We start from the raw sequence: 115,343 nt of genomic DNA on the forward strand, positions 1-115,343 counted from the left end.
CTGTAATTTTTCTGCCCTCCCAATAGCCCGCCAGGCCTTCCTTACGAGTAATTTGTGTGGTAATAAGTTTCGGTTGTACGAGATATTCAATAGAACTAAATTTCTCATTCACCAGATAGAACTTGACACCTTCCCGCTTCGCCCATGCGGCAGCGGTTTTCTTCGATAGCACATTGTCTTCTAGTTTCTCGGCTAAATAGTGAGTCATCGCACCTTGCCCTAAGTCTGGTGTCGATTTATATGTGCTCTCCCTCAAATAAGTTCTTCCATTCTTCTCGGTGACAAAGTTGAGCTTAGAAGTACCCTTCTCATTAATAAAGCTTCCATCCGCAGTATATACATATTTTTCTTCTCGATTAGATGGTAAGAACAGTTCTCCATTCTTCGTAATTTCAATTTTGAAATGAGTTTCGCTATTGCCATAAAAGCCCGCTTTCTTTGCCACGTCTTGAGGCATCTTGACCTTGACCGGCTTGCCAAAAGATTTGTTCGGCTTGATGTTCTTAATTGTACCCTTCTCTTTAAGCACGGCGAGCAGCAATTCTGTTGCCAGCAGTTGATTTGTAGAGCTTCGTCCACCGGATGACAACACAGCCGCTGCCATTTTCTGTTCTGGAAGCACAACCAGTATAGCATGTTGCAGTGCCGTGTCGCCGCCTTTAGCCAAGCCTCTTATCCCATATTCACTGAATGGGTATAGTTTCACACTATCCCAGCCAAGACCATAGTTAAAAATATTATCTCCATCCCCCGGCCACATTCCTTTTTTATATTCCTCTTGCTCCATCGCCTTGACTACCTTATCAGAGAGGATCCCTTTTCCCTGTCCCATAAATAATTGTGAGAATCGTACCATATCTTCTGCTGTGGAAGAGACCCCTCCCGTACCAATCACATTCACCGATTCAATTGGAAGCTGCCCTTGGTACGCCGGAAAATAAAGTCCAGCCCGCTTTTCATCTCTCCATTTGTCCTGTGGCGTTTTTGTATGATTCATCTTTAAGGGTTCTGTAAACCGTTGATGTAGAAATTCGGTAAAGCTCATACCGCTGACTCTTTCCACCAAAATTTCGGCCAGCGTAAAGCCATCGTTGCAGTATACCGAGAACGCACCAGGGTCTGCTTTCAGGCTCTGGTTGGACAATTGCTGCAACAAGAAATCATGGGAATAGGTATCATTATCGTTAAATAAAAATGCATTACTTAACGTGGAACCTTGCAAGCCGGAGGAGTGATTCAACAACATACGCGGAGTAATGCGTTTGTACCGCCCATCTTTCATCTTAAAATCAGGAACATAGTTGACCACAGGAGCATCCAAATCGACTTTTCCTTCGTCGACCAATTTCATTACAGCCGCTGTTGCATACATTTTACTGACTGAACCAATCCCGTATAGAGTATCTTTGGTTAGTGGCTGTTCCCCTTCCATATCGTTCTTTCCAGCCTGCCCCGACAAAGTAAGCTTGCCATTATCAATTAGCGCATACTGCACGCTAGTCGTCCCATGGGACTTCGTGAGTAGCGCAGCCTTCTCTGCTGCAAATTTCTTCAGCTCTTGGCTAGCTACTTCTGCGTTAGATACAACTGTAGTCTTACTGTCAGAAAATGCTTTCGCCCCTGTTGGTAGAATCATAGTTAGCGCTAATGTAGCGGCTAATACACCAGTTAGTTTATTTTTCATGAGGGAATTGCCTCCTTAGATAAGTAATCAATTTCATCATTTATTTGTTTAACTATGAAAATATGATAAAAATTATCCGTTCTTTCTTTTGGCCTACTTGCTAAATTCAGCAAGTAAAATATTTTTAAAAGGATCAGGACTATCAGCTTTAAGGCTGTTCAAATTCACGGCCAATGTATGCTTGCCTCCAAGTGTGCCCCCAGCAAAAGTTAAAAATCCAGGAATGGTTCCTCCATGCCCCCATATCGATACACCATTTGAAAGCTTCATTTTGAAAATTCCAAGCCCGGAATCGCCAAGTTCATCTATTCCTGTAGGGACTGTTGTAAGCATTTGCTTTAGTTCCTGTTCTTTCAGTAATTTACCCCCAAGTAAATAAGAGAAGAATTTGTTTAAATCATCAGCTGTAGAAATCATATCTCCGGCCGAGCTCCCCATACTTGGGTTATAATCAGTAACATCTTTTGGCTCACTTGCTCTGTCTAATTGGATATATCCACGGGCATGTTTGGTTCCTGGAATAACGCTTGAATTTCCGGGTAAGAATGTATTCGATAATTCAAGTGGTTCAATAATTCGATTTTCAATTTCTTCCGCATAGCTGTTACCAGTTACTTTTTCAATAAGAATCCCTAGTAATACGTATCCTGTATTTGAATACGACCAGCTCTTTCCTGGAGCAAAATCTGGAGGCATGGATATTCCCATCTTTACTAATTCTTCAGCAGTATAAGATTTTTTTGTATCCATGATATTAAAATCCTTTGATCCTGTGTAATTAGCGATACCACTTGTGTGGTTCAATAATTGCCGGATAGTAATCTGTTTATCATCATATCCATTTCCTTGAATGACACTAGGCAACCATTTTTCAATAGAATCGTCTAGATTCAAGCGGTTTTCTCCTGCTAATTGAAGTATAACTGTTGCAGTGAACGTCTTTGTCAAGCTGCCAATTCGGAATCGAAAATCTGTTTTCATTGGTTTCTTGGTACTTAGATCCGCTACCCCAGCTGCATAACTCCATGTTTTTCCACCCTTAGAAACTTTAGCAAGTATCCCTGGATATCCAAGTTTCAATGTATCCCACATTGCCTCTTTGACGGAATTTTGATCTCTTTGGTTGCTTGTTTGTAACGAACTAGATACATTTTGAATGGACTCTGCTTTTACACTTGAGGTTGGAGTTGTATAAAACAGGGAACCTCCAGCTACTAAAAGGGCAAGACTTGCAAATGTAATTTGACTACGTGTTTTCATTGGGCATTCCTCTCCTCTATTCATATTGTATAGGTGGTTTCTTGCTATTTCGTATTAACCACACAGCTATCATCTCCACCAAAGAAAAAAAGTCAACATTGAATTCGTAATCATCTTCATAATTATTATTTTTACAAACGCCATTCTGTCCTGGATAAATCCCTCTTTTTCTACATATATGTTAACCACATAAATTACTTCTTTTCCTTGAAACAGTCTTGTTACTGGTCTGTTTTTCATATATAAGTCATATCTGTTCCGCCTTTCACGCCTCTTTATATTTTTATCATACACAATGAAAATTTCTTTTTTCTTACCCATTTCTTACAAATTACTTACGTTCAAAATCGCTTTTATAATAGGATAGAAGGAGCATCTGTGCCGGAAAGTTCAGTAAATATATTAATCAAAAAGAAACACAGAAGTTTTTACTTCTGTGTTTCTTTTTTCCATCCTTTTAAATATTAAGATTCGATTTACCCTTAACAGGATGTATTCTGGCTCTTTTCTAATGTAATTTTTCTTCTTGCAATACAAAACAAATGACATTGTGCTGCATGAAACACTCCTAACGTTGTTAAAATCACTTGTTTTTAAGTCAAAATTTATTTTTCTTAAGCTGATGGATACTCCATATCCATCAGCTTAAGAAAAATAAACTACCTTCTCAAAGTAACTACCTGTAGAAAAAGAAAATGTTCATTTAGGAGATATATTAATACCTTAGCTTGATAGTAATGTGGTGCTACCCCCCATCCATCAACTTAAGGAGAATAAACGCCACGAAAACAAAAAAGCCCCAAATTTGTCTTGAAAATAAGTTGGGGCTTTTGAACCAGAAAAGTATATTTTCAACTATGAAAACTACGATAAATTTCTTCCTTTTTTCCTACTTGCTAAATTCAGCAAGTAAAATATTTTTAAAAGGATTAGGACTATCAGTTCTACCCAAACTATTCCAATTGACGACCAACGTATGCTTGCCTCCAAGTTTACCTCCAACAAGAGTAGTAAATCCTAGAATGCCACCTGTGTGTCCCCATATCGAGACACCGCTTGGAAGCTTAGTTTCATAGATTCCAAGACCATATCCATCGATTCCTTCTTTTCCTGTAGGAACTGTAGTAAGCATTTGTTTTAGTTGCTGTTCCTTCAGTAATTTGCCACCGAGCAAGTAAGAGAAGAATTTGTTTAAGTCGTCAGCAGTAGAAATCATATCTCCAGCAGAGCTACCTGCACTTGGGTTATAATAAGTAACGTCTTTTAGCTCACTTGCTCCGTCTGGTTGGACATATCCACGGGCATGGTTAGTGCCTGGAATAACACTTGAATTTCCTGGTAGGAATGTATTCGACAATTCAAGTGGTTCAATAATCCGATTTTCAATCTCTTCCGCATAGCTGTTTCTGGTTACTTTTTCAATAAGAATGCCCAGTAATACGTATCCTGTGTTTGAATAAGACCAGCCCTTTCCTGGGGCAAAGTCTGGAGGCAGAGAAACCCCCATCTTCACTAACTCTTCAGCCGTATACGATTTTTTTGTATCCGTAAAATCAGCGTCTTTTGACCTTGAGTATTCAGCGATACCACTTGTATGGTTCAATATATGCCGTATAGTAATCTTGTTACCATCATATCCATTTCCTTGAATGACACCAGGCAACCAGTCTTCGATGTAGTCGTCTAGATTCAGGCGATTCTCTCCAGCTAATTGAAGTACAACTGTTGCAGTGAACGTCTTCGTCACACTCCCAATGCGAAAGCGAAAATCTGTTTTCATTGGTTTCTTGGTTCTCAGATCCGCTATTCCAGCGGCATACCCCCACGTTTTTCCACCCTCAGAAGTTTTAGCAAGTATCCCCGGGTATCCAAGTTGTAATGTATCCCGCATTGCTTGCTTGACGGAAGTACGATCTCGTTGAGTATTTGTTTGTAACGAACTAGATACATTTTGAGTGGGCTCTGCTTTTACAATTGAGGTTGGTGTTGTATATAACAGGGAACTTCCAGCTATTAAAAGGGCCAAACTTGCACATGTAATTTGACTACGTATTTTCATAAGGCATTCCTCTCCTCTATTCATATTGTATAAGTGTTTGCCTACTGTTCCTTACTTCCTGACAAGACTTAGGAAAAGGCCCTCACGCATATAGATTAAAGCCCCAGTACAAAGGTATCTATCAATACCAACAATTCGAGCCATTTAAATCTCCATCCCCTCCTATAACAAAATTATTCAAAGGTATGAAAGCATATTATGTACCCTTAGTTATTGTTAGGATTAACACAACATGAGACATAACCCCAACCCATATTTTACTTTATTTATCCATAATATATATTGAGAAAGAATGTAATTTCGAATCCTTTCCGTAACCCAACTATTGATCGTTTTTTTCGCCTATTATAATTAGTTATTTAGAATTTCATAATAAAAAACTGTAAAAAAAATAACGAGTCCCTTAACGTACAGGAAGCGGTTGAAAAATATGTCTATACGCACAATTTTCTTTTTTTGATATGGTGACCCCATCGCAATCAAGCTAAGGTTTTGAAGTACCTACTAAATGAAATTTTTCTTTCTCTACAGTTAGTTATTCTGAGAAGTCAGTTCATTTTTTGTTTTAGGGGTGTTTACTTTTCTTAAGTTGATGGGTATGGGTGGGACCCCAAACAGTGCAATTTTATTTCAAAGACACAACGATCTTACTACACACTTTTTATTTATCCCACACTCTCATCTGCTAGTATTACTATTTTTTATTACTAATGTTGCCGTTTCACTCGGATGGCTAAGAGGAAAATGATGGCCATATGGAACAAAATCAACCTTACCAAGATGCGATGGAGCAGAATAGCCTCTGTCATAATCCCCCCAAATAATGTGAAGATTATACTTTGTTACTTCATTGAAATCACCTTGATCGTTTTTAAGTAGTAAACTGTTAAGCTGAACCGTAGTATTTAAAATTCTAGGAGAAGTAAAACCGTTAATTATTTTTTCAATATAATGTCCAGGGATGCTCTCCGTACTTTCAAACAAACCATTACTTAATAAATAACGCTCTATCAAATTAGCAGTTGCCAATTTTAATGTCCATTTGTTCATAAATCGAGGAACATTTAGCGATTTAGCATTTTTTTTAGCAACAGGTGGCTGAAGTAAAGTGATTGAATACTTCTTATCTATGTACTCTTGTACCAATGCTTCCAGAAGAATAAACGCACCGAATGAATGGCCAATTAGATGTGCACCATTAGTAGCTTTCTCCAATAACTTTTTCACTACATTCAAATAGATATCTAGAAGATTTTTCTCTCGTTTAAAAGGAGAACGTCCCAAACCTGGAAGATCCAAGATCCATACAGGTTGACCAGTTTTTTCATGAAGCTCTTGTGCTAAAGGAAATAAATCCTCTCCATCACTCAATAAACCATGTAATAAAATAAACGGTTTACCCTCTCCTTGTAATTCGTAAAGGGTAGTGTTATCGCATAATGTTCGTTTAAATAAATGATTATGCTGGCCATTTTGATACATCATTCGATAATCCAGATCAGCTACTACGGCAGGGAAAAATTTCATTACACTCGTCTTCTTAAACCAATCTCCTCCCATAATTTTTTTCGCTGAAACATTTGAAAATTTTCGTTTTGTAATAAAATTTAGTCCATCAGAAGGAATTTTTGTTATTTTACTTACTCCACTATTCATAATTGCTTTCATAAGTGGCATTGGGACAGAGATTTTTGGTGCCCTCATATTCATACTTTCCGACATAATACTTAATAATTCAGCAATGTTCTGATCGTGCTGTTTGTCTTCAACAAGTGTAAATGTTTGAATAGTCGGTTGCTCCAATCTGAAAACCTGCACAATAAACTTCGCAAGCTCATCGTTTGAAATAAGTGGTAACCTATATCCCTTACCTCCAGGAATCACTGGCATGAGCCCTCTTCGCATACTCATCACAAGCAAACCTAATCCTGCTATCTGCTCTGTACTCCCTGTTTTACTACTACCTACTACAGTTGGCGGATTAATTACAGAAAGCGGATAACCTACTACTGATGCCTGGTGACGGATATAAAGATCTGCTAAAAATTTTGTTCTCTCATATGGATTTTTTATTTTCAAATAATTGTTTCCTTCTTTAAACACATCAATTGCAATCTTGCTATTTTTATCATCAAAGGGACTCATATAACCTACAACATGAATAAATTGTTGCAAGCCCTTCAATTGATGAATACTTTTAGCTAATTCACTAATATGTTTGGCACCATTTAAAAATACGGACGCTGCATCTTTACTTGTCACTTGAATATCCATGGGGCCTCCTGCGTGAATAATCACATCCGTTTTCAATATCCTCTCCTTATCTTCAGCACTTAGGCCTAAATCTATTTTCGTCAAATCACCTTCAATAAAGTGCATAACTGCCTTTTTTAAGATGCCTCTTTCTTGAAAAATGCGTGTTGCTTTACTTTTCGACCTCACTAAAAGAAGAATTTTAACATCCTCTTTGGCTAATTCTTTCACTAATTGCTTTCCAATAAAGCCTGTTCCACCAATTAAAAATACTGTTCTCATATAAAATCTCCTTTTTAGTACTATTTAGTACTAATTTGATGTAAAAAAAAAGCTTCTTTTATCGAAGCAAGTTTAAAAAATTATCTGCTGTTTTCGTGATTACAGTTGCATCCTTCAATGTTTCTGAAATAAATAACGCTCCTTCAAGATTTGTAATAAAAAGTGATGCAACCTCATCAATATTAATCGTATTTCTGAATTCCCCATTCTCTACCCCTTGTTTAAGTAATAGAGAAACTTTCTTTTGTAATTCTGTAAAAAAAAGACCTATTTTTTCTTTTATTTGCGTGGCCTGTGTAGGACTTTGAATATAAAGAGTAATAAATGGACAGCTCCCCTTATACTCTCTCGACTGAACTCCTTGTGATAATTGCTTTAAAAACAGTTGGATACGATCTTCAACTAAAAATTGGTTCTGAGAAAGTACGTCATCAATTGCAGATTGATACATTTCAATCCAATAATCAACGACCCCTTCTAATAATACTTCCTTATTAGAAAAGTGATAATACACATTAGACTTTGAAACTTTGCTTACACGTACTAATTCATCCATACTTGTATAAGCAAACCCTTTTTCTAAAAATAATGTTGCAGCTACTTCAATCACACGTTTTTGATTCATTAATTTTACCTTTGTCATAACTAGAACTATATAGTACTAATTTAAATGTTGCAAGTATTTATGTTAATTTAGAAAAAAGTTTGATTAAAAAAGTTCCACTAACATTGATTTTACTGCAAAAAATTCTTATTTTGAATAAAGTTGAACTGAACCCCGAAATTGTTAATTCACTATCGTCTAATAGGGGGCACCATACATGCCCATCAACTTAAGAAAAAGAAATTCCCCCAAAACGAAAAAATGAGCTGCTTCTCAGAATAACTATCTGTAGAGAAAGAAAATTTTAATTTAGGAGGATATGAAAATATTAGCTTGATGGTGATGGGGTACCGCCAGAATTTCGGAAAAAACAACACTAAGAGTATACAAGATTTTATACAGTTTTTTGGTTAATCCAATAACAGACAAGAAACCTAAAACCGCGGCAGGATAGAAATGTATAAGAAAATGCATAGATCCATAGAACAAAAAAAGACGATTCCCTTGTGAAATTAGGGATTCGTCTTTTTCTTCGCTACCGATAACAAGTATTGTGTAAATAAGCTGTCCATATGGGCAGCTTATTTTATTTTTGCTTAGCCTGAATTTTTTCAAATATACGATATTTTATTTGTCGATATTTTTTTAATCTTCTTTATCGATTTCTATTGTACCTGTTCTAGCACTAACCTTTAAAATATTTAACAAATTATCAGGTGTCTTAATTTCCATTTCATATTCAAATGTAGATTGTGCTAAGTTGTCATCTTCTAATTCGAATTCTTTTTTCACATTAATAATTTCTCCCTTTGTATGAGCTAAAGAAATTTCACGAACTTGTTTCTCTGTGTAGTTTTCATTCTTTTTCGCATAATTGTAACCCATACCATAATATCCACCAACAATAGCAATACCACTTACTAAAATAGCAATTACACTTATCATTATTTTCTTTTTATGTTTTAACATTTTCATCCACTCCTTCATGATTAATCATCTATTCCAAATCTTGTTTCAAGTGCATTTTCTGCTTGCTCTAATTGATCTTCCAATATATCGTGTTCTCTTTCTTGCGTTTCATATTGTTCAACAGTTATCGTTCCAGCGTGATAATCTGCTTCTAGCTGATTATCAGATAGATCTATCTTGTCATCTAATTGATCAATTTCTTTTTTTGCTGCTAAGTACGTATTTAAGTTTTCTTCTTTTGCTCCAACTGGTTTCGTGTTATTTGCCTTTTCAACGATAGATGTGACTTCGTTTTTGAAATCTTGTATTTGCTTCGTGTCATTCGTAGCAGGCCCTGTTTTGTTTGGTTCTTGTTGTAGTTGAGCACTTTCTTTTTGCAATGTATCATTTTCCACTTTCAGTTGTTGTACTTCTGTATTGTTATCAGCTTGAGTAGAACAAGCTGTTAAGAATAAACAAGACATTGCTCCAATCAACATCCACTTTCTCATTCTGTTTTCCTCCCTTTACATGTGCACCTTATCCTTGCCTTTATATTACTGAACAAACATTAAAGGAAGATTAATGTACAAAAAAATAAAATGATATAATTAAATAGTTTCTAATCTTTCTTTAATGTTTTGGAATTATACTGATACATATTAATAAGAAGAAAAGGAGAATGTTAATGCGCGTTCTTATTGTCGAAGATGAACAAGACTTACAAAATATATTAGTAAAACGATTAAATGCAGAACATTATAGTGTCGATGCATGCGGGAATGGCGAAGATGCCTTGGATTATATAAATATGGCTACGTACGATTTGATTGTGCTTGACATTATGATTCCTGGAATAGATGGTTTACAAGTATTACAAAGATTACGCACGGATAATCATACAACTCCTGTCTTGCTTCTTACAGCTAAAGATACAATTGATGATCGCGTAACAGGACTCGACTTAGGTGCGGATGATTATTTAGTAAAGCCGTTTGCTTTTGATGAACTGTTAGCAAGAATTCGAGTGTTAATGCGAAGAAATACAGGAAACACATCTAATGTGTTTGAAATCGCTGACCTAGTGGTAGATTGCAATATGCATAAAGTAACAAGAGGAGATCAGATTATCACTCTTTCCAGTAAAGAATTTGCTATTTTAGAATATATGATTCGTAATAAAGAAGTTGTGCTCACACGAGATAAAATTGAGCAACATGTGTGGAATTACGACTATGAAGGTGGCTCGAATATTATTGATGTTTACGTCCGCTATCTTCGTAAAAAAATTGATAGCCAGTTTGAAACGAAGTTAATTCATACAGTACGAGGAACTGGTTACGTATTGCGAGTAGAATCATGAAAAGACTATCAATCAAAATGAGAGTAACCCTGTGGTATACAGGGCTAATTGTAATTATTATGGCACTCGTGTTAGCTTTTATTTTAACTTCTTCAGATAAAGTTTTGCTTTTTAATATGAAAGATCAATTGAAGAGTACAGTAAAAGAAAGTATTGAAGATATCGAATATAAGCATGGACAATTAAAGATGGACGATGATTTTGACCCCATAGAAGATGGAGTAAATATCATCATTTATAATAAACAAGGTGAGCTGCTGGCAGGAAATAGTCCAACAAGCTTTAATAAAAAGATATCGCTTAAATCCGATGAAATACAAACCATTAAAGACGGTAATAAAGAATGGATAGTCTATGATTTTCTCCATAATGCAGGCGGCGATGAGCAAGTCTGGGTTCGTGGAATAATGACTATGAACCAATTATCATCAACGATGAATACGCTTATTGTGGTAACACTCATCTCATTTCCATTACTTATTCTCATTGCCGCAGTGGGAGGATATTTTATTACGCAAAGAGCGTTTCGACCTGTACAACAAATGAGTGATTCAGCTAGTAAAATTGGTGATGGTAAAGACCTTTCGAAGAGAATTCATTTACAAGGTTCACCGAAAGACGAAATGTATCATTTAGCACAAACCTTTGACAAAATGTTTGAGCGATTAGAGACATCATTTGAAAGTGAAAAACAATTTACATCTGACGCATCTCATGAATTAAGAACACCAACATCTGTTATTATTTCGCAATGCGAATACGCTTTATCACAGAGGAATAATCCGAAAGAAATGGAAGAATCGTTAGAAGTAATTTTAAAGCAATCACGTAAAATGTCCACGCTTCTATCCCAACTCTTATTATTAGCAAGAGCTGACCAAGGAAACCATAATACTTTCCAATTTGAATGTATCAATATGAGTGAATTAACGGAAATCGTTGTAGAAGAGCTTTCATTAATGGTTCAAGAAGCTTCGATTGATATCACAACTCATATAGAGGAAGACTTGTTTATGAAAGCAGATCAAACATTGATGATGCGTTTATTAATGAATTTACTAACGAATGCGATTGCTTATAGCAAAGCGAACGGCACTGTGCATATGCAACTGTTCCGTGATGAAACCAACATAATAGGTAAAGTCTCCGATAATGGCATAGGCATCAGCGAGCAACATATTACGAAAATATGGGACCGCTTCTATCGAGTTGACGCGGCACGAACATCTTCAAACATCGGAAATACAGGTTTAGGATTGTCGATGGTAAAATGGATTGTCGAACTACACGGAGGAGAAATTACAGTTGAAAGTAAATTAGGAGAAGGCAGTACTTTTACCTTTAAACTACCAATTGAAAAACGAGCATAATGTATGAATGTTTATAGCTCCAGAATAAAGATTCTTCAATCCTTATATAAAAGTAACCGACGCATTTTAAACAGCATTGATTTTATCATTTTTGACAACCCTTTCTGTTAAGTTGATATGCATATGGAAAAGATATCGAAATAAAACCCCAGAAATCCAAAGGTCTCTGGGGTTTTATTATATATTTAGCTCTTTTTGCTTTTTGTTTTGTTTATGTTTATGCAGCAATTTTCGGCTTATGAGAGAAATCAGTAATAAGATCAGTATTAGTACGAAAAGTTGCATAAATGATAAATCAAAATATTTAGCACCTGTAACAATTAAAAGTGTAGAAATCGTACCTTTTACAATGAAAAAAATAATAATCCATAATCCGCCTTTTTTCCAGTTCATTTTTATATTACCCTTTCCTACGTTTAAATTCTTAAATGGGACACCTTATTAAAAATCTATTATATTAATAAAAAAGTCATGTCTAATTAAATGCAATGATTACATAATAAGTGAAAATGATATTCAATGTCAATTTTATTGACTGTTTGAATATCTGTTTCTTCACTTCAACCTCTTCCTACTTTGTTTCTTACAGGCAATGAACTCTTGTTTCCAAACAAAAAACACCTCCATTGAATTTACATACTTCGCATGCGAATTCAAGAGGTGTTTTTTCATATACCATCAAGTAAAATTTCCTGCCTTATTTCTTGATACGTACCTATTTTCTAGTACACAATAACTGGATCATACGTGTTCAAACTATCATATACAGTTTTTGCAACGTTAGGCAGAAGGTTTACACACCCACCTGATCCCCCTGTTAAATAAGCATTATTTCCCCAGTCTTTTCGCCAGCCTGCATCATGGAATCCTTGACCACTATTTGTGAATGGAACCCAGTAATCTACTTTAACTGCATAATCAGCTTTCCCTACTGCGCTTCCTTTCAGCGTGTATGGTGTTCGTTTATATAGAACGTACCACACACCTGGTGATGTATCTTCACTCGTGCTATGTTTACCCGTTACTACATTTGTTGTGACGACTAATTTCCCATCTTTATAAATCCAAATTTGCTGATCTGCAATGGAAACTTCTGCATATGTATCTCCGATGCCATTATTCGATGTTGTTTTATAGCCGATTCCTTCCTTCTCCCAACCATTCCCGTGAATATTAGAAGCAGAAAGCGATTTTTCGCCTTTCTCAAAGGCTTGTTGAACTTGTTTTGTTTCTTTTTCCACATCTAGTGCCCAGCCGTATCCTTGTCCTTTTACTGATATAACCGAACCCGAATGTGTTTTAAAAGCGAAGTCTTTATGTAATGTAGATTTAGCCTTATTAATTTCAGCAACCTTATTTTTAATGTCGCTCGCATCGATTGTCACTTTCATATCCTTTGACATAGAGGCATTTTGAATTAAATCTTTCGCTTTTAATGAGTACACTTCATCCTGCACTTTATAATCAACAGACTGCTGAAGAAGATTTTGTAATGCTTTCTCTTCTTTTTTGATAATCGGATCGTCTTCTTTAATAGGCTGTATGTATGTAGACTTTAGATGAATTTCGCTTTTATGCTTCTGCTTGTCGTAATCTTTTAGTAGATTCTTAACGTCATACTGTTTTCCATCAACGCTCTTCGAAATAACAACTTTTCCTTGTTCGAGCTTCGCCATAGCATCTTGAGGCGCTTTTAATTTTTCATTCATAGAAACAAGCTTTTCTTCTACAAGTTTTTTCATCGTTTCACTACGATACTGATCCGCTTCTTTCGGTAGCAATGAATAATCTTTGTCCTTTGCGGAAGGGAAAAATGTCCACTGGCTTTTTAATAGTTTCTTAACCTGTGGCAAATCGTTTTCTGTCAGTTCCGTTTTTGTATCTTGTTCATCTAAAATTTGTTGTTGATCAATATAGACTTTATTTGCTAGTCCCGATGTTTTTAACTTCTGTATTGCCTGATCAGCGCTCAAACCACCGACTTTTGTATCGTTAATCGTAACATTCGAATTGAAGTGAGTTGCCTGATAATAACTCATTCCTCCAATAAGAAGTGCAATTACACCGCCACCCGCAGCGATTAGCTTCCAATTTGTAAAACGTTTTCTCGATCTTACCCGTTTTTTCTCAACTTCTTCCACAGATTCATTTACTGTATTGTTGTTCATCAATCTTTCCCCCGTATACATAAACGTCAATTGATTTTAAACCAAAACCATTGATTAGTGTACCTTATTTTCCCTGAAATTTCATTGTTTTTTACCAGTTTCATCTAACTTTAATCGATTAAAGTTAGATTTTTTAATAGAAAGATATATAAAGATGGTAGATAAAGTGAAAAAAGGACCATATCAATCGAGTTATTACGCCCCCCCTCGCATTTCCCTAATGTTAAAGGGTAATCCTCTCTATAAATATTTTAACCTAGTGAAATAATTTTGAGAAGTTTCAAGTTAGAGGAAGGCAACATAGAATGCCTTTTATTTGTGAATAATTTAATGTCGCATATTTTATAAATTTAAATGTAAACTATGCTTCCCACATTTCACCAGGTTTCACAACCTCTACTATCGGCCTAACGAATTTCACCTTATGACCTTATCATCAACAATTTCAAGTTTCTTTAAAACTATTATATATGTTTGTACCACGCTTTATTAATACGATTAATCTTTTCAAGTGTTGAATTTTCAGACTCATTCTTTGGTGTAATCCTAGTATTAGAACATCCTGCAATAGCGAGACAGTATGTAACCAATAAAACTAATAATATTAATTTCTTCAAATAGCCACTCCTATATAAGGAAAATATTATATTGAGAAAATTAAACATAACATCGAATCTTTGTAAAAACAATATATTTCCTAGTATTATTATGTAATGGCGGATTAATGCACACCTTAAGGTTCATTAATCCGCTTATAAGCGTAGAACCTCATGCTCATCAAGTAAATGTTCAATTTACATTTTATCCGATTCTCAATGTTTATTCCAATATAAAAAAATAGCTATTTTTGTTGAAAACTAAGTGTCTCCCAAAATGATAAATACGAATTGAATTCCTATAACCATATATATTTATTCAGCTAACTTCTCCCCTGTAACAATCCGAAATAAAGTAGCTGCATGTTTTCCTTCTAATTGAGCGTACAGATGATTCCCCGACTTAATTTCCAATTTCTCCTTATTAGTACTTACCCAAATTTGATACAACACAGCTTTCGCCTCTATTTTCGGATTTTTAAATTGAAAAACAAAGTGATAAGCCGCTGGATGAGACATTTCCACTTTTTTATTTTCAAAATTAATATCATTTAATATTTTCTTTACTTGCAACACTTCATTATTATCTGTCACTACCTTAAAATCTTTATATTCATTATCACCAATATGTTTTTGCACTTGAATTCTTTGATCTTCATTTCCTACTATATTTGAACAGCCGGTTACTATGAATATACATATGGTAATAAAAACTAGAGAAAAATTTCTAACTCTCATATTCATCAACCTCTTTTCAATACAAAATATCTCAAATTGTAAAATAAAGGTAATTATTTTACACTTAGAAATATAAATAATAAAGAGAAAGGAGTGTCGTTCTATGCAGTTACAAACATACACTTGGAAAAGTTATATGTTTCTCATTGTAAGTATATTCGTTACTATTAATCTCTTTCTCTTCGCACCTATTTTAGACAGAGTTGGAATAGAATATGTCGTGCCTTTCGCCTACTTCATATTAGCTTCCGCTGTTATAGCGATCATATTAGCGATCATCTCTTTTTGTAGCCGAGCTGAGAAGAAAATTTTAGCGATTATCGGTTTATGTTTTACTCTATTTAACACAGCGATCATTTTATTTTTCCTTTGGTTTGGTTACCACTTCACTTAAGTGAAATATAAATACACTCCATAAGTCACAAATAAAATTAGTAAAATAGCAATGCCGAGTACCGTGTATATAATCCATTGTAAGTTCGAACTCATATACTCCCTCCTCTTGCCTCCTAACAATTCCAGTATATAACAAAAAGCATTGGATACCCAATGCTTTTTCATACTTACGCAAATAAAGACGTATTCGCATATAAAGCTGGTGAACCACCTGAATGTACGAATAAAATGTTGTCTTCTTTATTAAATGTACCTTTTTTAATTAAGTCGATTAATCCCGCTACCGCTTTCCCTGTATACACTGGATCCAGTAAAATACCTTCTGTTTTCGCAAGTAATTGAACTGCTTCCACCATTTCTGGCGTTGGTAACGCGTAACCTGGTCCTACATATTCATCAAAGCATGTAACAGCTTCGCGCGAGATAAAGTTCGGAATACCAACGTGAGCTGAAGTTTCCTCTACAAGTTTTGCTACTTTCTCTTCTTGTTCTGCTTTTCCTCTACTTACGTTGATTCCAATTACAGGAATGTGACTTTGTGTTCCAGCAAAACCAGTAATTAAACCAGCGTGCATACCAGCGCTACCGCTTACGCAAACGACTGTACTGAAATCAATTCCTTGGTCAAATGATTGTGCCATAATTTCTTGCGCACAAGCAACGTATCCCATTGCACCAGTAGGATTTGATCCACCAACTGGTATGACATATGGTGTATTACCTTTTTCACTAACTTCTTTCGCTACTTTATGCATCTCTTCCATAAGATCTGCCCCGTTTGGTACAACAATTACATTTTCAGCACCTAGTAAATGATATAAGAAATAGTTTCCGTTAAAGTCTGGCTTCTCTTCTGGCTCAAGCCCTTCTTCTAATACAAGGATACATTTCATTTTTTCTTTTACCGCAGCTGCCAGTGTTAGACGGCAATGGTTTGACTGAATACCACCAGCTGTAATTAACGTATCTGCACCTTTTGCCTGTGCATCCGCAACTAGAAACTCTAACTTTCTCGTCTTATTACCACCAGCTGTTAAACCAAGTAAATCATCTCGTTTAAAATAAATAGTCGGCCCACCAAGTGCTTCAGAAAAATTGTTTAATTTTTCAATTGGTGTATATGACTCTGTATATTTTTTTCTCGGGAATTTAGCTAAATTCATAAATAACGCTCCTTTTGTACTTCTTTCACAATGTATGTAACGATACTATTATTACATGTAAAAATGATGAAGTCATCTTTCCGGGTGAAAAATGTGTTGGAATTCGGTGTTAGTGAATGAAATTGTATTAACACTTCGGCTCTTAATACGATACATGAAATTTATATCGGCGCAACTCGAATTATATCAGCGATTTTTCAAATATATCGACTTACCGAAAAGAACAAACAACACCAAAAGGCACACTCGATGAAAAGTGGGCCCTCTTCCAATCACTTATTTGCCGAAAATCGAAGAAGCTGCGTTAATCCTGGTTCTACATTCATTTCGCCTTTATGGCGTACGTATACAGTCTTGTTCCCATCAAATTTTGGAGGGTTCGCTTTACTGTATGTGTACCACTCATTCGTTCCTTCTACATTGTACTCCATATACTCTGTTGCACCGACAATTACATTTTTACTATCATCAGCTGTTACATCTGGCGCCATTTGTGCAACTTTCGAATCACTAATTAATAATTTTTTTATATCCTTATCACGTTTGTAATCGTAAGCTGTTACCATTACATCGTTACCATATGCTTTCACTTGTAATCCTTGTTTAAATGAATAGCCATCAGGAGCAGTCTTCTCTCCGCCATTTGGCCCAGCCGACATCCAGCCCGTTTCAATCCCGCCTGTATTTACAACAGTAAATCCTTTATTATCTCCGCCTGTAATTTTCTTTTTACCGGCCCAGTCTGGTAGGTTTAAATCCCAATGCGTGTGGCTTGTGAAGAAAACAACTTGCGGATAGTCTTTTAATATATCGTACAACTTATCAACGTTTAAATAATCTTGTAAATACGGATTTTGTCTTGATCCAGATACTGTATCAGGTAAAACGTGATGAGAGAAAATGAAAATCGGCTTATTTTTATCTTTTTGGCTATATTCTTCTAAATTTTGTTTTAACCAACCTAATTGCTCATCACTCATAAATACTTCATCCCACATTTTTGAATCGTGGTATTTCATATATTTTTCAGTTCCTAAAAATAAAAGCGGATAACCGTCTAATTCTTTTTTATGATATACCTTTTCTTGCCCGCTAAATTGTAAGTAGCGGTTGAATAGCGTTTCTTCCGTTACACCATTTGGCCATGTACTTTGAGAGAGCTTCCCATCAGCTGTCCATTTACCAGCATAAAACTCATGATTCCCAACAGTTGACCATACATTCTCTGGATGCTTATTTTTGTTTAACACACGCTTCACATCATCATATTGTGACTGTTGTCCCGTTGGCGTTATATCCCCATTCATAATAAGCGCTCTAGAAAGTGGTGTCACTTTTTTCATATCTTTTAATACGTGATCAAAATCCCCCAAATCCCCTTGAATATCACTAATAACGTTAAAAGTGGTAGCTGATTTTCGAACTTGTTCTTTCCCTTCCGCATGTGCTGAAAACGTCGGTAATAATGCCGTCATAACTGCTAACGAAGCAACTGTCTTTTTCATACAAATTCTCCCCCTAATCATAGAATGTATAAACTGACATGTTCTGCTTTCTCTAAGGTGCTTGTCCAATTCACATTATAAGGAGGGATTGTAAAGATAGATGACGTTAAAAGTTAAGTGTTTCTTAAGAGATTTTGTCGTTTTTTGCAAACCACAATTAGCGATTCACGCCAATCTAGCTTTCTAGCCTTTAACATTACATACATGTAAATTTTGATGTTAAATCTTTTAGTCTCATACGTTGTTTTTTATTACTTCTAATTTTCGGGAAAAATCCACTAATTAATAATGTTATAATCCATACCATTATTAGAATAAAGTTTATTGTATTACCGGAATTCAAGCTGAAAACTCTCCACAAATAGGCAGCAGAAAAAACGAGAATAGCAGTAATAATAAGTAAAAATGTCCTAACTACTAATCCGATGTAGGGTTTCTTCTCTTGCTTAAAAATGAAAGTTCTTCTACCTTTGTACAATCTAATTACAAATAGCAGCAAATATACACTAAGTGTGGCTCCAATAACAATTGATGTAATGGAATTGCTTTTTCTCTGCTCAGCTAGAGAGAAGTAACTTTCAGGTAATTTTCCAGTTTCATATTCCATCCATGCGTGGTAAATATCCTGTCGTAAATCTATACCACCTTCACCATTTGTAAGGATTACCAATCCATCTTTTGTATTAGGAATGAAACCATAAAAAGAGTGCCAGCCTCGATTGTCACCAGAATGATAAATTAATTCCCATTGATTAGATATTTTTTTTCAAATATACCTAAACCATTCTCCCCTAATACTGGCTTTTGCATTTCCTCAACACGTTCACTTTTGATGACACCATTCCCTTTATTATTTGCATCCATGCTTGCAAGTATTAATGTCATCATATCCGTAACATTTGTCTTGAGACCTGCAGCAGCTTGTTCAGTAAATTGGTAACTAGGAAGTTCCTCTCCAAAATATCCATAAGCTTTCGAAAGGTTATAGTTTTCAGGACGTTGTAAGAATGAACTAGATTTCATTCCTAAAGGTTTCATAATTTGTTCTTCCATATAACGATTAAACGGTATTCCGGTAACCTCTTCAATTACAAGTTGTAAAATTGTATATCCGCCACCAGAGTAAATTGTTTCTGAACCTGGTTTATTGGTAACCTCCACTGGTTCATTAAGCCATCCTTTTCCAGACAGAGACTCCTCGATAGAATTAAGATTTTTCACTGGTACAACCCCAAGGTATCCTTTATGTGCAGACAGTCCTGCTGTATGACTTAATAATCTTCTTATCGTAACTTCATTATTATTAAACTCTGAATTAGGTAATTTCCATTTGGTCAGATATTTTCCAACGGGATCATCTAGTGATAAACGACCTTCATCTACAAGATGTAGGATTCCCCACGCTGTAAGGCTTTTAGATATGGAACCAGCTTGAAACAAAGTATCATCACTCACCGCTTTTTTTGTCTTTTTATCTACATAACCGTAGTTTAGTGTATAAGCAATACGCCCCTCATGTACAATCCCTATTGCAATCCCTGGTACCTCATAATTCCCCTGCCATTTTGGTACCTGTTCATCCAACTTTTTTTTGAAATCCTCTATACTCCTATCAGTCAACATACCCGATTCTGCCCTCACCACATTTGTAAAACACGCTTCATTCGTAATAAATATGCAAATAATTAAACATAGAATACTTTTGCATATTATCGATGCTTTTTGCCTATTCTTCATTTGTTCCACCCCTTTTTTCAGAATATTCTACCCATCAATCAGAGTATCCCATTCTAATATCCCGTTCTATCGATTTTTATTACTTAACCTTACATAATTGTAATAAAAATCAAAGATTTACATGCTTAGGGGTTTTACTGTTCTTTATTCAAGGGCAGGAAATTTAATAAAAAAAGACACAGAGATTTCTCCCCATGCCTACTAATCCTCTACCTCTTCACCGCATGCACATAATGCACCGTCTCAAAAGCTTCTAAATAATCATTTCGTCCTTCAAAGTATAACTTATCAATATCCTCTGGTGATAAGTGCTCATAAATGAGTAAGCCCGCCTTCTCTAATAGTGCTTCCATTTCTGTATAAGAAAAACACGATTTCATCGGTTCTCCGCCTACTGCAGCAATTTTCACCATATTTTCAACTCGATTGGACAGTCCTTTTTCCGTAAATAAATTTTCATCCGGATAATCAAAAACGATAGAACTTCCCTCTGGAACCATCGCAAATAAACGTTCTATTAAACTAGATAGTTCCTCTTTCGTTAAATAGTACGTAACACCTAATAGGCTAAAAAACGTCTTTTTATTTTCAAATCCTTCATTTACTAATGTTTGCTTCGAGAAATCTTTAGTGAAATCCATCGAAACAAAATGAAGATTGTTTGGAATTTCATACTTTGCTTCTTTCACTCTTTGTATTTTAAACGCTTGCGTAGAAGGATGATCCACTTCAAATATTTCTATTTTATTCTCTAACTCTCGGTGTCTAAAACTAAATGTGTCTAAGCCAGCACCGAGTATGACGTGTTGTTTTGCGCCTAATGTAATTTCATGTAGTAATACTCTTTCACAATATGCCGCGCGTGCCAAAGGTGTTGGTGATAATTGAACTTGTGTAATCCATTTTAATATTTCTTGTGGATTGTCTTGAAACTGCTGTGCAATGTCTGTATTGAAAAAATGTATCCCTTGAACCATATTCGTTTCAATATCGTTACGTTCTTTTGGTGAAATGAAATCTTTAGCTACATAATCATCAAAGATTTTAGGACGATCAAATTCACTATGATACGCTCTTCCGAAAGCTGATACTAGCGACGTTACACTCGCTTCACCTTTTTTCACGCACATACACTCCTTCATTTTTACAACAAAAATAGGGTTCCCCTGGCCAGGAGAACCCTATTATACACTTTATTTATATATTGGTAAATTATAGAATAAATAAGTTTTTTTGTCAAGTTTCTAGCCTGCTATCAAACCAACAATTTGTATATTCTCTGGCAGGAAAATTGTCGATTCACACAGAATGTTCCAAATTATAACAATACATATGGAGGCCAATATGAAACGATTAGTCATTATTACCGTAGGAAAAACACACAGCGGAAAAACTACATTTGCTAAAGAACTAGAAAAAGAGTTACCCAACTCTTTCGTTATGGATCAAGATAACCAAGCTGAATTTATCAACACACATTACGAAAAATTACAGCCGGATGAAGGCACTAATACATTTAAGCACGGTTTTTCGAAATTCATTGTTGATTATGCAAAAGAACATACGAGTTTACACCTTATTATTTGCAACTCAAATAGAAGTCGAAACGGCAGGATGTATTTACTCAATGAATTGTTTCAGAAAGATGACTATGTACGCATACTCGTTCATTTTGATATTCCAGATGATGTCCTTTACGAAAGAGTAGCTCGAAGCACGCGAAGTACAAATATTTTTAGAGGTGATTATTCTAGTTTCAAAGAAGTACTCGATCGACAACATTCTGAATCACTTCACGAAGATGTGGTAGATCCTATAGAAAACGAGGCTGATTATTTGTTTGTTATTCGCAATAGCAAGGATATAAACTCTACTATAGAAGAAATTGTGCATCTTGCTAAAGATTTGTCCCCTACCCAAAAATAAGAGACTATAAAAATTACATAATCATAGATTATTATGCAAATACTTCCTCTAGACATCGTACATGGTATATAATGATAAGATAATCTACTTCTATATGCTCAATTTTACACAAAACAGCTCATGCATATGAAAGAAAAGAGGTACAATAATATGAAAACAAAACAAACAATTGCTGCGTCTACACTAGCTTTAGCAATGATTGCTGGCGCAAACTCTGCTCATGCGGAAGTAACTGATGCTACTCCTCAGCAAAGTACGGGAGATCGATTAGCTGAAATTAAACAACATAGACAAGAGTTAGATGCGAAATTGCAGCAGCACAAAGAAAACGTGGATCAAACATTGAATGAACTTAACCAAGTTAAGGAAAATGTTGATACGAAGGTTAATGAACTACATGAGCGTAAACAAGTTGCTGATGAAAAAATTAACGAAATGAAACAACGTAAACAAGAGTTAGATGCAAAACTTCAGCAAGACAAGCAAATCGCCGAAGATAAAATCGCTAAAATTAAAGAGCATAAAAAACAAGTAGAAGACAAAGTTGCTGAAGTTAAAGAACATAAGCAAAATATCGATAATAAGGTTAATGAGATTAAAGAACATAAACAAACTGTCGATGAAAAAGTGAATGAAATTAAGCAACATAAAGAAAATATCGATCAAAAGGTTAATGAACTTAAGGAAGTTAAAAAACAGGTAGATGAAAAATTAGCTGAGTTAAAGAAAGCAAAACAAACTGCTGAGGACAAACTTGCTGAGCTAAAAGAAAATAAGCCGAATACTGGGAACACGTTAGAGGAACTTAAGAAAATTAAAGGCAATTTAGATAGTCTTTCCGCTAACTTAGAACTAGCTAAACAAGATGTAAAAAACAAACTTGCTGAATTACAAAAAGCTAGAGAAGATTTACTAAATAAAATTAACGAAATAAAACAAGCGAAACAAACTGTTTCAGACGATTTAACAAAGAAAAAACAAGACTTAGATATTAAAATCAACGACTTTAAACATACTGAGAAAAAAATTGATGACAAATTAGCTGAGGTACATACAACGAAGCAAAATGTCGATAACAAAATTAATGAAGTATCTCAATCGAAACAAACAGAAACAAAGACTGGTACTACAAATGTAGACAATAATACTAGAGAACTTCCTAACGCCGGTAGTGAGCAATCAAATAATATGGCTTTAGGTATGTTATCTGTATTAGGCGGCGTTTTATTAGTAACACGAAATAAAATTAAAGCGTTATTCTCAAAGTAAAGCAATTATACCTATTTTAAAATAATTATACGAAAGACAACCGCACATTTATGTGTGATTGTCTTTTTTCTTTATATTAACTTCCCATCTCTAAGCGTCAATATACGATCACATACATCAAGCATTCTTTCATCATGCGTAATCATAATTGCTGCTTTTTGGCTCTCTTTCACTTCACGTTTCATCATTTCAACGACTTCACGTGCGCGTTTTGAGTCTAAACTTGCTGTTGGTTCATCCGCTAATATTAAGTCGGGGTTGTTCATAAACGCACGAGCGATTGCTACCCTTTGTTTTTCCCCGCCAGATAGTTGATTTGGATAATGATTTTTTCTTTCTCCTAATCCAAATGCCGCTAATAAATGATCCGAACGCTTTTCTGAGTCTTGTTTGTTTTCTTTTTTAAGCTTTGCAATATAAAGCAATTGTTCTTTAACATTTAAATATGGAACAAGATTTGCAAACTGGAAAATGAAGCCGATTTTTTTCAAACGAATATCTGTCATTTCCTTTTCTGATAACTGTGTAATATTTTGCTCACGAATGTAAATATCCCCTTTTGAAGGTGATAATAATGCACCCGCGATTGATAATAACGTACTTTTCCCTGATCCAGAAGGACCAACGATTCCGATAAATTCTCCAGCTTTCACATCAAGGGACATCGGATGAAGGGCTGTTACTTCCGTATTCCCTTCTCCGTACACTTTACTTACTTTGTCTAATTTCAATAATGAAGTCATTACATCCCGCCTCCAATTGCTTCTAATGCATCAACTTTTAATACTTGGTATAACGAAATAAGTGTTCCTAAAATACTAATTACGATAAAGATTGCTGCATATTGTGCAATCATCGGTGTTGTTAATAAGAACGGCATACCTGCTGGTAAAATTTGTTCTAATCCTTGTACAAGGACAATACTAATTACCATCGCAACGACTGATAAGAATAACGCCTGCACGACTAAGCTATTTGCTAAATAAGAATTCTTTGTACCGATTGCTTTTAATACACCTAATTGTTGTGTTTTTTGCAGTGTAATGACGTAGAAGAATACACCGATTAGTAACGCAGCGATAACAAGTAAGAACGCAATGATCATCGTTAATGTTCCTTGCTCTTCTTTAAATCCTGGAATACTTTGTAATACTTCTTTTTTGTCGATAACATGTGCATTTTTAATTTCTTTATCTGTATGCAGCGCAATTGCACTATAATCTTTTTGGTTTGGTTGTGAAATAGAGCCCCATACGTCTTCATTTACATACACGACTGGTGTATGGCTAAACATTTGGTCTTTCGTAAATCCAACAATTGTAAATTCTTTCTTTGAAACAGGATCAATAATTGTATCGCCAATATCGATTCCTTTTTCTTTAATTGATTCATCAGCAACCATTTCGTTATTTGCTGTACCTAATTTCTTACCTTTTACAATGTTCGGTTCTAAAAATGAATCACGTTCACTGGAGAAAATAGCAACATCCACTTTTTTCGAACTATCTTTCTTTTCATACGTTGAAACTTTCACACGAAACGGAACGGCCTCTTTCTCGCCTACTTGATTTACTACGTTATCTACATCATCTTTCTTAATTTGTGAACGAAGTAATTTATTTTCCGCATCATCTGCTAAAACAAACTTGTTTGCCTCCATATTTTGAATCGATGAAGCATTATCATATGATAGTCCATTTGCTAATCCTGAAATAACAAGAACTAAAAATGATAATAACACCATAATCAGTCCGATTAATCCGTATCTTAATTTTGATTGTTTCAATTCACGCAGAGCTAAAAACATTTCGCTCGCTCCTTCCTCTTTTTTTCTATGCACTAATCATAAAAAAGAAATATGAACGGAATATGAACAGAAGATTACAGAGGAGAAGATTTAATTTTCAGAAAGTATTGAAAATAACTAGAATCCTTGATACAATTCAGTCAAATAATCTTGACCGAGTAATTTTATTTAAGGAGTTGATCATTTTGAAGCCCATGTTAACACTCACTACTTATAGCCAACTAAAAGCAATAAGCGATCCACTACGTGTCGAAATGATGATGCGTCTATGCGAACGTCCTTATACAGGACAACTACTATCTGAGAAATTCGGCATTCCAAGGGCGAAAATTCATTATCATTTAAAAGAATTAGAAAAGAATGGTTTTATAGAAATTGTTTATACAGAAGAAAAGAATGGCATCATTCAAAAGTTTTATCAATCTGTCGCTAAAGGCTTCACCCCTGCCGCGAACCTATTACCTCATTTAGAAATATTAAGCGAATCCGGTCGCCAAATCTTTTTACAAATGACGGAAATGACGAAAAGCCATATTCTCGCTGCACCTGAAGAAGCTTTTACATTACGGAAAATCAGCGAAGATCCAGCTGAGTGGAATTACGTTTCATCTTGCTGGGAGTTTGATGCTACGCCAGAACAATTTCAAGTGTGGGTGAAAAAGTTTTATGAAGTGATGTCTGAATTAAACGAGATTACAAAAGATGCAGATAAAGATCCAAATAGTAAATCTTATTACATTTCTACTACTGCACTACAAATCGACGAACGAGCGATGCAGCGCTTTGTGAAAAAAGAAGAAAAATCGTAATACGATTTTTTTTACATAAACGGTCAAATTTATTTTACCGAATAAATTTATTATAAAGGAGTAGATTAAATGGACATATTGAAAAACCGGAATTTCCTCTTATTGTTTTTAGGGAGAATTTTTACAAACATAGGAGATAGTTTGTATTATGTAGCGGCGATGTGGCTCGTATATAAACTGAGTGGTAATCCTTTTTATTCTGGATTGGCTGGTTTCCTTACATTATTACCTTCTGCACTTCAATTTCTTACCGGTCCATTCGTTGATAGATGGTCAATCAAAAACACCCTCGTCATTACACAAGTTTTGCAATGTATTCTTATATTAATCATTCCTATTACACACTACTTCGACCTATTAACTGTTCAACTACTACTCATCATTATGCCCATCGTAGCCTTTATCGAACAATTCACCTATCCCGCACAATCAAAAGCTTTACCACTTCTATTGAATAAAACACAATTATTAAAAGGAAATTCACTCTTTTCATTTGCATATCAAGGCATTGATTTAATTTGCACGACGCTTTCTGGCATATTAGTAGCACTACTTGGCGCAATCACTTTATATGTAATCGACTCTTTCACATTCGCGATTACTGCCCTTTTGTTCTTTTCATTGAAAATGCCAAAGCAAGCGGAAAACAATACATCACTTTCAACTAAACAATATTTCTCTGATTTAAAAGAAGGCTTTTCGATCGTCTTCCGTTCATTAATGGGCGCCTTCTTAATCGGTTCAGTTGTCGCTAATTTTTCAATCGGTATGACAATGGCGATACTCCCTTCTTACGCTGATTCTGTTGGAGGCGTGAAATCATATGGCTTCTTCTTAGCTGCTATATCAGCAGGTAGTCTCATCGGTGCATTATTCAGTTCATGGGTTGGCAAACGTAATGTTGGCCGTGTCTCCATTATTAGCTTTGCGACTGGCGCTATCTTTTGGTTTCTCTCTACGATTGTACCGTTTCAATGGCTATCTATTCTCTTATTCGGCCTAGCTTGGATACCAATCGGTGCCACCAACATATTATTTGCGACAATTAGTCAAATTGCAATTCCAAATCAATATCTTGGACGCATTAACTCAGTCATGCGAAGTATGGGCACAATTGCTATGCCGTTCGGTTCTTTAATTGGCGGATACACCGCAAATGTATTTAGTAGCCAACTCATTTTTGCGCTCGCTAGCATCGGTATTTTATTTATTTCTCTCATATGGCTGCTTCATCCGAAATTACGAGCATTGCCGAAAGCTGATGAAATTACAGCGGATACTTTTGGAGTTCATTTTAGGGAAGAGCGCGGGAAAGGTACAGCTTTATAGCAGGAACAAACATAACCCCGTTCTAGATTTGGGACGGGGTTAAAATGTAGTTATTTAATTTTGGATGTAAAATACTTCACTAAAAATATAACAATAGCACCAACTAAAACGTTCAATTAACGATTTGATGGCCAAGACCCCTGCATTTTCCTTAATTGAATAATTTGGCCTGTATGATAAGCATCATGAAGCATGATGTCCAGTAATTTCTTCTCAAGTGAATTTTGTTCAAGCTCTTTTTCGGAAATCGCGCTCAATACCTGTCTTAAATTACGCTGAGCATTTTCAGAACGTTCAACGACTTCCTTCCATTCCGTGTCATCATTAGATTGCTTAGTAAGATAAAAAGTGTCATTACCGTCAAGATTATGTGTCCATTCACGGCCTTCCAAGTTTGCAGCAAGCCTCTCTTTGTAATAAATGAGATGATTAACGCTCTCCCAAATGGTATTCGTTGCCTCACCATATGGTTTCCACATAGCCTGTTCGGCTGTAAGTCCTTCTATAGCATGTTTAAACGGTGCATACCAACTCTCTTTATCGAATGTTGAATCTAGTACGTTTAATAACAAGTCAATTCGTTTCAAAGTAATTTCCTCCCTATACGGTTCAAATTTTAATACAATCCTTATAACTCTGTAGAGATTCTACATGTTTAAATAAACTTCCTCCTGAGCTCACTCCACAAACTCGTCCGATTATGTAATGAAAATGACTCACATTTTTTCACTTTACACGTATACTAGAAACCAAAAAAGAAGAGGCCCTTCCGTAGCAGCCTCTTTCATCTATTTCGGAAGCTCCACCTGAACAGTAGTCCCTTCCCCTTTCGTACTATACACTGAAACGTTTCCGTTATGCAGTTCTACAATCTTCTGTACAATCGATAATCCTAAACCGCTACCTTCTACGTTTCTTGCTCTTGCTGTATCTACTTTGTAAAAACGATCAAATATACGATCCATTTCTTCTGTTTCCATACCAATTCCGTTGTCTGATATATAGATCATCACACTTGATTCTAATTCTTCTACAACAAATTCAATCGTTCCGCCGTCGTTTGAAAACTTAATACTATTCGTAAAGATGTTACTCCATACTTGATGAAGTAAGTTTTCATCGCCTTGTATTGTAATGTCTGGCACATCAAATTCAACAGCGATATCTTTTTCACGCCATTTCCATTCGAGCATAAAAATGACGTCTTTAATTTGCTTCTGCAGATTAAATTCTTTTATTTGCAATACTTTCTCTTCTTTGTCTAAAGAAGCGAGCGTAAGTAACTGTTTACATAAACTAGACATTCGCTTACTTTCGCCCTCAATAATTTGTAAGTAATGGTTTCTTTCTTCTTCACTCATCTTTTCTGTTTGCAATGTTTTCGAAAAACCTTGTATGGATGAAAGTGGCGATTGAAATTCATGTGAAACGTTCGAAACGAATTCTTGTCTCATTTCATCTAACTCTTTTATACTTTTCGTCATCTTTTGGAAGCTTGTAGATAACGTACCAATTTCATCTTTTCGTTTTACATCTAATTCAATTTCATATTTACCACTCGCAATTTTTTGCGTAGCCCTCGTGAACTTACGAATTGGGCGAATGATATACCCTGCTGCAATCGCAATAAAAATAATACTTAATAAAACGATAAACCCTAGTAATACCGCTAGAAAAATTCGCATCTCACCAAATTGTTGCTGAATGTCAGGACGAATGAATAAAGCGTACTGTTTATCACCGTGTTTTACCGGCACACCGACACTATTAATTAATTCATTATCGAAAAACCCCGTAATAAAGAGGCGTGTTGGATATGTAGAAACGCCGTTAAACGTTTCCCCTTGCAATACTTTACGAACGGTGTCATCACTAATTGTCGTCTTACGAAACGCATTGCCAATACGCTTTCCGTTCTTTTGATCATCGACAATATAAATTTCATATCCTAATTTCGCGATAGACTGTAAGTACGCCTCTTGATTTTCTTCACTTTGCTTTTCATATAACGATTTTACTTCTTCCGCATACATTAAAATCTTTTCACTATTGTACGGTTTTAACTTCACTTGATAGTATACATTTGTTAATAAAAAACCGATAATACTGCTAAGTAGCATGATTCCAACCGTCATAAAAACAAATCTAGAGTATAATGATTTCATCTTATTTCAACTCCAACTTATAACCGAGTCCGCGTACTGTCGTAATTTGAAAATCATCCGTTCGTTTTGAGAAACGATCTCTCAGTCGCTTCACATGAACATCAACTGTTCGTTCGTCCCCTTCAAAATCCATTCCCCATACTAATTCAATTAATTCTTCTCTTGAAAATGTCCTTCCCGGATAACTAGCAAGTTGTGATAATAACTCAAATTCCTTTAATGGAAGCAGAATCGTTTGACCATTACACTTTACTTCGATACCTTTACGATCAATTGTTGTTCCATGAAGTGTAATAATATCAGCACTCAGCATTTGATAACGACGCAGTAATGCCTTCATACGGAAAATGACTTCAGCTGGTTCAAATGGCTTTACAATATAATCGTCCGTACCAGAAATGAATCCTTTTTCTTTATCAACTAACTGATCTTTCGCAGTTAATAAAATAACCGGTATATCATGATACTTCCGGATTTCTTCACATAACGTATAGCCATCAACAAACGGCATCATAATGTCTACTATCGCAAGGTGAATATTCTCTTTCTCTAATACGTCTTGTGCTACCTTTCCATCTTCTGCTTCAAAAACTTTAAACCCCTCTTTTTGCAAATGGTAATGTAACAATTCTCTAATATGCTTATCATCATCAGCTAATAAAATATGTATCATCTTCATTAAACCCTCTCTTGTTCATCCTTCTACATCCTTACCTTAAGAAACAATTGGATTTTTTGCAAGAAAAAGAAAAACAAACCAACATTTTAAGATAAATAAAAAGAATCTATTTTGAAAAAAGATTATTCAAAATAGATTCTTACGTTTTAGTATTAAGATTATTTTAATGAAAAGTAATTTCTATGCTTTAGAAATATCTACGAATCCTTCTCCAAATACGTCACGAACATCGTGTATAGCAATGAACGCAGCCGGATCTGTAGTTTGAACAATCCGTTTTAGCTTGACTACTTCTTGCTTATTAATAACAACATAAAGAATTTCCTTCGGAGTTTTCGTGTAATAGCCATGACCTGAGTACACAGTAACCCCTCTGCCCATTAAGGTAGTTACCTTCCCGGCAATTTCATTCGGGTTATCAGAAATAATCGTAATGGCTTTCTTCGGATTTAAACCTTCAATTACAAACTCCATCACTTTCGTTGCTACATATAGCATAATAATTGTTATCATCAGTTTTTCTGCACCAATGATGAAATAAGATGAAAACGCAACAATTAAATCGAAGAACAGTAGACCGTAGCTAATGCTCCATCCTAAATATTTATGCGTCATCCTTGCTAAAATGGTAGTACCTGCTGTTGTTCCGCCAACGCGAATAATAAGACCAATCCCGCACCCAATAAATATTCCTCCGAAAATGGCATTTACAAGCATTTCATCCGAAGCAATCGTCCAACCTTCTGTCAAATGAAGGAATAGCGAATTCGTAACTACAGCGATAATCGTATAAATTGTTGTAATCTTATTCAAAAATTTATAACCAGCTATTAACAAAATCGCATTTAAAATTAAGTTAACTAAGCCTGGTGACCATTCAAATAAATAATACGTAATAATCGTGATACCAGTTACTCCACCCTCACCAAACTCGTTCGGGATAACAAACAAATTGACACCTAACGCAAATAGAAATGCACCAATAATAATAAAAATAATGTCTGTCGTTCTTTTTTTCATACAGTACCTCACTTCTTATGTAAATATTTATTCTGTCATAAACTCTCACCATTATATCGTGGAATATTCAAATCGAACAGTGGTTTATTTTTATTTTAATATAGGATGATAAAACAACTTTATCCTATATCCACATGTAATTTAAAAAGTAAAACAACTGTATTTATTATGTACTACAAGTAAAGTTTTGATTTCACATGCAGTTGATGCTAAAAAATGAATATGAACACTCACTCGCACAAACTTCGAATACAAAACAAATAGGCGAAGCTATAGAATAGACTTCGCATCAAACATTTGATCCCAGAGATTTATATTCATACATTCCAGAAATAAATTTACTTATCTTTCTCCATATATTCTTTAATCTTTCGTTCTTCCCACTCTTTTCCGAATATCCCAACTGGAAAAGTTGTCAAACCGTGTATAACGATACCGATCCCCCAACCTGCAAGTGGATATACAAACCATAATTTACTTGAATCAGAGCTTATATTTATAATAAAAAGCATTAAGTTCACTAGTATATAGACCGTTAAATGAATATAAAACGCTTGTAAATTCTCTACCCTTTTTTTAGCTCGTAAATAAACCTCATCTCGCTCCACCCTTAAACACCTCTTTTCATATTGTTTTTTTCACCTTCGCTCCAGTATTAACATCATATTCTAATCAGAAATCCGTTATTCTCAAAAAAACATAAAACAAAAAAGTACCCATCGAATTATCATACATATGATGATTCGATGGATACTGCATGATACATTTGTTATTTACAAGCGTCTAATTAAGACCAAATCCAAACATCATCATTATTTTCAACGTCGCTCTTTACCTCATGAACTTTTTCAATGTTGTCCGTTGTGTTCCAGTTAATAGAACTTCCGCCCCATCCTACAAACTTCATATCAATTTTTACTTTCTCACCCGTATGAAATACTTGTCCCTTCGTTAAGAAAACATCAATAATAACTTTCTTCCCGTTTAGTGATGGATACTCAACTACGACATATTTAGTAGAACCTTCTCCTTCCTCTTCCCTCGTTCCTACTTTTGATACTTCCCCAATCACATAATCAGGAGAACCATCTTCTTTCATGTGCATACCTAATTTATGTGACGTATTTTCAACTGAATTTGCAATCATATATTCCGTGAAATTACGCATCATAGATCCAGTAACTTTTACTTCATCTCCTACTTTCACATTTGAAAGGGAATCCATATACACACTAACAGGTTCCTCATATTGCTTAGATTTTACGACAATTACACCGTTATCTACTTCTATTACTCGTCCTTCTAACGTCGAGAAATTGGATTCCATAGAAGCGGCACTCGCTTTTGACAGTTCTAATCCTGGTAAATTCGTTCCTGATAATGCTGCGATTCCTAAAGCACCTGCTAAAATTATTTTTTTCATACCCATATGTAACCTCTCCATTCATGATGATTATATTTTTTGATTGGATACGACCAACCTGTAACCATTATAGTTACAGGTTGTACAAAATAGCAACTATCTTTCTTATGCAATGTTGCATACTGTAACTTTTAAATATACTCAACACTAAGACTGAATTCTTAAATACTGGCAGGTAAACGGATTAATGATGAAGAAAATAATGTGATGCATCATATTTTTTCAATGCTACAGTTTGTATAATCGTAGTCCATTACATTATGTAGGAGCGGAGTTAATATGTTAAAGAAACCAAAGAGATTACAGGCAGGAGATATTGTGGCAACAGTAAGTCCTTCATGGGGAGGCGCAGGCGATTCTGAGATAAGATGGCGTTATGAACAAGGAGTAAAAAGATTAGAAGAAGTTTTCGGTCTTACGGTTATCCCAATGCCAAATAGTTTAAAAGGTAGCGAATTCATTTATAACAATCCACAGGCTCGTGCGGAAGATTTAATGACAGCTTTTAAGGATACGCGCGTGAAAGCAATTATTGCGAATATTGGCGGTGAAGATAGCATCCGCTTACTTCCTTATATAGATTTTAATGTAATACGTGAAAATCCGAAAATTTTTATGGGGTACTCTGACGTTACCGTTTCACACTTGTTTTGTCATAAAGCAGGAGTTTCCTCTTTTTACGGTCCAGCCATTTTAACTGATTTTGCCGAAAATGTAGAGATGGATCCATATACAGTTGAAATGGTAAATCGGACTCTCTTTTCAAATGAGACAATTGGCGAGATTCAACCAGCTCCTGAATGGACAAGTGAGCGTTTAGAATGGATAGAGGTAAATAAAGATACAAGGCGTACGATGCAACAAAACAATGGCTATGAACTACTTCAAGGCTCTACTACCGTACAAGGACGCTTAATTGGTGGTTGTATAGAAGTATTGGAATTTGCAAAAGGTACGGAGCTTTGGCCTGAGAAAAAATATTGGGAGAATCGTATCCTTTTCTTTGAAACTTCTGAAGACCATCCAGAACCAAGCTATATAAAGTATTGGTTACGAAATTATGCAGCACAAGGCATTCTGCAAAAAGCAAGGGGCATCATTTTTGGTAAACCAAAAGACGAAATGTATTATGAAGAATATAAACATGAAATACTGCAAGTAATGAAGGAACATAATTTAGAAGATTTGCCGATTCTTTATAATTTAAATTTTGGCCATACCGAGCCGAAGTTTATTTTACCTTACGGTGCGATGGCAGAAATTGATTGTGAAAATGGGTCTTTCTCTATTTTAGAGAGTGGCGTAGAATAAAGGAAAACTTTAAATAAGTATAGCCATTTTCCTGATCCTACAGAAAAAATAGCGTGTTTTTTCATTTTAGAGAGTATTTTATTTTGGTTAGCTTGATAGCGCCATGAAAGGACCCCAATAAATAAAATCACTCCTATGAGATATGACTGTGAATTAATACTTTTTAAAAGTATATAATTGGAGGGAGATTACGTGTATGGAAGTAACATTTACAGTAAGTAAATGGGATGAAAAACTAATCGATGATACTAGAAAAGATTTCCCTATCAATATTGCCCATGTTGAATATGATATTGATGGTGAATTAAAAGGAAAAGCTTTTGTTGAATACTTGTTATATTATTTAGACTCAAATATAAATGATGGTCACTTGGCTACTGCTAAAATTTCTGGATTTTTACACTTTGAAGGAATTTATAAGGGGCAACAAGGGACATTTACAGCTATAGAGCAAGGAATATTTGATAAAGGAAATCTAGATTCCCCAGGAACAATTATTAAAGCTACTGGTAACTTAGAAAATCTGAGAGGGTCCTACCATTATCAGTTTACAGGTCAAACTAGTAAACTGATTTTAGAGTTTGAAATTTAGCAAAATATCCTATAATTTAGTGGAAAGGACATTTCTTGTAATACTAGGAATGTCCTTTTTTTGTTGACGAGCTTATTCAACTATTCTTCTATTAGTTAAGAAAAGAACAGAGTATATTACATAACGTCTTATTATCAGTATTCAACGATGCATAAAATTTTCGTTATGGTGGAATTAAAAATCTAAGCTCGAGAGGCATGTGGCCCCCACCTATTCATTACTTTTCCTACTAACTAAAGAATAATCCCAGAAAAACTCCCCTTCATAACTTCTTTTTCAAGTTGATTCCTACATACAAACATCGCAATAATCTTTGTACGATTTTTTTCATCAGGCTCAAATTGTTCAATGGTTACGTCACAACGAATCGTATCACCGCTAAACACAGGACGTAAAAATTCAAAATCCATCTTGCGAGCTAATACGTTATAATCACCGCCAATTTTTGTAGGCAATGTTGATGTTAACAGTCCTTGTACAACGAATCTCCCCTGCTCATCTGGTGTAACATGATGAACACCTTCATCTTTCGATACTTCCGTAAATAACGCAACATCTTCTTTTGTAAAAGTTCGTTCAAAGGTGATTTTTTCTCCTACTTTCAATTCCATCCATACCCCTCCTCAAAAACACTTTTAACATAAGAAAAACCGAAACTATAATCATTTCGGTTTTTCAATCTAACGAAGTCTATATTTACTTTAAAGAATGTACAAACAACCCACTACGCAGTTTCGGTTCAAACCACGTTGATTTCGGCGGCATAACTTCTCCAGCGTCTGCGATTGCTAATAAAGATTCCATTGATGTCGGATATAATGAGAACGCTGCTTTATATTCACCGCTATTTACAAGGCGTTCTAGTTCTTCTAATCCGCGGATTCCTCCTACAAAATCGATACGTGAATCAGATCGCGGATCATGTATTTCAAGTACTTGGCTTAATAAATGATCTTGCAGAATAGATACATCTAAACCTTTTACAAGGTCGTTCGCATCAAATGTTTCCTCTTTCACATTGAGCTTATACCATTTCTCGTTTACATACATTCCAAATGTTTTTGGCTCATTTGGTTTATACGGAGAAACAGCTGCTTCTTCTACATAAAAGTATTGTGCAATTTGCTTTAAAAACTGTTCTTCTGATAAGCCGTTTAAATCTTTCACAACTCGGTTATAGTCCCAAATGGATAATTCATCGTGAGGGAATAATACAGATAGGAAGAAATTAAACTCTTCTTCTCCTGTGTAATTCGGATATTGTTCTCTTCGCATGATCCCTACTTTTGCAGCTGATGCAGAGCGGTGATGTCCATCTGCAATGTACAGGTTAGGAATATCTTCAAATAAGTTTACTAAACTTGCAATTACTTCTTCATCAGCTATTTTCCAAGCAACGTGCCTAACGCCGTCTTCTGCTGTAAATGTATAGATTGGCGCATGTTCTTCTTTCCAGCTGGCAATGAAACGCTTTATCTCTTCTTTTGTACGATACGTTAAAAAGATAGGACCCGTATTTGCGTCACATACATCTACGTGGCGAATGCGATCTAGTTCTTTTTCATGACGTGTTCTTTCATGTTTTTTAATTGTATCATCTTCATACTCATCAATCGATGTACAAACGACAAGGCCTGACTGCGTTCTTCCTTGCATCGTCAGTTCATAAATGTATAACGCTGGCTCTTCGTCTTGAGTGAACACTTCTTCTCGTATAAATCGATTTAAATTTTCACCCGCTTTTTCATATACACGATCATCGTACGGTGAAAGTGCCGGGTCTAAATCAATTTCTGCTTTATCAACGTGTAAGAAAGAATACGGATTCCCTTTTACAACCTCTCTTGCTTCTTCACTATTTAATACGTCATACGGTAAAGCTGCAACTTCCGCTGCTTTTTCTTCTACTGGACGAATGGCCCGAAACGGTCGGATTTTTGCCAAGTTCCTCTCTCCTTTACACAATCATTCGAACGGCTACAACACCTGTAATTTTGCTTATATTTTCCACTATATTCTCTTTTATTATATCATCAATTCCGTTATCAATATCAATCATTGTGTACGCCCAAGAATGTTTACTACGATTAATCATATCGGCAATATTAATATGATGTTCTGCTAAACATCCTGTAATTTGTCCTACCATGTTCGGAACGTTTTGATGCATAATCGTAATTCGTTTTTTTCCGATATACGGCAGTTCGACGTTTGGATAGTTTACTGAATTACGAATATTTCCTGTCTCTAAATATTCACGTAATTGGCGCGCTGCCATGATCGCACAATTTTCTTCCGATTCAGACGTAGATGCACCAAGATGAGGCGTCGCTGTTACATTTTTCATCTTTATCACATTTTCATTCGGGAAGTCTGTTACGTAATGCGTAATAACATCTTCTTCTAACGCTTTTTGAAGAACATTTTCATCTACAAGTTCTCCTCTAGAGAAATTGAATAAACGCATACCTTTTTTCATCTTCTCTACAGCGTGTTCACCAATAATTCCCTTCGTTTGATTCGTAAGAGGAATATGAAGTGTAATATAATCACATGTTGCAAAAATTCCATCTAAACTAAATGCTCTTTGCACATGTGTTGAAAGGCGCCATGCAGTTTCAACTGAAATGTAAGGATCATATCCGACAACGTCCATTCCTAAAGCTAACGCATCATTCGCAACTAAAGCACCGATTGCACCAAGGCCGATTACACCTAGACGTTTCCCTGCAATTTCTGATCCAACGAATTGTTTTTTCCCTGATTCAACAAGCTGCGGTACTTCTTCACCCTCTAAATTTTTCGTCCAGCTTACACCGTTAATAATGTTACGTGAAGACATAATAAGACTAGCGATAATAAGCTCCTTTACTGCATTGGCATTCGCTCCTGGTGTATTAAATACTACAATCCCTTTTTCTGTACATCTCTCGACAGGAATATTATTTACACCAGCACCAGCTCTTGCAATCGCCTTTAATTCTTTTGAAAATTCTTCTTGGTGTAAAGAATAGCTGCGAAGTAAAATACCGTCTGGGTGGTCCATTCTATCCCCTACTTCATAACGCTCTCCGTCAAGAACTTGCAAACCCTTTTCCGCAATTTGATTTAACGTTTGAACACGAAACATATCCCCATCTCCCTATCTATTTTCAAACTCAAATTCCTTCATATAATTTACTAATTGCTGTACACCGTGTACTGGCATCGCATTGTAAATACTTGCACGCATACCACCGACTGAGCGATGTCCTTTTAACGTAACAAGGCCGTGTTCTTTCGCTTTTTGTAAAAACTCATTGTTCAGCTCTTCTGACTGTGTTGTAAACGGAATATTCATAAGTGATCGATACGTAGGATCAACTGGTGAAGTAAACAATTTTGATTCATCTAAGAAATTGTAAAGAAGTGAAGATTTCATTCTATTCTGTTCTTCAATCGCAGATACCCCGCCTTGCTCTTTCAACCACTCTAGTACAAGTTTCGTTACGTAAATACTAAAGGACGGCGGTGTATTATATAAGGAGTTATTTTTGCTGTAAGTTTCATAGTTTAACATTGTAGGACAAGAGCGTTCTGCTCCCCCAATTAAATCTCTTTTTATAATAGCAATCGTTAAGCCCGCTGGCCCTAAATTCTTTTGCGCTCCCGCATATATAAGCCCAAACTTCGTAACATCATATTGTTCTGATAAAATATTTGAGGACATATCCGCAACGAGCGGTACTGTATCTAAACGTGGAATGTCCACATATTTCGTACCCTCAATTGTATTGTTTGTTGTAATATGTACATAATCTAGTTTTTCATCGCCTAGTAAACCATCCAGTTTAGGAATTGTAGTAAACTTCTCTTTTTCAGAAGAAGCAAGCACTTGTACTTCTCCTACTTTTTCAGCTTCTTGCAGTGCCTTTTTAGACCATGAACCAGTCAATACGTACCCTGCTTTTTTGTACGTATTCATTACATTTAACGGTATCATAGAGAATTGTAATGACGCACCGCCTTGTAAAAACAGTACTTCATACTCATCAGGAATGTTCATTAATTCACGAAGTAGTTTACTCGCTTCATCTATAATACTTTGAAAATAAGAAGATCGATGACTCATTTCCATAATAGACATGCCTGTCCCGTTATAATTTACAAGCTCCTTTTGCACTTTCTCTAAAACTGGCAAAGGGAGTATTGATGGTCCAGCTGAAAAATTATATACTCTCTCCATCACCTTAATAACCTCCCTATTTCTCATTTTTATTAATTTTTAAACTTTCTGAATTATAACCCGAAATATAATACGTGGTCAATTTGTTTTCCACTATTACGGCGCAAGACGCAATGGAATCGCTTGCAATTGCAAACTATTTTTTATAAACATACAAAAAAGTGTTAAGTACATAATCGTACTTAACACTCTAGTAATAAAGTATAATTGCTAATTGTCCGTGAAGAACCTATCAAAAATTTGATAAATAGCAGAAAGACCAAAGAGCCAATAAATAGTGTCCACAAGCGCCGGCATAGAACCAAACCATTTCTCAACTACATTGTAATCTAACGCTACAAATAACCAATTCAAACCGCCAAGAATCACCAAAATTACTGTAAGGTAAGACAAAAATTTCATTATGATTGCCCCCTAGGTGATAAGATGGTGAAAGGCCTTTCTCTAGAAATATATGTGGTAAAATTCAAAACTTACCTATTTAATAAAAATTATTTTTGATACCAGCCATTAATAACCGTTTCGGCTTCTTTACTATGTATTTGATACGCATGTGTACTATCATTAGAGCCAATAAACCAAATAGAAAAACCTTTAAAATACGGTTTCGTTTCTAATACTTCTCGGTAAGCGCGCCATCCGTTTAATTGTACGTCCTTTGAAAACATATTAGAAACATCTGGATTCCACGGATTTTGTAATCCAAGCTCACGCGCCGGAACGTTAAATCCACCAAAATAAACGGGCTTTCCTGTTGCTTTATGTAATTGTTCCAATTGCTGCACAACATTTTGCCCACGATTATACACTGTCGTCGCAAATAAACTTTGCTTTACTTCTTCGTATGTTGGATTTCTTTTTCCCGAAACTTCAAACCAACTATCGATACTTACAATATCAACCTTTTTTAAATACGGACGATTGATTTTCTCCTTAAACTTTGCTTCATACGAAAGATCAAAGCTTGCTGTTAACCACCAATTCATTTGATACAAAACATTTCCTTTATACTGCTTACGAACAAAATCAATCGTATCGTTCCAGTATCCTTCTGCATATTCCATGTTCACGAAATTAGAGGCAATCTTAAGTCCGTACACATTGTATTTACTCGTAATCGAATGAAAGATGTCTTGCAGAATAACCGTTTTCCAATTCCAGAAGAAATCATTAATATTACTCGGATTCCATTCCGTTTCCCCAACATTTCCTTGCTGAATATATGAGAACGGTTCCACAATAACTTGAATATTACGCTTTGATAATTCTTGAATTAAAATAATAGCCTGTTGCTTTTGCGCTTGATTAATTACCATGTTCGTAGAAGTCACGTTCGGAATATCTACCTGAATCGGTACATTTACTGTATTTAAATTTAAGCGCTCTACATCCGCTAACACTTTCGATACATTTCCAACTTCCCACACCGTTACGTTTCCTGACTTTATCTTTCCTGATTGAACAGTATTCACATCTGCCTGTACATTTCCTTGGAAACAAAAAGAAAACAACATCATACACACTCCTAAAAAACTTACTAAACTCTTATTTTTCTTCACAACTTTCCTCCTATAATTTTTGGAATTCTTGCTTATTCTATACAACGTTTCACATATATTCCATTAAAAAAAGAGTGGAATTTTCATCCATAAAAATGCTATTCATCCTTTATTCATATCTTATTCATACTAACCTCCTAAAAATAGTAAGGTAAATAAAAAGGAGCTTATTTCCGCTCCTTTTTTGTCCTTATACAATTGAAATTGTCGCCTTCCTTCTAACGGCCTAATTAAATTATATTTTTCGTATAAATAAATTTTTATAATCATAAATGTATCAAAAAAATTTTATCTATATTCGCTTTTTATTTGTATTACTTTTATATTTACTTCATTATTTACTTTTGCAGTTAAGAATTCCTTTGTTCTTCTTTCAAAAATCACACCATCATACAAATAAATGCTTAACTGTGTACAAAGTAATAATTACTTCTTTAAGAAGTACCCATTTTCTTGTCTCAATATATGGACAAGAAAATGGGTACCAAATGAAAGGTGTCTATAGTTAATTCAGCATTCTACACTGTATAATTAGTTCCTACTTTCATGTCTTTCTACATCACAGTTATTGACTTTCTTGAATCCATATTGTTTCCGTATCTCCAGTAATCTTGTTTATAGCTCGTTCAGCTACAATAACTGTTGATGCTGTAATATAAAGGTAATCCAAAAAAGTAATCGTAATTAAACTTGAGAAAGCGGATGATGGTTAGAAAATTAGTAAATCATAAAAAAACGTCCTAGAATTCTAGGACGTTTTTTTAGTTCCCTCAATCTTCTTCTTCGAAATCACGTAGACTAGCAAGTAATTCTGTAAATGTTGAGCAAACAGGATATATTGCTTCCTCTATGTCTTCTTCCTCATGATCCCAGAATACGATTATTGGTGAATCAGTGTTGTTTCGATAATCAAAGCATAGAAGATTGCCGAATGGATCTCTAGCAAAAGGATATATTTTGTCAGGTAATCTATCTTTCGTACTATTATATGTTTCTAGAATTGAATATTTTCTATCAGAATCTAAGGTTAAAAGATTATTAAGTGAATTTTCATCTTGATTTGGAATATTAAATGTATCTGGCGTTGGATATCCACCATCATATTTTTGTACACAATCAATAAAATCATTAGGAAATTTAATATTTAAGTATTGTTCTAATTGTTTAATTTGGTCATCTGTTACTCTTTTTTCATTTACATTAATCCATGTAATGTGACTCATGGCTAAATACCTCCCTATTTATCGCTATCTTTTCCCCAAATTTTATATCCACCTGTATGACCAGTATCATGATGAGTCTGATAATCTACAAGTTGCATCCTTCCAGTGTCTTGATGATGATGCCATGTATAATGCTCTGGAGTTTTTCCCATTTTAAATAATTGAATTTCTTCATCCGTAAATTTTAAAGCTAATTCAGGACTTTCCATTATTTGTTCATATAATGCCTTACTACACTTTCTAGACTTTTTGAAATCTGCCTCTTTTAACATTACCTCGCCTTTTGATTCAAAAATAGGAAATCCTTCAGCATCATATGGAATACCTGTAACAGGGTGCTTATCTCCTGCTAAGTCTCCTTTACGCAAACGAATCGTTTTTGGTCCATTTGCACCTTCATAAGTATACGTAGGTGCTTTCTGTAAATATGGTTGTGTACTACCGACACCTGCATATGAAAGATGATTACCAGCTTTAAATTCATAGTTATTTAATATGTGTAATGCATTTCTGTATGCCGGAGAATTAGTCACAAGTGATTTTCCCTTTAGTAAACCCTGTAATAGCAGCCACCTTACCTGCTTGTCCTACTTTATCTAGCCTTTGCTACCAACAAAGCCTGTGAGTAGCGTAGTGACTGCGTAAGCTGCATAATGTTCTCTGCTTTCCAGATCTCCATTCCAAAAATTATTCATAAATGTATCTGATACAGTGTTCCATACAGCAGGAATAGTCTCTCTATAGTTTACAATCGCATCTCGCATATTTAACTAAGTTTCTTTATCTCCTAAAGCTACGAATCCTTTCCATGCATCTACAACACCATCTACAAAACCGGTAGAAATACCAGTCCACGCAGCATTTAAATCCTTTTTATTGAAAAATGACTCTTCTGATTTTGGAGGGAGTTTTCCACACATGGCTCCTTCTTGAATATCAGAGTCAACTAAATTTCCGTCATACGATTCATCCGCTTCTCGGAATTTAACAGCTGCACGTTCTAATTCTACTGCGATTTTATCTAATTCTTGCAAAATGTTAAACATCATTGGTTTTGCTTCATTAAACATCTGATAGAAACGATCACTGCTTGCTCCGCTCCACTGAGAAGCTATATATTCAATTTGAGAGTATAAATCTTTATGTATATATTCTAATGATGATCTCGTATTGCTTACGGTTTTAGCAGCTTGTTCTAATTGTTCCGGTGTTACCTTTATTTGTGTGCTCATTCCATCCTTTCTTTGCATATATATTATGAAAATTATAACATATCATTATTTCATTAAGGGTTAGCATTTGAAAATATCCGTTCCTAAAAGTGAAAGTATATTCCATCATAAAAACAGCTCCAATTCCTCATTAGAAAAATGAACTGCCCCCTTAAATAACCCTCGTTGTTATAAAAGACATCACGTTTTTATACTGATAGTATTATAAAATAAGCGGTTTATTAATTTTGCAATGAAATTCATTTTATAGACCCCTCTCTTTGTCAATAATTTATCTATTCAATGAAATTATATATTCAGATATATAATTAATAAAAAAACAAATTTCCGAAAAATATATTTCGGTCATTACATAATTTTTGATATTCGATTGATAGTCATAAGAAAAACATAATAGGGTAACGCCACATGCTCATCAAGCGAAGTTAAAATTATATCCTCAAAATAAAAAAAACGCTATACTTATTGTAAAAACTTTCAACTGGAGTACTGATGAAATCAAAAGAATTGAATCAATGCTTTCAGTATCCGTTGTATTTCTTCCAGAAGTCCTTACTCCTCTTTTTACACAAAAACAGACTGTGGAGAAGATTTTCTCCACAGTCTGAAAAGAATCCATATATGTTTTTTTATTTATCACCTTAACTTACTGTAACCTATATTGTCCTGTTAATTGTTCTTCTGTCATTCGAACTAAGCGTTTTGTAATTTCTCCACCGACAGAACCATTTGCACGTGCTGATGTATCCGGTCCTAATGTGACTCCTAATTCACGAGCAATCACGTACTTCATCTGCTCAATAGCTCTCAGCAGAAATAAGAATCTCATTTGTATTACTTTCATGTCTTTGAACATCCATAATTGCGCCTCGTCATATTTCACTAATTGAATTTAAAACACATCCGTATGCTATTTAGTAAGATTTACTATTCGAGACGTAATTATTGCAGTAATTAAGATAATACTAGCGGTTATCAAGCCAGATTCTCCAATCCAAATCTCAGTTTGATATCCTGTACTTGCACGTGCGAAAGGTCCTTGTATAATGGCATTCCAAGTGGTATGGATGATAACCGAAGGCCAAACGCTACCTGTGATAAGTCGTAAATAAGCTGTAATATAACTGAAGGGCACAATACAAAAATAGATGCCAAGTACTGAAAGTAGGATAGATGATCCCTCTACATATAGACCAGCAATAACAATTGGAACATGCCACGTTGCCCAAATCAATCCACTAATAAGGATAGGCCGTGAAAACTCTGCATCGACTAGCCTTGTGAGCATATAACCTCGCCAACCCATTTCTTCTCCTAAAACTGGGATTAAGTTAAGCAAACTTCCTAAAATGCCGCTCAATATTACTAGATAAATGAAACTGAATGGTTCCGGTAGATACTGAAGTCCAAGTATATTGTAGATCGGTTCTAACATACCACCTTCGGGATGCTGAAACTCCGCAATTCCGCTCAACCAGGCGATAGAATAAGTAATTCCACAAATAATCATAGGTATTAGCAGAGCAAACCCAATCCCCTTCCATATCTTTAAGTTACCGAGACTAAAAGATACATCTTTAAACCCTTCTTTCAGTATTATGCGAGTCAAAATAGAAGAAAATGCTGGGGTAAACATATATACCACAATAAGCGGCATACTTTTAGTAATTATTACTACTACATTTAAGATAATAGAAGTAATGATTAAGATACTCAGAAAGAGTTGAAGTCCTATTTTAGCACGTTGGATTTTATCTTTATTGTGAAACGATTTTGCGTGTAATATCATTGTAATCCGCCCTTCCCCTTTAATTCACTTGTTTATCGAATTTACTTCTTCTCATTTCCACAGACACAACTTAGCGTAAAAATATTTTGGCATACAGATTCATTCATCTTTAAAATCCCTCCCAAATTTATAATCTAGTCTTACTTGCGACTCATCAATGTAATTATTATTTATAAGTTGTCATAGCCGATAGTACAAAAGTGTAATGATTAGTCTATGACCTGTGTCAATTAACCTTATGACAATATGTAACTAGAAAATATGATATGGGATAGATAACAATTGAATGAAGGCAATTGTTACGTGCAAGTACATGAATCAATCTTGCTTTTAAAAATAATTCAATTGGGGTGGAAAAAAATGAATAAGAAAAGAATAATTGCAATGGTTAGTACAGCTTTATTAGTCACAGGATGTGGGGAAGTAGGAAACGCTCAAACGGTAGCAGTCGAAAATTCAGGTCAATCAATCCAAAAAAATATAGTTAAATCAATACAATCACAGGCTTATCCATTAAAAACGATAGAGCCGTCAAAATCATTTGAGGATTTAAAACCACTTAAGAAAATGATTGGGAGTGCACAATATGTAGGATTAGGAGAGAATACTCATGGAAGCTCTGAAATTTTCACTATGAAGTTTCGACTTGTGAAATATTTGGTTACTGAGATGGGTTTTACAAATTTCACAATGGAAGAAGATTGGGGAAACGGCTTAAAGCTAAATGAATATATCCAAACAGGAAAAGGAAACCCTAGGGAATTTTTAAAATTGTTATATCCTACTGATGAAATTATAGCCATGATTGAGTGGATGAAAGATTATAATGCTGATTCATCCAATAAAAAAAAGATCCAATTTATTGGGCTCGACTTAAAAACGTTGGACCAAGGTAGCTTTAATAAAGTAATTGATTATGTAAGGGTGCATCGACCAGATTTGCTGGCAGAAGTAGAAGAAAATTATAAAGAATTATCGTCTTTTACTGGAAGTGTACAGGAATATATGAAACTTACTCCTGAATTGAAAGAGCAGTTCAAAGCAAACGCTGAGAGAGTAGCCCGATTACTAAAAGATGAGAATGTGCAAGCCAACACAGAAATAGTTTCACCTGAGTACATCTGGGTGAAAGCAACGGCAAGTGCAATAGAGAAATTTACCACAATGCTACTGCCTAACGACTATCCAAGTATGATAAAGCTACATGAGCAATACTTGGCCGATCATGCAATGTGGGCACAAGAGACATTTGGTGGTAAAACGATGGTTTGGGCACACAATATTCATATTGCTAAAGGCATTATCGATGAGGAATTATACCCTGATGTTGCGGGGCAGTTTTTAAAGGAACGTTTAGACAATAATTACGTCACAATTGGTAGTACAACTACGGAGGGGAATTTCACCTTATACAGCGAATATAATCCTTCCACCGGGGGTAAGATTACAACGGATACGATTCCACAAAATGTAAATAGTTTTAACTATACCCTCGGAAAAGTACCATATAACATGTTTTTATTGGATAACCGTCACCTTAAAGGACAAGCAGAGAAATGGGTTAAAGCAAAAAGACCATTACTAAGTTTAGGGGGACAAATCCTCCCGAACAGTTCGTTATACTTTGATACTTCATTGCTTGAGCAATTTGATATTATTTTTCACATTCGAAAAACAAGTCCATCTCATATTAAATAAAAGTACAAAACAATCCCTTCTTGCATCTGCCAGAAGGGATTGTTTTATGGAGATTAATATAAGCATCTTTTTTAACCAGAAGTAGGTTACTCTCCCCTTTTTAGCATCATTTAGAACTGTCATATGACACTTTTACACTAGTGAGAATGACAAAAAAAGCAGTACAATTCGGTTATTACATAGATAGGAGCGATGAACTTTATGAAATCAAGATTCATCCAGAACGGTTATTTTTTATTGCTAACTTTCGTTACAGGCTTGTTTTATTTTTGTTTTTATCTAATAGCTCTGCTATTCAGCTTCACCCTTTCATTCACGGTAATTGGGATTCCACTAGTTATACGCGTACTACAGACTACTACACCTTTTATCCAATTCGAGCGCATACAGACGAAAATTTATACAGACATTTCAACAGACTCTTACGATAGAAGGATAACAATGGATACATCGAACTGGGCTCAGATGAAATTAGTGCTTACAGATCGTCGCACTTGGTCTGCTGTCTATTGGTTAATGCAGAAATTTGCGATTGGCATTATTAGTCTCATTAGTGCAACCATTTTTTATGTAATGCCACTTATGTTGCTGTTGGCACCACTACTGTATCGATACATCGAAATGAACATTATATTCATACAGATAGATACTTTTACCAAGTCACTCTTTGTAATGTTTATGGGTATAGTATGTATCGCCATAAGTATTAGAATAGTAGATGGTTTGACAAAGAAAATTGGAGGCTATACACGTAGTATGATTCGGCAACTAAATCAATAGAAATTTGCAGTCTGTGAGTAGTATCGCCGTTTTAAAATAAAAAGTATAATAAGGCAGGAAGGATTAAATTATAATATAGGAAGTAAAAAGGTAGGCTATTTAGGGGGTAAATGACTTGTTTGATATGGTTAAATATTGGTTTTGGTATGATTGGATTATGTTAGGAATCCGTCTACTTGCTAGTGTGTCTATCATTCTAGCTACATTAAATTTTCAGGATGGTTTAACATTACCACTTTGGATTATTATTCTTTGGGAAATTATTGCCTTCTCTGTTCCATGGGTAGCCTTACTATTCAATTATAAATATTATTTATTCACAGAAATATTGCTTTATGGTGGACTATGTATATATTTAACCTCTTTATTTCCAGAGGCTTACAATATTTTTCTTATATCAGTGTTTCTTATCGCAGCAAATAGTAAGCATTTGTCCTATTATTGGACAGCTCCAACAACAGTTTTTATAACAACTGGAATTTTCTATGCGGTTGCGCCAAGTAATAGCTATTGGGTTATGGTCATCTATTATGGATTCGCTTATGTAATGGGATTCGCCTTTCATTTATTAATTGTCAATCATAAGCAAAATGAAGCAATTCGTAAACAAAACGCGGTACTTGAGCAGTATATGTCTCAGATTGAACGCATTACACTGGCAGAGGAACGAAACAGACTGTCGAATGAGCTTCATGATACAGTTGGTCACGCTTATACTTCTATTATTATGGGAATGGAAACGTTGCGTACCGAAATTTCTACTGAAATGGGTATACAGAGGCTAGACTCTCTGCTTGAAATGGGACGGAAAAGCATCGAGGACGTGAGAGGTTACCTACATCAAATGGATTCTCCGTGTCAATCGCCTTCCTTGATTCAATCTCTACAAAATCTTGGAGCCGAATTTCAGGAGCACGCCCAGGTAAATGTAAGTTTTCGGACATTCGGAGAGGAATATCAATTGTCTCGGCAAGCGAAGATCGCATTCATTCGTTGCTTACAAGAGTCTCTTACGAATGCAGTACGTCATGGTCAGGGAACTGAAATTATAGTTTCATTGCAGTTTGAACAACAATATACGAGGTTAGAAGTTCAAGATAATGGAAAAGGAAATGTAGAATGGCAGGAAGGCTTCGGTATGAATGCGATGAAAGAGCGGGCAATGAACTTGCAAGGTCAATTGTCTGTATATACAAAGCCAGAGGAAGGAATGCTTGTTACATGTACCATACCACGACAAACTGAAATAAAAGATGGACTTATTCGTTTGTTAATTGTAGACGATCAGCCATTTGTTCGAGAAAGTTTGAGGACATTACTCGATAGATATGAAGATTTAAATGTAGTCGGTTTGGCTGAGGATGGCAATCAAGCCATCGATTTGTGTGGGCGCCTTCAACCCCATGTTATACTTATGGATTTAGATATGCAGCACATGGATGGAATCAAAGCAACCAAAAAGATTAAGCAACAATGGCCACATATCCGCGTATTGATTTTTACAACGTTTCAAGATACCGAACAGGCGTTGGAATCGCTTCGCAACGGTGCGGATGGTTTTTTACTCAAATCTATTGAAACGTTGGAGCTAGCTAATACGATCCGACTTATTCACAAAGGTGGGACACTAATTGATCAGGAAATGTCTCACAAAATATTTGAGAAGTTTGATGAGCAAAAAGAGACACCACAATCAAAAGCAACCGCTTATGAGCTAACAGCTAGGGAGATAGAAATATTGCAGCTAGTAGCAAAAGGACTTCGTTACACTACCATAGCATCAAGGTTATATTTATCGAATGGTACGGTCAGAAATTATGCTTCCACAGCTTATACAAAGCTAGGAGTTCGTAACAAAGAAGAAGCTGTTCAAAAGGCTCTAGAAATTGGAATTATTGAATAACAAAATGTTTTGCGGTGTATAAAAATGAGTAACAAAAAAAGAACACTTTCTGTGGTTTCTTTTGTAACAGAGTAAATAAGGCCCGTTATCGTATAAGTAAATGTTAAAACACTTACTGTTTTGTCATAATAAAATCATTGAATCTTATCCTCTAAAATACAATAGCCTACTATCAATTTATCTGATAGTAGGCTTTTAAAATTATTTAAGAACTTGGTTATGTTCTAATTTAACAGTTTTCATCAGTGGAAATATTATCACTTCGGCTCTAAAGTTAACACCTTCCCCTCTATCCCCTCCGTATTCAATGAAGTCGTATGATACGTTCCGTTTACCCAATCATCTATTTGATCATGGTACCAATCGCTTCTAAAATGTCCCGATTGTCCTGGTCCTACGATATGATAACCGTTTGACATATCTTTCGTATCAATCACGAATCGCCAAGAAGCTCCGTGATTGACAATACCGTTTTCTCCGTAACTCGCTGCTTGAACGGTAACTTGGCTGCCGCCGATTGGAATTGGTTTTTCACGATTAAATGCAAGTAGTGCTAGCATACTAGATGATTTTGAAATTGGATGTGTGAACGCCAGTTGATGGTAATCGCCCCACTTCCACTCCGCAACATCAGGGCCATATTCCTTCTGTAATTTCTTCATTACATTTTCGTACGATGTATGCACAACTTTCGTGAAACCTCCGTACTTCGTAAACCAAGCGCTATTTTCTCCTGCCACTTCTTTTCGAATCAATTCATCAACTACTTGTGACTTCCCTTCAAATAACTCCATCACATCTTTCGGTATTTCTTTTGAAAATAACGTATTCGAAATCTCTTTCATTAATAAATGGAATAGTAATGGTGCTGCTTCATCTTTACTATCGTTAAAATTCCACTTTGTTAATTGTTTTACGCCTTCTTTCTCTACTTCATTTAAAGATGCTTTATTTAACTCTTTTAACAATATAGGAGCAAATTCTTTCCCGTATAAATTTTTTTGATCCATCTGTAGCTCTTCTAAATCTTTCACCGTATACTTTTCTTTCTCTTGTAAAAATTCTTGAATACGCATTTGTCTATATGGCTGCGCCCACGTATTACTAATATGGTACGGATAATTATCATCCACAATTTTATTATTTGCAGTTGAAATAAACCCTTGTTTTGGATTTATTACTTTTGGAAGTTGATCATATGGGATATACCCTTCCCATTCATATTCATCTGTCCACCCTGGCACTGGCAAACTCCCGTCACCTTTTTTACGCACTGGTATATTTCCATTCGCTTTATAAGCAATTGTGCCGTCATTTGATGCAAATACAAAGTTTTGAGTTGGTGTATGAAAGTCTTGAAGTGCCGTTTCAAACTCATTCCAATCTTTCGCTTTGTTCATATTTAATACGGCCTTTAATTCAGCAGAAGGCTCCAAAGCAGTCCATTTCAAAGCGAATACCGTTTTCGTTTTCTCTTTTCCTTTATCCGCAAACTCTGAAATAACTGGTCCATGCCTCGTAACCGTCACATTATACGGAACTGTTTTCCCGCCTTTTACTTTAATAGATTCATCAACAACAGTAGCTTTTTCCCACTTATCGTTATACAAAAATTCATTTTCATTATTAGGATTTCGCTTCTCAATATATAAATCTTGCACATCAGGACCAGTATTCGTAACACCCCATGCTATTTTGTCATTGTGACCTAAAATAACACCTGGTACTCCTGCGAAAATAACGCCACTCACATTCAAACCTTTCATTTCAAGTTTCGATTGATACCAAATAGAAGGCGTCGCAAGAGATAAATGAGGATCATCCGCTAAAATTGGCTTACCAGACGCACTCTTCTCACCGCTTATGACCCAATTATTACTACCATTAAACTCTGGCGGAATGACCGCTTTTGCAAAACTTTGTGCTACGTCCACATTTGTATTTTTCAGTTCAGCTAACAATCTAGGTGCATCTTTCGGATATGTAGGAAATAGCTCATTTGCTTGCTCTTTCGGTAAATTTTTTAGCGCCCAATATCGAAACGCCTGTCCGTGCCAATGTCCACCTAAGTCAAATGCCATATACTTTCCAATCGTTAACGTATCAACAATGGACCATTCAGCAGGCTCATATCCTAATATAGTAAACTCAACTGGCAATTTCTTTTCCTCTTTTGCCTCGCGTATAAAAGCGTTCACCCCATCAGCAAATGACTGCAGGGCATATTTCGCTTCCCCGTCATATTGACTAACAGACGCTTCGGCTGCTCGTCGTAAACCGAGTGTTCGAAACAACTTATCTCGATCGACAGCTGCTTCCCCTACAACTTCACTTAACATCCCAGAAGCTTGCCTTCTACTTAAATCCATTTGAAACAAACGATCTTGTGCTTGTACATACCCTTGCGAAAAATATAAATCGTGTGCATTTTCCGCTTTAATATGCGGTACCCCTTTACTATCCCGCTTTACCTGAACAGCATGTTGTAAATCCTCTAGCTTTATCGTCCCATCTATCTTTGGCACAGAACTAAGCGTATATATGTTCAAAAAAATCACTGTACAAATAACTAACAAAAGAACGATACTACTAGACCAAATAAAAATTCTCTTACCTCTAGTTCGTTTCTTCTTTATGACGACTTCCATATAACCCCTCCTTTCTCAAACTATTCGCTTCTATTTAATGAAGAACCTTTTAGAAAAGTTGAAAAACCCATACTTTCTCATACTATGGATCATACAAACTACATACCTCTCTCTTATGTACACCTTCCTTTCTTTCAATGAAATCTACTCGCCCTTTCTTACACCAATTCCTCAAAATCCCCTTCACATAAGCAAGCGCTCGCTTATTATGTTCAAACGCAATTTTAAGTGCCTTTCGTACTGTCTCTCCTGAAACCTTTTGTATCCACTCTTTCAATTCTTTCACGATATATGGAGATAGATTACTTATATGTCGTTCGTAAAACTTATAAACTTCACTATGCAACGTATCCTCTTCTATCTCTTCTTCCTTCTCCTCAACAACTTCTTGTAAACTACTATTATCCTCTTCTTTTGGCATACCAAAATGCTGCAATAACAATGGAATCTTCCATTCTTCTTCAAGACATTTACATAAAAACATATGTATGAACTCTTTATTTTTTACAGTCTTTAACTCACGTAACACACACTTCTCTACATTTGTATTTAAAATAGGGTTATAGTGTAGCCAATTTAGTATGTATAACTCTTTCGTTTCCGCATCGTATAAAATCTTTCCGTATTCAACAAATCTATTTAACAGCTTCTCAACAGTTTCCATACTGTAGCCTGTTTCCAGTTCTGCCACACGCTTCGGTAATACGTAAATTCCACATTGCTTCGTTTTCGTACCAGTTAACAAATATATGTAAAAATAACGCTCCTCTGGCGTTAAATCTAATATGAATTCATCTTGCCAAAAGCTCACCTGCACATTACGGTACACCGCCATATATTTACCTCCTCCTTTTATTCATAAAAAGGCAGAATTCAATCTTTCAATATACATATAGGAATAAGGGCTTTGTTTTTGCATTTGAATTCCAAACTTTTTTAACTACTACAACGCCGGTTTTATTTTTTCGCGCTTTGTTGTTCTTGTAGTTGTTTTTGTTTTTGTTTTTGTTTTTGTTTTGTTTTTTTAGTGATTTATTACTTGGTAGGTGCTTATGAGGGGCTTGGAAGGGGCTTCATAGGGGCTAAAATAAAAAGGAGCTGTTCCAAATTTTCATTTTGGATAGCTCCTTTACCATTCTTTCTATTTTTGACTTGCATCTAACATCTTCACTAAAAAGGCAGCTGCCTCACCACGAGTTGTTGTACCTTTAGGATTAAACTCATTATTTCCAACGCCAGTAACTACCTGCAAGCTGTATAATCGTTGAACAGGCTGTTTGTATGTGATCAAATGTGTATCCCTAAATGGTAATGCGACTAATTCACCTGTAACACCTTTATACTGTAATGCGTTATCAATCATAATCGATGCTTCTTCACGAGTGATTGGTGCATTCGGGTCAAAAACCCCTCCGCCACGACCGCTAATAATCCCTGCACTTGCACTACGTTTAATACCGCTATGAAGTGATGAATGCGCTTTGTTAATATCTATAAATGACTTATTTCCTTCTGGTAGTTTAAGAGCATTTGCGATTAATGTCGCAAACTCAGCTCTCGTTACATTACGGTAAGGCGCAAATACACCATTTCCTTCCCCATGCATAATACCTAGACTGTGAAGTTTACGAATATGTCCCTCAAACCATCCACCTGTAATATCATCTTTTGGCTTTTGTACTTCTTCTTTTGGTACATTGTAGTTAATTTTAATCCAATTTGGATTATAAAAAATCCATTCTCCATTTCCTACTTTGTACCAACCGTCTTTAACTGCTAACACTTTGTAACGGTCTCCGTTTGAAGCTTTACGAACAGTTTGATGTTCAATTCCTGCACCGCTACGTACATTTATACCGTCACCATTAACGACTAGCTCCATGCTAGGTTCCGCTGGATTAAATTCATTTGAATCAAATAACTCGTTTCTTTCTTGTAAAGGCGAGTCAATTTGCGCATTAACATTTGCATACCATTGAATACCTTGTACGAAGCCAGTCCAATTCCCACGAGAAATTAAAATATCAGGACATTTTTTTCCGCTCCATTGTTGATGCCTGTAAATGTGATCCGCGCTAATTCCTTCTTTATTCATTAAGTAACCTGCAAGTCGCTTCGCATTCTCTAACGCTTTATTGTAATCTCCGTCTTGGTTAACTGAAATTTCAATACCGATAGATTCTCTGTTTCCTGAGCCATCACCATCTCCTGCATGCCAACCATTTTCATTTGTTGGTAGGTGCTGATAGATTTGTTTATCGTCTACTGTAAAATGCCATGAAGCTGTTCGGAACGTACCTTCCGTTGCTTGTTTATACAAATATTTCGCATGATTTTCAGCATTCGCACCGCGAGCTGTGTTTGCAGTCTCATGAATTGTAATGTAACGTGCTTTCATCGGATTGGCCGGGCGAATATCAGGATTTCCTGCTGGAACAATCCACTCTACAAACGGGGCACCTGCAAGTGTTCCATATTTCTTTGTAGTCATCGATGCACTATACTGAATAGCTCTTGGCTTTTCAACCGGCTTCATTTCGCGAGGAGAACCATCATTTCGACCATCTACATGTTCAAATGCCTTTTCAATGTTTGAAATAGCTTCATCTTCTGCTACTTGACCTGTTTTAGCTTCTTTCATTTTATTTAGTTCTTCTGTTTCAGAATGTTTATGCTTATATTCTTCTAGAAGTATTTTCTCGTTTTCTGATACTTCTGCTTCGTTAATTTGCATGTGATCTGGAGTTTCTAGATTGAAATTAGAATAACTTAATCCGCTCGTGCCACTCTCCCCTTGCGCGATAAGAAGTTGATCAGTTTGAAGATTTTTACTCTCTTCTGCTGATATCACTAAAGGTGCGCTCCCTAACATTACTAAACTTGTTGATAGTGCAATTACTCTTTTTTTTATAATTGTATTCATTGCTATATGTAATATTTACACAGCTCGTGTAAATATCTTAACCTCCCTTTATCTTCTCATTAGTGAAAGACTATGAATCTACTATGTACTTCTAATATAACTTTTTCATCACTTATGTATGTATAAAAATATGTTTATTATATCCTTTTATAAATACTTTCTATCCTCAGCAGGCAAATCATAGTTTCTAAGTCAAATTTCTATAAAACCCCTTAACGAACATTATTTTACAACTAATTATAAGTACCGTCAAAAACACTCACAAAAGGGATAATTAATAAAGTAAACTTACATTTTTTCATTTTAACTTTTATTACAAATTCCCTTTAACGTTTTCGACAATCTCATTTATCGTATTTCGATCAAACTTATCACTAATTTCATATGGATCACGATCTCCTACTAGTTGTACGCCTACGATATCGTTGCGGTCCTTACCAAATTGCACTTCAATAATAGCTCCCCGCTCTACTTGTTTCCAAATGTAACTTGCTTCATCTTTATTATCTAAAATAATACAGTCCTCGATATTTTCATCAATCCCTATTAACTTGTTATCATCTATAAACCCAACCTCGTATTGTTGACGCTCTTTCGCTTTGCCACTTACTAATATACCTTTGCTACCATATGAATAATCCATATAGTCCTTTTTCTCAGATTGTACCACTTTCGGCTCTTTTGCTTTAGTTTTTTCATCGTTCTCACAACCCATAATGAAACTGATTGGCATCACCGTAGTTAGTACCACTCTAGTAAATTTCTTTATCATTTAGAATCGACCTCACATATTTAATATAAAACCCCATTTATTACCTTATTAAAGGATAACATGATACTACAGCAAACGCGTCAAAGAGAAAGCATTATTTACATCCCCTCACTATGCGGAGAGCCATACATCCATATTGTTTCTCCCCCCTTTTATCTTCATGTTGTATCTTCACAACAATAAACAACTAACTAAATTATCGATAAATTACACAAAGTGGACATCCTACTCACATAAGACTTAAAATTGAGATGTATGGAAGACATGATAAAAAATATAGGCTAGTTGTTCGCAGTTAAAATGGTCTTTATATTAAGGAAGGAAGTGCACAGCAATGGATTTTAATACAGTTATGCAAGAGCTTGAGGCCCTTGGTAAAGAAAGAACAAAAAAAATATACATATCTAACGGCGCACACGAGCCAGTTTTCGGCGTAGCCATAGGTGCTATGAAACCAATCGCTAAAAAAATAAAATTAAATCAAGAATTAGCTGAAGAACTTTATGCCACAGGCAACTACGATGCTATGTACTTTGCAGGCATTATTGCCGATCCAAAAGCTATGAGTGAATCGGATTTTAATCGGTGGATGGATGGGGCGTATTTTTATATGCTATCTGATTATGTTGTAGCAGTAACTTTATCAGAGTCAAATATGACACAAGACGTTGCTGATACATGGATTGCAAGTGGAGACGAGCTACGAATGTCTGCAGGCTGGAGTTGCTACTGCTGGCTTTTAGGCAATCGTAAAGACAATGAATTTTCCGAAAGCAAAATTTCCAATATGCTTGAAATGGTGAACAATACGATTCATGATTCGCCAGAACGAACAAAATCCGCTATGAATACTTTTCTAAACACAGTAGCGATTTCATATGTGCCACTACACGAAAAGGCAGTCGAAATCGCAAAAGAAGTTGGTATAGTCGAAGTAAAACGTGAAAATAAAAAGAGCAGTTTGCTAAATGCTACAGAAAGTATTCAGAAAGAACTTGATAGAGGAAGACTTGGTTTCAAACGTAAGTATGTTAGATGTTAAATGATCAAAAAGGTGTCAATCTAAGCAAGATTGACACCTTTTTGATGAGAAAAACGAATGAACTTCCCCTGGAAATTATTCATCCCCTCTTGTACACCTTATGCGTTAAACATTTCTTCATTCAATTTATAAACCCTATCTCTTTTCTCATCACTTTTGACAAAAATAAGCTTTCCTTCTTTAACAAAACCTTCTAATAGTAAGCATACTTCTCCATATGCTTTAGGCTTATTCGTTGTGAATCTTTCATCTGATATTTTTCCAGCTCGTATTAATTGTTCACATAGCTCAAGTGCACTTATTTCTTCAGAATCCATTAATTCCAATATATCTTTTTGCAGTGGTGATAAAGGTACTGGTATTTCAGTCACCTCCACCTTTCCTTTCTCGTTTTCTTCTTCAAATAAATCTTCAAATGAAATTTGATTCATTACTTCTTTTCCTTTCTAACGATCGATTTGTATAACATGAACTGAATCCTATAGCGTAGTTATTGTTATGTATTCCTTACCTTATTACATAAATATCAAACTCATGTACATCGTTTCATATAGTATGTTTTGATTATACCAAATATATGTTCTATCTTCTATCGTAGATTGAAAAAAGGAACGTTTTACTGTTCACAAATAGCGAAAAGGGATTTAAATAATTTCGTTGAATGGATTTATAGAAATAACTTCAAAATCAACTTTTATTGTATATTTTTGAGTTACTTTACATTTCACTCTATATACCATTTTTAAATAGAGATGAATATTTATAGATACTATGATTAAGTTTCATGCAGATTAGCAAAATAGATATTTATTCCATAGAAATTTATGGTAAACATTTATCATTTATATGTTATAATCTCGATGTAAACATTTAAGTATATTAAATGTTTACTAAGGTTATTCAATATGTTTACTTTAACAAGGGGGCACACAAATGAGCAGAAAAACAAGTAAAGTTAAAAAGTTTTTTGGATTCGTACTAACCGCAGCACTAGCAACTACAACGATGGTAGGCACAGTAAATGCAGAAACAACTACGAAAACAAATGGTAATGCAAATAGCTATAAGGTAGTTAGCAATAATGACACTGTATTTACAGATGTACCAAAGGACCACTGGTCAAAAATTGCTATCGATTACTTAGCATCAGCAGGGATTTATAAGGGATACGGAAATGGGAAATTTGGTTTTGGGGACAATGTTACTAGAGGACAGGTAGCTTCTTTAGTCAATCGACATTTAGGTTTAATAGCAGACGATAAACAGGCGAATATGTTTAGTGACATTACAAATCATATGTTTGAAAAGGATATTAAAGCCATTGCGCAAGCTGGAATTATGACAGGTGATGGATCAGGTACATTTCGTCCAGATGATGTTTTAACTCGGTATGAGATGGCAGTAGTGTTACAAAAAGCATTTCATCTAGAATCAAAAGGACAAGGGAGCTTTAAAGATGTACCAAAAGGTCATTGGGCCTATGAATCTGTAAATGCAGTGCGTAGTAACCGTATAGCACAAGGTGACGAATCAGGTAATTTTAATGGCAACATGATTGTGAAGCGTGAGCAATACGCACAATTTTTCTATAATGCAATAGCCAAGAACAGATCTTATAATTTCAACATCAACTCAAAAGAAGAACTGAAACAAATGTTAACAACAGCTTTACAGAATGGGACGTTTGGTCCATTTAAATTAGATGCACTAGGTAAAGATATATCTGAGGTAAAAAAAGAATTTGGAGCGCCTGATGTTTGGAAGCAAGCACCATGTACAGAATGTGATGCCCCTAATACAGCGGTATACGGAGATTATAATATTGATATGTACCCTTCAGACGCTAGATATATATGGGTGAAAATGGATATCTCTATCAACGAATTAAAAGAGTGGTTTGGTGAACCAGATGGAATCGGTGAGGATATGACTAGTGAAGGCTTTATATATAATCGAGGAAGCTATTCTCTTTATTTCAGCTTCTCTGATGGTTATATTCAACGCGCTGAAATATCTAAAGCTGAAGATCGTTATTAAGTTACAAACAATATAAATATATAAAGTATAAAAAGATCCTTCAAGAACACGCTTTTTCTTGAGGGATCTTTTTGTATTCCTATCTATTTTACATAGTACAAATCTATAAAGCTCCCACTGATTAAACTTTATTTTTCTTGATGCTCAGCATCCCATTCACTTAAATACGTTGCATATTCTAATTCATCTGGATCATCATATAACATGGAAATAAACTCTAATTTATTTCCATCACAATCTAGAAAATATACGCTTGCAGCTGGCATCCATCTTTGGACAATCGGTTCTCGATTTCCTTTTCCCTGACTCCCTACTACCTTTATTCCACGTTTCTCTAACCATAATTTTGAAGCATTTAAAAACTCTAAATCTACACGAAAGGCGAAGTGTTTCGTCTCAAACTCTTCATTCGTATGCATTTCCCATAACCCGAGCATTTGCTCTTTATTTTCTCCTATCCAAAAGAACGCAACTCGTCTTTTCAATAGTTTTTTTGCTACCGTTAAGCCTAACTTATTTTGATAGAAATCTATCGCCTTTTCTAAATTCCTTACATGTAAATGAGTTTCATATATGCTTTGTATCATTATATATTTCCCCCTCCCCTACATTCTGATTTTTAAAAATATGTTTTGTTTTTATCATACAAATTAATATATTTTTAAGCATCCTACTTTTGTATAATTGTTCTTTCCTACAAAGGTATAGGTATCCAGCTTTCACTAATATCCCAACGCTGGAATTCAATACAATGAAACTAGTAAGGTTTTATTCACACACACTAATCATGCTTTTATGGATAATTGGCTCTCACCTACTTTCCTCTCATTAGAAGCTTTGCTGCCCACAAATAGCAGGATAAAAATTCTATTTACATTCATAAATTTTTATAATGTAATAAGATTAACATCTTAATAATAGAGGAGGAACCATTCTGGATAAGACCAAAGTTATGGCTTATTTTAGTGCAACGGGTGATATATTCCCTGTTGAAGCAATTACTGACGCCCTAAGTATCGAGCCTACAAGAATTTATAAAAAAGGTGATGTTGTTGCAAGACGTGATAATCCGAATCTTGTATCCACCAAAATCATATATAGAAAAGAGACGGATTGGACTTTAAGCACTGGATACGAAGAATCATACGATATAAATAATCAGTTGCATGTTATTCTAAAATCCCTTGAAAGAAAAACAGAACAATTAAAACATCTTAAGAAGAAATATAGTTTAGAGTTTCTTCTTATGATAGTAATTCAAGTGGAGAATAACGAATCACCCGCGATGTATTTACAAAAAGATATAATTGATTTTGCTAGTTCCATTCAAGCAGAAATTCATTTTGACCTATATATTTTGTAACAATAAAAAACGCTATTGATATTGGAATCAACAGCGTTTTTTATGTGACTATATGTTTTATCTTGCTTGTACCCAAAAGCACATTCTTTTTATATAACTTATTACTTCAATTTTCCCTCAAAAACAATTTTCCTACCACACGGTTCAACTTCTGTTTTGCCGTTTTTCTTCACTTCATGAAAGATTGGCTCTTCCATGCGACGTGATGGCGCATAGCCTTCTCGTTCCATACGTGCTAAGCAGTCTGTAATTGTTTCGTTTTCGAGTACTTCAAATTTCTTTTTATTAGGTTGTTTTGTCATGCCCTAACCTACTTTCTATTTTTCTTGATGCGAATTGATTCTTCATGTAGACCATATATACCATTGCGAGAATTCCCATTATAATCATAACCGCAATAAAAAAGCTTGTATACTGTATTTTTTCTATAAATACGCCTCCTAATACAGGTCCCATAATACTACCTAAACTAAAGGCGATTCCAGATAATATATTACCTGCTGGTAGTAAGTGCCTCGGTAATAAATCTGTCATAAATCCAAGACCTAATGAGAAACACGATCCAATGACCATACCAGCTAACAGCATACAGACAAAAACGATCCAGTAATATTGATCAAATACTGCTGTAAGTAGGAAAATACCCGTACTTACGCTGAACGTCCACGTTAAAATACGATCTCTTCCGTATTTATCACTTAATATACCGAGCGGAATTTGTGTAATAATGCCCCCAACTGCGAACGCTGGTAATAAGAAGGATACATCTGAAACAGACCATCCTTTACGAAGCGCGTATACTGGTAAGTTACTATTTAACATTGCTTCCAGTACACCATATGCAAGCGGTCCTAGTAATGCAATCCATCCTAATCCAACAACTTGTTTATAACGAGAAAATGATGATTCACCCTTCACTTCTCTTTCATCTTGCGCCGGGAATGCATTTTTCGTTGGGAGTAATAAAAGCCAACCTATTAAGCAAAGTATCGTAGATATAATAAATGGCGTTGCAAGACCGTACTGCACAGTGCTTGCTAAATACGGACCAACCGCAAAACCAATTCCGAAGAATACACCGTATATCGATACTTGTCTACCAATTTTACTCGGGTCTGATGTTGTCGTAATCCATGTTTGTGTTCCGACATGAAGCATATGATCTCCGACTCCAACTAGAAATCTAAGAATAAACCATACCCAAAATGAAAAAGTTTGTGTAAAAAAGAATAATGAAATAATAACGAGAAACCCACCAATAACGATAATTGGCTTCATTCCAAACTTTTGCATCGGTTTTTCAAGAAACGGTGAAATAACTAATATCCCAATGTATAATGCCGTCGCATGAATACCGTTAATACTTGAACTAACCCCTTCTTGTTCAAAAATCATTGCAATGGCAGGTAAGAGCATCCCTTGTGACAAACCCGAGATTGCTACAATTCCAACCATAATCCAAAATGTAAAACGCATTGACATCCCTTTCCCTCTCCTTCTCACGCTGTCCACCTTTTATTATAAACTGTTTCTTCAAATGCGTGTACGAATATTCGCAATAAAAAAGAAGCTAAAAGAATGAATCTTTTAGCTTCTTATCCTTCCCATACTTGCGCTTTCACATTGTGGTGAAAGTGCTTGAAATATGGATTTCCATAAAATGATGAGCCATATAAGTATTGCTGTGCACTAGCAATTGGTGGCTGCGGGTATTGCATTTGTAATGGAACTACAGATGGTGAAACTTGCATATACATCGGATCAATAATAAATTTTATATGTTGGTGATGGTTATATGGAGAATGATATATTAAAAGCGGATTATGCATTGACTCTCTCCCCTTATACATACAAATGTTATAGTATATGCAACACTTCTCATTTCGGGGATTATTTCTATTCTAACCAATCTTCTACATGTTTTATAAATACATCTAAACAATCAATAAAAGGCGAATGACCGCAATCCTCTAACACTTTTAACTCTGCATTTGGCAAATGTTTTGCTAATTCCTCACCGACTACTTGCGGTACGACGTAATCTCTGTCACCTTGTATGACGAGTGTCGGAGCTTTAATATGATGAATTTCTTTATTTCCCTCTACAACTCCGTTATGTTCATCCGAAATATTAAATGTAATGAGCGCATAATTCACATCTACGAAATTACGCTGCGTTAACATATCGTCTAAATACTTGTCATAACGGTCCGGTTCAGGTTGATTATGTGTATATATTAATAGATTCCATACTGTACGGTAATATAATTTATTCATATTTTTTATCGCATCTAGCACTGGAGCAATTTGTACGGGATCTTGTGCAACCTCTTCTTTCGTCTTTACTAAACTTGATACGATTGGCTGCCCGTTTATATCTTTTTTAAAAATTGGATATCCCTTCATGCCTACTGATTCTACTAAAATTAACTTTTCAACAAATGTTGGATGATTCGCTGTAAATTGCATCGCAACACCACCGCCCATTGACCAGCCCATTAATGAAAATTTCTCTAGTTTTAATTGATCGATAAATAGTTTTACATCTCTTGCAAAGTCTTGTAATGAATCTATCGATTGATTATATGTTGATTGGCCAAATCCTCTTAAATCAAGAGCGTAAATATGGTATCGATCTTGCAGCTTTTCAATTACTAAATCCCAATGTTGTGACGATGTCATGTTTCCGTGAATGAGTACAAGAATTTCTGTATTTTGCCTTCCAACTTCCTGATACGCAATCGTTTCTCCGTTCGATAGTGAAACAAACTCCATTGTTGCAGGCTTAATCATCACAAGTTCCCCCATTCTAATTAATAGAAAGAAAATTCTTTACTTACTTAAAGAATAACATACAGAATGTACGTTCTCAACATAAAGCCTATACGAAATTTTTACATAACTCAACATGTCTATTACTAGACAATTATAATAAAAAAGTATATAGTTAGCTAGGTAACTAATTTGAAAGGATCAAAATACATGGACGAAAAACAACATTTTTTTCACATTGTCAGCCAGACTTCTCGAAAATTCACAAAGAAATTTAATGAACGCGTATCTCCAACTGGGCTATTCAGTGCGCAATGGGCTGTTATTTTCCGCATTAATCAAACCGGTTCTTGTACGCAAACAGAATTGTGCCAATACTTAAATGTTGAATCACCAACGATGACTCGTACGTTAACACGTATGGAAACGATGGGTTGGATTATTCGTACAGAAGGAAAAGATCGTCGTGAGAAGCTCATTTCTTTATCAGAAACAGCGATAAAAATGATTCCGGTATGGCAAGAAGAAGTTGATACTTTCGAAGAAAAAACACTAGAAGATATTAACGAAGATGATTTACATCAAGCATTTGAAGTGTTACAAAAAATCATTAAAAATTTAGATTAAATTGGAGGGATGACGATGCAAAGTGAGAAACTTTGGACAAAGGATTTCCTCGGAACTTGTTTTAGTAGTCTATTTCTCTTCTTAACATTCTATATGCTTATGACTACTCTGCCTGTCTATGTAATAGACGGCCTAAAAGGAAAACCTGAGGAAATTGGTTTAGTTGCAACTGTTTTTCTTATTTCATCTGTTTTATGTAGACCATTTACAGGAAAATGGCTCGATGAATTAGGGAGAAAGAAAATTTTATTTATTTCACTTTCATTATTTTTAGCTGCTACCGTTATGTATTTCGGTGCACAAAGTTTATTTTTATTACTTGCCCTTCGCTTCTTACATGGTATTGGGTTCGGTATGGCAACAACAGCCACAGGAACAATTGTAACTGATGTTGCGCCAGCTCATAGACGAGGCGAAGCACTTGCATATTTCGGCGTATTCATGAGTCTGCCTATGGTAATTGGTCCTTTTTTAGGTTTAACAATTATTTCTCATTTTTCATTTACTGTACTATTTATCGTTTGTTCCGTATTTTCATTACTTGCATTTTTATTAGGACTACTTGTAAATATTCCGCATGAAGTACCAGTGAGCAAACAAAAACGAGAAAAAATGAAATGGAAGGACTTAATTGAACCATCCTCTATTCCGATTGCTCTGACAGGATTTGTTTTAGCCTTTTCTTATAGTGGTATTTTATCCTTTATTCCTATTTATGCGAAAGAAATCGGTTTAGGAGAAGTTGCTAGTTACTTCTTTATTGTATACGCACTCGTTGTTGTAATTTCTCGTCCATTTACAGGAAAGATTTTTGATCGCTTCGGTGAAAATGTACTTGTTTACCCAGCTATTATTATTTTCACAATTGGGATGTTCATTTTAAGTCAAGCACAAACTCCGTTTTGGTTCCTTGGCGCAGGTATGTTAATCGGTTTAGGTTACGGAACATTAATTCCAAGTTTCCAAACGATTGCGATCTCTGCCGCTGCAAACCATCGACGTGGTTCTGCGACAGCTACGTACTTCTCATTCTTTGATAGCGGTCTCGGTTTTGGTTCTTTCATTTTAGGTATCGTCGCAGCGAAATCAAGTTACCATAATATGTATTTTATCGCAGCTATTATCGTTGCTTTCACTTTACTTCTCTATTATGGATTACACGGACGAAAACAAAAATTCAAGAAACAACATACAGACGGAAAAGTTTCCGCTTAACACGAATAAGGAAAGTAAACTTCCCCGTTTACTTTCCTTATTTTGTATTTCTTTCACTAGAAGCGTATACTTATAATAATAGAAATAAAAAGGAGGGACCGATATGAAACTTAAAAAATCTCCCCTACTCTTACTCATAATCACATTTATATTTGTAATTACAGGGCTCGGTTTTACATACTTCAAACATAATAAAACAATCCCATCGAAAAATAACGTGACGAAGAAAAATTGGTTAGATGATCCGTACTTACGTTGGTCGTACACACATATGAAAGAATTCACTTTAATTAACGAGGTAAAACATAACCCGGATCACGTTTCTAATTTCTCTACCACATCGCAAAACTTAGACGATTTTGCTGTGGAGCGTAGATTTGGAAATACAACTCCTCTAAAAAAACTTTTAGACGATAACAAAACGGATGCTTTTGTCGTGGTACACAATGGACAACTTGTTTATGAACGATATTTCAATGGATATAACGAGAGTGAACCTCATGGCATGGCATCATTAGCGAAGGTCTTTACTGGTGCAATTATACAATCTCTCGCTGAAGAAAATCGTATTGACTTAGAAAAAACAGCTGACGCATATATAAAAGAATTAAAAAATACACCGTTCGGTAATGCCACACTTCAGCAATTAATGGACATGCAAGTTTCTGTAGAATATCCTACTCACGGATACGAACATCCAGCGTTAGAAAATCAAGATGCACAACTATATTTAGCGAGCAATATTTTACCTAGAGGTAAAAACTACGACGGTCCGATGAAAATTTATGATATGTTACGAGAAGCAGAAGAAACTGCATCGCCTGGTTCCGATTTTTCTTACGATAACGGATCAGCGGAAACACTCGCTTGGGTTATTCGAACGATCACTGGTAAATCATTAGCGGATAATGTTAACGAGCGCATATGGTCTCAAATTGGTATGGAAGAAAATGCTTATTACGTCACCGATGAAACAAAAGTTGAACAAGCTAGCGCTGGTTTAAATGCAACTGCTAGAGATATGGCTAGATTCGGGCAATTACTATTAAACAACGGGGAATATAACGGAAAACAAATTCTCCCTTCTTCTATTACTGAAGATATAAAAAATGTCCAAGAAGGTGAACTTGCAGTTGGCCCTGGAGCTTCCATTTCTTATCATAATCAATGGTGGATTCCGCACAATGAACAAGGTGCTTTCGAAGTGTTAGGCAGTTACGGACAAACACTTTACATCGATCCGAAAGCAAATATGGTCATTGTCCACTTCTCTTCTAACGCTACGCCAAGTAATGAAATACATTCAGTTTACTCAAATATGTATATTGATATTGCACATCATTTAGAGAAGCTTCCACAGTAGTGGAAGCTTTTTCTTATTGGGGTGTTTATTTTAATAAATCTCCTCATCACGATTATTCTTTTCTTATTCATACGTGAATTTTTTATTAACAATCCAATAATTTGTTAAGAAGAGTGTCAATAAGATCCAAATAATCGTTAGTAGTACATTGACCACTGCGGTTGCATTCACTCCCCCCGTGACTAACATTTCCATTGCATGTTTACTCATACTGGCTGGATTAACCTGATCTATTATTGGATTCAAACCGACAATTATTCTACAAGCTAAAAGAAAAACAATTGAAATTAGCGCAATAATACCTTGAGTTTGAAAAATAGCACTTATCATTATTGTGAAAGATACGATAAAAAGAACCCAAATTAAATAAAATAGTAATCCAGTAATCATGTGCAAAAACGGAACAGCAGTAAAAAGGTAGTTTATATATAGATAAGAAGTAAAGTACCCAATCATTACACTGAACGCTACTATTACATAATTTGATACTATTTTCCCCGCTATATATGAAGTAACCGTAACAGGTCTTGTTAAAATAAAGGCCAACATACCGTTGGCTTTATCTGTTTGAATGGCACCCATCATAGAAATTACTAGAATCATAAGTCCGAGCTGATCAAACTGAGACCCCAAAGTACTTGCTAGTACTTCGCCTCCTTGTTGTGCTGTCATACTCGGATCGATGGTAATCCCCTGCCCTCCACCTAATGATCCTAAAATGGATGGCAAGTAATGCGTTACTATTGGCTGTGTTGCCCCTAAAAATATAAAAACAATTGGTAGCCAAATCATCTTAAAATCACGTATCATTTGAACACATTCTTTTTTTATCAACACCATTAGATTATTCATTTTTGCACCACCAATTTCAAGAAAATTTCTTCTAAAGTATCGTTGTTTATTTCAAATTTAACGATGTCCACTTTATGCTCGAGTGCATTTTGCAGTAACATATTTTTATTCATTTCGATACTTTCAACCTTCACTTTGACTTTAAGCCCAATCACTTCTACGTCCTTCACATAGGGCAACTTTTTTACAACGTCAATCCACTTTCGATCTTTAGCTGTGATTTCAATGATTAACTTATTTTCGCTATTACGGTGTAAAAGCTGAGTAATTGTTGTATCTTCTATTTTTGTACCATCTTTAATCATGACAAATCGTTCACAGATTTCTTCTGCATCACTTAATATATGGGTTGATAATAAAATGGTTGTATCTTTTTTTATTTCTTCAATGAGATTTAATACTTCCCTTCTGCCAATTGGATCTAATGCAGATACTGGTTCATCCATGACAATAAGCGAAGGCTTATGTAATAATGCTTGTGCAATACCAAGTCTCTGTTTCATTCCCCCAGAAAAGGTACTCACCTTTGAACCATCTGCCCCACTTAATCCAACTTTCTCCAAAATTTTTGGTATCGACTTTGACAATGCTTCTTTTTTCATCCCTGAAAGTTGCCCCATAAACATTAGGGTTTCTCGCGCCGTCATCCAATGAAAGAAATTAGGGTACTGCGGTAAGTAGCCAATTTCCCTTTTCATTTTTGATATTTTTACCCCATTCAATAACACTTCACCAACATCTGGATTAATAATATCTGAAATCACTTTTATTAATGTAGATTTCCCTGCCCCATTTGGTCCGATTAACCCTACACATTCCCCTGATTGCAGTTCCATCGAGAAAGTATTGACAGCAATTTTTCCTTTAAATGATTTTGTTACATTTCTAATCTCTAATTTCATAATTTCTCACCGTCCTTTCTCCCTATAACAAAGTACAGAATAGGTCCCAATACGTTAACAAAGATAATAATTAGCGTCCATGCAAATACATTTTTTCTTGTTTTTCTATTTCGATATAAATCAATTAATGCAATGAAAACTAAAAGTGCCCCCACTGCAATAACCGGCAATATTATCGGGAGAAACGCCATAATATCCATGTCTTTAAGATCATTCCATCCATAATGTAGTTGCATTTTTATCATTCCTTCCTAAACTCATTATCATTATTGATAATAATAATGATAAATCAAGAGCAGATGCATTGCAAACATTATTCTCATTATTTATAATGAGAATAAATAATGAATAAGGTGATATATAGTGAGTAATAAAGTTGAAATCTTAATGCATCCAGTAAGAATGAAGATTTGCCAAGTATTAATGAGAAATAAAAAAGATGGACTAACACCATTAGAAATGGTAAAAATCATTAAAAATGTACCACAAGCAACACTATATAGACAGCTACAAACTATGGTTGATTCTGGTATTGTCCATGTAATTAACGAAAAAAAGGTAAAATCTGTTTCTGAAAAATATTACGCAATCAATGAAGAAGATACAAAAATTGAAGGAAGTGAGTGGAAAGGATTATCTGATGATGACAAGTTAAACTACATTTCTTATTACCAGTTATCACTTATGACACAATATCAAAGTTACCTTAAGAAATTAGAGGAACAAAACAGTCAAGAAGATAAGGCTACTTTTTCTGTTGTGGAATTAAAGCTCGATGAAGAACACTTTGGAAAATTTCAAAACGAACTTAACGAATTAATGATTAAGTACTATAATAACCAAAGTAAAGACAACGAAATAGAGGCTCCGGTTCGGACTGTCGCTATTACAATTATTCCAGAAACGTAAACTAACTCAATATAAATAATACAAGCCGATGTTTCCTATGTTAAGGAAACATCGGCTATCTTCATTTCAAAAATTGTTTAGCTTCTGTTTTAACTTCTGCTGTAAGGCTAGCGAAAAAACTGATTTAGAATTCGAATGTGCTTAAAGCCCTTGTCTTTCTTTTATTAAATGAACTCTTTTTTCATGTTACTCTCTTACCATCCACACTCTCTCCAAACACTTTTAAAAAAGAAGCATGGGTAAACTAATAAATATAAATTAGGAATCCACCAAGAAATATCGGAATCTAAACGGATTGTCCAAAATGCTAGAGCTTGTAATCCTGAACAAAAAGTTAAAATTAATGATAAGAATGCAAAGTGACTCCAAATATGTTTTTGTTTAGAATGTAAATACATGAGCATAGCCCTGTTGTTCCCTCTTATTAAAGGAGGAACTATTATGGGATTTGGTGGTAGTTGCGATTTTACTGAAGGTTTTACTTTATTAGTTGTATTGTTTATTTTATTAATCATCGTCGGAGCTGCTTGCTTCTGCTAAAAAACTATAAGAAAAGACACTCTTATCATAGTGTCTTTTCTATTCTCTTTAAAGAATGTATATCGACCTCATAATTATTCCCATATGGTCTAAGCGCCGAAAGTTCTTCCTTTGGCCCATAAAATAATACTTTCAAATCATCATCTTTATACTGAACTACAAAGAAGTCATCAAATTGGTCAAATGTGTTTTGATTGATCGTGATAAACCCTTTTTCTTGGGCAGTTGTTTTAACACTTATTCTTCTCCCATCTTTAATGACATCATATCCATGCTGATTAGTCACTTTGGATAGCTCACCATTTGTGTAAAGAACACAAAAAAATTCACCTAGACGACCTATAAGATGCCTTAATTCAGTCGCCTTACAACCAAGAACATTCATCTCAAATCGTAACATTTCAAAGTATGCCTCATATAACTTTTTGATTTGTGAGATTCCTATTTTATCCTTATCCTTATAAAAAAGAAGTTTACCATTATCCCACTCACCTACAACAGATTCACAATCTGCCCCTTTAGGTTTGTGAAAAACTAATCCTGTATAAGGATAATTTTCACCTACATATCTATAAGTTTTTTTATTTATATATATAAACAGATTTTTATTAAACACTCTCCCTTTGTTATAACGGTTATAACAATAATCAGCAGGATTAATACTCCCCGGTTTCGTATTAAATTTTGTTATTAATCTGTCCTTTATCTCTGCAAATGTTACAGTATCGCCTATTTTTTCTTTAAGAGCCTCTATAAATTGCTCATAAATAGTCAATGTAATCCTCTCCTCATGCTTATCAATATTTTTAGCCATAGTACAACCTTTACTCTATAATTTGACCCGATTGTAGAATAACGTAACCGATGTTTTTAACTTTTTTATATAACCATCTATATAAATTTTACATTTAATTACTTAAATTTCATAGCCTAATAGAGTAAAATATAAATTGGAGAATTTTATTAAAAATAAAGATAATACTCCATTAAGAGCTCTTTTTATTTAGGAAACGCGTCTTTTTTATATTGGCTTTTTAAATAAGGTAAACGTGAAGAAGCATTATAAAAAACAGGACAATAATATTAAATTGACTTCCATTCGAAGGAGTTTAAGCTTTGCATGTATGACTATTTGGTTGAGCAATCGATATGTTGTGCTGAAACGTCAATATATAAAAAAGGATCTCTCTTGATAAAGAGAGATCCTTTTTTTACTTCTTCTTCTTTTCTGTCGGTTGGCTTTGTTTAGCGAAATTAGATGAATCATCGAAATTCGGTTGCTTTTTACCAGCATTATTACTTCTACCTTTTCCCATATGTAATGCACCTCCTCTCATCCTTACTATTCCCTATAAAAAAATCCTCTTGCATCCAGGAGGATTTTTTTATTGTCTCTTATTAATCATACCCAACTGTTCTCGTAGTACTTCCAACACTCCCGGTTCTGCCATACCATTTTGGATAGTTTTAACCATAGCGTTGATGGTAATTATCATATTCAGCTTGATAAAGAACAGCTTACGAATGAATTTGATATTGGCCATGAATTAGCATGTATCATCCTTTCTAAAAAACAAAAAAAAACACTATCCCTCCTCATGTTTTTACAGAAAGAATAGCGTTTTTTTTCATTTTAATGGTATTACTTGATAGTAATGTATATCCCTATGAAAACTAATATAGAAATAACATCAATAAACTTGTAACAATCCCGACCCAAATGCAGAGAATGAAACAATAACCCATAATATCTTTAATTTTCAATCCCAGTACTCCTAAAAGAGGTAGTGCCCAGAACGGCTGAATTAAATTTGTCCATGCGTCCCCCCATCCTACCGCCATAGCGATAGTAGCCGGATCTACACCTAACTTCAATCCTGCAGGGACCTGCAGTGGCCCTTGCAAAGCCCATTGCCCCCCGCCAGATGGTGCCAATAAGTTCACCAATCCCGCTGACCAATATGTAAATATATCAAATGTATCCTTTGACGCAATAGATGCCATCCATTGAATGATTGAGCTCCCCAATCCTGAACTACCTAAAACAGCGATAATCCCCGCATAAAATGGAAACTGTAAGATAATTGGAGAAATGGATTGCGCAGATTCTTTGAATCCTTGCGCAAAGTTGCCAAGAGAACCATGCAAGAGTAAACCAAGTGATAAGAAAAACAAATTAATGATATTTAAATCTAAACTATGGCTGTTCATGAATTCATAAACACAATACAACGTGCCAATTCCGCCTAATACTATTCCTAGAACCGGTGTCCATTCCAGTTTTTCCGCAGCAGTTAAATTCTTTTGAGGAGGTTTTACAAAAGAATTTGTATCTGTTTCGATTGCTTTATAGCTGATAATCCCACTTTTTGGAGCCATAAGGACAATAATAATTGGCATCGTGATGAATAAAATGAAAAAAATAATTAAAGTAGAGTAACTAAAAATTGTTTGTGAGGTAGGAATAATTCCAATCATATCTACAAGAAAATGATCCTTTGTGGCAATTGTCAGGCCAATAGAACTGGAGAGACCTGCGCTATATAAGGCTGTCGGAGCGTAAGCAGCAGCTACAAGTAATGGAAAATGTGCATTCGGATTCTTTTTCGCTACTTCCTTCGCAATGATCGCTCCCACAACTACGGCTAGTCCCCAATTAATATAGTATGCAATTGCACTGATCAAAAATGTCATCGTATAAGCCTTTTGGGGTGTATCGGCTAACTTTGCAACGGACTGCAAGCCTCTATTAATAAAAGGGACAGAAGCTAGCGTCATCCCTGTAACCATTAATAATACCATTTGCATAGTAAACGTTAAATAAGTCCAAAACCCATCCCCCCAAGATTTTACGATTTTGTACGGATTTGAGGGATTCATCAATAAAGCTATAATGAAAGTAAATAAAGTTAGCAACACAGCAATAACAAAGGCATCTGGAACATATTTCTGAGACCATCTCGAAAATACAGTTGCACATCGTGTAAGCAATGATTCTTTCTTTCCTGGTTCTGGATTTGTCTCCAATAAAGAATGTTTCATAAATATTCTCCTTTCTAAACTTTAATAAGGTAAATATAAATAACATTCCACAAAAGAAAATAAAATCCTTTTGCACTTGCTGCATACTAATCAACTAGAGTTACACTCAGATGCCGTTACTTTCACCCTCTCATTAACGATTGATTCCCACGGACGTGGTACCCTCGTATTAATAAATATCATTTTATGTTCATTTCCAATTAACTTTATAAACGAAACAAGTTGCTCAGTAGTAAAGGCTCCATTTGTATCTAATCCAACAATGAAATAGTTTCCTAAATTCGTTTCATTTTTTAACTCTTTAACTACAAGCATTATTATTTTAAATCCACAGGAATAACCAATTTCAAAACAAAATTAACAATACTAATTGGCGGACAACCATTTACAATTCTTCAGGGATGGTTGTCTATCGAAGTTAGCGCAAACGGACGTAACTTTCAGATAATCAATACGTATTTAGAGCCGTTTTCTCCCCCTGTTCAAGTTGCTCAAGGGAACGAATCACTAACAGGACCAGCCAATACAAATCTACCGCTAATCCTTCTAGAAAATTCAAATTCAAGTGCTAACGGAACCAGTTCACCAACATATAGAAATTTCATCACGATATTGTATTAATTCAGCTTCTTATCTTAATAAAAAAATGTATTTCAATTTATAATTTTAATAGAAGGCATAGATTAAGTAGGAGGAGGTACTTTGAGGATAGCGCCTTTTCTTTATAAAAACTCAAAATGCTGGCATTGTTAATATTTTCGTTCCATCTGGTGGTGGTCAATGGGCTGTGCAAGCACCAATTATGATTCCAGCTGGCGCTGAACTTGGTGTACCTGCTGCAAAAACAGCAATGGCAATTGCGTGGGGCGATGCTTGGACGAACTTGATTCAACCGTTCTGGGCATTACCGGCATTAGCGATAGCTGGTTTAGGTGCTCGTGATATTATGGGATTTTACGTCGTTAACTTACTATATGCAGGATTTATCATTAGTCTATGTTTCTTATTTATTTAAAACAAAAAGCTAGTTTTATACTAGCTTTTTTACATAATAAATCACTTATTTCCCACGCAATTTATTACGGTCTCCCACTCCATCTCCGTAAGATGTAACGCCTCAAATGAAAAAAAGTCTTCACATACTTTTTCAATTACATGTGGATTTTTCTTAAGGAAATTCCACTGTAACGCTTTAGGAAGAAAATACGTTTCATATTCTTTACTTCCTCTTACTACCTCATCCACTTCTCTTTCACAAATTCCTCTTATTAAATAATCATTCCTTAATTGAATCTGTATTTGTTGAAACATTTCACTACATTTCTTCAATTGGATTAAACAATTAATATATGTACGAAAAAGTTCATTATCATACTGACAATACTTTATAATACGTTCCATTTCATTCATAATGAACGAGCCTTTTCTTCTATGTGTAATAACCACTTTTCCCGCTTCTCTACTTTACTCGTTTTCACAGATTGAAAAACAGATCGTTTTATATCGCGAATGCCGCAAAAACGTAACACACCTCGCTTCATCATAATCCAATCGGCTGATCGATATAATAGTGCGACGTACCATAATGGCGAGTCTAACGTATTAATTACCCATGCCTTCTTCCCTTTCAATAAGCCTTTCGGCAGGGCTCCTTCATATTTATAAGCAAATCCAGCTACGAAAATGCGATCAATAAACCCCTTTAAAATAGCAGGCATCCCCCACCACCATATCGGATATATAAAGAGAAGCATATCCGCTTCTTCCACTAACGTTCTGTACCGAGCTGTCTCTTCTTCATGTACTAAATCACGTCTTTTCTTCTCTTCATTAAATACAAGGACTGGATCAAATTGTTCCTTATATAAATCAAGTACCGTAACCGAATGATCTGTTTCTTGTAATCCTTTTTGTACATGCTTTAATATCGCCGCGTTAAAACTGGAAGGACTAGGATGAGCGTATACAATTAGTACGTTCACTACAAAACAACTCCCTCTATAAGTTACAGTTTCCCCTTCTTTAACATCTTTTCTACAATTTGCACGTTTTTCGAACTTTGTAATAAACGATTTAATAATGTAAGTAACTCTTCCTTTTCTAAATCTTTCAGTTTCTCTTTAAGCGTACTTTCACCATCACCTTGAATATCATAAACAACTGCCGCCATATGCTTACAATAATTCTCATATGGACACTCGCAGCTACTTTCTGTAAAATTTTCAAGATCAATCATTACTTCATAGTTTCCTGCATTTCCAGTAACAAAAGCAAATATTTTCTTGTCTTGTATTTCAACATCTTCTACATGTCCTTCTTCATAATATTCATAACCTTTATCCATAATGTACTTAGGAATCCATTTCGTTATATCATTTAGTAAGTAAGCGTACATAACAACACCTCTTCCTTTAATTCCCTTTTGACTTCCAAAACCCTGCATGTTATTCTAATAACTGTCAAATAGCAAGTCTATATGACAAAACGACTGACACCTATTCGGCGGAGGTGTCTCTTTTCATTTGCAGCCGATATGAAGTGCCTCTTTCAGGCACATTCAATCTTTGACACTACACACTCAACACCATTCCCTTGTATCAGGCTGCTTAAGCAGTCTTTTACTCTACATACTTCAAAAAAAAGAGAGCTTAGCTCCCTTTTCCTGCCTTATAAAATACCCCTTTTTCAGTATAGAGATATTCATCAGCTAATGTAATTTTCCCATCCAGTTTCAGTTCATCTAATAGTCTTGATAAATAAAATTGATGTAACATCTTTTTCGTGAATTTTCCTTCATGATGCGAAACGATATGTTCTTGAATATCTAACAATGATATTGGCTTATCCTGCTCTATCATATATTCATAAACTGTACTACGCAGTTTTACGTATTTTTCGAGTGTCACAGTACTTCGCAACCCCTTTCTTCTTAATATAAATTTTCGTAATCGGTTTTTTTGCAACAAAAAAACCTCTCCGATAAGAAGAAGTTACGTATATATCTTCGTCTTATCTCCCAGAACAAATATGTTCTGCTGGAATTAGCACCTGCATCGCGGTTGCTGGGTTTCATCGGGCCAGTCCCTCCACCTCTCTGGATAAGAAAATATTCACTTAATTCCTACTATACGTAATTTCATTCTAATTGTCAAACAAATATAACAAATTATATTTTGTTCCTTACTGTTCATACTATACATATATGAATATGCAAGGAGGATTATGAAATGCACGAAAATGCTCGCGGATATGTCCAAAATTCTTTTCAATCATTACAAGAAGCAAAACATTGTTTAGAAGAAGCGCTACAGACTGTTGAAAAAGATTTTAATCGCGCTCGTATTGAACAATCACTTTATGCGATCGAACAAGCTATTCAACGCTGTGATTACACGGTTCATATTTTAGAACAAGATTGAAAAAGCTTCCCATCATAAGGTGGGAAGCTTTTTCAAATGGCATACTTCATAATTATTGCCGTTATAATTAAAAAATATACAGAATTAGCAATTTCTAAAACCCCTACTTTTATAATAGAAATTTTTTTGCCATACAACATAATTGCTCGAATGACACTCGGTATAAAAATAAGAGAACACCACGGATTCATTGAAAATACAATGATTGTTAATACAATATGATACCCCCATGATATAAGGCGATACTTCGGGTTATTTTTCTCGCGAATCATCGTTTTTACATAAAATGTACTTCCTAAAAAATATAAAAATGAAATAAGCGCAATAAATAATGCTGTTTTATCTATGTGTTTCATTGAAAAATAATAACTAACTAAACCACCAATACAAAAAACAATAATCGCACTAATGTCATTTAGTAACGCTCTTTCATTCTTTTGACGGGCGTAATACATATTTACTATAAATAATGGAATCATTACTGCTACGAATAAAAGAATGCGCCATTCATATAATAGAGAAATCATCCCAAATACGAAAGCGATGATAAAATATACAATTGCTGCATGTAAAAACTCTTTTTTTCGTTTTTGCTTTATGTACGTAAGAAATGGATACGTAGCTAAATAGATAAAGAACCAAGCTAAAAACAATGGAATATGATACATAGTAGGTTTCCCAAGTATGACACTTAATAGAAATGGTATAACGAGCATGGCCCATGCACCATGTTGCTTCGGAATAACTAACTTCATTAACTATACACCTCCCTTTTGAAAATAGTTCTCACCTACTATTATACAAATAATTTTATATAGTAACGGATATATATTGGACTATTTTTTGACAATAAAAAATGCTCCTTACAATATGTAAGAAGCATGAAAGAGGCAAACGAATATGTAAGTCGCGACCCTACCTTATATGAGTATGCTTTTCTATGCCATGTTATGCTTATCTAATATGCCAAATTTCTTTTTGAATCTCGTAAGAATCGTAATCCAAGACGTACTAAATAATAGTAAGAAAACAACATTCGAAATCGCATGGCTCAAATCGAAATAAAAACTTGCGATATAATACGAAATGACAGCTTCCCACGTTGCCTCACGTATGAAACCGAGAAGCCCCCAGAAGTTCATAATCCAGCCAAATAAAAATCCAACAAACAATCCGTATAGAAGTCTTCCCCATAGCTTTCTCATTAAAAATGTATTACGTAAGAATCCAGCTATAAAACCAATCATACCCCAGGAAAACATTTGCCACGGCGTCCACGGACCTTGCCCTAAAAAGATGTTAGATACGATAGCCGCTGTTGCACCGATCATAAAACCAGTTTCACTCCCAAACACAATTGCAGAAACGATAATGACAAATGAAGTCGGTTGTACACTTGGCAATATCGAAAATGGCACGCGGCTAACTGCTGCAATTGCCGCTAACACAGCAACGAGCACAATTTCACGTGAAACAAAAGCCTTTCTTTCAAAGCGGATATAGAAAGGTAACATAATAATAACTAATAAAAACAAACTACTTAACATGTAATAACCGTCCATGATAAGTGTAGTAAAGAGTAATGTGCCTATTATTACTGCAAAAATACATATTATGAATGCAACATATCGTTTGGACACGCTTCGTACACATCCTCCCACGTTAATGCATATGGCAATTCTTTTCGAATGAATCGATTGATAGATGTTGTATAAAAGAAGTTTCCACTAAAAAATTCCTTCGGTGCATCATTCATAATAACTGCTCCGTCAAATAACATCATGCATTGATCAACGTATTTCGCTGCAAACTCAATATCATGCGTTGCCATTACAATTGTTGTACCTTTTTTTTGTAGCTTTCTAAATAGCTCTCCTACTCTTTCTTTTTTCCACGGATCTAATCCCTTTGTCGGTTCATCAAGTAACAATAAAGTCGGCTTTGATAATAACGTTGTACATAACGCAAGTAGTTGTTGCTCTCCCCCGCTACAATCATGCGGATGGCGTTCTTTAAGCGAATGTAACCAAAACTGTTTTAGCATATCTTCTGCTATTTCTTTTCCTTGTTCTCCATATAACTCACGTGCACGTTCATACACTTCTTCCCACACTGTATCAAATGTAAAATGATAATACGGATGTTGTGATACATACCCGATCCTTTTAAATCGTTCTTTCGAATCAATTTTATGTATCACTTTCCCATTCCACTTTACTTTCCCTCTTCTCGCTTTTTGCAATCCCGCTAAAATCGTTAACAGTGTAGATTTACCTGTACCATTTTTCCCAACGAGAGCTACCCATTTTCCTTTTTCAATCGATACGGTTAAATCTCGTAAAATAAGCGGACTATTTTTTTCATATTGGAACGAAATATGCTCTGCGCTTAAAATGACTTCTCGCTTTTCACTTTGTGCTATTGGCTCATTCACATATGATATATCTGAAAAGTTATTCAGTTTCATTTGTGCTTCTCGCACTGTAAACGGAATATCTTCCACGTCCCATTCTAAAAACAATCTTGGAATTTGCGGAATAAATGGACGGAACTTTTCAACTTCCCACATGTTCGCTATAACCGTTTTAGGACTGCCATCATAAACGATGCGGCCGTTATCCATACAAATAACGCGTGTTGCAAGTGGTATCACTTCATCTAAACGATGTTCACTTAAAACGATCGTAATTCCAAGTTCTTCGTTAATACGTTTTAACAATCCTAAAAACTCTTTCGCAGCGATTGGATCTAACTGCGCCGTTGGTTCATCTAATAATAATAATTTCGGCTGCATAACTAATACCGCAGCTAAATTGACAAGCTGCTTTTGCCCGCCAGATAACGTATGAACAGATTGATGCAATAAATCTTGAAACCCTAAAAAGCTAATGAGCTCTGCTATTCGTTTTTGAATAATCTGTGATGGTAACCCGATATTTTCTAAAGAAAATGCTAATTCTTGAATGACCGTATCCATTACGAGCTGATTCTCTGGATTTTGAAATACCATACCAATTTCTTGCGCAGATAATAAATCCGGTACTTCCTCTAATAAAACGTCATCATAAAAAATTTCTCCTGAACGTGTACCAATTGGAAGTAATTCCTTTTTAAAATGTTTTAATAATGTCGTCTTTCCAGAACCTGACCCTCCAGCAAGTGCAATAAACTCTCCTTTTTGAATAGAAAGAGAAATATGCTGTAACGCATATTCGTTTTCATCAGCATATACAAATGATAAATTGTTTATTTCTGCATGCGCCACCATATCCATTCCCTTCCTTCCATTATAATTGGTAAACTAATAAACATCGTAAGTACGACAAACATCATTCCATCGTATTGCTGAAATAGAATAGACTCGACTTTTGGATAAATGATTAACTTTCCTCCGCCATACGTACTACATATAATAGCAATGATAAGTAGAATACTTAAATAACTGAGCATATACCAATCGCGTCTTTCCATTCTATACCGAATATATGTCGTACGCTTCGTTACACCAAACCCACGAGCTTGCATAGAATCTGCTGTTTGCAGCGCATCTTCTAATGAACAAATTAATAATACTTGCAGCAATTGCATACCGTTTTTCACCCGTTCAACAATTGAGCCTGCATCTACTTGTACACCTTTTGTCTTTTGGACGAGTGTTATTTTCTGTAATCGCCTCATAAACAAAGGAACAAACCTCACTGTAATCATCGTTAACAATACTACTTTCGGTGAAATTCTAGAAAATAAATATAAAAATTTATGACTCGAAATAATATCATTATACGAAGCAAACGTAAACATAATCGCAACTAATAATAACCCCATTACTACTCCATACATAATTGCCTCAAGCTTAATACGGCTATCCCCTAACCAAAATAACGTAGTTCGGCCTCTATGCGTTAATAATGAATTAAATAAAATGACCATAAAAAAGAAAACAATTGTGCTCGGTAACATCTTTCTTATCTTTTCGCTATTCCCTTGCATTATATTGATTATAACGATTAAGAGTATCGCTCCAATTAAAAAAAGAGGATGAAGACACATCATACATAGTATCATCACCCCGATATAATAGAAAAAATTCACAAAAGGATGTAAAGAAGAAAAACTTATTTTCATAGCCCTTTACCGAATGCCTTTCTTATTTTAATACAAACACCCACTCAATTGTATCTCCTGGTTTAACTGTTACTACACCAGCACTATAGTTTGGAAAAGCACCATTCACACGATATTTCCACCCACTAGTAGTAGTAATATCTTTTTCATATAAATCATTAATACCTTTTACATAAATATCACCTTTAGAACCCATCACATCAAGCTCTAATCCTGTGTTCTTTAGCACATTATAGACCGTGTCACCTTCTTGTACATCCACCTTTTTCGCACCTAATAAGTACCCTTCATTACCTTTTACTGAGATCGTAACTTGTTTTGCTTGTGGTTTAGGTGGTTCTGGCGGATTAGGTGGCACTGGTTTCGGTGGTGTGGGAAGAGTAACTTCTTTTCCACCTTTATTTGGATCTTCTTTTTGCTCCTGTTTCGGTGTTTCTTTCGGTTGATTCACAACCTTCGCTTCTTCTTTTACTTCTGGTGCTTTCGGTTGTTGCTGTTGTTTCTCTTCTTGTGCTTTTTGTTGCTCTGGCTGCTTAGTAGCAGGCTGTTCCTGAGGTTTTTCTTCCTTTTTTACTTCTGGTTGTGCCTGCGTCTTTTCTTCTTTCGGCTTCTCTTCTACTTTTTGTTCTTGCTTCTCTTTCTGTTCTTCTTGCTTATTTTGTTCTTGTTCAGCTTGTTTTTCCTCCGGTTTTTCTTCCGGTTTCGCTTCATCTTTTTTCTCTTCTTGTTTTGCTACCTCTTCTTGTTTTGGTTCTACTTTCTTCTCAGGCTTAACAGCTGCCTCTTCACATCCGGCAAGTAGCCCAAGTGAAAGCATTAAAGAAATAAACCACTTCATCTTACTCATGTTGTCTCTCACCTTTCATAATAAAATTAGGAGCAAATGATTGCTCCTAATTTTTGTTAAGCTGCTTTACGTCTCCATAATACATATGCAGCAGCAATACATATTACACCCATACCTACTTCTGTAGCTGCACTATGAGAAGATGCTCCTGTTTTTGGTAACGTGCTACCATTTCCGGATTTTTTATTTTTAACCGGCTCATTATCGACAACAACTTTTAGCGTGTCATCTTTCGTTTCTTCTTGTACTTGCTTTTGTTCTTCTGGTTGTTCAGTAACTTCTTTTTCTACTACAACATTTTCTGAATCCACATTCGGTTTCTTATCGATTTCAGGAACAGATACATTTGACCAATCATAAATCGATTTTCCAAGATCCTCAAACTGAAGTAAAGCTAAAAATGCTTGCTCTGTAGCCATTCCGCTACCGTTTTGATCACTTGGTAACCATTTGAATTCACCATTTGGAAGTTGGTATGATAGTAGATTTTGCATTGCCTTATGTAGACGATTTTGATCTACATCTTTCACAAGTGATAGTCCAATAATTGCTTGCGCAGCACTATTAGAATTTTCTTGTCCATCAGCAGAAAAACCACCATTTTCTAACTGTTCATTATATAAGTAAGCAACAGCTTTTTCTACAGCTGGCTTCACATCTGGTCGATCTTGATAAGGAGCTAATGCTGATAAAACCATACCTGTTACATCAACGCTACTAGCACTGTCTTTACTGCTTGCACTATCGTAAGTCCAGCCGCCATCTGTATGTTGCGCGTTTAAAAGCGCATCTACTAAAGCAACTCGATTCCATTTTGAATTCACTGGAACTTCATATTTCTTCGTATCAAATGCAAGTAAAGCAAATGTATAACCTGTAACAGAATTCACTTTATCTGATTCGTACAATTTTTGAACTAAATTATGTTCGCCAACCTTTGTAGGGTCTGCTTGCATTGCATTCATCATAATAATCGTTCTAGCTAAATCTGTCGCTGAAAAACGGTTAATGCGCTTTTCTACTTTTTCAGTTACTGACTTAACATAATTTAATTTCGCCTCAATTGGAACATTCTTTCCAGAACGAGAAAGGCCTAAAGCTACCCAATCACTTTCAATTCCATCTTGTAACATCTTTTCAGATGTCTTAGAGATCGCGTCATTTACTTGCGCTGCTGGAACTTGAATGTTCTCTTGCTTTGGTTGCTCTGGTTTTTCTTGTTTTGGATCATCCGTTTTTGGTTCTTCTGGTTTTTCTTGTTTTGGATCATCTGTTTTTGGTTCTTCTGGTTTTTCTTGTTTTGGATCATCCGTTTTTGGTTCTTCTGGTTTTTCTTGTTTTGGATCATCTGTCTTTGGTTCTTCTGGTTTTTCTTGTTTTGGATCATCTGTCTTTGGTTCTTCTACAGTTTTACAAGTACCAAATTTATCTAATGTTTGCTGTAATGTTTCCTGGCTCATATTACTCCAGTCTGCAACAAAACGAAAGACAACAACATCTCCAGCATTTAATTTATAACTATCTGCTCCAACTTCTGCAGATTTATCATTTACATCATATAACCAGCCACTTGTGTCCCCAGCCATTAAACCGTCAATGCCTTTAACATACGTTCCAAAAGACATTGTCTCTGCTGTTACTTTGTCCCCCATGACTTTTTGCAGCAAACTTAAAGCTGTTTCCCCATCTTTAATTTGCTCTTCTTTCGGACATAACATAATACCCTTTTGTGATTCACCAATAATTGCAAGTTTTGCTGTATTTCCTTCAGCAAACGTAATATGTACTGTATTCGCAAAAGAAACAAATACAAGTGTAACTGCCATTAACGACGTAAGCAGCCATTTTTTTAACATTGCCATCCCAAAATTTCCTCCCTTACTACTATTTACACAAAAAAAGGCCCTTCAAGGGCGTGCAATTGACACTCTTTTTTTGTAAGTGTCGAACAAACTGTACAACACCTCCGACCCGCATCATTCGCGGCTATATTTGTATAGGAAAAATAATTTTGTTTATGAACGTATCATTGTGATAACATTCACTTTTCTAGGCACAACTGACTTCCATTCAAGTTATCGTAAAACGATAAACCTATACATTCTGTTAATTTTAAATTTCTGTATTATTTTACTATTGACAAAGAATTTTGTCCATGCTTTATCGGATTTATTTTCTAAGAATAGTAACTTACTAACCTTTAACGATGCAAACTCTTTTCACTAATAATGACGCCATCTTCATCCGCATACACATATTCATTCGGCTTCCATTCTACTTGTCCAAATTGCAATGAAATATTCCGCTCTCCTTTTCCTTCTTTTACACTTCTATTTGGCATCGTCCCTAACGCTAAAATACCAATATTAATATTCTTTAGTTCACTAGAATCACGAACATATCCATTTACAATAATTCCTGCCAGCTTCCTTTCCTCTGCAATAGCTGCCAAATTATCACCAAGTAACGCACAATTCGTAGATGCTCCGCCATCCACAACTAATATCGTTCCTTCTGGTAGTGTTTGCAATCCTTCCTTCACTAGTACATTATCATCCTTCACCTTTACCGTTGCAATTTTCCCGTGAAATTGTTCTTTCTTCCCAAAAGACCGAAATGACTGGCGACATATTTGTAATTCTTTTTCAAACTCATCACATAGATCCGTAGTCTTCCACATCTTTTTCCCCTCTTTTCCTTATTCCTTCTATATAACATATTCTTGGGTTATTTTCGTTTCCCTGTCTAACGTTTCAATAATTTGTATGTGCAGGAAAAGCATAGAAAAACTATTGCCTTAAGAAGCCACCTTTATTATAATCTATTTCACAGATAAATTTCAGAATATTAAAAATTAATCAAGTGAAAAAGGAGGGGTTTTATGCAATTACATACCGAGGCAAAAAAACAGCCGAGTAAACGAAAGTTTAAAATACCTGACGCGTACGTACTACTATTTTTTATTGCTTTACTTTGTGCAATAGCTACATATTTCGTTCCTGCTGGAGAATTTAAAAGAGTTACAAACGGTACTGTTACAACGACAATACCAGGAAGTTATCATTCTGTTCCACAATCGCCAGTAGGGTTTGTTTCTTTTTTTACCGCTATTGAAAAAGGAATGACACTTGCTGCTCCGATCATCTTTTTAATTTTATTTACAGGTGGAGCCATCGCCATTCTTGAAAAGACAGGTGCCCTTGACGGTTTAATCTATCATGTTATTAATAAATTTCGCAATCAGCAATTACTTTTCATTTGTATTGTCGCTGCACTCTTTTCTATTCTCGGAACGACTGGTATTATCGTTAACTCAGTTATTGGCTTTATCCCCATCGGCATCATCGTTGCACGCACATTAAAATGGGACGCTATCGTCGGCGTAGCAATTATTTATTTAGGCACTTATGCTGGTTTTAATGCTACTATATTATCTCCCTCACCTTTAGGCATTTCACAAAAGATCGCAGAACTTCCGATGTTTTCAGGGATTGGTTTACGTACAGCAATCTATATCTCTTTTTTAATTGCTACCATTTTATATATTAATTGGTACGTAAAACGTTTGAAGAAATCGAATAAAGGAAGCATTCTCGGTGACAACTGGTTTCCAAGTAACGCTCTTTCAAACGAAAAAGAAATAAAGAAAACAGAAGTTCCTTGGACAATACGCCACAAATTAATTTTACTCGTTTCAGCTTTATCGTTAATTGCATTTTTAATAGGCGCTTTTCGTCTACATTGGACGGACGCAGAAATGACCGCTACTTTTATTTTCATAGCAATTACAGCGGGAATAATAGGTGGTATGAAAGCAAACGATATCGCTTCTACTTTTCTAGCAGGCTGCCAAAATCTCATATACGGTGCTTTGATCGTCGGAATGGCTCGTTGTATTTCAGTCATTTTAGAACAAGGGAAATTACTTGATACAATCGTTAACCAACTCGCACAGTCTCTCGAAGGGCATAGCCCTGTATTTGGCGTTATCGGTATGTATGTAAGTAGTGCAGCATTACATTTCCTCATTTCATCCGGGACAGGAGAATCTGTTATTTTCATTCCGATATTAGCTCCATTAGCCGATTTCATGCACATTACACGCCAAGTTACAGTACAAGCTGTTATGCTTGGAGAAGGTGTAGTGAACTGTCTCAACCCAACTTCCGGTGTTTTAATGGGCGTTCTCGCAGCGAGCGGCATTTCTTACGGAAAATGGATTCGATTTATGGCTCCACTTGCATTCATTTGGTTTATCATTGGACTTATTTTTCTTATTATTGGCGTGAATATTGAATGGGGACCGTATTAAAAGACTCATATTATACTTAACTTAATAAAATATCTATTCTATTCTCCAATCCTATAAAAATCACTTATTCTAGTATAGATATAAATAGGGATTGATCACTATGATCAATCCCTTCTCTCAAAGTAAAATACCTTTAAATATTTTAATTCCAAATTTTATTTACCCATTCCGGATGATCAATAAAAGGATTACGATTATGTTGATATTTCGTAAAAATCACTTCATTACGCTTTCGCTCTAAATCATCTACCGGGTCTTGTTCATTCCATTTTAGTAAAACGGATAGTTTGCCCATGTATGGATCTTTATTGTTATTCACCTTTTCATTTAATTCTAAGTCTATTTCCCCATTGTCTCCTTCATAACGAACAGCCATGTAAAATAGCATTCTAGCGATATCTCCTTTTACACTATCACGAGGTTCCCAAGAATCACTATCGTATTTACATTCTGTCGCTTCCGAATGATTTACACCACCATTATCAAAATCCAGATTTCCACGTGAGCTATTTACAGATACATCCGTCGCTCTTAAATGATGCAAATCAGTTCCAGCTCCTGCAGTCGTTCCAAAATCACCGTGAGATTTTGCCCAAACATGCTCTCGGTTCCAATTATCAACTCCTGAACCATTCGTAAGTTTCCCTTGCGAACGCCCAGTATATAAGAGTATCACATTGTTTTTATTATTTGGATCTTCATCAGTATCTCTTAGTGCTTCCCAAACCGCACTGTATGATAACTTTGTATGATCATCAATAATATTATGAAGTTCCTTCTTTAATTCTAAACCCGTTTTTCCTATTGCATTATTATAATATGTATCATCATAGCTTTTTACAGTAATCTCTTGTGGTGATGCAGAAGCTACTTCACCGTGTATGATATCTGTGAATGATAGAGATGCAGTACCTAAAATAAAAAATGAAGATAGTGTAACTATAGCAAGCTTTGTATTTCGAAACTTCATATACCCATTTCCCCTTTAACATATAATTTGAAGCTATTAACTAAAAAGTGCTTTCTAACCCCCAAAAACTTTTAGAAAGCCATACCCACCCTTTTCTTTTTATTTAATACAAAAACTCTATTGAGTCTGTATCATTTTCACACTTTTGGTTTATCTACTTTTCAAGCAATTTCACTTTTCACAAGGAATATCCTTCTCTAGTAAAGATTATTAAAATATTCCTTACAATTAAAAAGTAGTTTAATGTTAACTCATAAATTTCAATTTTTTTATGCAATTATGCATATTTGATAAATCGACTTTTCCTTTTTCTATAACTGTCTTTATTTTTTATGTAAAACCCTTCTTCCTCTGAAGAATAAGTACAAAAATAGATTGGATACCATGTAAGGCACCAACCTATTTTAATTAAAGAAACTGTGTCAATTCTGAGTTCACAACACGTTGTGCAGTAATGATAACACTTTCAGCTGTTAGTCCATAAACACTATATAGTCCACCAGGTTGATTAGGAACAATTTGAACTTCATATTCAAATGCTTGTCCAAAAGCAGGATGAACTAAACTTAGAGTTGCAAAAGTAGAAGCATTAGAATTTACATTGAAGTTTATCTGTTCAATTAATGCTAATGAACCGTCAAGTCTAAAAACTCTAGCTACTCCAGTAAGTGGGCCCGCAGTACGGTTAAGGATCTTCACCCTAACTCTATTTGCATTAGCAGGTTGATTTCCTACATTTTCAATTGGTCCTGTAGTAAGAGCCATATAACATCACCTCCATTATATTATTATGATATTCAACGATAAACATTGATGTTATAGTTTAATTACCCAATTTATTTTAAATAAAAAAGCTTGTTTCTTATATTTTTTATAAGAAACAAGCTTTTCTTTTTCAACTACCATTCCTAAGACAAGTTTATTCATCTCGAAAACATTTACAGTTACTTGACGTTTATACTGGGACAGAACTACTACTATTTACTTTGCATTGAATCTATATATTTTTTAACTACTTCATAAACATATTCTTGATTTGCCGCTGCTGTGTTTGGATTATATTTTCCGCCGTTTGTTTTATTGTTAGATAACACTCGAATTCCTAAAAATGGTACGTCATACGCTTTTGCGATTTGCGCTGCTGCAGCGCCTTCCATTTCCTCAACAGATGTACCGTATTTTGTATGGAACCATTTAATTCTATCAACTTCATTATTCCAAACATCTGCTGAACCAATCGTACCTTCCACTACTTTACCTTTTGTATATTTATCTTTTACCGCATTAGCTGCTGCAAGTAAATCCTTATCTCCCTCGTAGTATCGGATTTTCTCAGCATTTGGATCTTCTCCTGCACTTCCTTCAGAAGCCATTAAGTCCATAGAAATCCATTTTGTCGGCTCAATTCCTTGATTCTCATCCATATTTGTTGTTTTTAATGAACCTATGTTTGCTACTTGTTTTCCTAAAACAATATCAAATACGTTTAAATTTGGATCGTGTCCACCTGATGTTCCTTGGTTAATAATCGCCTTAGGCTTATATTTTTCAATAGCCACTGCTGTAGCGGCTGCTGTATTTTCCATTCCTTTACCTGTTTTCGCTACGATTACAGGATAATTGTCGACAGTGCCTTTATAAAATACGAAAGTTCCAGACTTTTCTTCTTTCACATTTTTTAATCTTTTTGCAAACTTCTCAGCCTCTATCGGCATTGGCCCTTGAATTAAAAGAGGTTGTTGATTACTTTTTGCCTCAACTTGTTTTGGACCCGCATTACATCCCGCAAGTATTGAGAATGACAATGCAACAGTAGTTACTAGGGCAGCACATTTTTTCAACGTATTCTTCTTCATAAATAATCTCCTCTTTCTCTTGTTGTTTTCTATACTCGATGCTTTTGGTCCAAACAAAAAAGTTCTAGAAATTGTAGAAGAATCTCTACTTTCTAGAACTACGGTAGTCAAAGTTAATTGAGCAAAAGATAAAACAAATGCCAAATTATAGACGGTAGCGCTCATAAAATAGCACGGCCGAATACTTTAACCCGTAGTCCAGTTCTTTCATTGGGAACTAGGTAGAAACGCTCGGACCATATTACCGAGTATATACGAGTGATGATGTGTAAAATTATTATATTGGTAATATATCAAACTTTTAGTGTGCACGCAATATATATATGAACATTTTTATCAGAATCATTCCTAACGTTCGTTTTTAAAGGTTAAAATAATAGTATTTTTCATTCATCAATGAATAACAACCAGAAAAAACTTACAATCCAAACTCTAAACTACATTCACCTACAACAACCGATCTTTTACCAACAATTAATCTTCCTCACTTTGAGCTATAAGTCTTATTCCCCTCATATAGTGAAATAAAATATGGATTTAAAGTCGACTTTCGTTAACAAAATCAACCGTTAGGAAGCATTCATCTAAAATAAAAAAAAGCTCCAAATTATATTATATTTAAGTCATAGATATTAAACTTAATAAAATTAAAGGCAGGAACATATTTGAAATGTTCCTGCCTTTTTATTGTGGGATACCGATACATAGCCATCTAGCTAAGATTTTGAAGTGCTGTAAAATCAAAAATTTCATCTCACCACAGTTTTCTATGAGAATCCAGTGATTAGCTTATTTACATCATTTTCGAAAGTGGAAGTTAAAAGTTTTTAGTTTCTTGCGCAATTAAAGCACTACATTAATCTAGAAATTTAAGTGATTCCAATTTTCCAATTATCATTGACTTATATTTGATAGCTTCATACTGTGAATTATCAATTTTTGTCTTTTTTATATTTAACATATCAAATATTTCTCTTTCAATATCTCTTCTTGCTTCTAAAACTTTAATTGTTCCGTCTAAACCGTGATAGCCTTTCATCTTCCCATACCCTTGATTTGTATAATACTCAATAAATCCAGAAGACCATTCTTTTGCTCTTTCATTAAATACCTTTCTGAATGAGAATTCCAAATCATCTTGTTCTATATAAAACAATACTGGATTTAATTTCTCTATAATTTTCTCTAATGCATTAATATAACTTATAACTTTCTCTTTTTTTGCACCATATTTAACCATCCCGATTGTTAATGGATTTTGTATGAAGCAACATTCAAAAATATAAATTTTATTTTCGTTGTTGGCTATTTCAACAAAATCCCTCCATTTTTCAGTTATTAATTCAATATTCCTCTCTAGCGGTAATTCATATATATCATTTTTGAAAATGGTATTTAATAAATTTTCAGGAAAATTAGAGCTGTATTCATTTTTAATTTTTTTATATGGCAATAAATAATTGTTTTCTCGCTTCGTGACTCTATCACTAATTACTTCCTTAAAATTACCACTATTCACTAACAAACTTTCGAATTCACTTTTATCAAAACAAGATACCCCATCATAATCAGCAGGGTGGTCTGGATTCCCTTCAAGAAATAACTCAGCGTCAATATTTTTTTCAATTAGAATATCGTAAAGCAAGCTTGCAGTGGTGGATTTCCCAAAGCCAGGAAGCCCTTCTACTATGATTAATTTCGTATTCAAAAAATCTACACCTTTCAAAGACAAAACGGACTAATTATCCTATAAATCTTTATCTAAATTTAATAAAACTAGAACTTCTTTTCCTATGTATCATTATTTCGTTATTTCACCAAACTGCGCTCTCGTTACTTTCGCTAAGTCATCCACTTTCAGCTCGATTTGTATACCAATCTTCCCGCCGCTTACAATGATTGTTTCAAGCGATTGAGCAGTCGCATCAATGCATGTAGAAAATAACTTCTTCATTCCTACTGGTGAACAACCACCGCGAATGTATCCTGATACTTTCGTAATATCTTTTACAGGAATCATTTCAATCTTCTTTTCGCTGACCGCTTTTGCGGCAGCTTTTAAATTTAGTTCCTCATCTACCGGGATGATAAACACATGATAATTTTTACTATTCCCTTGAGCGATTAACGTTTTATATACTTCTCTCACTTCTCGTCCAATTTTCTCAGCTACTGATACGCCATCAATTTTTCCATCGTCCGGATCATATGACATCATCGAATATTCGATCTTTTCTTTATCTAATATTCGCATCGCATTTGTTTTATCTTTTTTCATGGGTTTCTCCTTAAAAGGTTATTTCATATTATTAAGTTTTATTATACACCTTTTTCCATTTATCCTACATAACTTCACGTATATTTCAAAACTAAAAATATTGATAATTCAAAAATCATCTGATATAATTTGGAAAAACTTATGTTAAGGAGAGATTTGTCATGCGAAATATTAATACTTCTTTCCAACTTCATCATCATACGTAATGCCGTGTATCCGAAGAAAAATTTTTCTTCGTGGGTACAGGGCTTTTCCTGTTGACCCACGAAGCGTTCATAAAGCTATGTGGGTATTTTTATACCTGCATAGCTTTTTTAAATTTAAAAAGGAGAGATTACAATGGAAATGAAAAATGTAAAAGGAACGAAAGACTATTTACCAGAGGAACAAGTGTTGCGAAATAAAATTAAAAGAGCTTGTGAAGATACGTTTGAACGATACGGATGTAAACCGTTAGAAACACCTACGTTAAATATGTATGAGCTTACTTATGTCTTACAAGTACGGCGGTGGCGATGAAATTTTAAAAGAAATTTATACGCTTCAAGATCAAGGAAAACGTGACCTTGCCTTACGCTACGATTTAACCATTCCATTCGCAAAAGTCGTAGCGATGAATCCGAACATCCGCCTCCCTTTTAAACGGTATGAAATTGGGAAAGTATTTCGAGATGGTCCAATTAAACAAGGGCGATTTCGTGAGTTCATTCAATGTGATGTTGATATAGTCGGTGTAGAATCAGTCATGGCAGAAGCTGAACTTATGAGTATGGCGTTTGAGCTGTTCCGAACGTTAAACTTAGAAGTAACGATCCAATATAATAACCGAAAATTGTTAAACGGCATTCTCGAGTCCATTAACATCCCTACTGAACGAACGAGTGACGTCATTTTATCATTAGACAAAATCGAAAAGATTGGGATTGATGGTGTACGAAAAGATGTATTAGAGCGCGGAATTTCTGAAGAAATGGCTGATACGATATGTAATACCGTTTTATCTTGTCTAAAGCTTTCAATTGCTGACTTTAAAGACACTTTTAATAATCCACTCGTTGCCGATGGAGTAAACGAATTACAACAATTACAACAATATTTAATCGCTCTTGGAATAAATGAAAATGCTATATTCAATCCGTTTTTAGCGCGAGGACTTACAATGTATACAGGCACCGTGTATGAAATCTTTTTAAAAGATGACTCGATTACATCTAGCATCGGTAGCGGCGGTCGATACGATAATATTATCGGAGCATTCCGTGGTGATAACATGAACTATCCAACAGTCGGTATTTCATTCGGTTTAGACGTTATTTATACAGCACTCTCACAGAAAGAAACGATATCATCTACAGCGGATGTATTTATCATCCCACTCGGGACAGAATTACAATGCTTACAAATTGCTCAGCAATTACGTTCTACAACTTCCTTAAAAGTCGAACTCGAACTAGCAGGCCGCAAATTAAAACGTGCCCTTAATTACGCAAATAAAGAGAATATCCCTTATGTGCTTATTATTGGTGAAGAAGAACTTAGTACAGAAACCGTTATGCTGCGGAATATGAAGGAAGGTAGTGAGGTGAAGGTTCCCCTTTCTTCTTTAAGTAGTTATTTATAATACGAATCACCCTCGTTTGGGTGGTTTTTCTATTTTATAGATAACGAAACAATTAGTTAACATAAAATAATTATATTCTACTAAAAACCACAAGTATTTAATATCCAATTACCTATTATTTTTGGTAATATATAGATATCGATTGTTTTAGGAGGATTTACTTTGAAAACTTACATACAAGCAATAAAGTGGACTACAGGAATCTATCATCTTTTATTACTTCCTTGCTATTATATATTTCCAAGTCTTGTTAACCTAGATGGGATACCTTTACTACTATTGATTGCTTTACATATCACTACTATTTTATTAGCTAAAAAAGCAGGCATGAATACGTACGCTCATTATATAGGTATTATCGTTACTCTAGTTGCCTTCTTTCCTTATATAGACATCGTTCTACATATTATAGCAGCCATTTTCCTTTTATTAGATGCTGCTTCCACAAATAAAAAAGAAGTGTATGATTCATAGCTGGATAATATAAAACTTTAATCAGTAAAGTTTTGAATTAGGTTAGCAAATCACAAAATCATCTCACAAACTAAGCTTATTACTAACACCCAAAAAGGATTTACTTTTTAAGTAAATCCTTTTTTATTTAAACTTGCATTTCTTACTCCAGACAAATAAAAGAATATTCTGTTTAATTTTTATAAAATTCTAAATATTTACAATAAACTCCGATTAACATACATTTTAGTTATGCAAAAAATCTAAGTTTAAAGGAGATGAATTCATGTTTAAAAAATTAATAGTAGGTGCAGCAGTAGCCATTACAGCATTAACTGGCGGAATGGGTTCAGTATCAGCTAGTACCGAAAAGGATTATTCGATTAGCTCTTTTGAATATGTAACTGTAGATGAAAAGACTGTAGATTCGTTTAACAAATTGGATGCTCCATCTAAGGAAGACGTAAAAATAACTGTAGTTCTACCGAAACAAAATCAAAATGGAGACTGGTTATCTTATGGATTTTCGAACAAAGAAAGTTTAGATTCTTTTATTGAAAAAGACAAACAAAGGTTGAATAATACAATCAATCCCCTTGGTGTTGGAGGGAGCGGACCTAATAGTACAGATTTCTATGAACATGCAAATAAAGGTGGCGAGTATTTTTCTCTTAGTAGCGGTTTTAAAAATTTGCCTCCTAATTGGCAAAATAGAATTTCTTCTGTAAGTACAGCATCCCCTACTGCTAGCTATTCGACAACGCTATGGGATCGTACTTCAACTGAAGAATATGGTAAAGGTATCATCTTCAAACACTCTGATTGGTATGGTAAAACTGTAAACTTGAATGACTTTGCAATTTCAGCAGTTGAAGTTAAAAAGTAAAAAATATAGAAATAAAAGGTGTCTTCACCTATGGAAAACACCTTTTATTTCTACAACTCTTAACTATTATTTTTCGTATTCCTACTCTCCAAAACTTTCTCCATATTATGAGTTGCCCATTCCATCATTAATAGAATCATTGGACGTAGTGATTCACCAAGCTCAGTTAACGAATATTCTACTTTCGGAGGAACTTCACGGTATACTTCACGATGGATGATGCCATCTGCTTCAAGTTCTCTCAGCTGCAGTGTTAACATTCTTTGTGTGATATTAGGTTTTAATCTTTTTAATTCATTAAACCTCTTTGTACCATCTAATAAATGATACAAAATAACCCCTTTCCATTTTCCACCAATAACCTCAACCATAGCTTCAACTGGACAAGAATATTTATTTAGAAATGGGTAATTTATATTATTTTCATTCGAACAATCCATCATAACTCCCTTCCCTTACCAATAGTATCTTTTTTGATACTATAACACAAAAATGTGCGTACTTGTTTCTACGTTACTTTAAAAATATAATTTACTTACAAAAACAAATTAATGAAAAGAGGTACTTTTATGACAAATACAAAACAAATTACAAAAGAAAAAATTATGGAGGCTTTCCATTTCAGACATGCATGTAAAGAGTTTGATCCTATGCACAAAATTTCAGAAGAGGATTTTAAATTCATTTTAGAAACAGGCAGATTATCTCCTTCTTCTTTTGGTTATGAACCATGGAAATTTATTGTCGTACAAAATAAAGAAGTAAGAGAAAAACTACAACCGTATTCATGGGGCGCTGGTGGGCAACTTGCAACAGCAAGTCACTTTGTCATTGTTCTTTCAAGAAACATTAAAGATATGCATTATGATGCAGAGTATATTAAATATATGATGAACGATATTATTGGATTACCTGAAGACACTCAAAAAATTAGATATGAATTCTTCAAAAAGTTCCAGGAATCCGATTTTAACTTGTTACAATCGGATCGTGCTGTATTTGATTGGGCGTCTAAGCAATCTTATATTGCTTTAGGTAATATGATGACGAGTGCAGCTCAAATCGGCATTGATTCTTGTCCAATAGAAGGATTTGATAAAGAGAAAGTAGATTCTTTACTTCGTCAAGAAGGTATTATAAAAGATGATAATCTTGAAGTATCTGTTATGGTTGCCTTTGGTTACCGTAAAGAAGAGCCAAAGCGTGATAAAACAAGACAGACTATGGATACAATTGTTGAATGGATTTAGTAATATAGCACTCACAAATAAAACTCCTTCTAGCTAAATACTTATTCTATTGAAGAATCAGTTGTTTTTCCAATGTATGAAATTGATTTTTCATGGAAAGATATGTTAGTATGTATACAGTTTGAGCGCTCTATTTTTTAGAGTCGAACAGGAGGAGAATGGATATGTCTGATATTGAAGTTGGCGAAGTGTTTACTCTCAGTGATGAGAATAATGAGGATCAGGAAGTAGAAGTACTCGGAGCGATGGATGTCGAAGGCGCAGAATATATTGCGGTTGCCTTCGTAGAAGACATTCAAACAGAATCTGAGGAAGACATTGATATTTTCTTTTTAAAAGTAGAAGAAGATAACGAGTTTTCATACATTGAAAATGATGAAGAGTTTGATAAAGTATCTGCTGCTTTTGATAAAATTTTGGATGAGCAAGAGCAAGAATAATATGAATGAAAAACACGAGGGTGGATGCATATCCGCCCTCTTTTTATTTATCCCGCTATTCGCCGGGCAGTAAGAGCCCGATTGATGAGGGCTGATAATCAGTGGGGGTGGACAAAACCCCCACTGATTAAAGTTTCACTTTATCACTCATCCAAAGACTTATGCAGCAATTCCAATACATCTTTCATCACAAAAGGACCGTCTTTTTTCACATGCTCAGCGAATTCAGAAACGAGACGTAATGTTTTTACACTTTCAATCGGATGCTCGCCTGATGCACTTTCAGCGGAAAGCATAACTGCATTCGTTCCGTCCAGTACAGCTTGAAACACATCAGTTACCTCAGCCCTTGTTGGAATAGAATGATCTACCATTGATTGAAGCATTTGTGTCGCTGTAATAACATATGTATTCGTTCGATTACATTCCTGAATCATCATTTTCTGCAAGAGCGGAATAAATTGATACGGCAACTCTACTCCTAAATCGCCCCTTGCAATCATAATTCCGTCTGCTTCTTTACATATATCTTGAAAATTCTCGATCGCTTCCATCGTTTCTATTTTGGCAATTACATTCGGTGAAGTTTCTTTGTACTGTTGTATAAAATCTCGTATTTCTTTTATATGACTAGGTTTTCTTACGAAAGAACATGCGATAAAATCAACATCCTCTTCTAGAAGAAACTGAATGTCTTTTTTATCTTTTTCTGTAATAGCTGGTAAACTAACGATTGCCCCTGGTAAGTTCACCCCTTTATGAGATGAGATATTACCACCTGTTTTCACCTTTGTTTCTATTTTATCCGTACTTATCTTTTCAACGATTAATTCAACTTCGCCATCATTAATTAAAATTCTACTGCCAACTTTCACGGCATTCGCGATTCCTGCATAATCAACACTTGCTTCTCTATTGCTCCCTGTAACTGGTTGCGTATGTAAAATAAAAGAATCTCCCGCCTGAAGTGTAATTTGCTCTCCTTTTATTTCACCTAACCTTATTTTAGGACCTTGTACATCCCCTAAAATTTTAATAGAATCGTCTAACGATTTGACTAAACGAATGATGTCTTTATGACTTTCATGCGTGCCATGTGATAAATTCAACCGCACTATTTTCATACCATTATTTATTAACTGCGCTAACGTTGCTTTATTATTACTTGCTGGGCCAATTGTACAAACTCTATCGATTGTCATTTTTATCACCATCCTTTTTTAGATAAGTTTCCCACATAACCTTAAAAATAACAGAGATCATGAAATGATTAGATTTAAATTTACACGAATTTCATAAAGTTAAACCTGTTTCCCTTGCTGGCTAAGCATTAGAAGGGATATTCGATTTTTTACAAATGAAGAAATGTTGAATCAAAAGTAAAAGGTAAGTTAAGTATGGGACAAGTTATTGAGAGTTTCAAAATTTTCATATATTGTATGAAATGAGTTCGAACTCAAAAATTTAAAAAAGGTGGGAAAATTAGTGAATATGAAAAAATCTTTAGCGGTGGCAACTTTAGGGTTAGCGGTTTTAGGTTTTGGTTTTACTAATTACGCAAGTGCTTCAGAGGTGGGTGCTGCAGACAAGCAGCCCGTTTTGGTTAACTACGATACAGTTCAATCAGCAAAAACATCTAATGTTCCTAGTTTGGTTGTTGCAGCTGCACCTAAAAATGACCCTAACATTAGCGTGTATACTCCCTTTTTCGGTACCCCATATGCAGTTGCTAAATCGAAACCAACTACGACCGAAGACTATATTTATGCAAAAGCAAGGACTTTCAATGGCGATGGCTCATTAGTGAATACGAAAAGTAATAGTACCAAAAAATCAACTTATGTAAGTGCTACAGCGACCCACACAAGTGTTTATTATGGAGATGATTACGCTATTGGTAATCATACCTATAAATTAAATGGTTATAATGATGTAAATCACGAAACAAAAGCTTCCTGGTAAGAAAGAGAAAAAAGATATGCATCTTGCATATCTTTTTTCTCTTATATTTTAAATATATTGAGGTGCTATTTATGAAACAAATGTATATTATTATCAGTGTTATACTTATTTCGTTAATTATCATTTATGTTTTGTTCCCTACTTCAATCATACAACCACATACATCTCCTACAGAAAATAAGCGAGAGCAACAAACCAATACTATTTCTTACGGATTGAAGAATACTAAAGGTCAACATATTAATAATGGTAGTGAAATTACTATGGAGAATAATAAAATAAATGTATCGTTATCATTCATACATAATGTTGATGAAGACCGAAAATATGGATTAATTGTCCTAGAAGATTACGAACAAAAGCCTTTTAAAATAGAAGAAGCTGCTAATGAAGTATTACACTATTCTTTTGATATGAAACCAAATAGTTCAATTACTACGAGAATCACTTTACACACTTCTCCTAATGCAAGTGAATTAACCTTTTTATAATTAAAAAACCTGAATATAAATTAAAAGATAATGACTTAAATAAAGCGGTTATATTAGAAGAGATTTTAAGTATGCGATACTCCATAAATTCCTCTCAGGAGAGAAGCAAAAAAATAAAACTCACCTTTATACAACCAAATGCTATTTTAAAAGATGGTCTTTATGAACCATTATTTGTTACGAAAACTGAAGGAAAATTACAAACTGTCTTCTCTGAAAAAGAAGGCAGACAATTAACCTTATCAAACGGTAATGAAACAAAAGATGAAATGACTTACGCAATCGTGGCCTTTAAAGATTGGGAACAAGTTGAAATATTTAATAATATAAAAGTCGTTTATACTGCGGTCGCACCTGAAACGAGACAAATTTTCAATTTTACATTGCCTTCAGTGGATCAGGAAAGTAATTTTCAGCTCGTCGCTTTTCCATTTCCTTATAAAACTAGCGAAGAAGATTATGTCAGTCAACAAGCATTCGGTTCATTTCGTATCGTAATTGAAAAAAATAGACTTTTACAAAAAAAACAAAAAAGCCTACTTCCACAGTAGGCTTTTGAAACTACGAAAGTTTCGTTAATAACTGATTTAAATCTTTTTTCGTTTTCGTCGTTAATGACTTCATTTTATTAATATCTATCTTTTCTTTCTCTGCTCCTACAATTAACGGATAGATACTTTGTCCAATTGTTTTATATTCAGCTGGGTGAGATGCTTCTAACTCTTTCTCAATCACATCCCACTTTTCATTAATTTGTTTTCCAAGTTTATTTACTGTTTCTAATTTAGGGTTTGCAGCTAATTGCTTGTCTAAGCTTTCAATTAATGCAGCAACTTCTTTAACATTTGTTTTCACAGCTACGCTTTTCTTCGGATCTTTCGTTGTTTTTCCGTTTGAGTTTGTACTTGTACTTTGATCTGTCGTTTTTCCGCTAGTCGTTTCGTCATTCGTTTTTCCTGTCGTCTCTTTTTCTTTTGTTTTCACATTCTCATTTTGAGATGACGTTTTACCGTTACTTTCTGTTCCTGATGATTCTTTCGTATTTTTTGCATCTTTATCTGTTTTTTCATTTGAAGAAGTATTTGTATCTTTTTCAGTATCTTTCGTTGTTTTTGACGTCTCATCTACACTTGTCGTTTTTGCTTCTCCTTCATTTTGCGCTGTTACTTGTTCTTTCTTTTCTGCCTCTTTCTCTGCTGAAGGACTACAAGCTGCCATAGTAAGCATTGTACCAATTGTTATCGATGCGATAGCGACCTTTTTCATTTTCATATAAATCCCCCTATGTTTACTTTATTTATCCTCCCCTTTACGATTCGATTTCCCCTTAAAAAATCCCTTTTCATACGAATTACCATCTTTCCGACAGTAATCTTCATAATAATACGTACAAAAACTGATAAATCAATTTGAATATTCGAGTTTCTTCTACTTCATTTTTCTTCTCTGTAGTAAAAGAAAAAGAGTATATTGTCACATGAAGAATTACTATCTTCATATGACGATATACTCTCCTATCAAATTTTTATCTTTCTTGACATTTTATTTATACAAAAAAATAAAATTTTCTTTCATTTTTTGTTTCTCAACAATTGTTAACATAATATATTTATGAGTAACCACCGTTCGAATGAATGACTTGCCCCGTAATCCATTTTGCTTCTTCACTTACTAAAAAAGAAATTAAGCGCGCTGCATCTGACGGTTCTCCCACTTTACCTTGCGGGAACTTCCATGCTAAATGATGCTTCAGCTCCTCTGTAATCCATCCTGTATTCGTCGGCCCTGGATCAACTGCATTCACTGTAATCCCCTTCTCCATCGCAACTGGTGCTACTGATTTTGTAAATGCTTCAATTGCTCCTTTCGTTGCTGCGTATACTAATTCATCTGGCATCGGACCTAATGACTGTCCTGAAGTAAGATTAATAATACTGCCACTCGTTTTCAGTGCATAATGTTTTATAAATAATGAACTTAATAACATAGTAGCGCGAACATTCACTGTATAATGTTTATCTAACTGTTCTACATTTAATTCTTCAATTCTCGTATGAGTAGCATACGCTGCATTATTAATTAAAATAGATGGATCACCTAAACGTTCTGAGGCCATATAAAACAAACGATTTGGTGAATACGAATGCGATAAATTGATTTCTGCCATTTCACAGCGAACACCTAAACTTTCAATCTCCTCTTTCAACAAAAAGGGCTCTTTGTCATGCATTCCCCACGGCATCGCTTTATCATACTGAGACCAGTACGTGAAAAAAATGTCTATCCCTTCTTGAGCAAGCACCTTGCATACAGCTGCACCGATTCCATTCAGACGAGTTGCCCCTGTTACAATTGCTATTTTCTTCACCTTTTCTCCTCCATCTATGGATAAATCCCCTGCACGAATACAGAGGATCTATCTTTTTATTCAATATTTGACAATATGCGTTCTGCACCTAATTTTAAAATTTTAATGAAGATATAATTTACAATCGTAAACATTACAAATAAAACGATAAACATAACCCATAGTCCTACTTGAAGGAAGAAGTATAATAAACTTACTCCCGCTACAATAACTAAAGCTATAAAAATATTAGCTAAAAAATTCCACAAAGTTGTATATCGGCTCTTAAATAATTTCTGCTCTGTATCCCAATGTATATCTGCAGTTTGTGCATCCCAACGTGTACCGATTAAATTAATTAACAATAACCCGTTCGCACTTAGTAAAAACCACAGTAACATGAACACAGGAGAAATCCCTGCTACAACTGCCATCGTAATACCGAATACTGCTAAAATAATTACATTAATTAACCAAGCAGTGATTGCTTTCGCAAAAAAGATATCCGAAGCTTTTACTGGTAAATATCGATTCACAAACCATGAACTTCCATCTCGTGAAAATGACGTTGTTGCGATGACGTTACTTCCCATTAAAAATAACGATGCACAAAGACCAACGCCAATTGCAAGTCCTGCTGATTTTGGATTATCAATATACCCTGTGATCCACTTTAAATTCCCATCTTGCACGAATAAAACAAAGAATAACATAATCGGCATAACAAAAGTTTGTACGATACAATTTAAGAAAAATTGTGGTGTACGGAATAACGTTTTAAATTCTTTTTTCACATACGCTTTCAAATGTGAACTTTGTACCGTTGATTTCTGTAAACCTTCTGCTGAAATGACCTCTTTTTTTGCTGTACTCGTTGAAAGTCCAATAACCCCTTTTAAATATGTACGCTCTGCAATGTAATAAAACAACACAAAAAATACAAATGAAATAAGTGCAAAGATGATTACGTATAAAGGACCCTTCCAATTTGCATTTTCTACTAATGCCACTGCCCCAAAATATGTAGTTGGAAAATAATTTGTCATTTGTACTAGAAGAGAAGATTCGTTGTTCGCAAGATAATTCGTAAGTGCATCTTCAGAAAACGAACTTTTATTTTTCCACTGTAAAAACACATTAATTCCTACAATAAATAGTATACTTACGATTCCAATAAATATATTGCCTCGATCTTTATTTTTCGCTATATTTGTATACCTCATAATAACTGTCATTAGTAATGAAGCTAATACTAACGGCACAATCGGGAAGAGTAAGTAAATGAAAATCATGTATATGTAATATGTAATAAATGCACTACTTTTTAACCCGTACGTAATAAAGATTGGTAATAAAATAAATGAACTCATTACGTATTGTGTAATTAATACCGTTAAAAACTTTGCCGAAATAATCTGCGCTGGCTTCAATGGTAACGGCAATAACATTTCAATGTCATTACTATAGTAAAATACAGTTAAAATGTTCGTTATACTCATTAAAAATACCCATATACTCGCAATCGCAAGTCCCATTGCGATAATCATTCCTGGGTCTTGCCCTAAATGTTTCATCCCTTCATACAATCCGTGCGTCATCGAACCAAATATTAAAAAGCCAACAAATAAAATGGCTGCAAATGAAAATACATACGCCCATCGCTTCTTCTTATCTGTTATAAAATCTGCATAATTTAATTTTAATAATACTTTCGTTAACGTCCAAATTTTACTCATTGCCCGTCATCTCCAAGAACATTTTTTCAAGTGATTCATTGGATTTAAAATGATCTCTCATTTCACCTAAATTCCCTTTAAACTGAAGATTTCCCTTATTAATAATCGCGACGCGGTCACATATTTTTTCTGCCACCTCTAATACGTGTGTAGAGAAAAATACAATCTTTCCTTTATCCGCATGTTCTCTCATCATTTCTTTTAAAATATATGCGGATTTCGGATCAAGCCCCGTTAACGGTTCATCTAAAATCCATACATCTGGCTCATGCACGAGCACACCAATAATAACGATTTTTTGTCTCATACCGTGCGAGTAACTTTGAATTTGATCCGATAACGCATTGTAAAGATCAAATTTCTTCGCTAAAGACTCGATTCGCTCTTGTCGTACTTCTTTCGGCACTTCATACATATCTGCCATAAAGTTTAAATATTCAATTCCCTTTAATCGCAAAAACATATCTGGGCTATCTGGAACATAACCAAACGTCTTTTTCGCTTCCATCGGATTTTTCATAATATCTTTACCGTTAATCGTAATCGTCCCTTTGTCCACTCCATGAATACCAGTAATCATCTTAATTGTCGTTGATTTTCCCGCACCATTTGGCCCTAAAAATCCAAAAATTTCTCCGCTAGGCACAGATAAACTTAAATCTTTTACTGCATAGGTAGACCCATTATAACTTTTTGACACATTCGTAATTTCAATCATTCCATCCAATCCTTTCCTTAATTACCAAATAACTATATCAATATTATAGCATACTTCTATTTTTAGATTTTTATATTTTTTCAGTTTTTTTAGTCTTTAAAATATATATACACACCTAATCCAACGATTAAAACGACAGCTAGTATAATATAAATCATTGTCAGCCGTTTAATATTCCCTTTTGTCGCTTTACTATAATTCGCATCACCATTCCGCCCAATTAACACCGTTGCCACTACAGTAATCACTACAAGTAATACAACGATCATGATCCAAGTTAGCATTCCTTCCTCCCCCTCCTTACAACCATTTTACAATATTATCCTCTTCATTTCGCATTATATTTCCTCTTTTTACTATTATTATGAAAAGAATTGGAAAACTATTATTACTATACATTTCCACATGTGATGTATTTATAACATAACGTGAATTATTTCTAACATTGTAAGGAGGACCTATTATGAAAACAACTTGGATAAAATATTTAGGATTTCTCGGTTTCTTCGGTTTCCTCGGCTTTTTTTATGAAAAAGGGTTGTTTACTATGTTCTGTTTCTTCTCCTTTTTCACAACGTATAGAACGGTTCAACACGATGAACTATTTGAACAAATCGTCAATAAATCATGCCGCAATGCCTTTATCGTTACATTACTAACTACCGCTGTCATTATGTTTATTGAAATGTTATTTCCAAACCCGGTGCTACAAGAGATTGATATCGCTCTTATTTTCAGCACACTCATTCTTACGTTCGGCTTCTCTATGTTCTTTTACGATAAACCAGTTGATGAATTGGAAGATGCACCATGGCGTTCGTAACGAAAATAAAAGAATACCGCGCCAAATCGAACATGACACAAGAAGATTTAGCGAAAAGTGTTAGTGTACGCCGTGAAACAATTAGTCATCTCGAAAAAGGAAAATATAACCCTTCCTTACAGCTTGCTCACGATATTGCGAAGGCTCTTCATAGTACCATTGATGAAATTTTTATTTTTGAGGATTAATTGAGGACACAAAATCATATAAAAATACCGGCATTCTTTTCACAAAGAATACCGGTATTTTTCATTTATCACCCATACAAAACAGCATGAAATACGCCTAATAGTAAGTATTGATCCTCTATATACCCCTCATCATATACATTCATCTCAATGTAATACATATCTTCCTCAAGACGAATATTCCAATCTGCAATTACATAGCCGTTTCGTAATAACTTTCCAAGCCCAATTGTAGTTTTGTGAACAACATATTCTTCCGTCTTATATGTAAAGGTAAATAAGAAGTTTGCATCTAGTAACTTTCCGTCACATACAAGTATTTCATGCTCTGTATCATTATGATCGATGTACGTTACTAAAATCCTTCTTTGACGCTGCCTACTTACATCCTTTGCAATAACGCGAATATTGTCCTTACTATCCTTTATTTCATAAATGATATTACTACCGACTTTCGGAATAAAGTCTAGCACTCTCATCAACGTATTTTTATAATAGCCCCGTACTGCGCCTACTCCTTTGCTTCCATTGTAAACCTCTATCGAAGTCGTATCCGCTTTACTATCACACAGTCGTTTATAAGAAAGCTGCATCATTCGCTCTCCTCTTAAGTACTGATCAAACGTCACAGGATATTCTATCGCGCGCAGTTCCTTATTGAGCTCATTCAAATAACGTTGAACGCTCTCTACTAATGTTGTAGTTGATATACGCTCTTGAAGTTCAAATTGTTGCCAACTTGAAAAAACTCTCCACTGATCTTCCTCTTCATATACGAATCCGAGAATTACTTCCTCACGGTCACTCGTTTCATAATTCAATTGTTCTTTCTGCCCATGTTGCACTTGTTCCATCCACTGTCCTAAATAAATGCCAAGCTCTGCAACCTTCATGCATGGCTTCTGAAAAAATACGCTGTCACTCGCGCGAATTGTTAAATCCCCTTCAATAAAGCCATTTGCATAAGCGGCATACCGTGGCTCATCCTTCTGCGGAATACTCTTGTCTAACTCAAATAAAAACGTTAACATCTTTCACTCACCTCTAGTTATTACACCGATCTTACCTATAAATTGAACGCAACTCAAATTATATCGACGATTTTTCCAACATATCTACCGTAACTCAAAATATATCAACACGATTAAAATGAAACTACCTTTTCTTCCGCCACTTCCACAATTCCTAAAATTTGTAGCAGACTCTCCACCTCATAAGTCGGCTTAACACCTGTCATATTTTCTTTCAAACTCGGATTATACCAACACGTATCAATGCCGTAATCTTCTCCGCCTTTCATATCAGAAGTTAGCGAATCTCCAACCATTAATACACTTGATTTATCAGTAATTCCAAACTTCTCAAATGCATAATCAAAAATCTCACGTGCTGGTTTTTGATGACCAACCTCTTCTGAAATAATAATATGATCAAAGAAATTACATAAAGGCGAATTTCCAATTCTAGATTGTTGCACCTTCGTATATCCATTTGTAATAATACCTAACTTGCAATCTTGTAGATTCTCACATAATTGCACTGCACCTTCTATAAGGTGTACTTCTTTCCCTAAGTTTTCAAGGTATACATCACTAAATTGCTGCGCATCTACTTCTATATTATGAACGGCAAATAATTGTCTAAATCGATCTACTGCTAATTCACTTAGCGTAATCATTTTATTTTCTAAATCTCTCCATAATCCATTACTAATCTCTTTATAACTTGCAAGATAATCATTATACCCTGTAGGCATCCCGAACTGTACAAACGCGTTATACAAAGCATTTCTTTCCGTTTCAGGAAAATCTAATAATGTATCATCTACGTCGAATAATATAACTTTATATTTCATTATGCTCTCCTCAACTAGTACGTTATTTACAACTTGTATTTTCTCATTAATTGACTCTTAAGTCGAACTTTTTCCCTTTACAAATAGTATCTGTACAGAGAACTTAAAGTTGCTTTTAGGCACACGAGTTATGTTATTCAAAAATAATTAATTGTGAAAACACTATAAATTTGAGATAATTTGGATAATGAATCCAATTTTCAAAAGGGTAATACAGGAATAGAAAGGGGGCGGAACAACATAGTAAATTCATGGGGAAGACCTAAAATACAAATCCCAAAAACAAAAAGTGAATGGGTTGGAGATATCATTGGATATTCATTGTTCTTTGGATCAATCATTTTTTTGATTATTATTTGGGGAAGATTACCCGAGGAAGTACCCGCACATTATAACGCATATGGGGATGTAGATCGCTGGGGATCAAAGTGGCAACTTTTGCTTCTGCCATTAATAGGAGCTTTCATACTCCTATTAATGCAAACTTTAGAAAAGTTTCCAGAAGTTCATAACTACCCACAAAGATTGAATGAATCAAATGCTAAGCAGTTTTATTTGAATAGTAGAAAAATGCTAAATCAATTAAAAAATGTCTGTTTACTTATCTTTGCTTTCATCCAATTTGAAACAATTTCAATCGCTTTAAATTGGAGCGGCGGTTTTGGAAAATTATTTTTACCGATATTGTTAATTGGTACAGTTATTCCAATTGTAATAGGAATAATAAGGCAACGAAAAATTTCATAATAGAAACAGGAGGCTAATCCAATTAGCCTCCCTCCTCATTATTTATCTTCTAGCAATAATGCTTTCATTTCCTCTAACGACTCTTTCGTAAAGCCAAGTGCTTTTTCAGCATACGCTTCAACTGAACCGTATTGCTTTTTCACTTCATCAATCGCAGCTTGTAAATATTCAGCGCGCGCTTCAAACATCGCACCTAATATCGCTCTACTTTCATCGTTTTGAAGTTTTGCACCTAAAAAGGCCATCATTTTTTCATTTAACTTTTCACGGAAACCGTTACTTAGTAAATAGTCTTCCATTACTGTTTTTTCCGGTACACCTAGTAAAAGTAATAATAGTGCTGATCCGAATCCAGTACGGTCTTTTCCAGCTGTACAGTGGTTTACTAACGGTAAGTTTTCTGGGTTTTGCGCTAAGTTTAAGAAGCTCACGAATGCTTCATTACCACTTACGAAATCTTGATTCATTTTCACAAGGTACTCGCCTGGTTTCCCTAACATAGAAAGGTCACCAACTTGGAAAAATTCATTTATGTTCAAGTCTTTCGCCAATTCTTGCATAACTGGTAAGCATACTTGACGAGCACCTGTAATTTCTGGATTCGGCTTATGCTTCACTTCAAAGTCTGTACGGTAGTCACAAATTAACTTTAAGCCAGACTTTTGTAAATAGTCTATATCCCACTCTGTTAGTCCTGCTAATTCTTCAGAACGGTACAAATTGCCCCATTTTACTTTACGACCTTCAGTCGTTTCATATCCTCCCATATCACGGAAGTTAAACGCGCCTTTTAATGGTAATCTACGCTCAGCTACTGTCACTGCTTGTCCATTACTTCCAACTAGTCTAAAATATGGACGCTCATTTTCACTCGGGTTTACAAGTGTACATGATGATTCTCCATTTACCGTTGCAAGTAATTCTCCCGTTTCTTCAATATGATCTGGTGAAGTACTCCAATAAATGCGAACTTCTTCTATATTATTTTCCCATTTTATATGTAACGTATTGTCTTCATTTCTTTCTACAGTTGCTTGTAACCAATTTCTTTGCTGCTCCATTCTTTCACCAACGCTTTCTCATATAATCGAATCTTTCTCTATTGTATTATAGGAATATCTATTTTGTCGTTCTCATTTTTCTTTTTATTTTACAAATAGGCAAGAAGTTCTTTTACTTGTTCATAAGTTGTACACGGATTCCCGCTAAATAAGTTCAAGATAGTACTCCTAAAACTTCCTCACATATCGCTCAGTGGAACTAAGCAGCTGACATCCATTCTTCCCAAAAACATCCTTCATCCACTCATTTTGTACATTTGTCTCGCCAATATAATAAGATGCACCTATTTCTTTTAAGACAAACATTGCCCCTGTAAAGAATGCTGCTTCATACCCTTTATTTCGCATATTTGGAGCCACTGCGAAATACATTAGTTTTCCTTCTTCTAACGTCCCCTTTTCAATATGCGGGATTACAATCCCTATCGGCTCTTCATCGATACTCGCTGTTAAACAATGTTCTTTCCATTGCTCACCAATTTCTTGTAGCATCATATTTACAAATTGATCATAAGTGACTTGTTCTTCTGTCATCTCGTTCCAAAGAGAATAAAAAGCTTCTTCTCCTACTTCTTCAATAAGCTTAAAATTAATATCACTTTCTACATCTTCTACTTCATATATATCCTTAAACACAATCATGTTTTCAGTAGCATATTCAAATGAATACGTTTCGAAACATTTCTTATACACATCATAATTTGGGCTTTTTGAAGAAATTTCAAAATGCAAGTTTTCTATTCGCTCTTTTTTAGCCTCAGCAACGCAATATTGCATGATCTCCTTTAATTTCTCTTCTGTAAAAGGCTCTGCATTATTTTCTTTTATTATTATAGAAGAAGCATTTCTTCTTATTTTAAAATGTTTTTCTAACTGTTCTATAGTCATCATATACTTCCCTCATCTATATCATACTAGAATTTCTACTTGTTCTCCTTGCATGAGCAGGATTGTCCTTGAATATATAGAATACTAGAAAACATTGCATCTTTAAAGTGCGGAGGAGGTTCTCCATTGGATATTACAGCATTGCAACAACAGTTAGAGCTTATACAACAAAATGACTATACGCAACTGCAACATATAGATTTGAATGAGTTAACGCTCAATATGCTTCAGTATATCGGAACAACTGATAGTTACGTTCGTTACCAACTTATATATAAATGTTTTGCACATTTCATTCATCATGAATTCCTTATGGATGATCAACTGAAATTACTTCTACAAACTTGTTTAAGTGATGAGTATTTATATTATGACATTTACTCCCCACATACAGATGGGGTTTTCACACGTTCTTACACTGTTTCATTAATTGCGCTAATACTCCAATTCGCTAACTCGCACTACTTTTTCACAGAGGAGGACATTGAAGAAATAAAAAACAAACTCATTTCATATACAAACTTAGAAACGGATTTTCGAGGCTATATTGAAAATAAAGGATGGGCTCATTGTCTTGCCCACGTATCAGATGCCTTTACTGAAATTGTTCACAATTCCTATACGACCTTTGAGTGGTATGAAGAATTAATTCATTGTTTATTAAATAAAATTTTTATCCCATCGGATCTATTTCATAATAATGAAGATGAACGAATTGTTACACCGTTACTATCGATGCTATATCATGATTTTCCGCAAGATGAGTTAATTTCAATTATTTATAAAAAAATAAAAAGGCTTCCTCAAATTAGAAAACGCCTTTCACTTAATGAGTATTGTATATTATGTGCCAACATTAAAACCTTTTTACGCACATTATTTTTCAGAACGAAAGATGATCATAACTTAGCCTATACAGCACGTAAAACAGAAAGAATGTTAAAAGAACTTCCTAACTATTATTAAAAGCAAGGAGAAATAACATGGGTTATATTGAAGACATGAGAAATTTAGTAGGAAATCATCCACTTATTTTAATAGGTTCACACGCCATTATATTAAATGAGAACAATGAAATATTACTGCAGCTCCGTACAGATTTTAACCGCTGGGGTATTATTGGCGGAGCCTTAGAATATAACGAAACGTTAGAAGACGCTTTAAAGCGAGAAGTATATGAGGAAACTGGACTTTTCATCAAAAATCCAGAACTATTCCGTACATACTCAGGACCAGATTTCTTTCAAATCTATCCAAACGGCGATCAAGTACACGGTGTACTCGTTGTTTATATTTGCCGCGAATTCAATGGTGAACTTGTATGCGACCAAACAGAATCGAAAGAACTACGCTTCTTTCCGCTAGATGCGTTACCTAGTAATCTTCCTCCTGTTATTGATAGAATTATTAAGGAGTTTCAGCACTCCAATTAAAAAACATTACATAGTGTATATAGAAATAAAACAACCTCATTTCCCGTCATAATAACGCGAAATGAGGTTGTTATCGTTCACCGTAAATCCCTATTCCCCCAAAAATAACCAAATGATATTAACGTTCACTTTCTACAGCTGTATATCCCCTTACAAATAAGAGTGTTATATAAGAAGTAATGAATGAAAAAATAGTATACATGCCCACCCAAAAGAAAAATGATGGATCATACAATGTAACATTTAACATAAGAAAAATAAGAAATATTACCATTGGCATCACATAAAATGCACCTAATTTATATGTCCCAGCTATTGAAAAAATACAAATAAGCAATGGATATATACAGAAAATAAAAATGAATTCACTCACTGTTATGTCCCCCTTTCTGAAGAAATAATAGGTTTCTCGTAAACATTTGGGGGAACAACAAAGTTTTATTTTTTATCAGTTATTAATAAATATAATGTTAGATTGTTATCTCAATCTGGTTTCCTTCAAGGTCACTTACTACACTTTCATAGTAACCATCCCCTGTAGTACGCGGGCCATTTAACACAGCGTACCCTGCTTCACTTAATGTATTGGTTAATTCATTCACTTTTTCTTTACTACCTACAGAAAAAGCAATATGCGCATATCCTATTGTTTGTGTTTGTGTATTATCGTCTATCCCTACTTGCCTCATAAGTTCTAGACGCGCTCCACCTTCAAAAGTTATAAAATAAGATTCAAACTGCTTTTTCGGATTGTGATATAAGCTATTTTCTTCACCACCGAAGTACTGTTTATAGAAATCACGCATACCTTCTAAATCATTTACCCAAATTGCTACATGTTCAATTTTCATAATCGACACCTTTTCTTTCACAGGATTCAACCAACAATTTGATATTTAATTTTCTTTGCTTGCTCTTATAATCATCAGATCAAGTCCAAGGCTTTTTAATCCATATAAATAATCTTCTTTCCAATCGCTCACTGTTATTTTCGGAATATGTTCCGCTGGAATGTACTTCGGACAAGTTTTTACAATTTGATCTATTACAAATTGGTTCACTTCATCATCACAAAAGATAAAGGCATGCGGGTTAATAATAGCTATACATGTAGCTATTAAACGAGTAATAGCATCTATATTATATTGCTCTGGATTATTTGAATCTCTTACTGCATCTTCACTTCTCAAAGATTGTAAGAAGTTTTTATTATCATACTGTGGAACGAAAGATATCTCCCCTGAGAAAAAGGTACTCCCTCGTACCACATCTCCATTTATCATAATTCCCGCCCCTGGGCCGTTTTGACCTGAATACAAATATACAAGAGATGATTTATCATTATTTCCAGTATTTTTATAATAGCCAAGGACTGCGGCATTCATATCATTTTCTATTACTACAGGTATAGAAAACAGATTCTCCAAATGACTTTTCAAATTAAAATTTTGGAACTTTTCATAACCAGGTATATAAAAAATACGACCATTATCAACCGAACCAGGCACACCAATTGATATAGAGCTTATTTTCGGGAATGTAGCTATAAGACTTTCAATATGTTTAGATAATAGATTTATGCCAGTATCAATTAATACACTTGAAGTACTTCCTTGTTCTTTTACTTCCCCTAAACAGTTAAAAATGGTATAGTTTGTTTCATTTTTCTCTAAAAATATCGCTAATCCTAACATATATTCCGGATTATACGCATATCGTTTCGCTCTTCTTCCGCCACTTGAATCATCTAAACCGACTAAAGTGACTTCACCATCTTGTTTCATATTTTCTATAAATTTACTTATCGTTGGAAAACTAATTTCTAATGTATTACTAAGTTCAACTTTCGTCGCACTTCCTTGCTCTAGAAGAGCCGTACGAATGCCTCGAAGGATCGTCTCTTTAATCGATTTTTGAGTAACAAATTGTTCACTCAAATCGCTCACCACCTTAATCAACATACTTATTAAACACTTTTAATAAGTTGCGTTGACAATATATCATACATCATTTTCTAAAGCAATAGAGATGATATATTTCCGCTGCATGCAATCCTTATTTAGCTCGGTGTATTCTCTCTTGTAATAGACGATACAATTCCAGACAAAAGAACAAATAATAAAACAGCTAGCAAGGCATTACGTATTCCGAATGCTTCCCCAAGTATCCCTAAAAATGGTGGTCCGACTAAAAAGGCTGTATAACCAATGATAGAAACTGCAGCAACATTAGAAGTCGCATTTTCACGGTCATCTCCAGCAGCTGACAGACCAATTGGGAACCCTAGCGCTGCACCAATCCCCCACAGTACTACGCCAAATGCTAGAAAATACGAATTACTCCCAAATATTACGATTGAAATTCCTAGAATCGCCATCATAATAGTGGCACGTACGACAGCGACACGACCGAATCGATCAAGGAAATAGCTGCTACACATACGAGTTAACGTCATTGCTAATACAAAAATTGCGTACATAATAGAACCTGCCACTATACTTTGCTCATGTCCATCTACCATCACGATAGGTAGCCAATCATTTGCACTACCTTCTGCAAATGCCATTCCAAGCACAAAAAGACCAATTAAAAGCACCTTTTTTTCCATACGTAAGGAAGTACGCTTCTCTCTCCTTTTGTTCCGCGATTTCTCCTTCTTTCCTGTTCCGTGCGGAAGAAAACGATACACCATACATACAAGTAATAGAAACACGACCGAAATCACAAGAAACTGATACAGAATCGGGATGTGAAGCGACGCTGCGACAGAACCACTGAGCGCGCCTACTAAAGTTCCTACACTAAAAAAGCCATGGAATTTCGGAAGAAGAGTTGTTCCTAATTTCTGCTCAATGGAAGAACCTTCTACATTCAATGCGACTTCCGCCAATCCGTAGCCTACTCCAAATACTAGTAAGCTACTAAAAGCCCCCATACTAGAAACAAAATAAATATTTATACCTAAACAAATCAATCCAACAATCATAAAAAACATACTGCCTATAATAACGTCTCTAGCTCCCTTACAGTCAATGAAGCGGCTTGCACTCAGTAAACCAATTATTGAACCGACAGATAGTCCGAACAAAATCCAGCCCATTTCTGCATTTGACACTGCTAACATATCTCGAGTAGCTGCTGTTCTTGAAATCCATGTAGCAAACGCGACACCTGGCAAAGCAAATAAGAGAAAAAGAGCGTTTCGAGAGGCAAGTAATGTCTTTGTATGATTATCCGCACTATATTTCTCCATATGAAACACCTTTCACATTGTCTATACGATAAGACACCAGTTTATTCATATACCCGTAAAAAACGATTTCTATAAGTCTATCGTTTTAATAACTTTAGCTGGATTGCCACCAACAACTACATTATGAGGTACATCTTTTGTCACAACTGCCCCTGAGGCAATTACAGCGTTGTCTCCAATTGAAATACCAGGGTTAATTATAGCTCCCCCGCCAACCCAAACGTTGTTACCAATCTTTACAGGCTTTCCATATTCTTTACCAGAATTCCGTTCCACCGGATGTAAAGGATGAGTGGCCGTATAAATATGGACACCTGGTGCAAACATACAATTATCACCGATTCGTACTTCACAAACGTCCAAAATCACACAATTAAAATTTGCGAAAAAGCTCTTTCCAACATGGATATTGTAGCCGTAATCACAACGAAAATCAGGATTAATTTGGGCTTTCCCATCAGCTGAAGAACCTAAAAGCTGATTTAATAATGTAAAACGTTTTTCATCTCCTGTCTCCATCGCCTCGTTATAAAGGCGTGTTAAACGTTTTGCCTCCACCCTATCAGCCACTAATTCTTCATCCTCCGCAACATACATTTCTCCCGCTAACATCTTTTCTTTCTCTGTTTTCATACAATCCTCTCCCTCGTTATAGAATGAATCACACTTATTAAACTCGTTTAATAAGTAACCCTATATTAGCATACTTTTTAATATGTGCAACTAATAAGTTTTGAAAGGAAATGTGAATTCTTACTTCACCTAACGAAATAGGGAACGCTCAGCGTCCCCTCTCAAATCCAATCCGTTTTTTTATTTCTGCTAAATTTACCCTCGCGATTTTTCTTGCCCGCTCAGCACCTTTTTCTAACGCTTCATATAATAAATTTGGCTCATTCATATACATAGCGTATTTCTCCCGAGGTCCAGCTAATTCGCGGTCTACAACGCGAAACAACTCTTTTTTTACATCGCCCCATCCGATTCCAGTTTCATACTTTTCGCGCATCGACTGTATTTCATCTTCCGTCGCAAATTCTTTATATATCATAAATAACGTTTCTAGTTCTTTCGGTTCATTCGGAAGTGAGGAGTCTGTTTTGATTTTAAATATTAACTTTCGTAGTTTTTCTTGTTCTGCAAATAATGGGATCACATTTCCGTAACTTTTACTCATCTTCCTTCCATCAAGACCAGGTAAAATGGCACCTTCTTCTTGTATGACATAATCCGGAAGCGTAAATGTTATGCCGAATGTATGATTAAAATACGACGCAATATCACGGGCAATTTCAATATGTTGAATTTGGTCTTTCCCGACTGGTACATGAGTAGCTTGAAATAATAATATGTCAGCTGCCATTAAAATCGGGTACGTATATAATCCCATATTCACTCCAGCATCTACCTCTAACCCTGCTTCTTTATTTTGCTCTACTTTCGCTTTATACGCATGAGCACGGTTCATAAGACCTTTCGGAGTTAGACAAGCTAATATCCAAGCTAGTTCTAAAATCTCTGGCACTTCTGTTTGTCGGTAAAAAATAACATCTTCTCCAAGTCCGAGTGATAACCAAGTAGCTGCTACCTCTTTCGTATAACTACTGAACTTTTCTGAATCATGCACAGCATTTAACGCATGATAATCCGCTATAAAATACAATGCGTTTCCTTCATTATTCTTTGACATTTGCAGCGCAGGTTTAATCGCACCAATATAATTTCCTAAATGCGGATAACCAGTTGGCTTAATTCCTGTTAACATTATTTTTTCACTCACACTAACCCCTCCTTTCTCAAAATAAAAAAGCCCCTCATCCTAAAAAAGGACGAGAGACTCCCGCGGTACCACCTTCATTAGCTATCATTAATAGCTCACTTCAACTTCTTAACGTGAAGTAACCGTCTTTACCTACTCATTTCAGTTAGAAGCTCCAGAGCCCATTCCATATTCATCCCTTACTGATTTCCACCACATATCAGCTCTCTGAAAAGTTTTGAATATGTACTCTTCTCTTTCATTGCTTTTTCGTTATTTTTTACAGTTTATCACATTCCCTTTCCAATTAAACCCTAATTTTCTGTTTTATATAGCAGGAATTTTCACCTTGATTGTCTAATAATATATAGGTTTGCAGAAATACTCGAAACAACTTTGGAGGTTTTTTCATGGTAAAATATATATCCATTTTAGGTTCAACGGGATCCATTGGCACATCTGCATTAGATGTCGTTTCCGCTCATCCTGAACATTTTAAAATCGTCGGTTTAACCGCAAATTATAATATCGATCTTCTCGAAAAGCAAATCGAATCGTTTCAGCCTCGTATTGTAAGCGTAGCGACAAGAGAATTAGCGGACACATTGCGTTCTCGTATTTCAACAAATACAAAAATTACATATGGAACTGATGGTTTAATTGAAGTATCTACCCATCCTGATACAAATCTTGTATTAAGTTCAGTTGTCGGTGTTTCAGGTTTACTCCCAACAATTGAAGCATTAAAGGCGAAGAAAGATATCGCCATCGCTAACAAAGAAACTTTAGTTGCAGCTGGACATATCGTAACCGAACTAGCGAAACAAAACGGATGCCGCCTAATTCCAGTCGATAGTGAACATTCAGCTATTTTCCAGTGTTTAAATGGGGAAAATAATAAGGAAATCGAAAAATTAATTGTTACAGCTTCTGGCGGCGCTTTTCGTGATAAAACACGTGAAGAAATGAAAACATTACAAGCGAAGGATGCTTTAAAACACCCAAACTGGTTAATGGGGGCAAAACTAACGATAGATTCTGCCACGTTAATGAATAAAGGGTTTGAAGTGATGGAAGCTAAGTGGCTATTCGATATTCCTTATGAAAAAATTAATGTTATGATTCATAAAGAAAGTATCATTCACTCTTTAGTAGAGTTTATTGATGGATCAGTCATGGCACAGCTCGGTGCCCCTGATATGAGAATGCCGATTCAATATGCATTTCACTACCCTACTCGACTACCTTCATCCTATGAAAAATTAAATTTATTAGAAATTGGTAGTTTGCATTTTGAAAAACCAAATTTAGAGAAGTTCCCCTGTCTACAATACGCATTTGAATGTGGCAAAATTGGCGGTACAACTCCAGCTGTATTAAATGCAGCGAACGAAATTGCAAATGCACTATTTCTTAAAAATGAAATTGCATTTTTCGATATCGAAAAAACAATTTACAATACAATTGAAGCTCATCATAATGTAAAAGATCCTTCACTCGATGCTATATTAGAAGCTGATCAATGGGCACGCCAATACGCAAATCAATTATTAATAAAAAAGAGCTAAAACAGTTTTATCTGTTTTAGCTTTTTTTTACGTATTCAACTTAACAAATCTATAACTATGCGTTACTAACACTTTTAATATCGCATATCCTGGAATTGCTAAAATAATCCCCATAATTCCAAATAAATTTCCGGCAGTTAAAATAATAAAAATGATAGTAATCGGGTGAATGTCTAGCTTTTTCC

At 35.0% G+C, this 115,343-nt stretch carries 112 protein-coding genes, 8 pseudogenes, 2 riboswitches and 1 other annotated feature (2 of these 123 cut by a window edge); of the genes and pseudogenes, 36 read left to right on the plus strand and 84 right to left on the minus strand.

The features are described 5' to 3' along the window. The 8 genes from DN393_RS25950 to DN393_RS25985 form a co-directional block, all read right to left on the minus strand. Window positions 1-1,684: the 5' portion of a serine hydrolase domain-containing protein gene (locus DN393_RS25950; protein ID WP_098103029.1), read on the minus strand. The gene continues 401 nt to the left of window position 1, outside the view; 1,684 of the gene's 2,085 nt are visible here — the first part of the coding sequence; the start codon lies at window positions 1,682-1,684; its stop codon lies off the left edge, out of view. A 93-nt stretch (window positions 1,685-1,777) separates the two neighbouring features. Next, window positions 1,778-2,944: a serine hydrolase domain-containing protein gene (locus DN393_RS25955; RefSeq protein ID WP_088047440.1), complete on the minus strand. Its 1,167-nt coding sequence runs from the start codon at window positions 2,942-2,944 to the stop codon at window positions 1,778-1,780. A gap of 69 nt (window positions 2,945-3,013) precedes the next feature. Continuing rightward, window positions 3,014-3,265 carry a hypothetical protein gene (locus DN393_RS25960; protein WP_098103652.1) on the minus strand — a complete coding sequence of 84 codons (252 nt, stop codon included), beginning with the start codon at window positions 3,263-3,265 and terminating at the stop codon, window positions 3,014-3,016. Between the two features lie 568 nt (window positions 3,266-3,833). Further along, entirely contained in the window at window positions 3,834-5,003 is a 1,170-nt protein-coding gene (locus DN393_RS25965; protein WP_098355139.1) for a serine hydrolase domain-containing protein, read from the minus strand. A 678-nt stretch (window positions 5,004-5,681) separates the two neighbouring features. Beyond that, window positions 5,682-7,538 carry an alpha/beta fold hydrolase gene (locus DN393_RS25970; RefSeq protein ID WP_064475793.1) on the minus strand — a complete coding sequence of 619 codons (1,857 nt, stop codon included), beginning with the start codon at window positions 7,536-7,538 and terminating at the stop codon, window positions 5,682-5,684. A 58-nt stretch (window positions 7,539-7,596) separates the two neighbouring features. Further along, complete coding sequence (locus DN393_RS25975; RefSeq protein WP_064475794.1) at window positions 7,597-8,163, minus strand: TetR/AcrR family transcriptional regulator; 567 nt, start codon at window positions 8,161-8,163, stop codon at window positions 7,597-7,599. A 624-nt stretch (window positions 8,164-8,787) separates the two neighbouring features. Then, entirely contained in the window at window positions 8,788-9,111 is a 324-nt protein-coding gene (locus DN393_RS25980; RefSeq protein ID WP_064475795.1) for a PepSY domain-containing protein, read from the minus strand. 20 nt (window positions 9,112-9,131) lie between these two features. Then, entirely contained in the window at window positions 9,132-9,602 is a 471-nt protein-coding gene (locus tag DN393_RS25985; protein ID WP_001233665.1) for a hypothetical protein, read from the minus strand. Between the two features lie 176 nt (window positions 9,603-9,778). Between DN393_RS25985 and DN393_RS25990 the strand changes: the two genes are divergently transcribed. Both DN393_RS25990 and DN393_RS25995 read left to right on the plus strand, forming a co-directional pair. Continuing rightward, entirely contained in the window at window positions 9,779-10,453 is a 675-nt protein-coding gene (locus DN393_RS25990) for a response regulator transcription factor (protein WP_064475796.1), read from the plus strand. Then, complete coding sequence (locus DN393_RS25995; RefSeq protein ID WP_064475797.1) at window positions 10,450-11,823, plus strand: sensor histidine kinase; 1,374 nt, start codon at window positions 10,450-10,452, stop codon at window positions 11,821-11,823. Before DN393_RS25990 ends, DN393_RS25995 begins: the two co-directional genes overlap by 4 nt. Before the next feature lie 177 nt (window positions 11,824-12,000). Here the strand turns inward: DN393_RS25995 and DN393_RS26000 are convergent, their stop codons facing one another. From DN393_RS26000 to DN393_RS26015, 3 genes are all read right to left on the minus strand, one after another. Continuing rightward, entirely contained in the window at window positions 12,001-12,216 is a 216-nt protein-coding gene (locus DN393_RS26000) for a hypothetical protein (RefSeq protein WP_064475798.1), read from the minus strand. Between the two features lie 329 nt (window positions 12,217-12,545). After that, window positions 12,546-13,991, minus strand: coding sequence for a L,D-transpeptidase family protein (locus DN393_RS26005; RefSeq protein WP_064475799.1), 1,446 nt, complete (start codon window positions 13,989-13,991; stop codon window positions 12,546-12,548). Between the two features lie 911 nt (window positions 13,992-14,902). After that, window positions 14,903-15,325: a YhfM domain-containing protein gene (locus DN393_RS26015; RefSeq protein ID WP_149174082.1), complete on the minus strand. Its 423-nt coding sequence runs from the start codon at window positions 15,323-15,325 to the stop codon at window positions 14,903-14,905. Window positions 15,326-15,428: 103 nt separating this feature from the next. Here DN393_RS26015 and DN393_RS26020 point away from each other — a divergent pair, with 103 nt between their 5' ends. Then, entirely contained in the window at window positions 15,429-15,719 is a 291-nt protein-coding gene (locus DN393_RS26020) for a hypothetical protein (RefSeq protein ID WP_064475801.1), read from the plus strand. A 169-nt stretch (window positions 15,720-15,888) separates the two neighbouring features. Here DN393_RS26020 and cuyA read toward each other — a convergent pair whose 3' ends face one another. From cuyA to DN393_RS26040, 4 genes and pseudogenes are all read right to left on the minus strand, one after another. Beyond that, window positions 15,889-16,884, minus strand: coding sequence for a D-cysteate sulfo-lyase (gene cuyA, locus DN393_RS26025; protein WP_149174083.1), 996 nt, complete (start codon window positions 16,882-16,884; stop codon window positions 15,889-15,891). Window positions 16,885-17,156: 272 nt separating this feature from the next. After that, window positions 17,157-18,389: a DUF4073 domain-containing protein gene (locus DN393_RS26030; RefSeq protein ID WP_149174084.1), complete on the minus strand. Its 1,233-nt coding sequence runs from the start codon at window positions 18,387-18,389 to the stop codon at window positions 17,157-17,159. A 196-nt stretch (window positions 18,390-18,585) separates the two neighbouring features. After that, window positions 18,586-20,126, minus strand: a pseudogene (locus DN393_RS26035) (serine hydrolase domain-containing protein). 209 nt (window positions 20,127-20,335) lie between these two features. Beyond that, the gene (locus DN393_RS26040; protein ID WP_149174085.1) at window positions 20,336-21,256 is read right to left on the minus strand and encodes a class I SAM-dependent methyltransferase; all 921 of its coding nucleotides are present in this window, start codon (window positions 21,254-21,256) and stop codon (window positions 20,336-20,338) included. Between the two features lie 202 nt (window positions 21,257-21,458). Here DN393_RS26040 and DN393_RS26045 point away from each other — a divergent pair, with 202 nt between their 5' ends. Further along, window positions 21,459-22,052, plus strand: coding sequence for an ATP-binding protein (locus tag DN393_RS26045; RefSeq protein ID WP_149174103.1), 594 nt, complete (start codon window positions 21,459-21,461; stop codon window positions 22,050-22,052). A 150-nt stretch (window positions 22,053-22,202) separates the two neighbouring features. Beyond that, entirely contained in the window at window positions 22,203-23,321 is a 1,119-nt protein-coding gene (locus DN393_RS26050; RefSeq protein ID WP_149174086.1) for an LPXTG cell wall anchor domain-containing protein, read from the plus strand. A 71-nt stretch (window positions 23,322-23,392) separates the two neighbouring features. Here DN393_RS26050 and DN393_RS26055 read toward each other — a convergent pair whose 3' ends face one another. Then, on the minus strand, window positions 23,393-24,064 hold the full coding sequence (locus DN393_RS26055) for an ABC transporter ATP-binding protein (RefSeq protein WP_088047167.1): 672 nt from the start codon (window positions 24,062-24,064) through the stop codon (window positions 23,393-23,395). Beyond that, window positions 24,064-25,128 (minus strand): ABC transporter permease, encoded by a 1,065-nt coding sequence (locus tag DN393_RS26060; protein ID WP_149174087.1) that lies wholly within the window; start codon window positions 25,126-25,128, stop codon window positions 24,064-24,066. The genes DN393_RS26055 and DN393_RS26060 overlap by 1 nt, the downstream gene beginning before the upstream one ends. Before the next feature lie 185 nt (window positions 25,129-25,313). Between DN393_RS26060 and DN393_RS26065 the strand changes: the two genes are divergently transcribed. Together DN393_RS26065 and DN393_RS26070 are read left to right on the plus strand one after the other, a co-directional pair. Next, window positions 25,314-25,937: an ArsR/SmtB family transcription factor gene (locus DN393_RS26065; RefSeq protein ID WP_048559929.1), complete on the plus strand. Its 624-nt coding sequence runs from the start codon at window positions 25,314-25,316 to the stop codon at window positions 25,935-25,937. A 69-nt stretch (window positions 25,938-26,006) separates the two neighbouring features. Continuing rightward, window positions 26,007-27,266 (plus strand): MFS transporter, encoded by a 1,260-nt coding sequence (locus DN393_RS26070; protein ID WP_149174088.1) that lies wholly within the window; start codon window positions 26,007-26,009, stop codon window positions 27,264-27,266. Between the two features lie 116 nt (window positions 27,267-27,382). Here DN393_RS26070 and DN393_RS26075 read toward each other — a convergent pair whose 3' ends face one another. The 6 genes from DN393_RS26075 to DN393_RS26100 form a co-directional block, all read right to left on the minus strand. Beyond that, window positions 27,383-27,853 carry a DinB family protein gene (locus DN393_RS26075; RefSeq protein WP_064475810.1) on the minus strand — a complete coding sequence of 157 codons (471 nt, stop codon included), beginning with the start codon at window positions 27,851-27,853 and terminating at the stop codon, window positions 27,383-27,385. A 201-nt stretch (window positions 27,854-28,054) separates the two neighbouring features. After that, entirely contained in the window at window positions 28,055-29,431 is a 1,377-nt protein-coding gene (locus tag DN393_RS26080; RefSeq protein WP_064475811.1) for a sensor histidine kinase, read from the minus strand. Between the two features lies 1 nt (window position 29,432). Continuing rightward, entirely contained in the window at window positions 29,433-30,110 is a 678-nt protein-coding gene (locus tag DN393_RS26085) for a response regulator transcription factor (RefSeq protein ID WP_081257291.1), read from the minus strand. 180 nt (window positions 30,111-30,290) lie between these two features. Then, complete coding sequence (locus tag DN393_RS26090; protein ID WP_000747488.1) at window positions 30,291-31,130, minus strand: YitT family protein; 840 nt, start codon at window positions 31,128-31,130, stop codon at window positions 30,291-30,293. A gap of 338 nt (window positions 31,131-31,468) precedes the next feature. Continuing rightward, on the minus strand, window positions 31,469-31,738 hold the full coding sequence (locus DN393_RS26095; protein WP_000438999.1) for a 2TM domain-containing protein: 270 nt from the start codon (window positions 31,736-31,738) through the stop codon (window positions 31,469-31,471). A gap of 179 nt (window positions 31,739-31,917) precedes the next feature. After that, window positions 31,918-32,559, minus strand: a complete 642-nt coding sequence (locus DN393_RS26100; RefSeq protein WP_064475812.1) for an ATP F0F1 synthase subunit alpha — start codon at window positions 32,557-32,559, stop codon at window positions 31,918-31,920. A 273-nt stretch (window positions 32,560-32,832) separates the two neighbouring features. Here DN393_RS26100 and DN393_RS26105 point away from each other — a divergent pair, with 273 nt between their 5' ends. Further along, window positions 32,833-33,864, plus strand: a complete 1,032-nt coding sequence (locus DN393_RS26105; RefSeq protein WP_064475813.1) for a S66 family peptidase — start codon at window positions 32,833-32,835, stop codon at window positions 33,862-33,864. Between the two features lie 196 nt (window positions 33,865-34,060). Continuing rightward, on the plus strand, window positions 34,061-34,456 hold the full coding sequence (locus DN393_RS26110) for a DUF3224 domain-containing protein (RefSeq protein WP_149174089.1): 396 nt from the start codon (window positions 34,061-34,063) through the stop codon (window positions 34,454-34,456). Window positions 34,457-34,689: 233 nt separating this feature from the next. On the opposite strand, the gene DN393_RS26115 is transcribed toward DN393_RS26110, so the two are convergent. The 10 genes and pseudogenes from DN393_RS26115 to DN393_RS26160 form a co-directional block, all read right to left on the minus strand. After that, a complete protein-coding gene (locus DN393_RS26115; protein ID WP_064475815.1) occupies window positions 34,690-35,067 on the minus strand; it encodes a hotdog family protein in 378 nt (125 codons plus the stop codon). Between the two features lie 85 nt (window positions 35,068-35,152). Then, window positions 35,153-36,400, minus strand: a complete 1,248-nt coding sequence (locus tag DN393_RS26120; RefSeq protein ID WP_064475816.1) for a DUF1015 domain-containing protein — start codon at window positions 36,398-36,400, stop codon at window positions 35,153-35,155. A gap of 13 nt (window positions 36,401-36,413) precedes the next feature. Then, a complete protein-coding gene (locus DN393_RS26125) occupies window positions 36,414-37,586 on the minus strand; it encodes a 3-phosphoglycerate dehydrogenase family protein (RefSeq protein ID WP_088047163.1) in 1,173 nt (390 codons plus the stop codon). Between the two features lie 12 nt (window positions 37,587-37,598). Further along, window positions 37,599-38,681, minus strand: a complete 1,083-nt coding sequence (serC, locus tag DN393_RS26130; protein ID WP_088047181.1) for a 3-phosphoserine/phosphohydroxythreonine transaminase — start codon at window positions 38,679-38,681, stop codon at window positions 37,599-37,601. A gap of 210 nt (window positions 38,682-38,891) precedes the next feature. After that, entirely contained in the window at window positions 38,892-39,083 is a 192-nt protein-coding gene (locus tag DN393_RS26135) for a DUF378 domain-containing protein (RefSeq protein WP_000670800.1), read from the minus strand. Window positions 39,084-39,172: 89 nt separating this feature from the next. Further along, window positions 39,173-40,240, minus strand: a complete 1,068-nt coding sequence (locus DN393_RS26140) for a glycoside hydrolase family 113 (RefSeq protein ID WP_142289339.1) — start codon at window positions 40,238-40,240, stop codon at window positions 39,173-39,175. Window positions 40,241-41,010: 770 nt separating this feature from the next. Further along, window positions 41,011-41,463, minus strand: coding sequence for an SMI1/KNR4 family protein (locus DN393_RS26145; RefSeq protein WP_000018399.1), 453 nt, complete (start codon window positions 41,461-41,463; stop codon window positions 41,011-41,013). A 14-nt stretch (window positions 41,464-41,477) separates the two neighbouring features. Beyond that, window positions 41,478-42,695, minus strand: a pseudogene (locus tag DN393_RS26150) (WXG100 family type VII secretion target). Between the two features lie 646 nt (window positions 42,696-43,341). Continuing rightward, window positions 43,342-43,555 (minus strand): annotated as a pseudogene (locus tag DN393_RS26155) (small, acid-soluble spore protein, alpha/beta type). Between the two features lie 50 nt (window positions 43,556-43,605). Beyond that, entirely contained in the window at window positions 43,606-44,484 is an 879-nt protein-coding gene (locus DN393_RS26160; RefSeq protein WP_088047162.1) for a CPBP family intramembrane glutamic endopeptidase, read from the minus strand. A gap of 360 nt (window positions 44,485-44,844) precedes the next feature. On the opposite strand from DN393_RS26160, the gene DN393_RS26165 reads away from it, so the two are divergent. From DN393_RS26165 to DN393_RS26175, 3 genes are all read left to right on the plus strand, one after another. Then, entirely contained in the window at window positions 44,845-46,182 is a 1,338-nt protein-coding gene (locus DN393_RS26165) for an erythromycin esterase family protein (protein ID WP_088047161.1), read from the plus strand. A 201-nt stretch (window positions 46,183-46,383) separates the two neighbouring features. Further along, window positions 46,384-46,962: a sensor domain-containing protein gene (locus DN393_RS26170; protein WP_088047160.1), complete on the plus strand. Its 579-nt coding sequence runs from the start codon at window positions 46,384-46,386 to the stop codon at window positions 46,960-46,962. A gap of 115 nt (window positions 46,963-47,077) precedes the next feature. Then, on the plus strand, window positions 47,078-48,865 hold the full coding sequence (locus DN393_RS26175) for a helix-turn-helix transcriptional regulator (protein WP_064475823.1): 1,788 nt from the start codon (window positions 47,078-47,080) through the stop codon (window positions 48,863-48,865). 257 nt (window positions 48,866-49,122) lie between these two features. Here DN393_RS26175 and DN393_RS26180 read toward each other — a convergent pair whose 3' ends face one another. The 4 genes from DN393_RS26180 to DN393_RS26200 form a co-directional block, all read right to left on the minus strand. Then, window positions 49,123-51,513: a penicillin acylase family protein gene (locus DN393_RS26180; protein ID WP_149174090.1), complete on the minus strand. Its 2,391-nt coding sequence runs from the start codon at window positions 51,511-51,513 to the stop codon at window positions 49,123-49,125. 82 nt (window positions 51,514-51,595) lie between these two features. Then, entirely contained in the window at window positions 51,596-52,348 is a 753-nt protein-coding gene (locus DN393_RS26185; protein ID WP_098111613.1) for a DnaD domain-containing protein, read from the minus strand. Window positions 52,349-52,654: 306 nt separating this feature from the next. After that, window positions 52,655-54,436, minus strand: coding sequence for an S-layer homology domain-containing protein (locus DN393_RS26195; protein ID WP_064475826.1), 1,782 nt, complete (start codon window positions 54,434-54,436; stop codon window positions 52,655-52,657). Window positions 54,437-54,749: 313 nt separating this feature from the next. After that, a complete protein-coding gene (locus tag DN393_RS26200) occupies window positions 54,750-55,208 on the minus strand; it encodes a hypothetical protein (protein WP_064475827.1) in 459 nt (152 codons plus the stop codon). Between the two features lie 334 nt (window positions 55,209-55,542). On the opposite strand from DN393_RS26200, the gene DN393_RS26205 reads away from it, so the two are divergent. Beyond that, entirely contained in the window at window positions 55,543-56,250 is a 708-nt protein-coding gene (locus DN393_RS26205; RefSeq protein WP_149174091.1) for a DNA alkylation repair protein, read from the plus strand. Between the two features lie 98 nt (window positions 56,251-56,348). Here DN393_RS26205 and DN393_RS26210 read toward each other — a convergent pair whose 3' ends face one another. Continuing rightward, window positions 56,349-56,681, minus strand: a complete 333-nt coding sequence (locus DN393_RS26210; protein WP_064475829.1) for a DUF3895 domain-containing protein — start codon at window positions 56,679-56,681, stop codon at window positions 56,349-56,351. A 502-nt stretch (window positions 56,682-57,183) separates the two neighbouring features. Here DN393_RS26210 and DN393_RS26215 point away from each other — a divergent pair. Next, window positions 57,184-58,287: an S-layer homology domain-containing protein gene (locus DN393_RS26215; protein ID WP_064475830.1), complete on the plus strand. Its 1,104-nt coding sequence runs from the start codon at window positions 57,184-57,186 to the stop codon at window positions 58,285-58,287. Window positions 58,288-58,415: 128 nt separating this feature from the next. On the opposite strand, the gene DN393_RS26220 is transcribed toward DN393_RS26215, so the two are convergent. Then, window positions 58,416-58,874, minus strand: a complete 459-nt coding sequence (locus tag DN393_RS26220; protein WP_064475831.1) for a VOC family protein — start codon at window positions 58,872-58,874, stop codon at window positions 58,416-58,418. Window positions 58,875-59,239: 365 nt separating this feature from the next. Between DN393_RS26220 and DN393_RS26225 the strand changes: the two genes are divergently transcribed. After that, window positions 59,240-59,650: a DUF4279 domain-containing protein gene (locus tag DN393_RS26225; protein ID WP_064475832.1), complete on the plus strand. Its 411-nt coding sequence runs from the start codon at window positions 59,240-59,242 to the stop codon at window positions 59,648-59,650. Window positions 59,651-59,751: 101 nt separating this feature from the next. Here the strand turns inward: DN393_RS26225 and DN393_RS26230 are convergent, their stop codons facing one another. The 4 genes from DN393_RS26230 to phaZ form a co-directional block, all read right to left on the minus strand. Continuing rightward, window positions 59,752-59,952, minus strand: coding sequence for an NETI motif-containing protein (locus tag DN393_RS26230; protein WP_064475833.1), 201 nt, complete (start codon window positions 59,950-59,952; stop codon window positions 59,752-59,754). Then, entirely contained in the window at window positions 59,936-61,132 is a 1,197-nt protein-coding gene (locus tag DN393_RS26235) for an MFS transporter (protein ID WP_064475834.1), read from the minus strand. Before DN393_RS26235 ends, DN393_RS26230 begins: the two co-directional genes overlap by 17 nt. Window positions 61,133-61,245: 113 nt before the next feature. Continuing rightward, window positions 61,246-61,479 carry a hypothetical protein gene (locus tag DN393_RS26240; protein WP_064475835.1) on the minus strand — a complete coding sequence of 78 codons (234 nt, stop codon included), beginning with the start codon at window positions 61,477-61,479 and terminating at the stop codon, window positions 61,246-61,248. 67 nt (window positions 61,480-61,546) lie between these two features. Continuing rightward, window positions 61,547-62,458 (minus strand): intracellular short-chain-length polyhydroxyalkanoate depolymerase, encoded by a 912-nt coding sequence (gene phaZ / locus DN393_RS26245; protein ID WP_141669121.1) that lies wholly within the window; start codon window positions 62,456-62,458, stop codon window positions 61,547-61,549. 174 nt (window positions 62,459-62,632) lie between these two features. On the opposite strand from phaZ, the gene DN393_RS26250 reads away from it, so the two are divergent. From DN393_RS26250 to DN393_RS26260, 3 genes are all read left to right on the plus strand, one after another. Next, a complete protein-coding gene (locus DN393_RS26250; protein ID WP_064475837.1) occupies window positions 62,633-63,049 on the plus strand; it encodes a MarR family winged helix-turn-helix transcriptional regulator in 417 nt (138 codons plus the stop codon). Window positions 63,050-63,064: 15 nt separating this feature from the next. Further along, a complete protein-coding gene (locus tag DN393_RS26255; RefSeq protein WP_001190340.1) occupies window positions 63,065-64,264 on the plus strand; it encodes an MFS transporter in 1,200 nt (399 codons plus the stop codon). Between the two features lie 103 nt (window positions 64,265-64,367). Continuing rightward, window positions 64,368-65,627 carry a serine hydrolase domain-containing protein gene (locus DN393_RS26260; RefSeq protein ID WP_064475838.1) on the plus strand — a complete coding sequence of 420 codons (1,260 nt, stop codon included), beginning with the start codon at window positions 64,368-64,370 and terminating at the stop codon, window positions 65,625-65,627. A gap of 63 nt (window positions 65,628-65,690) precedes the next feature. On the opposite strand, the gene DN393_RS26265 is transcribed toward DN393_RS26260, so the two are convergent. Genes DN393_RS26265 through DN393_RS26275 form a run of 3 tightly spaced genes read right to left on the minus strand, consistent with a single transcriptional unit; the run spans window position 65,691 to window position 67,617 of the window. Next, complete coding sequence (locus DN393_RS26265; protein WP_149174092.1) at window positions 65,691-66,479, minus strand: ABC transporter permease subunit; 789 nt, start codon at window positions 66,477-66,479, stop codon at window positions 65,691-65,693. Beyond that, complete coding sequence (locus tag DN393_RS26270) at window positions 66,476-67,381, minus strand: ABC transporter ATP-binding protein (protein WP_064475840.1); 906 nt, start codon at window positions 67,379-67,381, stop codon at window positions 66,476-66,478. Before DN393_RS26270 ends, DN393_RS26265 begins: the two co-directional genes overlap by 4 nt. Continuing rightward, window positions 67,378-67,617, minus strand: a complete 240-nt coding sequence (locus tag DN393_RS26275; RefSeq protein ID WP_064475841.1) for a PLD nuclease N-terminal domain-containing protein — start codon at window positions 67,615-67,617, stop codon at window positions 67,378-67,380. Before DN393_RS26275 ends, DN393_RS26270 begins: the two co-directional genes overlap by 4 nt. A 127-nt stretch (window positions 67,618-67,744) precedes the next feature. On the opposite strand from DN393_RS26275, the gene DN393_RS26280 reads away from it, so the two are divergent. After that, the gene (locus DN393_RS26280) at window positions 67,745-68,290 is read left to right on the plus strand and encodes a transcriptional regulator (RefSeq protein WP_149174093.1); all 546 of its coding nucleotides are present in this window, start codon (window positions 67,745-67,747) and stop codon (window positions 68,288-68,290) included. 194 nt (window positions 68,291-68,484) lie between these two features. Here DN393_RS26280 and DN393_RS26285 read toward each other — a convergent pair. Next, a pseudogene (locus DN393_RS26285) lies at window positions 68,485-68,688 on the minus strand (DUF5360 family protein); the annotation flags it as partial. A gap of 43 nt (window positions 68,689-68,731) precedes the next feature. On the opposite strand from DN393_RS26285, the gene DN393_RS26290 reads away from it, so the two are divergent. After that, window positions 68,732-68,830 (plus strand): YjcZ family sporulation protein, encoded by a 99-nt coding sequence (locus DN393_RS26290; RefSeq protein ID WP_081257294.1) that lies wholly within the window; start codon window positions 68,732-68,734, stop codon window positions 68,828-68,830. Window positions 68,831-68,855: 25 nt separating this feature from the next. Here the strand turns inward: DN393_RS26290 and DN393_RS26295 are convergent, their stop codons facing one another. From DN393_RS26295 to DN393_RS26305, 3 genes and pseudogenes are all read right to left on the minus strand, one after another. After that, window positions 68,856-69,605, minus strand: a complete 750-nt coding sequence (locus DN393_RS26295) for a DUF7225 domain-containing protein (protein WP_103655729.1) — start codon at window positions 69,603-69,605, stop codon at window positions 68,856-68,858. A gap of 899 nt (window positions 69,606-70,504) precedes the next feature. After that, on the minus strand, window positions 70,505-71,872 hold the full coding sequence (locus DN393_RS26300; protein WP_098101590.1) for a short-chain fatty acid transporter: 1,368 nt from the start codon (window positions 71,870-71,872) through the stop codon (window positions 70,505-70,507). Window positions 71,873-71,977: 105 nt separating this feature from the next. Then, window positions 71,978-72,181 (minus strand): annotated as a pseudogene (locus DN393_RS26305) (SGNH/GDSL hydrolase family protein); the annotation flags it as partial. A gap of 427 nt (window positions 72,182-72,608) precedes the next feature. Between DN393_RS26305 and DN393_RS26315 the strand changes: the two are divergent. Next, window positions 72,609-72,887, plus strand: a pseudogene (locus DN393_RS26315) (TIGR00366 family protein); the annotation flags it as partial. Between the two features lie 41 nt (window positions 72,888-72,928). Here the strand turns inward: DN393_RS26315 and DN393_RS26320 are convergent. The 4 genes from DN393_RS26320 to DN393_RS26335 all read right to left on the minus strand — a co-directional run bounded on the left by DN393_RS26320 (window position 72,929) and on the right by DN393_RS26335 (window position 74,838). Then, window positions 72,929-73,282 carry a hypothetical protein gene (locus DN393_RS26320; RefSeq protein WP_064475843.1) on the minus strand — a complete coding sequence of 118 codons (354 nt, stop codon included), beginning with the start codon at window positions 73,280-73,282 and terminating at the stop codon, window positions 72,929-72,931. Beyond that, window positions 73,279-73,854, minus strand: a complete 576-nt coding sequence (locus DN393_RS26325; protein WP_064475844.1) for an NAD(P)H-dependent oxidoreductase — start codon at window positions 73,852-73,854, stop codon at window positions 73,279-73,281. The genes DN393_RS26320 and DN393_RS26325 overlap by 4 nt, the downstream gene beginning before the upstream one ends. Before the next feature lie 23 nt (window positions 73,855-73,877). Continuing rightward, window positions 73,878-74,267 (minus strand): SWIM zinc finger family protein, encoded by a 390-nt coding sequence (locus DN393_RS26330; protein WP_064475845.1) that lies wholly within the window; start codon window positions 74,265-74,267, stop codon window positions 73,878-73,880. A 253-nt stretch (window positions 74,268-74,520) separates the two neighbouring features. After that, on the minus strand, window positions 74,521-74,838 hold the full coding sequence (locus DN393_RS26335) for a hypothetical protein (RefSeq protein WP_002096439.1): 318 nt from the start codon (window positions 74,836-74,838) through the stop codon (window positions 74,521-74,523). A 40-nt stretch (window positions 74,839-74,878) separates the two neighbouring features. Continuing rightward, window positions 74,879-74,977: riboswitch (SAM riboswitch) on the minus strand. A gap of 122 nt (window positions 74,978-75,099) precedes the next feature. On the opposite strand from DN393_RS26335, the gene DN393_RS26340 reads away from it, so the two are divergent. Then, a complete protein-coding gene (locus DN393_RS26340; RefSeq protein ID WP_000545003.1) occupies window positions 75,100-75,291 on the plus strand; it encodes a hypothetical protein in 192 nt (63 codons plus the stop codon). Window positions 75,292-75,323: 32 nt separating this feature from the next. Here DN393_RS26340 and DN393_RS26345 read toward each other — a convergent pair whose 3' ends face one another. The 7 genes from DN393_RS26345 to rraA form a co-directional block, all read right to left on the minus strand. Then, on the minus strand, window positions 75,324-76,046 hold the full coding sequence (locus DN393_RS26345) for a YwiC-like family protein (protein ID WP_064475846.1): 723 nt from the start codon (window positions 76,044-76,046) through the stop codon (window positions 75,324-75,326). A 183-nt stretch (window positions 76,047-76,229) separates the two neighbouring features. Beyond that, complete coding sequence (locus DN393_RS26350) at window positions 76,230-76,931, minus strand: ECF transporter S component (protein ID WP_064475847.1); 702 nt, start codon at window positions 76,929-76,931, stop codon at window positions 76,230-76,232. Further along, window positions 76,904-78,565 carry an ABC transporter ATP-binding protein gene (locus DN393_RS26355; protein ID WP_098101592.1) on the minus strand — a complete coding sequence of 554 codons (1,662 nt, stop codon included), beginning with the start codon at window positions 78,563-78,565 and terminating at the stop codon, window positions 76,904-76,906. Before DN393_RS26355 ends, DN393_RS26350 begins: the two co-directional genes overlap by 28 nt. Further along, window positions 78,538-79,416, minus strand: coding sequence for an energy-coupling factor transporter transmembrane component T (locus DN393_RS26360; protein WP_149174094.1), 879 nt, complete (start codon window positions 79,414-79,416; stop codon window positions 78,538-78,540). Before DN393_RS26360 ends, DN393_RS26355 begins: the two co-directional genes overlap by 28 nt. Window positions 79,417-79,438: 22 nt before the next feature. After that, window positions 79,439-80,263, minus strand: a complete 825-nt coding sequence (locus DN393_RS26365; RefSeq protein ID WP_149174095.1) for a DUF4430 domain-containing protein — start codon at window positions 80,261-80,263, stop codon at window positions 79,439-79,441. 56 nt (window positions 80,264-80,319) lie between these two features. Further along, window positions 80,320-82,125: a DUF4430 domain-containing protein gene (locus DN393_RS26370; RefSeq protein ID WP_064475851.1), complete on the minus strand. Its 1,806-nt coding sequence runs from the start codon at window positions 82,123-82,125 to the stop codon at window positions 80,320-80,322. A gap of 338 nt (window positions 82,126-82,463) precedes the next feature. Continuing rightward, the gene (gene rraA, locus DN393_RS26375; RefSeq protein WP_064475852.1) at window positions 82,464-82,943 is read right to left on the minus strand and encodes a ribonuclease E activity regulator RraA; all 480 of its coding nucleotides are present in this window, start codon (window positions 82,941-82,943) and stop codon (window positions 82,464-82,466) included. A gap of 201 nt (window positions 82,944-83,144) precedes the next feature. Here rraA and DN393_RS26380 point away from each other — a divergent pair, with 201 nt between their 5' ends. Next, window positions 83,145-84,575, plus strand: a complete 1,431-nt coding sequence (locus DN393_RS26380) for a YfcC family protein (protein WP_064475853.1) — start codon at window positions 83,145-83,147, stop codon at window positions 84,573-84,575. Between the two features lie 142 nt (window positions 84,576-84,717). On the opposite strand, the gene DN393_RS26385 is transcribed toward DN393_RS26380, so the two are convergent. The 5 genes from DN393_RS26385 to ybaK form a co-directional block, all read right to left on the minus strand. Then, window positions 84,718-85,545 (minus strand): endonuclease I family protein, encoded by an 828-nt coding sequence (locus DN393_RS26385; RefSeq protein ID WP_064475854.1) that lies wholly within the window; start codon window positions 85,543-85,545, stop codon window positions 84,718-84,720. A 408-nt stretch (window positions 85,546-85,953) separates the two neighbouring features. Continuing rightward, the gene (locus DN393_RS26390; RefSeq protein ID WP_016129918.1) at window positions 85,954-86,310 is read right to left on the minus strand and encodes a hypothetical protein; all 357 of its coding nucleotides are present in this window, start codon (window positions 86,308-86,310) and stop codon (window positions 85,954-85,956) included. Between the two features lie 212 nt (window positions 86,311-86,522). Further along, window positions 86,523-87,401, minus strand: coding sequence for a 5'-methylthioadenosine/S-adenosylhomocysteine nucleosidase (locus DN393_RS26395; RefSeq protein WP_064475855.1), 879 nt, complete (start codon window positions 87,399-87,401; stop codon window positions 86,523-86,525). Between the two features lie 174 nt (window positions 87,402-87,575). Then, window positions 87,576-87,679: riboswitch (purine riboswitch) on the minus strand. Between the two features lie 578 nt (window positions 87,680-88,257). Next, window positions 88,258-89,109: a P-loop NTPase family protein gene (locus DN393_RS26400; RefSeq protein ID WP_064475856.1), complete on the minus strand. Its 852-nt coding sequence runs from the start codon at window positions 89,107-89,109 to the stop codon at window positions 88,258-88,260. Window positions 89,110-89,202: 93 nt separating this feature from the next. Then, entirely contained in the window at window positions 89,203-89,679 is a 477-nt protein-coding gene (gene ybaK, locus DN393_RS26405) for a Cys-tRNA(Pro) deacylase (RefSeq protein ID WP_064475857.1), read from the minus strand. A 339-nt stretch (window positions 89,680-90,018) separates the two neighbouring features. Here ybaK and DN393_RS26410 point away from each other — a divergent pair. From DN393_RS26410 to DN393_RS26420, 3 genes and pseudogenes are all read left to right on the plus strand, one after another. Then, window positions 90,019-91,300: pseudogene (locus tag DN393_RS26410) on the plus strand (histidine--tRNA ligase). Between the two features lie 162 nt (window positions 91,301-91,462). After that, window positions 91,463-91,774, plus strand: coding sequence for a hypothetical protein (locus DN393_RS26415; protein WP_064475858.1), 312 nt, complete (start codon window positions 91,463-91,465; stop codon window positions 91,772-91,774). A gap of 265 nt (window positions 91,775-92,039) precedes the next feature. Then, the gene (locus DN393_RS26420; RefSeq protein ID WP_088047141.1) at window positions 92,040-92,639 is read left to right on the plus strand and encodes a hypothetical protein; all 600 of its coding nucleotides are present in this window, start codon (window positions 92,040-92,042) and stop codon (window positions 92,637-92,639) included. 59 nt (window positions 92,640-92,698) lie between these two features. Here DN393_RS26420 and DN393_RS26425 read toward each other — a convergent pair whose 3' ends face one another. Continuing rightward, entirely contained in the window at window positions 92,699-93,079 is a 381-nt protein-coding gene (locus tag DN393_RS26425; RefSeq protein ID WP_000340656.1) for a winged helix-turn-helix transcriptional regulator, read from the minus strand. Between the two features lie 129 nt (window positions 93,080-93,208). Here DN393_RS26425 and DN393_RS26430 point away from each other — a divergent pair, with 129 nt between their 5' ends. Together DN393_RS26430 and DN393_RS26435 are read left to right on the plus strand one after the other, a co-directional pair. Then, window positions 93,209-93,889, plus strand: coding sequence for an NAD(P)H-dependent oxidoreductase (locus DN393_RS26430; protein ID WP_064475860.1), 681 nt, complete (start codon window positions 93,209-93,211; stop codon window positions 93,887-93,889). Window positions 93,890-94,047: 158 nt separating this feature from the next. After that, on the plus strand, window positions 94,048-94,329 hold the full coding sequence (locus DN393_RS26435) for a DUF1292 domain-containing protein (protein WP_002008111.1): 282 nt from the start codon (window positions 94,048-94,050) through the stop codon (window positions 94,327-94,329). Window positions 94,330-94,472: 143 nt separating this feature from the next. Here the strand turns inward: DN393_RS26435 and DN393_RS26440 are convergent, their stop codons facing one another. After that, on the minus strand, window positions 94,473-95,543 hold the full coding sequence (locus DN393_RS26440; protein ID WP_081257298.1) for a pyruvate kinase: 1,071 nt from the start codon (window positions 95,541-95,543) through the stop codon (window positions 94,473-94,475). 271 nt (window positions 95,544-95,814) lie between these two features. On the opposite strand from DN393_RS26440, the gene DN393_RS26445 reads away from it, so the two are divergent. Both DN393_RS26445 and DN393_RS26450 read left to right on the plus strand, forming a co-directional pair. Next, entirely contained in the window at window positions 95,815-96,291 is a 477-nt protein-coding gene (locus tag DN393_RS26445) for a hypothetical protein (RefSeq protein ID WP_064475862.1), read from the plus strand. A 71-nt stretch (window positions 96,292-96,362) separates the two neighbouring features. Then, a pseudogene (locus DN393_RS26450) lies at window positions 96,363-97,333 on the plus strand (hypothetical protein). A gap of 10 nt (window positions 97,334-97,343) precedes the next feature. Here DN393_RS26450 and DN393_RS26455 read toward each other — a convergent pair. The 5 genes from DN393_RS26455 to DN393_RS26475 all read right to left on the minus strand — a co-directional run bounded on the left by DN393_RS26455 (window position 97,344) and on the right by DN393_RS26475 (window position 101,867). Continuing rightward, window positions 97,344-98,054, minus strand: a complete 711-nt coding sequence (locus DN393_RS26455) for a hypothetical protein (protein ID WP_149174096.1) — start codon at window positions 98,052-98,054, stop codon at window positions 97,344-97,346. A gap of 337 nt (window positions 98,055-98,391) precedes the next feature. Beyond that, on the minus strand, window positions 98,392-99,150 hold the full coding sequence (locus tag DN393_RS26460; RefSeq protein ID WP_149174097.1) for an SDR family oxidoreductase: 759 nt from the start codon (window positions 99,148-99,150) through the stop codon (window positions 98,392-98,394). A 56-nt stretch (window positions 99,151-99,206) separates the two neighbouring features. Beyond that, window positions 99,207-100,865, minus strand: a complete 1,659-nt coding sequence (locus DN393_RS26465; RefSeq protein ID WP_000036858.1) for a putative ABC transporter permease subunit — start codon at window positions 100,863-100,865, stop codon at window positions 99,207-99,209. Further along, a complete protein-coding gene (locus tag DN393_RS26470; protein WP_046957932.1) occupies window positions 100,858-101,583 on the minus strand; it encodes an ABC transporter ATP-binding protein in 726 nt (241 codons plus the stop codon). The genes DN393_RS26465 and DN393_RS26470 overlap by 8 nt, the downstream gene beginning before the upstream one ends. A gap of 89 nt (window positions 101,584-101,672) precedes the next feature. Continuing rightward, the gene (locus DN393_RS26475) at window positions 101,673-101,867 is read right to left on the minus strand and encodes a hypothetical protein (RefSeq protein WP_098111765.1); all 195 of its coding nucleotides are present in this window, start codon (window positions 101,865-101,867) and stop codon (window positions 101,673-101,675) included. A 179-nt stretch (window positions 101,868-102,046) separates the two neighbouring features. Between DN393_RS26475 and DN393_RS26480 the strand changes: the two genes are divergently transcribed. Both DN393_RS26480 and DN393_RS26485 read left to right on the plus strand, forming a co-directional pair. Next, the gene (locus tag DN393_RS26480; RefSeq protein ID WP_098101597.1) at window positions 102,047-102,406 is read left to right on the plus strand and encodes a DUF3796 domain-containing protein; all 360 of its coding nucleotides are present in this window, start codon (window positions 102,047-102,049) and stop codon (window positions 102,404-102,406) included. Further along, window positions 102,394-102,594, plus strand: a complete 201-nt coding sequence (locus DN393_RS26485; protein WP_149174098.1) for a helix-turn-helix transcriptional regulator — start codon at window positions 102,394-102,396, stop codon at window positions 102,592-102,594. The genes DN393_RS26480 and DN393_RS26485 overlap by 13 nt, the downstream gene beginning before the upstream one ends. Window positions 102,595-102,662: 68 nt before the next feature. Here DN393_RS26485 and DN393_RS26490 read toward each other — a convergent pair whose 3' ends face one another. Further along, complete coding sequence (locus DN393_RS26490; protein ID WP_088047138.1) at window positions 102,663-103,625, minus strand: tubby C-terminal domain-like protein; 963 nt, start codon at window positions 103,623-103,625, stop codon at window positions 102,663-102,665. A gap of 113 nt (window positions 103,626-103,738) precedes the next feature. Beyond that, window positions 103,739-104,449: a YjjG family noncanonical pyrimidine nucleotidase gene (locus DN393_RS26495; RefSeq protein WP_088047137.1), complete on the minus strand. Its 711-nt coding sequence runs from the start codon at window positions 104,447-104,449 to the stop codon at window positions 103,739-103,741. A 321-nt stretch (window positions 104,450-104,770) separates the two neighbouring features. On the opposite strand from DN393_RS26495, the gene DN393_RS26500 reads away from it, so the two are divergent. Continuing rightward, window positions 104,771-105,196 (plus strand): DUF1648 domain-containing protein, encoded by a 426-nt coding sequence (locus DN393_RS26500; RefSeq protein ID WP_000464977.1) that lies wholly within the window; start codon window positions 104,771-104,773, stop codon window positions 105,194-105,196. 38 nt (window positions 105,197-105,234) lie between these two features. Here the strand turns inward: DN393_RS26500 and DN393_RS26505 are convergent, their stop codons facing one another. Beyond that, window positions 105,235-106,257 (minus strand): tyrosine-protein phosphatase, encoded by a 1,023-nt coding sequence (locus DN393_RS26505; RefSeq protein WP_088047136.1) that lies wholly within the window; start codon window positions 106,255-106,257, stop codon window positions 105,235-105,237. Between the two features lie 168 nt (window positions 106,258-106,425). Next, window positions 106,426-107,148 carry a GNAT family N-acetyltransferase gene (locus DN393_RS26510; RefSeq protein WP_088047135.1) on the minus strand — a complete coding sequence of 241 codons (723 nt, stop codon included), beginning with the start codon at window positions 107,146-107,148 and terminating at the stop codon, window positions 106,426-106,428. Between the two features lie 123 nt (window positions 107,149-107,271). Between DN393_RS26510 and DN393_RS26515 the strand changes: the two genes are divergently transcribed. Continuing rightward, the gene (locus tag DN393_RS26515) at window positions 107,272-108,111 is read left to right on the plus strand and encodes a DUF2785 domain-containing protein (RefSeq protein WP_088047134.1); all 840 of its coding nucleotides are present in this window, start codon (window positions 107,272-107,274) and stop codon (window positions 108,109-108,111) included. A 17-nt stretch (window positions 108,112-108,128) separates the two neighbouring features. Beyond that, window positions 108,129-108,578, plus strand: a complete 450-nt coding sequence (locus DN393_RS26520) for an NUDIX hydrolase (protein ID WP_000540474.1) — start codon at window positions 108,129-108,131, stop codon at window positions 108,576-108,578. 118 nt (window positions 108,579-108,696) lie between these two features. Here the strand turns inward: DN393_RS26520 and DN393_RS26525 are convergent, their stop codons facing one another. The 6 genes from DN393_RS26525 to DN393_RS26550 all read right to left on the minus strand — a co-directional run bounded on the left by DN393_RS26525 (window position 108,697) and on the right by DN393_RS26550 (window position 113,611). Continuing rightward, entirely contained in the window at window positions 108,697-108,951 is a 255-nt protein-coding gene (locus DN393_RS26525; protein ID WP_001288566.1) for a YbeF family protein, read from the minus strand. Between the two features lie 97 nt (window positions 108,952-109,048). Next, a complete protein-coding gene (locus DN393_RS26530) occupies window positions 109,049-109,429 on the minus strand; it encodes a VOC family protein (protein WP_064475867.1) in 381 nt (126 codons plus the stop codon). A gap of 45 nt (window positions 109,430-109,474) precedes the next feature. Then, complete coding sequence (locus DN393_RS26535) at window positions 109,475-110,515, minus strand: ROK family transcriptional regulator (protein WP_142289336.1); 1,041 nt, start codon at window positions 110,513-110,515, stop codon at window positions 109,475-109,477. 122 nt (window positions 110,516-110,637) lie between these two features. Next, complete coding sequence (locus tag DN393_RS26540; protein ID WP_088047132.1) at window positions 110,638-111,831, minus strand: MFS transporter; 1,194 nt, start codon at window positions 111,829-111,831, stop codon at window positions 110,638-110,640. A gap of 69 nt (window positions 111,832-111,900) precedes the next feature. Further along, window positions 111,901-112,464, minus strand: a complete 564-nt coding sequence (locus DN393_RS26545; protein WP_048560029.1) for a maltose O-acetyltransferase — start codon at window positions 112,462-112,464, stop codon at window positions 111,901-111,903. 148 nt (window positions 112,465-112,612) lie between these two features. Further along, complete coding sequence (locus DN393_RS26550; RefSeq protein ID WP_098111763.1) at window positions 112,613-113,611, minus strand: tryptophan--tRNA ligase; 999 nt, start codon at window positions 113,609-113,611, stop codon at window positions 112,613-112,615. Between the two features lie 42 nt (window positions 113,612-113,653). Beyond that, window positions 113,654-113,862: a binding site (T-box leader), on the minus strand. A gap of 138 nt (window positions 113,863-114,000) precedes the next feature. Between DN393_RS26550 and DN393_RS26555 the strand changes: the two genes are divergently transcribed. Continuing rightward, window positions 114,001-115,158, plus strand: coding sequence for a 1-deoxy-D-xylulose-5-phosphate reductoisomerase (locus DN393_RS26555; protein ID WP_064475868.1), 1,158 nt, complete (start codon window positions 114,001-114,003; stop codon window positions 115,156-115,158). A 27-nt stretch (window positions 115,159-115,185) separates the two neighbouring features. Here DN393_RS26555 and DN393_RS26560 read toward each other — a convergent pair whose 3' ends face one another. Further along, window positions 115,186-115,343 carry the 3' end of an AI-2E family transporter gene (locus DN393_RS26560; RefSeq protein ID WP_000416918.1) on the minus strand. It continues 964 nt past the right edge of the window, so only the last 158 of its 1,122 coding nucleotides appear in the window; its start codon lies off the right edge, out of view — the gene reads right to left on this strand; it ends in the stop codon at window positions 115,186-115,188.

This window comes from Bacillus sp. BPN334 (assembly GCF_008368885.1).
Classification (GTDB): Bacteria; Bacillota; Bacilli; order Bacillales; family Bacillaceae_G; genus Bacillus_A; species Bacillus_A wiedmannii.

Coding starts and splice junctions, on each gene's coding strand:
- DN393_RS25955 (WP_088047440.1), bottom strand. CDS start 2,944: ATGAAAACACGTAGTCAAATTACATTTGCAAGTCTTGCCCTTTTAGTA.
- DN393_RS25960 (WP_098103652.1), bottom strand. CDS start 3,265: ATGGGTAAGAAAAAAGAAATTTTCATTGTGTATGATAAAAATATAAAG.
- DN393_RS25965 (WP_098355139.1), bottom strand. CDS start 5,003: ATGAAAATACGTAGTCAAATTACATGTGCAAGTTTGGCCCTTTTAATA.
- DN393_RS25970 (WP_064475793.1), bottom strand. CDS start 7,538: ATGAGAACAGTATTTTTAATTGGTGGAACAGGCTTTATTGGAAAGCAA.
- DN393_RS25975 (WP_064475794.1), bottom strand. CDS start 8,163: ATGAATCAAAAACGTGTGATTGAAGTAGCTGCAACATTATTTTTAGAA.
- DN393_RS25980 (WP_064475795.1), bottom strand. CDS start 9,111: ATGTTAAAACATAAAAAGAAAATAATGATAAGTGTAATTGCTATTTTA.
- DN393_RS25985 (WP_001233665.1), bottom strand. CDS start 9,602: ATGAGAAAGTGGATGTTGATTGGAGCAATGTCTTGTTTATTCTTAACA.
- DN393_RS25990 (WP_064475796.1), top strand. CDS start 9,779: ATGCGCGTTCTTATTGTCGAAGATGAACAAGACTTACAAAATATATTA.
- DN393_RS25995 (WP_064475797.1), top strand. CDS start 10,450: ATGAAAAGACTATCAATCAAAATGAGAGTAACCCTGTGGTATACAGGG.
- DN393_RS26000 (WP_064475798.1), bottom strand. CDS start 12,216: ATGAACTGGAAAAAAGGCGGATTATGGATTATTATTTTTTTCATTGTA.
- DN393_RS26005 (WP_064475799.1), bottom strand. CDS start 13,991: ATGAACAACAATACAGTAAATGAATCTGTGGAAGAAGTTGAGAAAAAA.
- DN393_RS26015 (WP_149174082.1), bottom strand. CDS start 15,325: ATGAGAGTTAGAAATTTTTCTCTAGTTTTTATTACCATATGTATATTC.
- DN393_RS26020 (WP_064475801.1), top strand. CDS start 15,429: ATGCAGTTACAAACATACACTTGGAAAAGTTATATGTTTCTCATTGTA.
- cuyA (WP_149174083.1), bottom strand. CDS start 16,884: ATGAATTTAGCTAAATTCCCGAGAAAAAAATATACAGAGTCATATACA.
- DN393_RS26030 (WP_149174084.1), bottom strand. CDS start 18,389: ATGAAAAAGACAGTTGCTTCGTTAGCAGTTATGACGGCATTATTACCG.
- DN393_RS26040 (WP_149174085.1), bottom strand. CDS start 21,256: ATGTGCGTGAAAAAAGGTGAAGCGAGTGTAACGTCGCTAGTATCAGCT.
- DN393_RS26045 (WP_149174103.1), top strand. CDS start 21,459: ATGGAGGCCAATATGAAACGATTAGTCATTATTACCGTAGGAAAAACA.
- DN393_RS26050 (WP_149174086.1), top strand. CDS start 22,203: ATGAAAACAAAACAAACAATTGCTGCGTCTACACTAGCTTTAGCAATG.
- DN393_RS26055 (WP_088047167.1), bottom strand. CDS start 24,064: ATGACTTCATTATTGAAATTAGACAAAGTAAGTAAAGTGTACGGAGAA.
- DN393_RS26060 (WP_149174087.1), bottom strand. CDS start 25,128: ATGTTTTTAGCTCTGCGTGAATTGAAACAATCAAAATTAAGATACGGA.
- DN393_RS26070 (WP_149174088.1), top strand. CDS start 26,007: ATGGACATATTGAAAAACCGGAATTTCCTCTTATTGTTTTTAGGGAGA.
- DN393_RS26080 (WP_064475811.1), bottom strand. CDS start 29,431: ATGAAATCATTATACTCTAGATTTGTTTTTATGACGGTTGGAATCATG.
- DN393_RS26085 (WP_081257291.1), bottom strand. CDS start 30,110: ATGAAGATGATACATATTTTATTAGCTGATGATGATAAGCATATTAGA.
- DN393_RS26090 (WP_000747488.1), bottom strand. CDS start 31,130: ATGAAAAAAAGAACGACAGACATTATTTTTATTATTATTGGTGCATTT.
- DN393_RS26100 (WP_064475812.1), bottom strand. CDS start 32,559: ATGGGTATGAAAAAAATAATTTTAGCAGGTGCTTTAGGAATCGCAGCA.
- DN393_RS26105 (WP_064475813.1), top strand. CDS start 32,833: ATGTTAAAGAAACCAAAGAGATTACAGGCAGGAGATATTGTGGCAACA.
- DN393_RS26110 (WP_149174089.1), top strand. CDS start 34,061: ATGGAAGTAACATTTACAGTAAGTAAATGGGATGAAAAACTAATCGAT.
- DN393_RS26115 (WP_064475815.1), bottom strand. CDS start 35,067: ATGGAATTGAAAGTAGGAGAAAAAATCACCTTTGAACGAACTTTTACA.
- DN393_RS26125 (WP_088047163.1), bottom strand. CDS start 37,586: ATGTTTCGTGTTCAAACGTTAAATCAAATTGCGGAAAAGGGTTTGCAA.
- serC (WP_088047181.1), bottom strand. CDS start 38,681: ATGGAGAGAGTATATAATTTTTCAGCTGGACCATCAATACTCCCTTTG.
- DN393_RS26135 (WP_000670800.1), bottom strand. CDS start 39,083: ATGAAATTTTTGTCTTACCTTACAGTAATTTTGGTGATTCTTGGCGGT.
- DN393_RS26145 (WP_000018399.1), bottom strand. CDS start 41,463: ATGAGTCACATTACATGGATTAATGTAAATGAAAAAAGAGTAACAGAT.
- DN393_RS26160 (WP_088047162.1), bottom strand. CDS start 44,484: ATGATATTACACGCAAAATCGTTTCACAATAAAGATAAAATCCAACGT.
- DN393_RS26165 (WP_088047161.1), top strand. CDS start 44,845: ATGAATAAGAAAAGAATAATTGCAATGGTTAGTACAGCTTTATTAGTC.
- DN393_RS26170 (WP_088047160.1), top strand. CDS start 46,384: ATGAAATCAAGATTCATCCAGAACGGTTATTTTTTATTGCTAACTTTC.
- DN393_RS26180 (WP_149174090.1), bottom strand. CDS start 51,513: ATGGAAGTCGTCATAAAGAAGAAACGAACTAGAGGTAAGAGAATTTTT.
- DN393_RS26185 (WP_098111613.1), bottom strand. CDS start 52,348: ATGGCGGTGTACCGTAATGTGCAGGTGAGCTTTTGGCAAGATGAATTC.
- DN393_RS26195 (WP_064475826.1), bottom strand. CDS start 54,436: ATGAATACAATTATAAAAAAAAGAGTAATTGCACTATCAACAAGTTTA.
- DN393_RS26200 (WP_064475827.1), bottom strand. CDS start 55,208: ATGATAAAGAAATTTACTAGAGTGGTACTAACTACGGTGATGCCAATC.
- DN393_RS26205 (WP_149174091.1), top strand. CDS start 55,543: ATGGATTTTAATACAGTTATGCAAGAGCTTGAGGCCCTTGGTAAAGAA.
- DN393_RS26210 (WP_064475829.1), bottom strand. CDS start 56,681: ATGAATCAAATTTCATTTGAAGATTTATTTGAAGAAGAAAACGAGAAA.
- DN393_RS26215 (WP_064475830.1), top strand. CDS start 57,184: ATGAGCAGAAAAACAAGTAAAGTTAAAAAGTTTTTTGGATTCGTACTA.
- DN393_RS26220 (WP_064475831.1), bottom strand. CDS start 58,874: ATGATACAAAGCATATATGAAACTCATTTACATGTAAGGAATTTAGAA.
- DN393_RS26225 (WP_064475832.1), top strand. CDS start 59,240: ATGGCTTATTTTAGTGCAACGGGTGATATATTCCCTGTTGAAGCAATT.
- DN393_RS26230 (WP_064475833.1), bottom strand. CDS start 59,952: ATGACAAAACAACCTAATAAAAAGAAATTTGAAGTACTCGAAAACGAA.
- DN393_RS26235 (WP_064475834.1), bottom strand. CDS start 61,132: ATGTCAATGCGTTTTACATTTTGGATTATGGTTGGAATTGTAGCAATC.
- DN393_RS26240 (WP_064475835.1), bottom strand. CDS start 61,479: ATGCATAATCCGCTTTTAATATATCATTCTCCATATAACCATCACCAA.
- phaZ (WP_141669121.1), bottom strand. CDS start 62,458: ATGGGGGAACTTGTGATGATTAAGCCTGCAACAATGGAGTTTGTTTCA.
- DN393_RS26250 (WP_064475837.1), top strand. CDS start 62,633: ATGGACGAAAAACAACATTTTTTTCACATTGTCAGCCAGACTTCTCGA.
- DN393_RS26255 (WP_001190340.1), top strand. CDS start 63,065: ATGCAAAGTGAGAAACTTTGGACAAAGGATTTCCTCGGAACTTGTTTT.
- DN393_RS26260 (WP_064475838.1), top strand. CDS start 64,368: ATGAAACTTAAAAAATCTCCCCTACTCTTACTCATAATCACATTTATA.
- DN393_RS26265 (WP_149174092.1), bottom strand. CDS start 66,479: ATGAATAATCTAATGGTGTTGATAAAAAAAGAATGTGTTCAAATGATA.
- DN393_RS26270 (WP_064475840.1), bottom strand. CDS start 67,381: ATGAAATTAGAGATTAGAAATGTAACAAAATCATTTAAAGGAAAAATT.
- DN393_RS26275 (WP_064475841.1), bottom strand. CDS start 67,617: ATGCAACTACATTATGGATGGAATGATCTTAAAGACATGGATATTATG.
- DN393_RS26290 (WP_081257294.1), top strand. CDS start 68,732: ATGGGATTTGGTGGTAGTTGCGATTTTACTGAAGGTTTTACTTTATTA.
- DN393_RS26300 (WP_098101590.1), bottom strand. CDS start 71,872: ATGAAACATTCTTTATTGGAGACAAATCCAGAACCAGGAAAGAAAGAA.
- DN393_RS26320 (WP_064475843.1), bottom strand. CDS start 73,282: ATGAATGAAATGGAACGTATTATAAAGTATTGTCAGTATGATAATGAA.
- DN393_RS26330 (WP_064475845.1), bottom strand. CDS start 74,267: ATGTACGCTTACTTACTAAATGATATAACGAAATGGATTCCTAAGTAC.
- DN393_RS26340 (WP_000545003.1), top strand. CDS start 75,100: ATGCACGAAAATGCTCGCGGATATGTCCAAAATTCTTTTCAATCATTA.
- DN393_RS26345 (WP_064475846.1), bottom strand. CDS start 76,046: ATGAAGTTAGTTATTCCGAAGCAACATGGTGCATGGGCCATGCTCGTT.
- DN393_RS26355 (WP_098101592.1), bottom strand. CDS start 78,565: ATGGATATGGTGGCGCATGCAGAAATAAACAATTTATCATTTGTATAT.
- DN393_RS26360 (WP_149174094.1), bottom strand. CDS start 79,416: ATGAAAATAAGTTTTTCTTCTTTACATCCTTTTGTGAATTTTTTCTAT.
- DN393_RS26365 (WP_149174095.1), bottom strand. CDS start 80,263: ATGAGTAAGATGAAGTGGTTTATTTCTTTAATGCTTTCACTTGGGCTA.
- DN393_RS26370 (WP_064475851.1), bottom strand. CDS start 82,125: ATGGCAATGTTAAAAAAATGGCTGCTTACGTCGTTAATGGCAGTTACA.
- rraA (WP_064475852.1), bottom strand. CDS start 82,943: ATGTGGAAGACTACGGATCTATGTGATGAGTTTGAAAAAGAATTACAA.
- DN393_RS26380 (WP_064475853.1), top strand. CDS start 83,145: ATGCAATTACATACCGAGGCAAAAAAACAGCCGAGTAAACGAAAGTTT.
- DN393_RS26385 (WP_064475854.1), bottom strand. CDS start 85,545: ATGAAGTTTCGAAATACAAAGCTTGCTATAGTTACACTATCTTCATTT.
- DN393_RS26390 (WP_016129918.1), bottom strand. CDS start 86,310: ATGGCTCTTACTACAGGACCAATTGAAAATGTAGGAAATCAACCTGCT.
- DN393_RS26395 (WP_064475855.1), bottom strand. CDS start 87,401: ATGAAGAAGAATACGTTGAAAAAATGTGCTGCCCTAGTAACTACTGTT.
- ybaK (WP_064475857.1), bottom strand. CDS start 89,679: ATGAAAAAAGATAAAACAAATGCGATGCGAATATTAGATAAAGAAAAG.
- DN393_RS26420 (WP_088047141.1), top strand. CDS start 92,040: ATGTTTAAAAAATTAATAGTAGGTGCAGCAGTAGCCATTACAGCATTA.
- DN393_RS26425 (WP_000340656.1), bottom strand. CDS start 93,079: ATGGATTGTTCGAATGAAAATAATATAAATTACCCATTTCTAAATAAA.
- DN393_RS26430 (WP_064475860.1), top strand. CDS start 93,209: ATGACAAATACAAAACAAATTACAAAAGAAAAAATTATGGAGGCTTTC.
- DN393_RS26435 (WP_002008111.1), top strand. CDS start 94,048: ATGGATATGTCTGATATTGAAGTTGGCGAAGTGTTTACTCTCAGTGAT.
- DN393_RS26440 (WP_081257298.1), bottom strand. CDS start 95,543: ATGGTGATAAAAATGACAATCGATAGAGTTTGTACAATTGGCCCAGCA.
- DN393_RS26455 (WP_149174096.1), bottom strand. CDS start 98,054: ATGAAAATGAAAAAGGTCGCTATCGCATCGATAACAATTGGTACAATG.
- DN393_RS26465 (WP_000036858.1), bottom strand. CDS start 100,865: ATGAGTAAAATTTGGACGTTAACGAAAGTATTATTAAAATTAAATTAT.
- DN393_RS26470 (WP_046957932.1), bottom strand. CDS start 101,583: ATGATTGAAATTACGAATGTGTCAAAAAGTTATAATGGGTCTACCTAT.
- DN393_RS26475 (WP_098111765.1), bottom strand. CDS start 101,867: ATGCTAACTTGGATCATGATCGTTGTATTACTTGTAGTGATTACTGTA.
- DN393_RS26480 (WP_098101597.1), top strand. CDS start 102,047: ATGAAAACAACTTGGATAAAATATTTAGGATTTCTCGGTTTCTTCGGT.
- DN393_RS26485 (WP_149174098.1), top strand. CDS start 102,394: ATGGCGTTCGTAACGAAAATAAAAGAATACCGCGCCAAATCGAACATG.
- DN393_RS26490 (WP_088047138.1), bottom strand. CDS start 103,625: ATGTTAACGTTTTTATTTGAGTTAGACAAGAGTATTCCGCAGAAGGAT.
- DN393_RS26495 (WP_088047137.1), bottom strand. CDS start 104,449: ATGAAATATAAAGTTATATTATTCGACGTAGATGATACATTATTAGAT.
- DN393_RS26505 (WP_088047136.1), bottom strand. CDS start 106,257: ATGGAGCAGCAAAGAAATTGGTTACAAGCAACTGTAGAAAGAAATGAA.
- DN393_RS26510 (WP_088047135.1), bottom strand. CDS start 107,148: ATGATGACTATAGAACAGTTAGAAAAACATTTTAAAATAAGAAGAAAT.
- DN393_RS26520 (WP_000540474.1), top strand. CDS start 108,129: ATGGGTTATATTGAAGACATGAGAAATTTAGTAGGAAATCATCCACTT.
- DN393_RS26530 (WP_064475867.1), bottom strand. CDS start 109,429: ATGAAAATTGAACATGTAGCAATTTGGGTAAATGATTTAGAAGGTATG.
- DN393_RS26540 (WP_088047132.1), bottom strand. CDS start 111,831: ATGGAGAAATATAGTGCGGATAATCATACAAAGACATTACTTGCCTCT.
- DN393_RS26545 (WP_048560029.1), bottom strand. CDS start 112,464: ATGAAAACAGAGAAAGAAAAGATGTTAGCGGGAGAAATGTATGTTGCG.
- DN393_RS26555 (WP_064475868.1), top strand. CDS start 114,001: ATGGTAAAATATATATCCATTTTAGGTTCAACGGGATCCATTGGCACA.